At 68.5% G+C, this 114442-nt stretch carries 101 protein-coding genes, 1 pseudogene and 1 riboswitch (1 of these 103 running past the window's edge); of the genes and pseudogenes, 43 read left to right on the top strand and 59 right to left on the bottom strand.

The window, feature by feature from the left end; translation table 11 throughout:
- Window positions 1–400: 400 nt before the first annotated feature.
- Window positions 401–1561: an AI-2E family transporter gene (locus tag IG75_RS0103515; protein ID WP_030519676.1), complete on the top strand. Its 1161-nt coding sequence runs from the start codon at window positions 401–403 to the stop codon at window positions 1559–1561.
- Between the two features lie 49 nt (window positions 1562–1610).
- On the opposite strand, the gene IG75_RS0103510 is transcribed toward IG75_RS0103515, so the two are convergent.
- The 3 genes from IG75_RS0103510 to IG75_RS0103500 form a co-directional block, all read right to left on the bottom strand.
- Entirely contained in the window at window positions 1611–2306 is a 696-nt protein-coding gene (locus IG75_RS0103510; RefSeq protein WP_030519675.1) for a cupin domain-containing protein, read from the bottom strand.
- Between the two features lie 20 nt (window positions 2307–2326).
- Window positions 2327–2713, bottom strand: coding sequence for a hypothetical protein (locus IG75_RS0103505; protein ID WP_030519674.1), 387 nt, complete (start codon window positions 2711–2713; stop codon window positions 2327–2329).
- Between the two features lie 84 nt (window positions 2714–2797).
- Complete coding sequence (locus tag IG75_RS0103500) at window positions 2798–7513, bottom strand: cation-translocating P-type ATPase (protein WP_051714174.1); 4716 nt, start codon at window positions 7511–7513, stop codon at window positions 2798–2800.
- 319 nt (window positions 7514–7832) lie between these two features.
- Here IG75_RS0103500 and IG75_RS0103495 point away from each other — a divergent pair, with 319 nt between their 5' ends.
- Both IG75_RS0103495 and IG75_RS0103490 read left to right on the top strand, forming a co-directional pair.
- Window positions 7833–8264, top strand: coding sequence for an SRPBCC domain-containing protein (locus IG75_RS0103495; RefSeq protein WP_030519672.1), 432 nt, complete (start codon window positions 7833–7835; stop codon window positions 8262–8264).
- On the top strand, window positions 8254–8595 hold the full coding sequence (locus tag IG75_RS0103490) for an ArsR/SmtB family transcription factor (protein ID WP_030519671.1): 342 nt from the start codon (window positions 8254–8256) through the stop codon (window positions 8593–8595). The genes IG75_RS0103495 and IG75_RS0103490 overlap by 11 nt, the downstream gene beginning before the upstream one ends.
- 349 nt (window positions 8596–8944) lie before the next feature.
- On the opposite strand, the gene IG75_RS0103480 is transcribed toward IG75_RS0103490, so the two are convergent.
- Window positions 8945–10189, bottom strand: coding sequence for an MFS transporter (locus tag IG75_RS0103480; RefSeq protein ID WP_245713102.1), 1245 nt, complete (start codon window positions 10187–10189; stop codon window positions 8945–8947).
- 72 nt (window positions 10190–10261) lie between these two features.
- Between IG75_RS0103480 and IG75_RS0103475 the strand changes: the two genes are divergently transcribed.
- Together IG75_RS0103475 and IG75_RS0103470 are read left to right on the top strand one after the other, a co-directional pair.
- Window positions 10262–11224: a LysR family transcriptional regulator gene (locus IG75_RS0103475; protein ID WP_051714172.1), complete on the top strand. Its 963-nt coding sequence runs from the start codon at window positions 10262–10264 to the stop codon at window positions 11222–11224.
- Between the two features lie 372 nt (window positions 11225–11596).
- Window positions 11597–12979: a lipase family protein gene (locus tag IG75_RS0103470; RefSeq protein WP_081876605.1), complete on the top strand. Its 1383-nt coding sequence runs from the start codon at window positions 11597–11599 to the stop codon at window positions 12977–12979.
- Window positions 12980–13213: 234 nt separating this feature from the next.
- On the opposite strand, the gene IG75_RS35975 is transcribed toward IG75_RS0103470, so the two are convergent.
- From IG75_RS35975 to IG75_RS0103405, 10 genes are all read right to left on the bottom strand, one after another.
- On the bottom strand, window positions 13214–14326 hold the full coding sequence (locus IG75_RS35975) for a branched-chain amino acid ABC transporter permease (RefSeq protein ID WP_081876604.1): 1113 nt from the start codon (window positions 14324–14326) through the stop codon (window positions 13214–13216).
- Entirely contained in the window at window positions 14323–15207 is an 885-nt protein-coding gene (locus IG75_RS0103455; protein ID WP_030519666.1) for a branched-chain amino acid ABC transporter permease, read from the bottom strand. The genes IG75_RS35975 and IG75_RS0103455 overlap by 4 nt, the downstream gene beginning before the upstream one ends.
- Window positions 15208–15224: 17 nt before the next feature.
- Entirely contained in the window at window positions 15225–15932 is a 708-nt protein-coding gene (locus tag IG75_RS0103450; protein ID WP_030519665.1) for an ABC transporter ATP-binding protein, read from the bottom strand.
- On the bottom strand, window positions 15929–16729 hold the full coding sequence (locus IG75_RS0103445; protein ID WP_030519664.1) for an ABC transporter ATP-binding protein: 801 nt from the start codon (window positions 16727–16729) through the stop codon (window positions 15929–15931). The genes IG75_RS0103450 and IG75_RS0103445 overlap by 4 nt, the downstream gene beginning before the upstream one ends.
- A complete protein-coding gene (locus IG75_RS0103440; RefSeq protein WP_030519663.1) occupies window positions 16726–17961 on the bottom strand; it encodes an ABC transporter substrate-binding protein in 1236 nt (411 codons plus the stop codon). Before IG75_RS0103440 ends, IG75_RS0103445 begins: the two co-directional genes overlap by 4 nt.
- 192 nt (window positions 17962–18153) lie before the next feature.
- Complete coding sequence (locus IG75_RS0103430) at window positions 18154–18363, bottom strand: hypothetical protein (protein WP_030519662.1); 210 nt, start codon at window positions 18361–18363, stop codon at window positions 18154–18156.
- Window positions 18364–18787: 424 nt separating this feature from the next.
- A complete protein-coding gene (locus IG75_RS0103425; RefSeq protein ID WP_030519661.1) occupies window positions 18788–19840 on the bottom strand; it encodes an alpha/beta hydrolase in 1053 nt (350 codons plus the stop codon).
- A gap of 517 nt (window positions 19841–20357) precedes the next feature.
- Window positions 20358–21329 (bottom strand): acyl-ACP desaturase, encoded by a 972-nt coding sequence (locus IG75_RS0103415; RefSeq protein ID WP_030519660.1) that lies wholly within the window; start codon window positions 21327–21329, stop codon window positions 20358–20360.
- Window positions 21330–21426: 97 nt separating this feature from the next.
- A complete protein-coding gene (locus IG75_RS0103410; protein WP_245713103.1) occupies window positions 21427–22212 on the bottom strand; it encodes a sigma 54 modulation/S30EA ribosomal C-terminal domain-containing protein in 786 nt (261 codons plus the stop codon).
- A 239-nt stretch (window positions 22213–22451) separates the two neighbouring features.
- The gene (locus tag IG75_RS0103405) at window positions 22452–22826 is read right to left on the bottom strand and encodes a VOC family protein (RefSeq protein WP_030519658.1); all 375 of its coding nucleotides are present in this window, start codon (window positions 22824–22826) and stop codon (window positions 22452–22454) included.
- 67 nt (window positions 22827–22893) lie between these two features.
- Between IG75_RS0103405 and IG75_RS0103400 the strand changes: the two genes are divergently transcribed.
- The 3 genes from IG75_RS0103400 (at window position 22894) to ald (ending at window position 25494) form a co-directional block, all read left to right on the top strand.
- Entirely contained in the window at window positions 22894–23262 is a 369-nt protein-coding gene (locus IG75_RS0103400; protein ID WP_030519657.1) for a winged helix-turn-helix transcriptional regulator, read from the top strand.
- Window positions 23263–23506: 244 nt separating this feature from the next.
- Window positions 23507–24088 carry an Rv1733c family protein gene (locus IG75_RS37170; RefSeq protein ID WP_051714170.1) on the top strand — a complete coding sequence of 194 codons (582 nt, stop codon included), beginning with the start codon at window positions 23507–23509 and terminating at the stop codon, window positions 24086–24088.
- A 308-nt stretch (window positions 24089–24396) separates the two neighbouring features.
- The gene (ald, locus tag IG75_RS0103390) at window positions 24397–25494 is read left to right on the top strand and encodes an alanine dehydrogenase (RefSeq protein WP_030519655.1); all 1098 of its coding nucleotides are present in this window, start codon (window positions 24397–24399) and stop codon (window positions 25492–25494) included.
- A 77-nt stretch (window positions 25495–25571) separates the two neighbouring features.
- On the opposite strand, the gene IG75_RS0103385 is transcribed toward ald, so the two are convergent.
- Both IG75_RS0103385 and IG75_RS0103380 read right to left on the bottom strand, forming a co-directional pair.
- Window positions 25572–26822 carry a response regulator gene (locus IG75_RS0103385; RefSeq protein ID WP_030519654.1) on the bottom strand — a complete coding sequence of 417 codons (1251 nt, stop codon included), beginning with the start codon at window positions 26820–26822 and terminating at the stop codon, window positions 25572–25574.
- A complete protein-coding gene (locus tag IG75_RS0103380) occupies window positions 26806–28164 on the bottom strand; it encodes an L-serine ammonia-lyase (RefSeq protein ID WP_030519653.1) in 1359 nt (452 codons plus the stop codon). The genes IG75_RS0103385 and IG75_RS0103380 overlap by 17 nt, the downstream gene beginning before the upstream one ends.
- A gap of 89 nt (window positions 28165–28253) precedes the next feature.
- Between IG75_RS0103380 and IG75_RS0103375 the strand changes: the two genes are divergently transcribed.
- The 4 genes from IG75_RS0103375 to IG75_RS0103360 are packed head-to-tail and all read left to right on the top strand — an operon-like array spanning window position 28254 to window position 32581.
- Window positions 28254–29279 (top strand): NAD-dependent epimerase/dehydratase family protein, encoded by a 1026-nt coding sequence (locus IG75_RS0103375; RefSeq protein ID WP_210436754.1) that lies wholly within the window; start codon window positions 28254–28256, stop codon window positions 29277–29279.
- Window positions 29279–30346, top strand: a complete 1068-nt coding sequence (locus IG75_RS0103370; RefSeq protein ID WP_030519651.1) for a dihydrodipicolinate synthase family protein — start codon at window positions 29279–29281, stop codon at window positions 30344–30346. The genes IG75_RS0103375 and IG75_RS0103370 overlap by 1 nt, the downstream gene beginning before the upstream one ends.
- Entirely contained in the window at window positions 30343–31668 is a 1326-nt protein-coding gene (locus IG75_RS0103365) for an MFS transporter (RefSeq protein ID WP_036512117.1), read from the top strand. The genes IG75_RS0103370 and IG75_RS0103365 overlap by 4 nt, the downstream gene beginning before the upstream one ends.
- Window positions 31669–31678: 10 nt before the next feature.
- Window positions 31679–32581, top strand: a complete 903-nt coding sequence (locus tag IG75_RS0103360; protein ID WP_030519649.1) for a Gfo/Idh/MocA family protein — start codon at window positions 31679–31681, stop codon at window positions 32579–32581.
- On the opposite strand, the gene IG75_RS0103355 is transcribed toward IG75_RS0103360, so the two are convergent.
- Entirely contained in the window at window positions 32557–33468 is a 912-nt protein-coding gene (locus tag IG75_RS0103355; protein ID WP_051714168.1) for a dihydrodipicolinate synthase family protein, read from the bottom strand. The two genes, IG75_RS0103360 and IG75_RS0103355, sit on opposite strands and share 25 nt — an antisense overlap.
- Window positions 33469–33519: 51 nt before the next feature.
- Here IG75_RS0103355 and IG75_RS0103350 point away from each other — a divergent pair, with 51 nt between their 5' ends.
- Both IG75_RS0103350 and IG75_RS0103345 read left to right on the top strand, forming a co-directional pair.
- Window positions 33520–34734, top strand: a complete 1215-nt coding sequence (locus tag IG75_RS0103350; protein WP_030519647.1) for a M20 metallopeptidase family protein — start codon at window positions 33520–33522, stop codon at window positions 34732–34734.
- A gap of 216 nt (window positions 34735–34950) precedes the next feature.
- A complete protein-coding gene (locus IG75_RS0103345; protein WP_081876603.1) occupies window positions 34951–36915 on the top strand; it encodes an APC family permease in 1965 nt (654 codons plus the stop codon).
- Window positions 36916–37013: 98 nt separating this feature from the next.
- On the opposite strand, the gene IG75_RS0103340 is transcribed toward IG75_RS0103345, so the two are convergent.
- Window positions 37014–37250 (bottom strand): alpha/beta fold hydrolase, encoded by a 237-nt coding sequence (locus IG75_RS0103340; protein ID WP_030519645.1) that lies wholly within the window; start codon window positions 37248–37250, stop codon window positions 37014–37016.
- Between the two features lie 32 nt (window positions 37251–37282).
- Here IG75_RS0103340 and IG75_RS37165 point away from each other — a divergent pair, with 32 nt between their 5' ends.
- From IG75_RS37165 to IG75_RS0103325, 3 genes are all read left to right on the top strand, one after another.
- Entirely contained in the window at window positions 37283–37579 is a 297-nt protein-coding gene (locus IG75_RS37165) for a hypothetical protein (RefSeq protein WP_051714166.1), read from the top strand.
- Between the two features lie 48 nt (window positions 37580–37627).
- The gene (locus IG75_RS0103330; protein ID WP_030519643.1) at window positions 37628–39742 is read left to right on the top strand and encodes an oxidoreductase; all 2115 of its coding nucleotides are present in this window, start codon (window positions 37628–37630) and stop codon (window positions 39740–39742) included.
- 414 nt (window positions 39743–40156) lie between these two features.
- On the top strand, window positions 40157–41611 hold the full coding sequence (locus IG75_RS0103325) for an MFS transporter (protein WP_030519642.1): 1455 nt from the start codon (window positions 40157–40159) through the stop codon (window positions 41609–41611).
- Window positions 41612–41742: 131 nt separating this feature from the next.
- On the opposite strand, the gene IG75_RS0103320 is transcribed toward IG75_RS0103325, so the two are convergent.
- Both IG75_RS0103320 and IG75_RS0103315 read right to left on the bottom strand, forming a co-directional pair.
- Complete coding sequence (locus IG75_RS0103320; protein ID WP_030519641.1) at window positions 41743–42399, bottom strand: MspA family porin; 657 nt, start codon at window positions 42397–42399, stop codon at window positions 41743–41745.
- 63 nt (window positions 42400–42462) lie between these two features.
- Window positions 42463–43131, bottom strand: coding sequence for an MspA family porin (locus IG75_RS0103315; protein ID WP_373863721.1), 669 nt, complete (start codon window positions 43129–43131; stop codon window positions 42463–42465).
- Window positions 43132–43580: 449 nt separating this feature from the next.
- Here IG75_RS0103315 and IG75_RS0103310 point away from each other — a divergent pair, with 449 nt between their 5' ends.
- The gene (locus tag IG75_RS0103310) at window positions 43581–44366 is read left to right on the top strand and encodes an SDR family NAD(P)-dependent oxidoreductase (RefSeq protein ID WP_373863722.1); all 786 of its coding nucleotides are present in this window, start codon (window positions 43581–43583) and stop codon (window positions 44364–44366) included.
- A gap of 42 nt (window positions 44367–44408) precedes the next feature.
- Here IG75_RS0103310 and hsaA read toward each other — a convergent pair whose 3' ends face one another.
- Window positions 44409–45575, bottom strand: coding sequence for a 3-hydroxy-9,10-secoandrosta-1,3,5(10)-triene-9,17-dione monooxygenase oxygenase subunit (gene hsaA / locus IG75_RS0103305; protein WP_030519638.1), 1167 nt, complete (start codon window positions 45573–45575; stop codon window positions 44409–44411).
- 132 nt (window positions 45576–45707) lie between these two features.
- Window positions 45708–46601, bottom strand: a complete 894-nt coding sequence (locus tag IG75_RS0103300; protein WP_030519637.1) for an IclR family transcriptional regulator — start codon at window positions 46599–46601, stop codon at window positions 45708–45710.
- Between the two features lie 222 nt (window positions 46602–46823).
- On the opposite strand from IG75_RS0103300, the gene IG75_RS0103295 reads away from it, so the two are divergent.
- The 7 genes from IG75_RS0103295 to IG75_RS0103255 all read left to right on the top strand — a co-directional run bounded on the left by IG75_RS0103295 (window position 46824) and on the right by IG75_RS0103255 (window position 55277).
- Window positions 46824–47759: a helix-turn-helix domain-containing protein gene (locus IG75_RS0103295; protein ID WP_051714165.1), complete on the top strand. Its 936-nt coding sequence runs from the start codon at window positions 46824–46826 to the stop codon at window positions 47757–47759.
- A 411-nt stretch (window positions 47760–48170) separates the two neighbouring features.
- A complete protein-coding gene (locus IG75_RS0103285; protein WP_030519635.1) occupies window positions 48171–49367 on the top strand; it encodes a lipase family protein in 1197 nt (398 codons plus the stop codon).
- A gap of 304 nt (window positions 49368–49671) precedes the next feature.
- Entirely contained in the window at window positions 49672–49809 is a 138-nt protein-coding gene (locus IG75_RS38895) for a hypothetical protein (RefSeq protein WP_174561157.1), read from the top strand.
- A gap of 204 nt (window positions 49810–50013) precedes the next feature.
- A riboswitch (cobalamin riboswitch) is annotated at window positions 50014–50225 on the top strand.
- A 108-nt stretch (window positions 50226–50333) separates the two neighbouring features.
- Window positions 50334–51386: a FecCD family ABC transporter permease gene (locus IG75_RS0103270; protein ID WP_030519634.1), complete on the top strand. Its 1053-nt coding sequence runs from the start codon at window positions 50334–50336 to the stop codon at window positions 51384–51386.
- Window positions 51386–52156 carry an ABC transporter ATP-binding protein gene (locus IG75_RS0103265; RefSeq protein ID WP_030519633.1) on the top strand — a complete coding sequence of 257 codons (771 nt, stop codon included), beginning with the start codon at window positions 51386–51388 and terminating at the stop codon, window positions 52154–52156. The genes IG75_RS0103270 and IG75_RS0103265 overlap by 1 nt, the downstream gene beginning before the upstream one ends.
- Window positions 52157–53167 carry an ABC transporter substrate-binding protein gene (locus IG75_RS0103260; protein ID WP_030519632.1) on the top strand — a complete coding sequence of 337 codons (1011 nt, stop codon included), beginning with the start codon at window positions 52157–52159 and terminating at the stop codon, window positions 53165–53167.
- Window positions 53168–53327: 160 nt separating this feature from the next.
- On the top strand, window positions 53328–55277 hold the full coding sequence (locus IG75_RS0103255; protein ID WP_030519631.1) for a cytochrome c oxidase assembly protein: 1950 nt from the start codon (window positions 53328–53330) through the stop codon (window positions 55275–55277).
- Here IG75_RS0103255 and IG75_RS0103250 read toward each other — a convergent pair.
- The 9 genes from IG75_RS0103250 to IG75_RS0103210 form a co-directional block, all read right to left on the bottom strand.
- Entirely contained in the window at window positions 55266–57551 is a 2286-nt protein-coding gene (locus IG75_RS0103250; protein WP_051714369.1) for a heavy metal translocating P-type ATPase, read from the bottom strand. The two genes, IG75_RS0103255 and IG75_RS0103250, sit on opposite strands and share 12 nt — an antisense overlap.
- A gap of 207 nt (window positions 57552–57758) precedes the next feature.
- The gene (locus tag IG75_RS0103245; protein ID WP_030519629.1) at window positions 57759–61970 is read right to left on the bottom strand and encodes an AMP-binding protein; all 4212 of its coding nucleotides are present in this window, start codon (window positions 61968–61970) and stop codon (window positions 57759–57761) included.
- Window positions 61967–62215 carry a phosphopantetheine-binding protein gene (locus tag IG75_RS0103240; protein ID WP_051714368.1) on the bottom strand — a complete coding sequence of 83 codons (249 nt, stop codon included), beginning with the start codon at window positions 62213–62215 and terminating at the stop codon, window positions 61967–61969. The genes IG75_RS0103245 and IG75_RS0103240 overlap by 4 nt, the downstream gene beginning before the upstream one ends.
- Window positions 62205–63731 (bottom strand): AMP-binding protein, encoded by a 1527-nt coding sequence (locus tag IG75_RS0103235; protein ID WP_030519627.1) that lies wholly within the window; start codon window positions 63729–63731, stop codon window positions 62205–62207. Before IG75_RS0103235 ends, IG75_RS0103240 begins: the two co-directional genes overlap by 11 nt.
- Window positions 63728–64297, bottom strand: a complete 570-nt coding sequence (locus IG75_RS0103230; protein WP_051714162.1) for an FcoT family thioesterase — start codon at window positions 64295–64297, stop codon at window positions 63728–63730. Before IG75_RS0103230 ends, IG75_RS0103235 begins: the two co-directional genes overlap by 4 nt.
- Window positions 64294–65181 (bottom strand): (3R)-3-[(carboxymethyl)amino]fatty acid oxygenase/decarboxylase, encoded by an 888-nt coding sequence (scoE, locus tag IG75_RS0103225; RefSeq protein ID WP_030519625.1) that lies wholly within the window; start codon window positions 65179–65181, stop codon window positions 64294–64296. Before scoE ends, IG75_RS0103230 begins: the two co-directional genes overlap by 4 nt.
- 343 nt (window positions 65182–65524) lie before the next feature.
- Window positions 65525–66373 carry an ABC transporter ATP-binding protein gene (locus IG75_RS0103220; RefSeq protein ID WP_051714160.1) on the bottom strand — a complete coding sequence of 283 codons (849 nt, stop codon included), beginning with the start codon at window positions 66371–66373 and terminating at the stop codon, window positions 65525–65527.
- Window positions 66370–67434, bottom strand: a complete 1065-nt coding sequence (locus IG75_RS0103215) for a FecCD family ABC transporter permease (RefSeq protein WP_081876601.1) — start codon at window positions 67432–67434, stop codon at window positions 66370–66372. The genes IG75_RS0103220 and IG75_RS0103215 overlap by 4 nt, the downstream gene beginning before the upstream one ends.
- A complete protein-coding gene (locus IG75_RS0103210) occupies window positions 67424–68503 on the bottom strand; it encodes an ABC transporter substrate-binding protein (protein WP_030519622.1) in 1080 nt (359 codons plus the stop codon). Before IG75_RS0103210 ends, IG75_RS0103215 begins: the two co-directional genes overlap by 11 nt.
- 170 nt (window positions 68504–68673) lie before the next feature.
- On the opposite strand from IG75_RS0103210, the gene IG75_RS0103205 reads away from it, so the two are divergent.
- The 3 genes and pseudogenes from IG75_RS0103205 (at window position 68674) to IG75_RS0103190 (ending at window position 71125) form a co-directional block, all read left to right on the top strand.
- Window positions 68674–69276 (top strand): hypothetical protein, encoded by a 603-nt coding sequence (locus IG75_RS0103205; RefSeq protein WP_051714158.1) that lies wholly within the window; start codon window positions 68674–68676, stop codon window positions 69274–69276.
- Between the two features lie 201 nt (window positions 69277–69477).
- Window positions 69478–70092 (top strand): annotated as a pseudogene (locus IG75_RS0103195) (sigma-70 family RNA polymerase sigma factor); the annotation flags it as partial.
- Between the two features lie 289 nt (window positions 70093–70381).
- Window positions 70382–71125, top strand: a complete 744-nt coding sequence (locus IG75_RS0103190; protein ID WP_036512112.1) for a DsbA family protein — start codon at window positions 70382–70384, stop codon at window positions 71123–71125.
- A gap of 116 nt (window positions 71126–71241) precedes the next feature.
- Here the strand turns inward: IG75_RS0103190 and IG75_RS0103185 are convergent, their stop codons facing one another.
- Window positions 71242–72420, bottom strand: a complete 1179-nt coding sequence (locus IG75_RS0103185) for an L-talarate/galactarate dehydratase (protein WP_030519618.1) — start codon at window positions 72418–72420, stop codon at window positions 71242–71244.
- A gap of 486 nt (window positions 72421–72906) precedes the next feature.
- On the opposite strand from IG75_RS0103185, the gene IG75_RS0103180 reads away from it, so the two are divergent.
- The 4 genes from IG75_RS0103180 to IG75_RS0103160 all read left to right on the top strand — a co-directional run bounded on the left by IG75_RS0103180 (window position 72907) and on the right by IG75_RS0103160 (window position 77255).
- Entirely contained in the window at window positions 72907–74298 is a 1392-nt protein-coding gene (locus IG75_RS0103180) for an MFS transporter (RefSeq protein ID WP_030519617.1), read from the top strand.
- Window positions 74299–75054: 756 nt separating this feature from the next.
- Window positions 75055–76248 carry a thiolase family protein gene (locus IG75_RS0103170; RefSeq protein WP_030519615.1) on the top strand — a complete coding sequence of 398 codons (1194 nt, stop codon included), beginning with the start codon at window positions 75055–75057 and terminating at the stop codon, window positions 76246–76248.
- Window positions 76249–76277: 29 nt separating this feature from the next.
- A complete protein-coding gene (locus IG75_RS0103165) occupies window positions 76278–77039 on the top strand; it encodes a 3-hydroxyacyl-CoA dehydrogenase (protein ID WP_030519614.1) in 762 nt (253 codons plus the stop codon).
- Window positions 77040–77066: 27 nt separating this feature from the next.
- Window positions 77067–77255: a hypothetical protein gene (locus IG75_RS0103160; RefSeq protein WP_063045233.1), complete on the top strand. Its 189-nt coding sequence runs from the start codon at window positions 77067–77069 to the stop codon at window positions 77253–77255.
- A gap of 269 nt (window positions 77256–77524) precedes the next feature.
- Here IG75_RS0103160 and IG75_RS0103155 read toward each other — a convergent pair whose 3' ends face one another.
- Window positions 77525–78106: a TIGR03086 family metal-binding protein gene (locus IG75_RS0103155; RefSeq protein WP_030519612.1), complete on the bottom strand. Its 582-nt coding sequence runs from the start codon at window positions 78104–78106 to the stop codon at window positions 77525–77527.
- A 101-nt stretch (window positions 78107–78207) separates the two neighbouring features.
- Window positions 78208–79020: an SDR family NAD(P)-dependent oxidoreductase gene (locus IG75_RS0103150; RefSeq protein WP_030519611.1), complete on the bottom strand. Its 813-nt coding sequence runs from the start codon at window positions 79018–79020 to the stop codon at window positions 78208–78210.
- Between the two features lie 133 nt (window positions 79021–79153).
- On the opposite strand from IG75_RS0103150, the gene IG75_RS0103145 reads away from it, so the two are divergent.
- Window positions 79154–79612 (top strand): winged helix-turn-helix transcriptional regulator, encoded by a 459-nt coding sequence (locus IG75_RS0103145; RefSeq protein WP_051714156.1) that lies wholly within the window; start codon window positions 79154–79156, stop codon window positions 79610–79612.
- Window positions 79613–79885: 273 nt separating this feature from the next.
- Here the strand turns inward: IG75_RS0103145 and IG75_RS0103140 are convergent, their stop codons facing one another.
- From IG75_RS0103140 to IG75_RS0103125, 4 genes are all read right to left on the bottom strand, one after another.
- On the bottom strand, window positions 79886–80608 hold the full coding sequence (locus IG75_RS0103140; RefSeq protein ID WP_030519609.1) for a GNAT family N-acetyltransferase: 723 nt from the start codon (window positions 80606–80608) through the stop codon (window positions 79886–79888).
- A 320-nt stretch (window positions 80609–80928) separates the two neighbouring features.
- The gene (locus tag IG75_RS0103135) at window positions 80929–81963 is read right to left on the bottom strand and encodes a hypothetical protein (protein ID WP_030519608.1); all 1035 of its coding nucleotides are present in this window, start codon (window positions 81961–81963) and stop codon (window positions 80929–80931) included.
- Window positions 81964–82199: 236 nt separating this feature from the next.
- Window positions 82200–82502 carry a glutamate ligase domain-containing protein gene (locus tag IG75_RS40850; RefSeq protein WP_281181586.1) on the bottom strand — a complete coding sequence of 101 codons (303 nt, stop codon included), beginning with the start codon at window positions 82500–82502 and terminating at the stop codon, window positions 82200–82202.
- A gap of 71 nt (window positions 82503–82573) precedes the next feature.
- On the bottom strand, window positions 82574–83371 hold the full coding sequence (locus tag IG75_RS0103125; protein ID WP_156058741.1) for an alpha/beta fold hydrolase: 798 nt from the start codon (window positions 83369–83371) through the stop codon (window positions 82574–82576).
- Between the two features lie 115 nt (window positions 83372–83486).
- On the opposite strand from IG75_RS0103125, the gene IG75_RS0103120 reads away from it, so the two are divergent.
- Entirely contained in the window at window positions 83487–84311 is an 825-nt protein-coding gene (locus IG75_RS0103120) for a helix-turn-helix domain-containing protein (RefSeq protein ID WP_030519605.1), read from the top strand.
- A gap of 140 nt (window positions 84312–84451) precedes the next feature.
- On the opposite strand, the gene IG75_RS0103115 is transcribed toward IG75_RS0103120, so the two are convergent.
- Both IG75_RS0103115 and IG75_RS0103110 read right to left on the bottom strand, forming a co-directional pair.
- On the bottom strand, window positions 84452–84655 hold the full coding sequence (locus tag IG75_RS0103115) for a hypothetical protein (RefSeq protein WP_030519604.1): 204 nt from the start codon (window positions 84653–84655) through the stop codon (window positions 84452–84454).
- A 233-nt stretch (window positions 84656–84888) separates the two neighbouring features.
- The gene (locus IG75_RS0103110) at window positions 84889–85284 is read right to left on the bottom strand and encodes a hypothetical protein (protein WP_156058602.1); all 396 of its coding nucleotides are present in this window, start codon (window positions 85282–85284) and stop codon (window positions 84889–84891) included.
- Window positions 85285–86017: 733 nt separating this feature from the next.
- Between IG75_RS0103110 and IG75_RS0103105 the strand changes: the two genes are divergently transcribed.
- Window positions 86018–86485: a hypothetical protein gene (locus tag IG75_RS0103105; RefSeq protein WP_030519602.1), complete on the top strand. Its 468-nt coding sequence runs from the start codon at window positions 86018–86020 to the stop codon at window positions 86483–86485.
- A gap of 428 nt (window positions 86486–86913) precedes the next feature.
- On the opposite strand, the gene IG75_RS0103090 is transcribed toward IG75_RS0103105, so the two are convergent.
- Complete coding sequence (locus IG75_RS0103090; protein ID WP_245713106.1) at window positions 86914–87324, bottom strand: winged helix-turn-helix transcriptional regulator; 411 nt, start codon at window positions 87322–87324, stop codon at window positions 86914–86916.
- A gap of 3 nt (window positions 87325–87327) precedes the next feature.
- On the opposite strand from IG75_RS0103090, the gene IG75_RS0103085 reads away from it, so the two are divergent.
- Window positions 87328–88089, top strand: a complete 762-nt coding sequence (locus tag IG75_RS0103085) for an SDR family oxidoreductase (RefSeq protein ID WP_051714154.1) — start codon at window positions 87328–87330, stop codon at window positions 88087–88089.
- Between the two features lie 179 nt (window positions 88090–88268).
- Here the strand turns inward: IG75_RS0103085 and IG75_RS0103080 are convergent, their stop codons facing one another.
- Window positions 88269–88856 carry a TetR/AcrR family transcriptional regulator gene (locus IG75_RS0103080; RefSeq protein WP_036512108.1) on the bottom strand — a complete coding sequence of 196 codons (588 nt, stop codon included), beginning with the start codon at window positions 88854–88856 and terminating at the stop codon, window positions 88269–88271.
- A 55-nt stretch (window positions 88857–88911) separates the two neighbouring features.
- A complete protein-coding gene (locus tag IG75_RS0103075) occupies window positions 88912–89709 on the bottom strand; it encodes an alpha/beta fold hydrolase (protein WP_030519598.1) in 798 nt (265 codons plus the stop codon).
- A 268-nt stretch (window positions 89710–89977) separates the two neighbouring features.
- Here IG75_RS0103075 and IG75_RS0103070 point away from each other — a divergent pair, with 268 nt between their 5' ends.
- Complete coding sequence (locus IG75_RS0103070; protein WP_030519597.1) at window positions 89978–90253, top strand: SEL1-like repeat protein; 276 nt, start codon at window positions 89978–89980, stop codon at window positions 90251–90253.
- 289 nt (window positions 90254–90542) lie between these two features.
- The gene (locus tag IG75_RS0103065) at window positions 90543–91442 is read left to right on the top strand and encodes a YdcF family protein (RefSeq protein ID WP_162183771.1); all 900 of its coding nucleotides are present in this window, start codon (window positions 90543–90545) and stop codon (window positions 91440–91442) included.
- Between the two features lie 79 nt (window positions 91443–91521).
- On the opposite strand, the gene IG75_RS0103060 is transcribed toward IG75_RS0103065, so the two are convergent.
- From IG75_RS0103060 to IG75_RS0103030, 7 genes are all read right to left on the bottom strand, one after another.
- Window positions 91522–92133: a hypothetical protein gene (locus IG75_RS0103060; RefSeq protein ID WP_156058601.1), complete on the bottom strand. Its 612-nt coding sequence runs from the start codon at window positions 92131–92133 to the stop codon at window positions 91522–91524.
- Between the two features lie 150 nt (window positions 92134–92283).
- The gene (locus IG75_RS0103055; protein ID WP_030519594.1) at window positions 92284–92916 is read right to left on the bottom strand and encodes a TetR/AcrR family transcriptional regulator; all 633 of its coding nucleotides are present in this window, start codon (window positions 92914–92916) and stop codon (window positions 92284–92286) included.
- 58 nt (window positions 92917–92974) lie between these two features.
- Window positions 92975–93835 carry an enoyl-CoA hydratase-related protein gene (locus tag IG75_RS0103050; RefSeq protein WP_030519593.1) on the bottom strand — a complete coding sequence of 287 codons (861 nt, stop codon included), beginning with the start codon at window positions 93833–93835 and terminating at the stop codon, window positions 92975–92977.
- Window positions 93836–93840: 5 nt separating this feature from the next.
- Window positions 93841–95358: a class I adenylate-forming enzyme family protein gene (locus IG75_RS0103045; RefSeq protein ID WP_030519592.1), complete on the bottom strand. Its 1518-nt coding sequence runs from the start codon at window positions 95356–95358 to the stop codon at window positions 93841–93843.
- Between the two features lie 40 nt (window positions 95359–95398).
- Complete coding sequence (locus tag IG75_RS0103040) at window positions 95399–96265, bottom strand: SDR family NAD(P)-dependent oxidoreductase (protein WP_030519591.1); 867 nt, start codon at window positions 96263–96265, stop codon at window positions 95399–95401.
- Window positions 96266–96469: 204 nt separating this feature from the next.
- Window positions 96470–97261 carry an enoyl-CoA hydratase-related protein gene (locus tag IG75_RS0103035; protein WP_030519590.1) on the bottom strand — a complete coding sequence of 264 codons (792 nt, stop codon included), beginning with the start codon at window positions 97259–97261 and terminating at the stop codon, window positions 96470–96472.
- Window positions 97262–97292: 31 nt separating this feature from the next.
- The gene (locus IG75_RS0103030; protein ID WP_030519589.1) at window positions 97293–98243 is read right to left on the bottom strand and encodes a PDR/VanB family oxidoreductase; all 951 of its coding nucleotides are present in this window, start codon (window positions 98241–98243) and stop codon (window positions 97293–97295) included.
- 154 nt (window positions 98244–98397) lie between these two features.
- Between IG75_RS0103030 and IG75_RS0103025 the strand changes: the two genes are divergently transcribed.
- Genes IG75_RS0103025 through IG75_RS0103015 form a run of 3 tightly spaced genes read left to right on the top strand, consistent with a single transcriptional unit; the run spans window position 98398 to window position 100800 of the window.
- The gene (locus IG75_RS0103025) at window positions 98398–99183 is read left to right on the top strand and encodes an SDR family NAD(P)-dependent oxidoreductase (protein ID WP_030519588.1); all 786 of its coding nucleotides are present in this window, start codon (window positions 98398–98400) and stop codon (window positions 99181–99183) included.
- A 21-nt stretch (window positions 99184–99204) separates the two neighbouring features.
- The gene (locus IG75_RS0103020; protein WP_030519587.1) at window positions 99205–100116 is read left to right on the top strand and encodes an alpha/beta fold hydrolase; all 912 of its coding nucleotides are present in this window, start codon (window positions 99205–99207) and stop codon (window positions 100114–100116) included.
- A 33-nt stretch (window positions 100117–100149) separates the two neighbouring features.
- Window positions 100150–100800, top strand: a complete 651-nt coding sequence (locus tag IG75_RS0103015) for a TetR family transcriptional regulator (protein ID WP_030519586.1) — start codon at window positions 100150–100152, stop codon at window positions 100798–100800.
- Between the two features lie 88 nt (window positions 100801–100888).
- Here IG75_RS0103015 and IG75_RS0103010 read toward each other — a convergent pair whose 3' ends face one another.
- From IG75_RS0103010 to IG75_RS0103000, 3 genes are all read right to left on the bottom strand, one after another.
- Complete coding sequence (locus tag IG75_RS0103010; RefSeq protein WP_030519585.1) at window positions 100889–102382, bottom strand: aldehyde dehydrogenase; 1494 nt, start codon at window positions 102380–102382, stop codon at window positions 100889–100891.
- Window positions 102383–102397: 15 nt separating this feature from the next.
- Window positions 102398–103222 (bottom strand): mycofactocin-coupled SDR family oxidoreductase, encoded by an 825-nt coding sequence (locus IG75_RS0103005; protein ID WP_030519584.1) that lies wholly within the window; start codon window positions 103220–103222, stop codon window positions 102398–102400.
- A 181-nt stretch (window positions 103223–103403) separates the two neighbouring features.
- Window positions 103404–104327 (bottom strand): GNAT family N-acetyltransferase, encoded by a 924-nt coding sequence (locus IG75_RS0103000; RefSeq protein WP_030519583.1) that lies wholly within the window; start codon window positions 104325–104327, stop codon window positions 103404–103406.
- A gap of 154 nt (window positions 104328–104481) precedes the next feature.
- On the opposite strand from IG75_RS0103000, the gene IG75_RS0102995 reads away from it, so the two are divergent.
- Window positions 104482–105651, top strand: coding sequence for an aromatic ring-hydroxylating oxygenase subunit alpha (locus tag IG75_RS0102995; protein ID WP_030519582.1), 1170 nt, complete (start codon window positions 104482–104484; stop codon window positions 105649–105651).
- Window positions 105652–105781: 130 nt separating this feature from the next.
- A complete protein-coding gene (locus tag IG75_RS0102990; protein WP_030519581.1) occupies window positions 105782–106933 on the top strand; it encodes an acyl-CoA dehydrogenase family protein in 1152 nt (383 codons plus the stop codon).
- Window positions 106934–107496: 563 nt separating this feature from the next.
- Here the strand turns inward: IG75_RS0102990 and IG75_RS0102980 are convergent.
- The 6 genes from IG75_RS0102980 to IG75_RS0102955 all read right to left on the bottom strand — a co-directional run.
- The gene (locus IG75_RS0102980) at window positions 107497–110076 is read right to left on the bottom strand and encodes a CaiB/BaiF CoA transferase family protein (protein ID WP_030519579.1); all 2580 of its coding nucleotides are present in this window, start codon (window positions 110074–110076) and stop codon (window positions 107497–107499) included.
- Window positions 110077–110105: 29 nt separating this feature from the next.
- The gene (locus IG75_RS0102975; protein ID WP_030519578.1) at window positions 110106–111551 is read right to left on the bottom strand and encodes an aldehyde dehydrogenase; all 1446 of its coding nucleotides are present in this window, start codon (window positions 111549–111551) and stop codon (window positions 110106–110108) included.
- A 27-nt stretch (window positions 111552–111578) separates the two neighbouring features.
- Entirely contained in the window at window positions 111579–112763 is a 1185-nt protein-coding gene (locus tag IG75_RS0102970; RefSeq protein ID WP_030519577.1) for a thiolase C-terminal domain-containing protein, read from the bottom strand.
- A complete protein-coding gene (locus IG75_RS0102965; protein ID WP_030519576.1) occupies window positions 112760–113236 on the bottom strand; it encodes a Zn-ribbon domain-containing OB-fold protein in 477 nt (158 codons plus the stop codon). The genes IG75_RS0102970 and IG75_RS0102965 overlap by 4 nt, the downstream gene beginning before the upstream one ends.
- Before the next feature lie 26 nt (window positions 113237–113262).
- Entirely contained in the window at window positions 113263–113577 is a 315-nt protein-coding gene (locus IG75_RS0102960) for a hypothetical protein (protein ID WP_030519575.1), read from the bottom strand.
- Between the two features lie 121 nt (window positions 113578–113698).
- Window positions 113699–114442: the end of an acetyl-CoA acetyltransferase gene (locus IG75_RS0102955; RefSeq protein ID WP_030519574.1), read on the bottom strand. Its footprint extends 744 nt past the window's final position; the window shows 744 of its 1488 coding nt (coding positions 745–1488); its start codon lies off the right edge, out of view; it ends in the stop codon at window positions 113699–113701.

Here is a 114442-nt window from a genome sequence, read left to right as displayed (position 1 = left end):
CACCGGCGATACGAGCACCGATTCCTGCCGGCGCCGCCCGCCACCGCGTCCGGCCGAGGGTTCGGTCCGGGCCGGGCCGGACGCCGTTCCCGGCCCGACGAGTCGTCCCGGCCGGGAGGTCGTCGCGGGACCGACCCTGTTCGTCGATGTAGTGCGGCTCTATGCTCCCCATGTGGCCGTGGTCGACCGTGTCGAGCTACTGCTGAGACAGCCCGCGTCGTGTACCGGACGCGAGCGGGGTTCCGCGCTGCCCACGGGGTTCGCCCCACCGATGTATCGAGACCGGAGGACGACCGGTGGTCGTGCACCGCCACACCGGTCCTCCGGCATCTCCGCGACGTTCCCGCCACGACAGTGCACGCCGACCGATCCACCCGCAAGCGACATATGAGGTGCGGTGATGAGCACTTCCGACGACGAGCCCGGTCCGGACCGGCCACCGGAGTCCGCACCCGACGCCGATCCGATCGGTGAGGCCGAACGCACCGCGGCAGCGCTGAGCAGCGGCTCGCAGCCGCGCGGCGGACTCGGCCCGCGATTCGATCGGAACTCGCCTTTCTTCGTCGGCATGACGGCGGCCGCCGGGGTCTTCACCACGATCACCGCGGTCACGGCGCTGCGGGCGGTGGAATCCGTACTGGTGATGATCGGAGTCGCGTTCTTCCTCGCCCTGGGCCTCGAACCTCTCGTCCAGTGGGCGACCGCACGCCATCTGCCGCGCTGGGCCGCGGTCACCGTGGTGTTCGTCCTCGGAGGCGCGGCGGTGGCCGGATTGGTGGCGGCGGCGGTCCCCCCGCTGACCCAGCAGGCTTCGCAGTTCATCGATGCGGTCCCGCGGTATCTCGACCAGCTCACCGATCCCGCGTCCTGGACCGGGCGGCTCAACGACCGGTTCGACCTGCAGAATCGGTTGACACAGGCGTGGAACGGCGCCGGGTCATCGGTGGTCGGCGAGATCGCCACGGCCGGGGAGGCGGTGTTCACCGCCTTGACCGACACCGTCATCGTCACGGTCCTGACCGTCTACTTCCTGGCCGGACTGCCTCGCCTACGGGCCGCGCTGTACCGGTTCGTGCCCCATTCCCGCCGGCCGCGGGCGATCCTGCTGGGCGACGAGATCTTCGCCAAGGTCGGCGCCTACGTCGCCGGCAACGTCCTCATCTCGGTGATCGCCGGAGCGGTGACTTTTCTGTGGTTGGTCGCGTTCTCGGTGCCGTACGCACTGCTGCTGGCCCTGTTCGTCGCCGTGCTCGATCTGGTGCCGGTGGTCGGTTCGACGATCGCCGGGATCGCGGTGGCGGCCGTGGCGCTGACGGTATCGGTTCCGGTCTGCGTAACCACTGTCATCTTCTTCGTCGCCTTCCGCCTCGCGGAGGATTATCTACTCGTCCCCAAGATCATCGGGAGGTCGGTGAAGGTCCCCGCGCTGAGCACTCTCATCGCGGTCCTGGTCGGCGGGGCACTGCTCGGACTGGTCGGCGCATTGGTGGCCATCCCCGTCGCCGCCGCCCTGCACCTGATCGCCCAGGAGGTGCTCTTTCCACGCCTCGACAAGGCGTGACGCGCGACGCGCCACATCCTCGGCGACCGTCCGTGCCGTACCGGTGGGCTCAGTGCCGTTTGGTGATCACGACCGGCTCGACCCCGGCCGGGATATCGGCCAGCGCCGACACCGGGACGCCGAGTATCGCCGCGGTGACCTCGCGGGGGATCGAGTTCACCGCGGCCCGGAGGCCGATATCGTCGCTGGTCTCCGGGGCGCTGGTGTTGAAGACGATGAACAGTTCCAGCGGCGCGTCGGTACGGGCGTTCTCGAAGTAGTGGAAGAACCCCTGCGGCGCGAAAACCAGATCTCCCGCGTGCGCTTCGAACACATCCGTGTGGTAGCTCCCGTCCGGGTGGGTCCCGAGAATGGTCCACTTGGCGGTACCCGAGATGTGGTAGTTGAGTTCCCACGCCGTGGGATGCCAATGCGGTTCGCGGATACCGCCGGGCTCGAGCCGCACGAAATACGCCGCACCGTGCTGGCCGGCCAGCACCGGGAAGTTCTGCTCGTGCGCACCCTGGAGGGTGCCGCCCTCGTGACGGCTCGGTTCGGCGGCGGCGAGATGGAACAGATGCGCCGACGTATTCAGGTTGGCGTCGATTTCGCTCGCGCTCGGCAACCCGGCGTCCGCGGGCTCCGCGCACGCGGTCACCGAGGCCGCGGCCGCACCGAGTGCCGCACCGCCCAGTACCGCCGCGCCGGTACCGATCACGGCCCGGCGATTCACTGTCGTGGGTTCCTCGGGACGATCACTCGACATGGTGCTCCACCGGGTCGCCGCTACGTCGCGGCCGCGTCGGCGCCCACGGTCTCGGGCCGCGCGGCCGGTTTCCGCAGACGGCCGACGATCAATCCGGTCGCCGCGAGCGCACCGGCGATGGGCCACTCGACCGCCCCCGCGACGGTGAGCGCACCGAGCCCGCCGTAGTAGAGATAGCGGGTGGGCAGGGACAGCTCGACCGGCCCGGCCTTCATCTTGATGCCCTGGCCGGGAATCGCGACCTTGGCATCGAAGAAGGGCAGGGCCAGTGTGGCCGCGGGCGCGGCCTCGGTGGTGGGCTGCCCGGCCGGTTTCGCCGGGGACCCGGAGGCCTTCTCGCGGGCCGATCCGCCGCCGTCGGCCGCGGCGACCCGGGTAGTACTGTTCGCTTTACCTTGTGCAGGCACGGGACACGATCCTCTCGTCGTCGAGAACTACCGGTTCCGGCCTCCCCGGCACGCACCGGAGAGGTGTGACAGCGAGCGTGAACGTCATCGATGATCGCGCTCGGAGGGGGTGGAAGGCAACCGATCGACACGATCGATCAGCTCCTCGGTGCGCCGGGCGAACCACGCCGGGGAGAGCACGACCAGCGCGGTAGCGGCGGTGACCGCCGTGAGCACACCGGCCCAGGCCACGGGACCCAGCGGTGTGCACCCGAAGAACTGGCTGATGCCGGGTATCTCGACGACGGCCACGAGCACCGCCGCACTACCGACCGCCGTGGCCACCACGAGCGGATCATCGTGCCGCAGTAGCAGCGTCTGGGCGAGTTGGGCGCCGACCAGTGCCGTCAGCCCCATGGTCGCGGAGCGCCGCCGGGTACCCGGCGTCCATCGGCCGATGGCCCACGCGACGGTGGCCCCGGCGGCGGTGGCCGCACCACGACGGACTATCGCCTCGACCAACGGGCGGCCGAGCGAGGGAGCAGGCGCGGACAGGACCGAATCCGGATAGCCCGCACCGGTCGCGGCCGGCTCCGCCGCGGCCGAGGGACTCGGCGGTGACACCGCGATGGCGAGCGCCGGGAACATATCCGTGAGCAGGTTGACCAGCAGGAGCTGCCGGGTACTCACCGGGGCGCCGCCGCGGCCGAGGGCGGTGCCGAGGATGGTGAACACCACTTCACCCGCATTGCCCCCGAGCAACAGGGTCAGGGCATCGCGGACCCCGATCCACATATTGCGGCCTTCGATGAGAGCATCGAGCAGGGCGGTGAGGTTCTCGCCGGTCAAGACCAGATCGGCGGCTTCGCGGGCCGGTGAGGAACCGCGCCCGGTCACTCCGATACCGGCATCGGCCATCCGGATCGCGGCGGCGTCGTTGGCGCCGTCGCCGACCATGGCGACCACCCGGCCGCACTGCTGCAGGGCCGCGATCACCTGCACCTTCTGTTCCGGGCCGACCCGCGCGAAGACCTGGGCCGAGGCCGCCAGTTCGGCGCGGCCGTTCTCGTCCGCGGCGGCCAGTTCGGCACCGGTGACGACCCGGGCGCCGGCCGGGAAACCGAGTTGGCGCGCGATGGCACGGGCGGTGACGGGGTGATCCCCGGTGATCAGCGCAACGGCGCAGTGGGCGGTGGCCAACTGCTGCAGGAGAGGGCGCGCCGAATCGCGGACGGTGTCGGCGAGACCGACGTAACCCGTAATGGTCAGATCGCCGGCCAGTTCCTCGATCCGGTCCTGATCGAAACGTGTCCCGTCCGCCAGCGAGTCGAGTTCGCATTGGGCGACGGCGAGCACCCGCAGGCCCTGATCCGCCAGGTGGTGGACGAGATCATCCGCTGCGTCCCGGCCTGACGATCCGCTGTCGAACCGGCAGCGCGGCACGATCACCTCCGGGGCGCCCTTGAGCACCAACCGTGCCGAGGCGCCCGGCCCGCCGTGGCCGTCGACGATAACGGCCGCCGCGTAACCGCGGCAGGATTCGAAGGGTAGCTCCGCGATCACGATCGGTTCGGGACCGTCCTCCGGCAGGCGAGCGGCCGCGGTGAGGACGGCCTCGTCCGTGGCATGTGTATGCCCCTCACCCGTGTGCGGACGGGGGCACGCCCATGCGGCGGCCCGCACCACCGCGGCCGCCGGCGGGTCGGTGATCTCCGGATAGCCACCACCCGGCGGGAAATCCGGTGGCACCGCCGTCACGACGGCGAGCCGGTTCAGTGTCAACGTCCCCGTCTTGTCGAAGCAGACGGTGTCGACCCGGCCGATGGCCTCCAGCGCCCGGGGCGCCCGGACCAGTACCCCCAGTTTCGACAGCCGGCGGGCGGCGGCGAGCTGTGCCATGGTCGCCACCAGCGGTAACCCTTCCGGAACGGCTGCCACGGCAATGGCCACCCCGTCGGCCACCGCCCGGCGCAGCGGTCCACGACGCACCAGCGACAAACCGGTGACCACCGCGCCGCCGGCCAGCGTGAGCGGCAGGACCCGGCCGGTGAGATCGCGCAGCCTGCCCTGGACCCCGGTGGCCGGTGCCACGCCGGACACCGTCGAGATCGCGCGATTCGCGGCCGTGGCCGGACCGGTGGCCACGACGATCGCGCGGGCCCGCCCGGCGACTATCGTGCTGCCCTGGAACAGCATACTGGCGCGTTCCACGGCGTGGCCGGCCACCGGTTCGACGTGTTTGAGCACCGGCACCGACTCACCGGTCATCGACGACTCGTCGACCTCGAGATCCTCGGCGACCAGCAGCCGGGCATCGGCCGGCACCACCTCCGGCGCCCGCAGCTCGAGGACATCACCGGGCCGCAGCCGGGTCGCGGAGACGACACTGAACCGGTCCGAGGTCCGCGCCGCCTCCAGCCGATTCTCCGTGGCCGCCTTCGGGACGACGACCCGGCGGACAGCCTGTTCCTGTTCGGCGAACAGGGCCGCCGCGGCATCCTCGGCGCGCAGCCGCTGGATACCGCTGACCAGTGCGTTGACACCCATCACGCCCGCGACCAGCAGGGCATCGACATTGCTGCCCAGGATCGCGGCGGCCGCGGCGCCGATGGCGAGAACCGGCGTGAGCGGATCGCTCAGTTCCCGGCGTGCCGCCCCGGCCAGCCTGCCCAGCAGTGCTGTGGGTACGCGCAGTCGTTCGCCCACCACGCTGTGCGACAGGACGGAGGCCCTCCGGCGCCAACCCGGCGCGGGATTCGGGATCGGGGCCCGCCGGCCACGGAGGACGCGCGCGTACACGATCGCGGGGTCGAGGGCGTGCCAGGCGGTGAGCGGCTGCGGCGGCGGGTCCGGTGACCGCACCACCCGCTGCGCGGCCAGCCCGCACAGGATCCAGGCGGTCGCGCCCGCGGCGTCGACCGGGGCGAGCCACCGGCCCGGCCCGAGCCGACTCCGCCGGCCGGTTTCCCCGGTCACCACGAGCAGGCCCGCCAAGGTGCTGCCTGCCTTGGCCAGGCGCACCGCGGTGTCGATCGCCGGGCGCGCGGCCACGACCGCCGCGAGCACCCGGACAGCGTCGGTGAGATCGGCGCGGGTGACGAGGTCGGCGGTCCACGGTGCCGCTGCCGCGGGATCGTCGACGGCGACCCCGATATCGGCGAGCGCCAGGGCGGCCAGGGTATCCACCGCGTCGGCGTCCGGATGCAACGACGAGATCAGCAGCACCGGGCCCCGGTCGGCGCGCAGTTCCCGGACGAGGTCGAGCAGGCCGGTACCCGGGTGGTAGGCGGCAGTGACGGAGGCGCCGAGTTCCTCGGTGCCGGCCACATTGCGCAGCACCACCCGCGCACCGGTACGCCGGGCGGTCTCGATCAGCGGAACGGCGCAGGGGTCGAGCTCCCACCCGATCGTCACGGTGGCGACCACCGCGCCGTCGGCGAGCAGGGCGGCACGGTCGGTCCCCGGCACCGTGGAGTCCGGAGGTTCGTGCCACCGCAGGGTGGCGCTGTCGAAACCGGTTTCGTCGGCGGATGCGGGGATCGGCTCACCGTGCAGCAGGGCATCGGCGATCTCGAAGATCCGTCCCCGGCGCCACCCCGGCGCCGAAACCTCGACGTCGAGCACGGTCCGTGTCTCGCCACGCAGTGCCGCGCCGTCGATGACGACCACCCGGACCCGGTCGAGCCGGCGTAGCACCCCCGGGTCCAGCACCAGGGAGCCCGCCTTGGCCAATCCCCGGCCGAGGACGAGTGCGTAGGCCTCCCGGCCCATATGCGCCGCCTTCGGTATGCCGGCCAGCAGCGTATCGGCGATATCGTCGGCCGTACCGCCCCCGAGCAGGGTGCCCGCGGCCGCCACGAGCGACCCGTTGGCGGCTTGTTCGGCGTACTCCTCGACCGGACCGGCTGCCGCGGTGGCGACCGTGTCCTCGGCCGCGGGGCGGAGGTCGGATCCGGCCTGCTCCGCCGCGAAGATCGCCGCGGGAGCCGGGCCGCGCGGCCGGGTGGCGGCCGCGAGCCCGGGTTCGCGCTCACACCAGGCCTGCCGGCGGGCCAGTGCCTCGGAGATCTGGGCGGTTCGCGCGACGAGATCCAGCAGCGGCGCGGCAGGCGCCAGACCGAGCCCGTGCGCGGTGGCGGAGAACATGGTCGTCAGCAGATCGGTGCCGGCTCGTCCGAGCTTCGACTCCAGTAGGGCGACGATCCGCGGCTGATGGTTGATCACCGCCGCGGCGGCCCGGGCAGCCCGTGGTGCCCGGGGGAACCGGCCCAGCCATCCGATCACCGAGGTACCGACCGCGAGGACATCGGCCACCGCGGCCACCACCGGAACGGCGACCGCCAGGGGGTCCCCGGGATCGGTTACCGGCCTGCGGTACTGCGTCCCCGGCTCCGGCCCGGCACTCGGCGGGCCGGCCGCGGGGCGGATCATCCGGCGGATCTCGTCCGGATCGGCGGCCTCCGCCAGCTCGATCACCAATCGCCCGAGCATGTTCTCGACGTGCGCGGACACGACACCGGGCCCGGCGCCGACCAGCCGTTCGAGCTCCGCGGCGCCCGCGGCGCCGTCCGTCCCCGGCAGGGCCCGGTCCAGATCGATATGCAGTCTGCGTCCGGACGCCCACACCGGCGGGACACCCGCCTCGTCCGTATCCCCGCGCGGTGGACCGCCGAGTACGACGCGGGCCCAGTCGCGAACCGGCCCGACCGCCGGACCCACCAGCGCGGGCGCGACCAGCGCGGTAGCGGATCCGATACGGACGGTCGAGGCCATCGCCCCTGCCGCGAGCCGCGCGAACCCACCGAGATCGATACCCCGCATGCGCTCAGGCTCCCCGAGTGATCGGTCGATGCATTCGGGCGAGTGTAGGCGGGAGAAAGGGCAGTCCAGGATGCGCGCGCCGCACGTTGCGGTATCGGGACCCAATTGTGCGCACCGCGCGCGGCTCATCGATCGGCGCCGAGCTGTCTCCTCCCCCGACGGCGGTGGCCGGACTGGCACGTCGACTATGCGAATGCCGAACGAGCGCGCACCTCGAGCGTCCGGGGCTGGGCGCGCCTTCCGGTACTGACGCCTTGACGCAACCAGTTGATTGCAATACTCTTATTGCAATCAACTGGTTGCTATAAAGGAGTACGCAATGGGATTCCCCGATCAGATCGTCCGCACTATCGAACTCGCACACCCGCCCGCCAAGATCTGGGCCGCGATCACCACCGCCGAAGGGCTCGCTTCCTGGTTCGGCAACACGGCGACCATCGACCTGCGTCCCGGTGGCGCGGCGCGAATGACGTGGGAGAGTGGGGATACCGCGAATATGCGGGTGGAGCGGGTGGAAGAGCCGAGCATCTTCGGATTCACCTGGCAGATCTACGGATTACCCGAAGGCGACCCGCGACGCACCTATGTCGAGTTCACCCTCGAACCCGTCGACGCGGGCACACGGCTCACCGTGGTGGAGACCGGTTTCGCGCAGCTCCCCGAGGACGAGCACAAGATCGCCTTCGGCGGCAATACCGACGGCTGGGCCGGCGAACTCGCCGAACTCGTCCAGTACCTCGATGCAGCCTGACCAGGAAACCACCGCCGAACGGGTCTTCGTCGCGCTCGCCGATCCGAGCAGGCGCTCAGTCCTTGCCACCCTCGCCGCGGGCGGCCCGGCCACCGCGACCGATCTCGCCGATCGACTGCCCATCACTCGACAGGCGATCGCCAAACACCTTGCTCTGCTTTCGGAGGCGGGCCTGGTGATCGCGGAACCCGGGGAACGACGGCGCGTCCGGTACCGCCTCGATTCCGCGCCCATGCAAGTGGCGCAGCAATTCCTGGCCGCGATGGCGCGGGACTGGGACAGCCCGCTCGACGCACTACGTAGACAGCTGGACAGCGGGGAGCATGAGTAGCGGACTTCATTTCACCCACCGGTAGACGGCCGCCGCGAGCAGGTCGGCGACCTCCGACCGGATCGCGGCGGTCGGGAGCGGGGCCCTCGAGGATGCCGCGACCGACACCGACCAGCTCGGTCTGCCCGCGCCGCCGGCCTGATCCGCGCCCCGGACCGGCCGTCGTACCGCGGGTGGCCACCGAGCTCACGGCGTCCCACATCGTCGACGGCCCGATGCCCCGGCACGCGGCGCATCGAGAGGGCGTCGTGGACGACCTTCAACTGCTGGGCATGCCACGCCAGGCCTGTGTCCCGCGAGGGCGCAGGTCTGGTGGGGCGTATGGCACCCGGATTTCCCCCGAGGAGAACTACTGTCCGATCGGCTCCGCGCGCTCCCGCCGTTCGGTGGCCACGAAGACCAGAAGCAGCGCCGCGGCGGCCAGTGTCGCCACGACAGCCACGACGGCGGGCCAGTGGCCGTGGGCCCACGCCAGCCCGCCGGCCCAGCCGAAGATGCTCGCTCCCAGGTAATAGAAGATCGTGTACAGGGCCGTGGCCTGTGCCCGACCGGCTCGCGCCCGGATTCCGACCGCGCCGGAGGCCACGGCGTGCCCGATGAACATGCCCCCGGTCAGGATCACCACACCGGTCAGCACGGCTGCCAAGGGCCGGGCAAGGCTCAGCGCCGTCCCGCCGAGGACCAGGGCGCATGCCATGACCAGCACCACTCGCGGCCCCAGGCGGTCGGCCAGCCGTCCGGCCACCGGTGAGCCGACAGTGCCGGCCAGGTAGGCGAGGAAGATCAGCGAGATCAGCGTCGGCGCCAGATGGTAGGGAGCGGCCTCGAGCCGGAACGGCAGATAGTTGAAGACGATGACCATACAGCCGATGAGCAGACCGGCGATGCCGTACAGCGCCAGTTGCACGGGGTCACGGAGGTGCGCCGCCAGCAGTGATCGGGTCGAATGCGACGCGGCCCGCCGACCGGTGGTACGCGGCAGCAGCAGGGCGAGCACCACCATGAGAAGCGCGACCCCCACGCCCATGACCGCGAGAGCCGGTCGCCAGCCGATCATCTCGGCCAGCGGAACGACGATCACGCGCCCGGCCAGGCCGCCCATGGACGTGGCCCCGACATACGAGCCCGCCAAGGCCGCGGCGCGTCCCGGGGCGGCGACCTCGTGCACCAGCGCCATGGCCAGCGAGGGAATACCGCCGAGCGCCACGCCCTGCACGAATCGACCGGCGACCAGCAGATCGAAGGTCCACAGCCAGGGCACGAGGAGCCCGGTCAGCGCGGCGGCGGCCGCCGCGTAGCGCATGGCCGCCGACCGCCCGATTCGATCCGACAGCCACGCCCAGGGCAGCACCGACAACGCCAGGCCCAGGGTGGTCGCCGAAACCGTCAGCGCGGCGCGCGACGGACTCACCGCGGCCTCGGTGCCGATCTGGGTGAGCAGTCCCTGCGGCGCGTACATCAGGGAGAACGTCGCCACACCCGCGCAACCGAGCGCGGCCGACAGCCGGAGCTCGGGACCGCCGGAGGAATGGGACTCGTCGATACCGACCGGGGCGGGGCGAGTCCCCTGCCCGGCGGGCGCGGAAACAGGCATGCAGTCGACCGTAGGAGTCGCCAATTGATGAGTCCAATGCAATCCTACTGGGTTACTCATATCATTTGCGTTATGAATAGTGCGGCAGTGCAGGCGCTACTTCCCCACTTGCCCCTGCTCGTCACCCTCGGCGAGGTCGAGCACGTCACCCTGGCTGCCGCCATGCTCGGTATGCCGCAGCCCACGGTGAGTCGCACCATTCGCAGGTTGGAGGCACAGCTCGGCACGAAGCTCGTCGAGCCGGACGGCCGGGGCGTGCGCCTGACAGCGGAGGCTCGTCTCCTCGTGCCCTACGCCCAGCGTGCACTCGATGCGGTGCGTGACGGCGTCGAGTCCGTCGAATCCGCCGGCCGCCGAGCCCGGGCGACGGTACGCCTTGCCTTCCAGACCTCCCTCGGGGAGTATCTGGTCCCGCAACTGATCCGCGCGGTCCGCGACCGCGACCCGGCGATCCGGTTCGTGCTGAGCCAGGGCGCACGCAGTACCTGCCTGGATATGCTCGACAACCACGCGGCCGATCTGGCCCTGGTCTCGCGGATGAACCCGCCACCGGGTCACCTGGTCGTCGAGCAGCTCTTCGAAGAGCCGTTGATCGTCCTGGTCCCCGCCGATCATCCGCGCGCGCTCCGGACGTCGATGACAGTGCACGACCTCGCCGGCGAATCGCTCATCACCTTCAAGAACGGCTACGGACTCCGTGGCTCGGTCGACGAGATCTTCGCCCGGGCGGGAGTGTTGCCGAAGATCACCTTCGAGGGTGAGGACCTGCACACGGTCTACGGGTTGGTCGCCGCCGGGCTCGGGGTGAGCATTGTGCCGCCCCTCCGCATACCGGAGGGGTGCGTGGGACTGTCCCTCGACGACCCCCATGCCTTCCGGGATATCAGCGCGGCTCTGCTTCCGGATACGCGCGCGGCCGCGATCGATACGGTACTGACCGCGCTTCGATCGCTCGCGGCACGAACCCGCGGCCAGGAAAGTGATGCCGGCGCTCCCACCGAGGCCGCACCGCACCCCTTGCCCGGCCCGGGATAGCACGCTGCGCCCGGCCCGGGCCGGCGAGATGACGAGCACATCGGCCGTGCCCGGATACGACTGCGCGGGCACGGCCGACGATCCATGACACAGTCGCTCACGCAGCGCACGGCCGACGATTGAATACCCGGCGTGCCACAGCATCCGAGGTGTTTGTGGCGGATTCACACGGCATCGCGAGACCGTGGTGAAAAGTCCGAACCTGACGCTCGGTGACCGGGCCCCGGGGCGGAACATATATCCTCGAGTCACCCGACCAGCGTGCACATCAACGCATTTCGCCGAGACGGACTGCGGGCACGCGGCGGGTTTCTGCGTGTCTTCGACGGCGATGACCCGAAGACATATTCACCGATCTCGAGAGGTAGCTCTATGAATTGGGTCCGTGCGCGAACAGGTCTCGCGCGGGCGCTGACGGGTGTGACCACGGCATGCTGCCTGCTCCTTGCGGGACAGCCGTCGGCGGTCGCCGAGGAGGTGCCGACCCCACCGGTCCCCTCCGGCCTGCAGCGCGGTATCGACGATGCCCTCCCCCCGCCGGCACTGCCCGCCGCACCCGCACCGCCCATCGGCGATCTGCCGCCGCAACTGGCAGCGCTGTGGCACGCGGTGCAGTCCCCGCCGACGGGTGACCCGATCTTCGACACCTGGCCGGCCGGATTGGACGCGATGGCCGCCGGTGCGGTGATCGAACAGCGAGACATCACCGCGATCGCCGCGCCGCGGATCGATGCGCCGATCGGCCGCGCCGTACTGCTGAAGTTCCGATCGACGTCCGCGGCGGGTGCGCCCTCCTTCGGCACGGCCACCCTGGTGGTCCCGGCGGCGGCGTGGGCAGGCCCCGGCGACCGGCCGGTCCTGGTGGACAACAAACCGATCAACTCCCTCGGCCTGCGATGTACGCCCGGGTATGCGATGGCGCACGGGGAGGACGGCACCAGCAGCAGTGCCATCGATGCGTTGACACCGACGACCGCGTCGGCGGTGAGCCGTGGGTACGCGGTGCTGATTCCCGACCACGAAGGCCCGTTCATGGCCTATGCGGAACCGAATGTCGCCGCACATGTCATTCTCGACAGCATTCGCGCCGTGCGCTCATTGCCCGCATCCGAATTCGCTGCCGGCCGTTTCGCGCTGACCGGATACTCCGGTGGCGCGATCGCCTCCTATGCGGCGGCCATGCTGCTCGACGACTACGCGCCGGAACTGGCCGAGGTGGTGGTGGGCGCGTCGATGGGCGGACTGGTCACCGACAACCGGGTCGTCGCGAACAGTTTCGACGGCAAGTTCGCCTCCGGAGTGCTGCTGGCGGTCGTGCTCGCCTACGCTCGCGAACACCCCGAGATCCTCGCCAACATGAACCATCTGGCCCAATGGGTGGCTACCTCGCCGATCAACAATGTGTGCGGTGAGGCGCTCGGCCCGCTGGGTGTGGTCGGGATCCCGCTCGAAATCGCCGCGAATATCCCCCACCCGCTGGACAGCGCCGTCGCCGACGATATCTTCGCGCGCACGGATCTCAGCGACCGGACATCGGCGGTGCCGCTGTACATCTACCACGCCGCCCACGATCTCTGGATCCCGCTCGAGGGGGCGCGGCAGCTGTATCGCACCCAGTGCGATCGCGGTGTCCCCGCGGTTTTCCGCAGCGAGCCGGGTGAGCACGTGACCGGTCTGACCACGGGATTCCCCAGGGCGTTCGACTGGCTCGACGCGCGTCTACGCGGCGAGCCCGCACCGAACGAGTGCTCCTAGAACCGTCGTAGACGCCAGGGTGTTTCGTTCGGGAGAGCCGCGCCGGTGGCCGGCGCGGCTCTCCCGGGAGCGGGTTCGGCCGACTGTCGATTCGGGCGCTGGACCGAGCGGGCGGCTTCCGGCGAATCCGTACGAATCATCGAACGAGAACTGCGCGAGCAGCTCACCGCCGGCCTGGATGCCCCAGCCGAAACCCCGGGGTGACGGCGGCGGCCGGCCGGCCGGCGAGCGTACTCACAATGTGCGCAGTTCCGTGGCGGCGGATTCGTCGATCCCCCGTTCCTCCGCGGCTCCGGCCCCGCTGCCCGGCGGTCGTGCGGCGCCCGCCGCGGCGGGGCCGCCGCGGCGGCGGCCGGGGATACGCGCGACCACCGGCCCGAGTCCCTGCCGCACGAGGCTGATCACGCCGTAGGGCAGGACGAAGATGAACAGGATCAGCGCCACACCGTAGGTGATTCCGGCGGCCGACTGGTTGATGTCGGCGGTCCACTGCGGGACGTACACGACGAAGAAGGCGCCGAAGACCACCCCGGGCACCGTGCCGAGTCCACCGACGACGATCATCGTGATGAAGGCGATCGCGAGCGGTAGCCCGAACGCCTCCGGGCCCACGTACTGGACCACGAAGCTGTAGAGCACACCGCCCACCCCGGCGAGCGCGGCACTGAACGCGAAAATTGTTGTCTTGGTCCGGGTCGCGGGTACACCGAGAGTGGTGGCGACCGCTTCGTAGTCCCGGATCGCGATCAGCGAGCGCCCGATCCGGCCGGTGGCCAGACGGCGCACCACCAGGTACGCGACGAGCGCCACGACCAGGCACAGATAGTAGACCCACTGGTCCCGGGCCAGTCCGGTGAACTCGGGGGCTTCGGCACCGAAGATGTTGATCCCCGCCTGCCCGTCGGTGATGTGTTCGAACCGCTTGATGACCGCGGGCGTCACCAGTGCGAGACCCAGTGTGGCCAGCGCCAGCTGGAGACCGTGCAACCGCAGCGCCGGCAGCCCGAACAGATAGCCCACGACATAGCCGACCGCGAACGCGATCGGAATCAGCAGCAGATACGGCACCCCGTGGTTCTCCACCAGCACAGCGCTCAGGTACGCGCCGAGCGCGAAGAAGAAGCCGTGGCCCAGCGAGATCTGGCCGGTGTTGCCGGTCAGCAGGTTCAGTCCGAGCCCGACGACGATGTACACCAGCACCATCGAGCGATCGAAGTTCACAAACGGCGCGGACACCAGCGGCGCCACCGCGGCGACGAGCACCACCAGGATCATCGTGGCGCGCGAGAGCCATACCGGCGCGTCGAGTTCGGGGCGGGGGCGGCGGAGTAGTTCGAAGATCCTCATACCCGTGCCACCTTCCGGGCGCCGAACAACCCTTCCGGCTTCAGCAACAGCACACCGAGGATGAGGACGAGTGCGACCGCCTGCTTGAAATCGTGGCCGATCCACGAGATATAGGTACCGGCGAGGTTCTCGGCCACCCCCACGCACAGGCCGCCGACGATCGCGCCGACCGGGCTGTCGAGTCCGCCCAGAACCGCGGCCGCGAACGAGTAGATCAGCGACGCCACGAGCATATTCGGCTGGAGGAACAGTTGCGGCGCCGCCAGGGACGCGGCGAGCGCGCCGATGGCGGCGGCCAGCCCCCAGCCGATCATCAACATCCGGCCGACCGGTACGCCGATCAGTTGCGCCGAGTCCGGGTTACCGGCGGCCGCCCGCATCGCCAGCCCCACCCGCGTCCGCTGGAACAGCACGAACAGCAGTGCGGCGACCACCACGACCGCGCCCACGATCACCACGGACTGCCGGGACATCACGACCGGGCCCAGCGTGATCACCGGCCCCGACACCATCGCCGGAAACTCCCGGCTCTGCACTCCCCAGATCCAGCCTGCGGCACTGTTGAGCACGAGCATCAGTCCGAGCGTGATGATGACGAGCGGCATATGGTCCGGCGACCCGGCGAGCGGCCGGATCAGCACCCGCTCGGTAGCGGCGCCGACGAGGAACGCCACCACCATGGCACCCAGGATCGCGAGGTACAGCGGGGCACCCCACTGGTGGAACTGCCACGCGAAGAACGCCGAGAACATCGCCATCTCGCCCTGGGCGAAATTGACGATCCCGGACGCCCGGTAGACCAGGACGATACTGAGCGCGAACGCGGCGTACAGCGCGCCCCATGTCAGCCCGTCCACCACTTGTTGCGCAAACACTTGCATGAACAGATCTCCTGTGGTCAATAACCGAGGTAGGCGCGCCGCACCGATTCGTCGCGGGCGAGGCTCTCCGCGGGGCGCTGGGCGACGACGCGACCGGCGTCGACGAGTACCGCCGACGTGCCGATGCCGAGAGCGAGATGGGCGTTCTGCTCGACGACGAGAATCGTGGTGCCGGTGTCCTCGTTGATCCGGGCGAGAGCCCGGAACACCTCCTGGGTGATGCGGGGCGCCAATCCGAGTGAAGGCTCGTCGAGCAGCAGCAACCGCGGTCCGGCCACCAGGGCCCGGGCGATGGCGAGCATCTGCTGCTCGCCGCCGCTGAGCCCGGCCGCGGGCTGGCGACGCCGTTCCCGCAGCCGCGGGAAGAAGTCGTACCAGCGATCGATCGCCCGCTCGGTGGCCGCGGTGGAGGTCGTGTATCCGCCGATCCGCAGGTTCTCCTCGACGGTCAGGTCGCCGAATGTTCCGCGTCCCTGCGGCACGTGCGCGACGCCGAGGCGGGCGATCCGGTCCGTGCGCAGGCCGGAGATATCGCGCCCGTCGAACACGATCCGCCCGGTGGTGTGCACCATCGCGCAGATCGACCGCAGGATGGTGGTCTTGCCGGCACCGTTGGCGCCGAGCACCACCGTCACCTCTCCGGCGGGCACCGCGAAGTCGATGCCGTGCAGCACTTCCGCGCTGCCGTAGCGGGCATGCAGCCCCTCGACGTCGAGCAGGTTCACGCCGCACCTCCCAGGTACGCTTCGACGACCTCGGGATGCGCTGCCACCTCGGCGGGTTCGCCCTCGGTGACCTTCTGACCGAAGTTGAGCACCACCACGCGGTCCGAGATCGACATCACCATGGCCATGTGGTGCTCGACGAGCAGCACCGAGAATCCCCGTTCGTCGCACAGGGCGCGGACCGTGGCGGCGAGTTCGAGTACCTCCTCGTGGATGAGCCCGTTCGCCGGTTCGTCGAGCATGAGCAGCCTCGGTTGCTGCATCAGCGCCCGGGCGAGTTCGATCCGCTTGAGGGTGCCGTAGGGCAGGTTCCCCGCCGGTTCCAGTCCGACGTGCGCGAGCTGCATCGAATCGAGCAGCGACCACGCCTGTTCGCGTTCGCGACGCTCCTCCCGCCGGGTCACCGGCAGTCCGAGGGCGGTGCGGACGAATCCGGCCCGGGTGCGCGAGTACGCACCGGTGAGCACGTTCTCCACCACCGACATCGTCGGGAACAGCCCGATGTTCTGGAAGGTGCGCGCGATCCCGGCCTCCGCGATCCCGGCCGCGGGCAGGGCCAGCAGATCGGTGTCGCCGAAGGTGATACGTCCCGAATCCGGCTGATAGAGCCGGCTGATGCAGTTGAACAGTGTCGTCTTGCCCGCACCGTTGGGGCCGATGAGCCCGACGATACGGCCGGGTTCGATCGTGAACGAGGGTCCGTCGAGCGCGACGACGCCCCCGAAGCGCAGGCGCACCTCCTCGACGCGCAGTGCGGGTACCGCCCCGGCGGCAGCTGCGTCCGGCACGGTCGTCATCCCTCGGTGCCGCGCGTGACCACAGCGTCGTAGTGCCAGCTGCCGTCGCGGAACGTCATCGGTGCCATGGAGGTGATCACGTACGGGTAATCCGGCGTGGTGTCGAAGGTGACGCCTTCGATGGACAGGTCGGTGGTCACGCCCCGCATGTTCCCGACCGCCTCGAGGAGGTCGGCGCGCGTGCACCCCTTCATCTGTTCGAGGGCGGTGACGAGCAGCTGCGCGGTGTTGTAGCCGGTGGCCGCGATGGTGTCGGTGGTTTTCACCTTGCCCGCGTTGCGCTCGGCGAACGCGCGCCAGTTCTGCACACCCGGATGGGCGTCGTGCTCGGTGCTGCTGACGTCGTAGATCCAGTAGAAGGAGTGGATCCCTTCCGCGGCACCGGGGCCGGCCGGCGCGAGCACGAAGTTCGTGTCGGTGGCGCCCGAGTAGATGTAGGTGTCGGGCTTCCAGCTCAGCTCGTTCGCCTTCTTCAGCGACTGGGTCACGAAGCTCGCGGTCGCGAAGTTGACGAAGACGTCGGCGCCGGAACTCGCGAGGTTGACGATCTGCGAGTCCACCGACGGCGTCGTCTGCTCGTACGACTGCTCGGCGACGATCCGGGTCCCACTACCTTCGAGGGCGGACTTCAGTGCGTCGAGGCTTCCGACACCGAGGCTGTCGTTCGGGTAGAGCACCGCGATCTTCGCCTGCGGATGGTCGCGCCGGATCTGTTCGGCTCGTTCCGACACCTCCCAGCCGGTCTGCGGATTCACCGCCCCGGCGACGACCGGACGCTTGTCGTGCGTGGCGAAAAGCTCATCGGTGCCGGTCATCGGGAACACCAGCGGCACGTTCTTCTGGGTGAGGTAGTCGACGACCGCGAGGGTCGAGGCGGTGCCGATCAGATTCTGGATGGCGAACACCTGGTCCTGTTCGACCAGCGACCGCACATTGCCGACGGTGCGCGCCGGGTCGTAGCCGTCGTCCATCGCGGTGTACACGATCTTGCGGGATCTGCCGTCGCCCATCGCGACTCCGCCCGCGGCATTGATCTCGTCGAACAGCGCGGTCGCCGCGGTGGCCTGCGCACCGGCGACGGATTGCATGAGGCTGGTGCCGAACCTGATCTCGGTATCGGTGATGCCGGGATCGCAATCGCCCGACGCGGTCGCGGTGTCGCGACCCGAGCAGGCGGTGAGGGCGGCGGTGGCGCACAGGGCTGTCAGGCCTACGGCAAGAGTACGTTTCATGGTCGCTCCCAGGGTGTGAGGAGATGCGGAGGGGGCAGGGGAAGATCGCCGCCTCGCGGGCGGCGTGTTCGAAGGATCGGGCGGGTCGTGCGAGGCGAGTGCTTCAGCGAAGCGCGATCCGGCCCGGATTTCCGGGCGCGCCGCACTCGGTGATGTCGCCGAACGTCGTCCGGCCGCACGCGGCCGCGGTGCTCACCGGATCACGAACGAATCGATCCGGGCTTCGCCGGGCTGTGGGTGGTGACCGTCCAGCGGTGCGCCCGGCTCGATGACCTGTCCGGTCCGGATCGGCGACGCCGCGGTCGCCGTTCCTTCCGGCGTGCTCGCTGCCGCGCTCCCCCGGCCGACCCGATCGCCCGCGCGCCGACCCAGCTCGCATATGTCGGTTACGGATGCGGTCATGCTGCCTCCTCGGCGCTTTCCTATCTGACGTGACAGTCATGTCAACTTGAGGAAGTGTGACCGGTAACACGAGAACTGTCAACAGGACAAAATGGACAGCAGCCTGCGCACGGTCGGCCTGACTGCGGCAATCAGGTTGTTCATCAGCGGATTCGCGGCGCGAACGAATCGCCCGGAGCGGGGCATCCGGGACAACTTCCGACTGCTCCCAGACGCGGCCGAAGGTGTTCCCCGCCCTCGGCACTCACCTCGACGGCAAACCTGGCAGCCCATGCCGTACGGATGACGGTACGGCCGGTGTCGCCGCCGAGCCGGAGTCAAGTGAGGTCACTCGCCTCCGGCGGATGCGGCGGCCTCACGCAGCACACCGGAGTTCGGGTGTGCCGGCGGCCCGCCGCCACTTCGTGGCGAAACCTGATGTGTCCTACTCGGGTACCCCGAGTCCTTCGGCGAGGAGCGGCCAGGACCGGTAGAACGCGTCACGCCAATAACCCCACGAGTGCGTGCCCGACGGCGCGTAGTCGAAGGTGGCCGGGATCCGGAGCTGAGCGAGCCGGTCTTGGAGGTTGCGGGTGCACCAACCGGTGGCGGCCTCGATGACGCCGCCGACCAGAAGCTGATTGGCCAGGCCCTGGGGGCCCGGCAGTGCGTAGTCGCCGTCGACGGTGTCCCACTGCCCGGGCAGTCCGTTGCCGGTCGAAACGAACAGCCTCGTACCGCGCAGTGCCTCGGCGTTCACCACCGGATCGTTGGCGACCCAGGCCGGATCGTCGTCTTCGCCGTACATATTGCGGACATCGCCGCCACCGTAGAGTTCGACGACGAGTTTGGTGAACTGTCGCCCGACGGGGTCCGCGATCTGGGCGCAGCCGCTGTACCCGGCGACGCTCCGGTAGAAGCCGGGGGCGGCCTCGGCCATCTGCAGAATCGCGGTGGCGGTCATCGAGTTCGCGGCGATGGCATTGACCCCGTTGGTGCCCAGGGCTCCGTCGACCAGCGGCGGCAACTCCTCGAGGAAGAAGGTGCGCCACTTGTTGCGGCCGAGCACCGGATCATCGCGCTTCCAGTCGGTGTAGTAGGCGAACGCGCCACCGACCGGCATCACGACATTGACGTCCTTGGTGGCCAGGAAATCGCCGACGTCGGTATTGGCCCACCAGGTCGCCGCGTCGGTACCCCCGCCTGCCCCGTTCACGAGGTAGAGCACCGGCCGGGGTTGTGCGGCGTCGCGGGGGCGCTGCACCCGGACGGTGATGTTCTCGTCCATCGCCGCGGAGTGGACCAGTATGGTCAGGCTGCGACCGTCGACTCTGCTCGCGACGATTCGCGAGCCGTTCGGCGAGACCGGATCGGCGAGCAACTTCTTGGTGTCGACGATCGGATCGCCGCTGTCGGCGGAGCCGTTGCCGGCGCCGAATACCGTGACGGATGCGGCGAACATCGCAGCGGCAAGAGCGACCAGCAGCGCGGGCCTCATACGTCGGCGTCTCACATCGAACCCCAGGTCTCGACTCACGACAGACGGTGCGTCGGTCGGGATTGGAAATCTACCCGATAACCCTGTGGGGCAACCATTCCCGGAGGGTGGCGAGCGGGTGGAGGATTCGCTCGAGGGCATACGGTCGGCTGTCCGGGGTGGTGCACCACGCGATACACCACCCCGGACGCCACCGACTCACAAGGAGAGTGCTCGGTTGTCGACCAGCTTCTTGAAGTCGGATATCGGCGACGGCCCGGCGGACGCCGTGGTCGATCGCCGCGGAGACCTCGGGATCGACCTTTCGTCGGCGATCTCGGCGCCGGTGTAGAACGCTTCGGCGATGAGCCGGTATCCCTCCTTCAGCGCCAGGCCGATGTACGGCTCCGCTCGTAGCGGCGCCGGGACTCACTGACCAGCTTCCGGGCCCGCGCGTCGCCACCGCCGCACTCTTCCTGAACCGAGCGCCGGGGGCCGATGGTCAGCCGACTCCTCGGTGAAGACTGTGCGATCCGATCTACCGGGGCAGTCCGACCCGGGCACGCTCACGGGCCAGCGCACGATCACGATGTTCCTCGAATCTGGGGATCTGCACTGTTTCCAGGTCGGCCAGATAGGCGGCGAGTCGCTCGCGGGCCTGTTCGCCGCGTGGACCGAAACCGTCGCGACCGAACAGGTTCCATTGCCGCATGACGGGCTGGAGGACTTCTTCCAGATGCTGCCGCAGGTCGTAGATGCCGTGTTTGGCCATCAGCACCCCGTTACGCCGGAAGTCGGGCATGCCGGTGCCGGGCATGCGGAAGTTGCGCACGATGAGATCGATCGCTTCCACGGCCTGATCCGGCACCAGGTCGAGCGCGGCACCGCATATACCGCGGTAGAAGATCATATGCAGATTCTCGTCGAGCGCGACGCGCTGCAGCATCCGATCGGCGACCGGATCGTCGCACACCGCGGCGGTATTGCGGTGACTGATCCGGGTGGCCAGCTCCTGAAAGGATACGTAGGCGACCGAATACAGGAAGCCGGCCGCGCCCGCCGAATTCACGCGATCCACCGGCGGTGCGAAACCATTTGTCATATGGATCATGCGGGCGTTTTCCAGAGCGACGGGGTCGACGCCGCGGGTGACCACGAGATAGTCGCGCAGCACGGCACTGTGGCGCGCCTCTTCCGCGGTCCAGCGACCGACCCACGTACCCCAGGCGCCGTCGCGGGAGAAATTCTCACTGATCTCGCGGTGATAGGAGGGCAAGTTGTCCTCGGTGAGCAGGTTGGTGATCAACGCCGCCTTCGCCACCTCCGACAATCGTGATTGTTCCGGTGCCCAGTCGGTGCCACCGAGCATCGCGAAATTACGGCCGTCGTCCCAGGGCACATAGTCGTGGGGATGCCACTCCTTGACCATGGACATATGCCGGTTCAGCGCCGTCTCGGCAACGGGTTCGAGCTCGGTGAGGATTTCCGGTTGTGTCAGATCGCGCGTCAACGCCACATCCGCCTTTCTGGTTCGGAATTCGAGGGATCCGCAGGGTCGTCGAGGGCGACCGGCCCGAAAACGGCCGGTCGGCGGAATCGACAGCGGATTACGAGGGGAGGACCTCGGTACCGTCGTCGGGTAGGACGAGCGCCAAATGGCTGTCGTAACGCCGGTAGAGCAGCCGGCCGCGGCCCGTGCCGGGGTCGGTGTAGAACAGGAACGGCAATCCGTGCTCGCACAGCCTGGCCACGGCATCGGCTTCGGTCAGCAGTGGCGCCGGTCGTGGATTGACCGTGAACGGCCACGGCCCGCCCGGGACGGGCAGTGGTGGGTGGACGCTGTGGCAGCGGGCCAAGCGCAGTCCACTCGGCCCCGCACGGTAGACGATGGCATCCTCGCCGGTCTCGGCATCGATGAACAGGTGGGTGTCGTAATCCATCGCGTCCATCACCGCCGCTGCCGCCGCCGGGCGGCCGTGGCGGGCCGGAACCGGCTTGCGGCGCACCAATTCACCCGGCCCCGGCGTATCGAGGGGGCACCGGGTCGGATCCGGCCACGGTCGCGGCTCCCGGGTTCCGCGTAACGCCGTGATCTGCCGTTCCAGCCGCACGACGGTGGACAGTGCATCACCGTCCCGGCGCGTGAGCGTCTGGATACGGGTCGCGATATCGCCGATCCGCAGATTCACCTGGATCACCAGCGGACCGCGCTCGGGAGCGGTGATCCGGAGCCGGATGTCACCCGGCACATCGAGCCGTTCCAGCAGCCGACCGACCGCGCCGGCGAATCGTTCCCGCTCGATCGCCGGTACCCGGCCGCCGGTGTACACGACCACTTCCGGAAACGGCATCGCCGACCACGCCGGCGAGGCCCGCACCATCTCACTGTCCACTGCACTCCATATGTCCGTCCGCCCCGGCGACCATCAAATGTGTTCGCGGCGCGCGGACGTAGGGCCGAAAGACCCTGCCGTCGGTGACGAGTGCACTCGGGCGCGAATCGCGCGGGCCGGCGCGATCCGGCGACCGATCGGGTCACGCCGGCGGTTCGGTCGGATACCGGGCGGCGCCGTCCCCGCCGCCACCCGGCCCGGTGCCGGTGTGAGCACCTGCCACCGGAATATCGCCGAGTTCAACCGAGCACGCGGGCCCGTACCGCTGATGACCATTCGACGTACTCGACGTCGGCCCCGTCGGGATGGCGAAGATAGGCGAAGCGGCCGGTTGCGCTCGTGAACGGCCCCCCGGTCACGACGGCCGCGGCGGCCGTGAGCCGAGCGATCGACCGGTCGAGGTCGTCGACGATCACCGGCCCGACTGTCGAGCGATAGCGGTCGACATGGTCGGGCGGGCAGGCGATGAGCAGAAAATCGCCGACTGCCGCGAGCTCCGCCTGCTCGAACCCGAATCGCAGATCCGCCGGGGCGCCGACGATGCCCTCGTAGAGCGGCAGCGCGGTGTCGAGGTCGGCGACGAACAAACGGGCGTAGGTCTTCAGGATCTGCATGGTCGAGACGCTACGGTGAAGCGACCGGCGGCAGCAGTACGCACTCGAAGGTGAGCGGTGGTTCCCGATGTCCGGCGACGACGACGAAGAGCAGCGCGCTCGTGATATCGCCCTGCGGGTATTCGCCGCGGTGTCGACGAAATGGGGCCTCCGGGTCATGGAGGAGATCGGGGCGGGCCACCACCGTTTCCGGGCGCTGCACCGCGCGGTCGACGGCATCAGCTACAAGATGCTCACCCAAACTCTCCGGGAACTCGAAAACCACGGCCTGATAGCCCGCTACGACCACGGCACCGCCAATCCTCACGTCGACTACTCCCTCACCGCGGCCGGAACGCGGCTCGTGACCACGATCCATACGCTGTGCGATTGGTCGCGTACCCACCTCGACCGGCTGCTCGAGGCACCCGCGCATCGAAGGGAACCCTCCACATGACCCCGGCCGTCCGAAGCCACCCGGGCAGCGTGCGGCTGCCGGGCCGCTCGGTCACACAGGTATCGACAGCGAGGACGACCGGGGCGCCCGGTGGCCCTCCGGCTGCTCGCCTCGCGGAACCCGTCCGGCGGTGAGCGGCGATACATGAGGCGTATCACAGGCTTCGGACACCGATATCCCGGGCGCGGCCTGAGATGATCGGAGAGAAACCTTGTCAACCCGATTTCTTCTCCCGGACAGAACAATGATTTCCCCACCGAGCCGATACCCGACCGCCACCACACGGCTGTGGAACCTGCGTCCGTGGCGCGACAGTCCACTCCTGCGCCCCGGAGACCGCCTCCTCGCCTGGCTCGTATGCGGTGCGCTGCTCGTCACCGGCTCGGCGCTCCCGATCGCGGCGGCGGTCGGGATCCACGCGCATCGAGGACTGAGCGAATCCGCTGCCGCAGCGGCGGTCGAACGGTCCCGCGTACCCGCGACGCTCCTGGACACCGCGCCCACCCCCAGCGAATACGACCTGTACCCCACCGTCCCGGCCACCTGGTTCGCCGCCGGCGCACAGCACACCGGCCACGTGTACGCCCCGGCCGGGTATCGCCGAGGTGAGGTCGTCGAGATCTGGGTGGAGCGGAACGGGGCGTACACCACGGCACCTCCGAACGATTCGTCGGTCCTGTTCGACTCTGCCCTCGTCGGACTGTTCGCCTGGAGTGCGCCGGTCCTGCTCTACTGCCTTCCGGCAGCGTGGATCGCCCACCGCATCCGTTTGCGCCGAATGGAGCAATGGGAGATCGACTGGGCTCGCCTCCACGCCGGCTTCTGAGTTCCCGGGTCGGACAGCTGTTGCCATAGGTCCGGTACCGAGCGCACGACCGCGACAACTCACCTATTTCGGGCGCACGGTGCGCAATAGCCGGATAACAGTTCGGTTGCGCACTCCGGGCCGCGGATCCACGAGCTCACGACCGACAGTGGACGAAGGGCATCATGGCTTCCGGTTTCACCGTCAGGAAGTGTGACTGTTCCATTCCGTATGTCCGACACACAACAAGGAGGAGTCTCCGTGACAGAAGCGCGTGACACGCTGCCGGGTCCTTCTGCCGTGACGCACACCGCGATGGAGCCGGCCCAGTGAAGATCGGGGTTCCCCGCGAGCTCAAAACGCACGAATACCGTGTCGCGATCACGCCCGCGGGCGCACACGAACTCGTTCGCCGTGGCCATACCGTCGTGATCGAGGCGGGTGCGGGCATCGGTTCCTCGTTCTCCGACGACGACTTCACGGCCGTCGGCGCCCAGATCGCGAGCACCGCCGAGGAGGTATGGCGAACCGCCGATCTGCTCCTCAAGGTGAAAGAACCCGTGACGGAAGAATATTCGCTGCTGCGCGCGAACCAGGTGCTGTTCACCTTCCTGCATCTGGCGGCCTCGAAATCCTGCACCGACGCGCTGCTGGCCTCCGGCACCACGGCGATCGCCTACGAGACCGTGACCGCCGGGACGTCCCTGCCGCTGCTGGCGCCGATGAGCGAGGTGGCCGGCCGGTTGTCGGCGCAGGCCGGGGCCTACCATCTGCTGAAACCGACCGGTGGCCGCGGAGTCCTGATGGGCGGGGTCCCCGGCGTCCGGCCCGCCGAAGTCGTGGTGATCGGCGCCGGCGTCGCCGGAAGCAACGCGATCGCGGTGGCATCCGGGATGCGCGCGCATGTGACCGTTCTCGACCTCTCCCTGGATCGGCTCCGGGATATCGACGCGCGCTACGGCGGACAGGTCGAGACGGTCACCTCCAATGCCTACGCGATCGAGCAGGCGGTCCTGCGTGCCGATCTCGTCATCGGAGCGGTCCTGGTACCCGGCGCGAAGGCTCCCACGCTCGTGCCGAACGGCCTGGTGGCGCGCATGAAACCCGGATCGGTCCTGGTCGACGTCGCCATCGACCAGGGTGGCTGCTTCGAGGACTCCCGGCCGACCACGCACGCCGAACCGACCTACCGGGTACACAACTCGTTGTTCTACTGCGTGGCGAATATGCCCGGCGCCGTTCCGAACACATCGACGAACGCTCTGACGAACGCCACCCTGCCCTACGTCGTCGCCCTGGCCGACAAGGGCTGGCAGCGCGCGGTGGCCGACGATGCCGGGCTCTCCTCCGGGCTGAGCACGGATCGCGGGCGCCTGTTCTCCGAAGAAGTGGCCGCCGCGCACGGTTACGAGTTCGTCGCGCTCTGAGCCGGCTGCCCGGGCCTCGGCCGATGACGGCCCGAGACGGCCGCACTCGACACAGAATCCGGCTTCCCCGCGTGCCGTTACGACTCCAACCGCACCGCGTAGCGCACCGCCGGCCGCCCGGCGCCACTGCCGACCGTGCCGACCGGTTGCGCCAGACCCGACCGTTCGAGCTGTTTCAATGTCCTTCGCGCCGAACGCCGTTCGATGCCCAGCGCGGTGGCGATATCCGCCGCGGTGACCTCGCCGCCGGGATGGGCGGCGACCGCGGCCTCGAGTTTGACCAGTGTCGCCCGGGAGAGGCCCGCCCGGTGGGCGGCGACGTGCAGGCTCACCGGTTCCTCGGCCCGGGTGGGATCGGACTCCGTCTCGGTTATCACGAAATCGCGGCCGGAGCCCACCGAGACGATCGCGGTGAACGGTCCTGCGGTACGGCACCGTTCGACCGCTCGCCGGGCGAGCGCCTCGGCGTCGGCGGCGGACCGGCCCACGCCGAGCCCGATCCGCACCCAGTGGTGCCGTTGCGCGAGTTGTTCGAGCAACGGCATGACGGTCCAGTCACAGGTGTGCTGGGCCAGCACACCGCGGGTGCTGACCAGTACATAGCTCGCCGGACCCACCGGGAACAGGCTGCCGGCCAGCGCGCGGATATCGGCGGCGAGCCGGTCGTCCGGTTCGGGTAGTTCGATCATGCCGAGGACAACCTGGGCATCGGAGGAGATCCGGCCCGCGAGTTCCATCGTCACCGTTTCGAGCGCGGTGCGGACGGAGGCGATCGCGGGAGCCAGGCGGATCGTGTAGACGTCGTCGCGGATCAGGTCGTACACCGACCGGACACAGGTGATGGCGACCGCCCCCGGCCGGGTGCGGGCGTGGTCGCGGTGGAACTGCGCGAAGCGCCGCACATCGGTACCCCGGCGATACTCGGCGGTGGCGATCTCGGCGGTGGCGATCCCGACATGGGACAGGCTCTCGACCACCAGCGGGCGGGCCAGCGTATCGATGGAGATACGCGCCGGGTCGTGTCCGGCCGACATCAGCTCCACCAGGGCGCCGTAGAGAGTCGCTCCGGTGTAGTCGATATAGGCGGCCGGTTCCGTGAGCACTCCCGCGGCGTGGGCGAGTGTGTAGGGGATGACACCGGTGAACAGCAGGGCGTCCACGTCGGGGCGGGCCGATATCACCTCCACCGCCTGTGCCTCGTTGCGGTAGGTCAGCGGTACGACGCGATGATCGGTGAATTCCAGGGCGGCAACACGTTTGACCAGGGAGACCAGATCCGAGGGTCCGACCACACCGATCCGGTAGGCGTGCTCAGCATTCGACGACATTGACGGCGAGGCCCCCCATCGATGTTTCCTTGTACTTGGACTGCATGTCCGCTCCAGTCTCGCGCATTGTCTCGATGACAGTGTCCAGGCTGACCCGATGTGTGCCGTCACCGGCCAGGGCGATCCGCGCGGCATTGATGGCCTGGACGGCGCCGACCGCGTTGCGTTCGATACACGGGATCTGGACGAATCCGCCGACCGGGTCGCAGGTGAGTCCGAGGTTGTGTTCCATCGCGATCTCGGCGGCGTTCTCGACCTGAGCCGGCGTACCGCCGAGCACCTCACACAGGGCGCCGGCGGCCATCGAACACGCCGACCCGACCTCCCCCTGACAGCCGACCTCCGCGCCGGAGATCGAGGCATTGCCCTTGTACAGTGCGCCGATCGCGGCGGCGGTCAGCAGGAAACGCCGGATCCCCGCCGCATCGGCACCCGGGACGAAGCGGTCGTAGTAGTGCAGTACCGCGGGAACGATACCGGCCGCGCCGTTGGTGGGAGCGGTGACGACGCGGCCCCCGGCGGCGTTCTCCTCGTTCACGGCCATGGCATAGGCGTTCACCCAGTCCAGCCGGTGCAGCGGATCGCCGCAGGCTCCGGACGTGGCGAGCCGGCGGGCCAGATCCGGGGCGCGGCGGCGGACGGCCATCGGCCCGGGTAGCCGCCCATCGGTCCGCAGGCCCGCGGCCACACAGTCGCGCATGGCCGACCAGATGCGGTCCAGGTCCGCGGCGGTATCGGCATCCGGTCGCAGCGCTCGTTCGTTGGCCAGCACCAGTGCGCTGACGGGCAGACCGGTTTCGGCCGTCCGGGCGAACAGTTCGGCACCGGACCGGAACGGATGGGGCACGACGACCGCGGCCGGCGGCGCGGGCGGCGCCGCGGCTTCGGTGACGAATCCACCGCCGATCGAGAAGTAGGTCCGCTCGCACCGGGTGCCGTCGATGAGATCGGCGGTGAAGGTCATGGCATTGGGGTGGCCGGGGTGCCGGATCGAGCCGTCGAGCACCAGGTCCGTGTCGGTGAACGGGATCGTATGCCCGCCGGGCAGGTCGAGCAGGCCGGTCGCGGTGACCGCCGCGTGCAGCCGGGCGGGTTGCCGGGGGTCGACGGTTTCCGGATCGGCCCCGTGGAGGCCGGCGATCACCGCCGTATCCGAGCCGTGCCCGCGGCCGGTCGCGCCGAGCGAACCGCACAGCAGGACGTGGATCCGGCGGATCCGCGTGCGGCCCGCGCTCGTCCCGAATCCGGCGACGAACATACCCGCGGCCCGCATGGGTCCCACGGTGTGTGAACTCGACGGCCCGATACCGATCGAGAACAGGTCGAACACGCTCACGGTCACGGTCCGGCGACTCCTTCCTATTGCGCTTTGCCCGACAGTCCCCCATTATTACGGTCCTGACCGAAATAGTCCATTCGAAGAAGGGCCGATTGATGTTCGCGGAGGAGAAGGAGCTCGAGCGGGAGCTCGGCCGACCGGGCGCGGGGCTGGTCGCCGAAGCCGCCGCGTGGGAGGGCGATGTGATCGTCCTGGGCGCGGGCGGGAAAATCGGGACCGGAATCGCCACCATGGCGCGTCGCGCCCTGGACGAGGCAGGGCGCAAGGAGGTGCGGGTGCTGGCCGCGTCGCGCTGGACCGATGAGGGGTCCAGGGCGCGAATCGAAGCAACCGGAGTAGATACGGTCACGACCGATTTATCGGATCCGGCGGCGGTGGACGCGCTTCCGGACGCGAGCAACGTGGTCTTCCTGGTGGGCGCGAAATTCGGGACCGCCACCAATACCGACGAAGCCTGGATGACCAACACCGTGCTGCCCGCCTACGTCGCGCGCCGTTACGCACACTCGCGGATCACCGCGTTGTCGACCGGCAATGTCTATCCGCTGAGCTCCCCGATGACGGGTGGCCCGGTAGAGACCGACGAAACCGGACCGGTCGGCGAGTACGCCATCACATGCCGCGGCCGGGAACAGGTCTTCACCCACGGCGCGCGCACCCGAGGCACCCATGTCGCGCTGGTCCGGCTCAACTACGCGTGCGAACCGCGCTACGGCGTGGTCTCCGATATCGCGCGCCGGGTGCACGCGGGCGAGCCCGTCGACCTGTCGATCGGCGCCGTGAACGTGGTGTGGCAGCGCTACACCAACGAAGTCGTGCTGCGCACGCTCGGCCATGCCGACACGAGCCCCTTCGTGCTCAATCTGACCGGTCCGGAAACTGCTTCGGTGCGCGGTATCGCGACCCGGCTCGGCGAAGAGCTCGGCGCCACACCGGTCTTCACCGGCATGGAAGGAGAGACAAGCCTGCTCAGCAATGCCGCCAAATGCCACGCCCTCTTCGGCTATCCCGACCGCACCCTGGGCGAACTGATCCGGATGCAGGCCGCCTGGATCCGCACGGGCGGACAGCTGTGGAACAAGCCCACCAAGTTCGAGCGACGCGACGGGAAGTTCTGATGCGCGGGCAGTTATCCGCGGCCGAGCACGCCCTGCTGCATCGGGGCACCGTCATCCCGGCCCACCCGCTCGCCCTCGACAGCACCCGCCGTCTCGACGAACGCCGTCAGCGCGCGCTCACCCGCTACTACGTCGACGCGGGCGCCGGCGGGCTCGCGGTCGCCGTGCACACCACACAGTTCGAGATCCGCCGGCCCGAGATCGGTCTGCTCCGGCCCGTTCTCGAACTCGCGGCAGCCGAACTCGACACACGGGTCGGCGACCGCCCATTCCTGCGCATCGCCGGTGTCGCCGGACCCACCGGCCAGGCCGTGGCCGAGGCAGAACTGGCCCGTGAACTCGGATACGGCGCGGTGCTCGTCTCCCCCGGCGGTCTCACCGACCGGGACCTCGACTATCTGCTCGACCGCTCCGCCGCGGTCGGCGAGGTCCTGCCGGTGATCGGGTTCTATCTCCAGGAAGCGGTCGGCGGCCGCTACCTGCCGCGGGAGTACTGGCGGCGGCTGGCCGACCAGGAATCCACCATCGCGGTGAAGGCGGCCCCGTTCGACCGCTACCGCACACTCGACTTGGTTCAGGGCATCGTCGACTCCGCGCGCGGTGATCAGGTCGCGCTCTATACCGGTAACGACGACAATATCGTCGCCGACCTGCTGACCCCCTACGACCTGCCCGGCCCGGGCGGCCCGGTCTCCCGCCGTTTCGTCGGCGGTCTGCTCGGTCACTGGGCGGTGTGGACCCGGGCCGCGGTACAGCTGCACGAACTCGTCGCGCAGGCGTGGGCGGGCGACGAGTCGGCGCGGACACGGGCACTGTCGCTGGCGGCGGCGGTCACCGACGCCAATGCGGCGGTCTTCGATGTGCGCAACAACTTCGCCGGGGTGATCGCGGGGGTACACGAAGTGCTGCGGCGCCAAGGACTGCTCGCGGGCACCTGGTGTCTCGACCCCGACGAAGGCCTCTCCGACGGCCAGGCCGCCGAACTCACCCGAATCTCCGACGCGTACGAATGGTTGCGCGCCGAGGACGGCTTCATCGCCGCCGGATCAGAAGGATGGATGTCATGAGATCGACCGCAGTCGAGGCGCCCGCGTTACCGGGCGCCGAGAAGGGCAGCCGGGCGAAGAAGGCGGTATTCGGGGCCTGGCTCGGCTTCTACGTCGACCTCTTCGATATCTATCTCCCGGTGATCGTGCTGGCCCCGGCCTCGGTGTACTTCCAGGCGACCGGGGTATCGGCGGGGACCACCGCTCTCATCAACGGGTCGGTGTTCGCCGCGACGCTGATCGGCCGGCCACTGGGCGCGATGCTGTTCGGCCACCTGGCCGACAAATTCGGGCGGCGCCGGATCACCGTCGTCTCGGTGACCGGTTTCGGTGTGACCACCATGGCGATCGGCCTACTCCCCGGCTACCAGCAGATCGGCATCCTCGCGGTGATCCTGCTGATCGCGCTGCGCTTCATCGACGGAGTGTTCCTCGGCGGCGAATACACCTCCGCCACCCCTACCGCCCTGGAACAGAGCGCGAAGGAACGCCGCGGCCTCAACGGCGCCATCATCTCCACCGGCTTCCCACTGGCCTACTGTTCGATCGCGCTGATCACCCTCGGCCTCCTGCAGATCATGCCGGCCCAGGGTATCGACTCCGCCTACGTCCAGTGGGGCTGGCGGATCCCGTTCTTCGTGGGCGCGGTGCTGTCGGTCGGTTTCGCGATCTGGTATGCGCGCAATGTGGAGGACAGCGACGAATGGCAACAGTCGGAGAAGGTGAAGACTCCGCTGCTGGAACTGTTCAAGGGCCGGTCCGGCCGCGACTTCCTGCAGGTATTCGTGCTGACCACCGGCCTGTGGTTCACCAGCTATATGCTCACCACCGTCCTGCCCGGCCTGATGAAGAGCGAAGCCGAACTGAGCCCGAACGCCACCACGCTGGCGCTGGTCATCGCGAACGCGATCGTGGTGGCGGTGTACATGGGCAGTGGTCTGCTGTCGCAGAAGGTGGGCCGGAGGCCGATGCTCATCACCGGCGGGTTGCTGTGCCTGTTCGTCGCCCCGGTGCCGTACACCTTCATCGCCTCCGGGTCCGTCCACAGCTTCGGCACGGTTCTGCTACTGCTGATCTCGGTGACGGTCCTGATCAGCGTGCCGTGGGGTTGTCTGACGACCTATCTGACCGAGCGGTTCACCCTGGGCGTCCGGGCGTCGGGGTACGGCCTCGGCTATTCACTCGGGATGGTGATCCCCGCCTTCTACGCCTATATCCAGAGCGGACTGTCGGCCTTCATGCCGTTGCCGTACACGGCGGTGGCGCTGCTGTGTTTCGGTGGACTCCTGACCGTCGTCGGTGCCGTGCTCAGTCCGGAGACTCGGGACGTCGATATGAAGTGAGGGAGATCGTATGCGCATCGGTTTCGCCGGCGTGGCCCATTCGCATCCCTTCAGCGACGCGCGCAACGCGCGGATGCTCGGGGTGGACGAACTGGCCGTCTGGGATCCCGACGACCACTCCCGGCGCGCGGACTTCGCCCGCGAGTGGCAGGCGACCACATACGAGAGCCTGGCAGCCCTCCTGGACCGGAAACCGGATGTCGTGATCGTGACGCCGCGGCCACATCGGATCGCCCCGGTGGTGGCGGCGGTGCTCGACCGCGGTGTCGCCTGCTTCCTCAACAAGGTTCCGGCGGCCGATATGGCCGGACTGGCCGCGCTGGACGCCGCGGTCGGCGACCGGTCCGCCCGATTCCTCACCAGCTCGGTGCTCAGATTCGCACCCGGGATCCGGACGCTGGCCGCGGAACTCGCCGGCGAGGAACCGATCGCCGCGCATATCTCGGTGCGGCACGGCATCGACGCGTTCACCACCGCCGCCCGCCGCTGGCAGGACGATCCGGCCGACGGGGGCGGTACCGCCGTATCGATGGGATTGCACGCGTGGGAAATGCTCGACTCGGTGCTGGGGCGGGAGGCCACGCCGCTGGGCGGGGTGGCCGCCCGGATCCCGGACAGCGCCACGATCTCGGAGAACACCGTCGCGCTGCACGCCGTCGCGGCGGGAGGAGTCCCGGTGAGCGTAGATATCGTCGGAGCGGGCACCGGGGAGTGGTACGAGGTGGTCGTGCACACCGAGTCCGGGATCCGGCGGGCATCGCTCGAGCATCCGGACGATCTCGGCTATCTCGACTGCCTCCGGGCGGTGCTGGCCATGGCCGAGGGCGCGCCGCCCCCGGTGCCGTGGGCGCGGAGCCGGGCCGTGGTGCGGACCACGCTCAGGGCCGCTCAGTTGGCGCGGACCGGCGACTGAACGGTCGTGAGCGCCCGATGGACGCTCAGCACCTGCTCACGCTCGTCGTCCGCGAGCGCCGGCGCGTAGGGATCGGTGAGCAATTCACCGGGCAGCGATCCCTCGGCTCCGGCGATCCAGGCCATGCGCTGCACGTAGCCGTCCATCGGCTCCCGGAACGTCGTGGCCGCGAGGGTATCGAGCCGCCGGGTGGCCGCCAGGAACGCGGGCAGATCGTTCCCGGTGAAGGTGTCGAGTACCGCGCGAGTGATCCCGACCGCGGCCGCCGCGATCCCGACGAGTGCGGCCTCGGCACCCCAGGTGAGCGAAGCGCCGAACATCCGGTCTTCGCCGGTGACAGCGAGTTTGCCGTGCTCTCGAACCAGCGCGATCCGGTCCTGGCAGGCGATCGCGTCGGACAGCCGGGCAAGTTTCACCGCGGCCACCGCCGGGTGGGTGACGACGGCGGCGAAGACATCGTCCCGGTACGGCGCGGTGTAGAGGTCGAATCCGATCAGTGGCAGACCGCCGGCTTCCCACAGGCGGTCGAGGTGGCGGCGCACCGCTCCGGCGTCGCCCGGTGCCGGAAACACCAGTACTGCTTCGGCACCGGCCGCCGCGGCCACCCGGACCTCCTCGGCGGTCACCGCACCGGCGACGGTCGCGGCGCCCGCCCGGCGGGCCGCGCCGATCAGTTCCGTACGCACCCCGGCGGACAGATGTGGGCCGCGACCGGTGTGCGCGGCGATCGCCAGCCCGTCGGCTCCGGCAGCGACGAGCGCGCCGAAATAGTTCTCCGCGAACTCCGGTCGCGCCCGGCCCACGGAATCGAACGGTGTGGCCGGCGCCGCGTACAGGCGACCACGTGCTCCGGCGGCCCAGTCGCGTGCTTGTCCGAACCACTCCATGCCGCCAACCCTATCCATACCGGACCGATCGTCCCCGAACAGGAGTGACCGATGACCGTTTCGTTTGCCGATGCGATCCTGTTGCGGCGCGAGCTGCACCGCAACCCGGAGGTCGGGCTCGACCTGCCGTGGACCCAGGCGCGCATCTTGCGCGCGCTCGACGGACTCGGTCTGGAGGTGTCCACCGGGACCGCCACCACCTCGGTCACGGCGGTCTTACGTGGTGGCGCGGTGTCCGGCGGCCCGCGTCCGGTGGTCCTGATCCGGTCCGATATGGACGCGCTCCCGGTCACCGAGTCGACCGGTTTGGCATACGCCTCCGGCAACGGTGCCATGCATGCCTGCGGGCACGACCTGCACATGGCCATTCTGGTGGGCGCCGCGCACCGGCTCGCCGCCCGGCGGGACGAACTGACCGGGGACGTGGTCTTCGTATTCCAGCCCGGGGAGGAGAACTGGGGCGGGGCGCTGGCGATGCTGGCGGAGGGCGTACTGGACGCGGCGGGCCGTCCGGTGGATGCCGCGCTGGGCCTGCACGTGTTCTCCTACGATCTGCCGCACGGTGTCTTCGGAATGCGCCGCGGTCCGATGATGTCGGGTTCGAATACGTTCACCGTCTCGTTCGCCGGTAGTGGTGGACACGGTTCGGCGCCGCAGACGGCCCGCGACCCGATCGTCGCCGCCGCGAATTTCGTTTCCGCGCTCCAGACGGCGATTACCCGCACGTTCGGGATGCTGACCCCCGTCGTTGCCACGGTCGGGCAGATCAGTGGTGGTCACAGCGGTAATGTCATCCCGGATACCGCGCAGCTCAGCGGTACGGCCCGCGCGTTCACCGCGGCGGATTCGGCGCGCCTGCGGGCCCTGGTCACCCGGGTGGCCGACGGTGTGGCCGCCACCCACGGAGTCGAGGCGGAAACCGAACTGATCGAGGTCGCGATCCCGACCGTCAGCACGGAGGCCGAGGCCGATTTCGCGATCGCCGCGGCTCGGCGGTTATACGGAGATTCCGGGGTCGAGGTGATGGAACATCCGTGTACCGCCTCCGAGGATTTCTCCTGGTTCCTCGATCGAGTACCCGGCGCGTTCGTCCTGCTCGGCGCCTGTCCGCCCGGCCGTGATCCCGCATCGGCACCGTCGAACCATTCACCGTTCGCCGTGTTCGACGATGCCGTGATCGAACGCGGGATCCGCTTCGAAACCGAATGGGCGATCGCCCGGCTGGACGCGCTCGCCACCGGCTCGCCCGTCGGCAGCCGCGCATAGCGTTCCGGCGGGAGCAGCGGGAAGACGACTGCGAGGTTTACGGCGGCGGGCGTGCGCAGCAGCGCGGCCCGGGGTTCGCGCCGGCGTATCGCAGCCGTCGCGCGGACAGGCCGCCCGCTCACCGGTCGCACCGACGCCCCGCCGGTGCGGCGGGCCCCGGCGAAGTGGGGCCCCGGGACTCTATTGGCCGGTGCCGTGCGGACCTATGCTTCAGAAGTGGCCGTTGTCGGCGTCGTCAAGCGACTGCTGGTAGGGCCCGCGTTACGTACCGAACGCGAGCGGGGGCAACTGCTGCCCAAGTGGGTGGCCCTGCCGGTGTTCTGCTCCGATCCGATCTCGTCGGTGGCCTACGCCACCGAGCAGATCCTGCTGATAGTAGGTCTCGGCGGTGTCACCTACCTGGGGCTGGCCGCACCTGTTTCGGTGGCAGTGGGGGTACTGCTGGCTGTGGTCGTGCTCTCCTACCGTCAGACGTGCCACGCCTATCCCGGTGGCGGCGGGGCATTCGTGGTCAGCATGGACAACCTCGGGGAGAAGGCCGCGCTGACCGCTGCCGCCGCCCTGCTCGTCGACTACGTGATGACCGTGACCGTGTCCGTGGTGGCCGGGGTTCTCGCCATCACCTCGCGATTTCCGGCTCTGCAGCCGTATGCCGTCGAGCTCGCGGCCGGCGGTGTGCTCGTCCTGGCCGTGGGCAACCTCCGCGGGGTGAAGGAGAGCGGGAAGGCGTTCGCCGCACCCACCTATGCATTCATCGCGCTGGTTTTCCTGCTGCTCGCCACCGCGGCCGTCCGGGACGTTCTCGGCCTCGGCATCCCGCTCGCGTCAGGGGCCGGTGAGCAGCTGATCGCCCATGAAGCGACCGGTGGATACCTGACCCTGTTGTTGGCGCTGCGGGCATTCGCGTCGGGCTGCACCGCGCTGACCGGTGTCGAGGCGATCAGCAACGGCATCCCCTCTTTCCGCCCGCCCCGAGCCCGCAACGCGGCCACCACCTTGACGATCATGGGTGTGCTGGCGATCGCCATGTTCACCGGTCTCACCGTTCTGGCAGCGAAAATGCACGCCCGGGCCTATCCCGACGGTTTCCCGTCGGTGATCAGCCAGCTCGGTGCCGGAATCTGGGGATCGAATTCGATAGCGTTCCTGTTCTTCCAGCTCTCGACCGCGGCGATACTCATCCTGGCCGCCAATACCGCATTCAACGGGTTCCCCGTGCTGGCCTCGATCCTGGCGCGGAACCGCTACCTGCCACGGCAGCTGTACCACCGCGGTGACCGGCTCGTCTATTCCAACGGCGTGCTCCTGCTCGCGGGCTTCGCGGTCGTGTTGATCATCGGTTTCGACGCCAATATCGACAAGCTGATCCAGCTCTACATCGTCGGGGTGTTCACCTCGTTCACGCTGAGCCAGACCGGTATGGTCCGCCACTGGAAACGCCTTCTCGCGCAGACCTCCGAGCCGGTGACCCGCACCCGCATGCGCCGGTCCCAACTGATCAACCTCACCGGCGCGGTGACCACCGGACTCGTCCTGATCGTCGTCATCCGCTACAAGTTCGTCGGCGGCGCCTACCTCGCGATCATCGCCATGGTGGTGCTGTACGCGATGATGAAGGCGATCAACGTCCACTACCGCCGGGTCGGTGAGGCGATGTCGGTGCCCGAGCACGCCGAACTCGTCCAGCCCAGCCGCAACCATGCCATCGTGCTGGTCTCCCAGGTCAACCAACCCACCGTATTCGCCCTCGGCTACGCCGAGCTCATCCGTCCCGACCAGATCACCGCGCTGTCGGTCGCCATCGACGAACCCGAAGCCCGTCGGCTCCGCGACACATGGGAGCGGCAGCATTTCGACATCCCGTTGACGATCGTGGAGTCGCCCTATCGGGAGATCACTCGTCCGATCCTCGGCTATATCCGCCGACTCCGCCGCGGTTATCCGCGCGATGTCGTGACCGTCGTGATCCCCGAGCACGTCGCCGGACACTGGTGGGAACAACTCCTGCACAACCAGAGCGCGCTGCGTCTGAAGACCCGGCTGCATTTCGAACCCGGGGTCGTCGTCGCCAGCGTGCCCTACCAGCTACGACCGTCTCTCGGCCCGGGCCCGGTGCCCCGCACCGAACCCGGGCGCACCGGATACCCCGGCAATAGCGCGGGATACGAGCACCGCCGGTGACGAGCCGCAGCCGTCCGGTACCGGTCATGTTCCCGCGCCCCGGTCCACTACCGGCGATGGCCCGATCGGCCCACGCGCTCCGCGAGACGGGCGGCTGCTCAGTGGGCGGCGACGAAGTCCGCGACGAGCCGGTTGAACTCGTCGGCGTGCTCGATCATCGCCCAGTGCCCGCAGCGGTTGAGCAGTACCGCCCGGCTGTGGGGGATATGCGCCAGTAGCAGGAGCGTGTTCTCGTAGGACACCACCCGGTCGTCCCTGCCGTGGATCAGCAGGGTGGGGGCGGAGATGCCGGCGAGTTCCGACCGGTCGACCCATACCGGGACCGGCGTCCCCATGGCGAGACCTGCCACGTAGTTGCGCAGGTCGCATGATCGCCCAGGCCTTCGCGGCCGAGGGCCCCGAGACGGCGCAGGCGATCGCCGACGAACTCGACTATTTCGGCATGGCCGGATTCGACGGCGCCTTCATCGCCTGGCAGGCCGACCCCGCACGGGGCCTCACCGACCAGCTCGGGCAGCTCGCCGACGCCCTCGCCGCGATGGGTGAGCGGGTCCTGGCACCTCGAGCACGGCCGACCGGCCGCAGTGTGGCGACCGATCCGTCCACGCCCGGATCACACTGCGACGACGTGACCGACCCAGCGATCCGGTCCAGGTCTCGGTGATCGAGAACGGTCCGTCACGTGATTGCCGCGGCGATCTAGCTTCTACTCGTGACCGGTACGCAGACCTTCCCGCACCTGCTCGCTCCCGGGACCATCGGCCCGATGTCCCTGGCCAACCGAGTGGTCCTGCCGGCGATGGATATGAACCTCTGCGACGACGGCGAGATAGAGCAGGGCGATATCGATCATTTCGCCGCCCGTGCGGCGGGGGGGACCGGGCTGATCATCACCGGCGCCTGCGCTGTCGCCTACCCCATCGGGTGCGCGAGCACCAAGGAACCCGGCCTCTCCGAGGACCGGTTCCTCCCCGGGCTGAAAGCTCTGGCCGACGCCGTCCATGCCGCGGGGAGCAAATTGTGCGTACAGATGACGCACCACGGCAAGATCGCCCGGATCGATACCGTCCAGGGGCGGCCGCTGCTGGTTCCGTCGGCACCGGCCGGCCCCGCCGATCTGTCCGCCCTGGCGGACAACACCCCTGGCGAGCTGCAGAAGCTGGGGGCCGTCACCGGCGGTAGGCACGCCACCTATCACGAGGCGACAAAGGACGATATCGACTGGCTGGTGCGCTGCTTCGCCGCGGCCGCCGCGCGGGTGCGCGACGCCGGCGGGGACGCGGTCGAGATCCACGTCGCGCACGGCTATGTACTCGGCGGCTTCCTGAGCCGGGCGGACAACAAGCGCACCGACGAATACGGCGGATCTCTCGAGAACCGGGCGCGCGCGGCAGTGGAGGTGATCCGCGCGGTCGCGGCGGAGGTCGGCGATTCGCTCGCGATCCTGGTACGCGTCGCCGGGCGTGAATTCGGCGAGGAAGGTGCGCTGACCACCGAGGAGGCCGTGGCGGCCGCGGTGCTGTTCGAGGCGGCCGGCGCCGACGCCCTCCACATCACCGGCTGGGGTCGCAACCCGTTCTCCAATTTCACCGACGGTCCGCTGCCCGATGCGGTCGGCGCCTATGTCGGACTGGCGGCCGAGGTGAAGAAGGCCGTGCATATCCCGGTGATCGCCGTCGGCCGGATACTCCCGGAGGTCGGCGAGAAGGCGATCGCCGAAGGCGCGACCGATTTCGTGGCGATGGGACGGCAGCTGCTCGCCGACCCGGAGCTGGTGAACAAGCTGCGAGCGGGAAATCCGCAGCAGGTTCGCCCCTGCATCAATTGCTATGTGTGCGTGCAGGAGAACTTCTGGGACGACACTCCCCTCTGTGCGGTGAATCCCGCTCTCGGCAACGAAACGCTGCTTCCGCTGATGCGCACCGACGTCCGCAAGCATATTGTCGTCGTCGGCGCGGGCCCGGGCGGACTCGAGACCGCCCGGGTGGCCGCCGAACGCGGGCACCGGGTCACGGTGCTCGACAAGTCCGATCGGCTCGGCGGCACCCTCTGGTTCTCCGGCCTCACCACGCCCGACAACCAGCGACTGCTGAAGTGGCTGACCGTTCAGGTCGAACGTCTGGGCATCGATATCCGCTTGAACTCCGAGGCCACCGTCTCGTCGATCAGAGCGCTGAACCCGGACGCGGTGGTCGTCGCCACCGGTGCGGTGCGCGGGCGTCCGGCGGTTCCCGGTGGCGATCTACCGCATGTGCACACCGGCGATACCCTGCGCGCCCTACTGACCGGTTCCGGAGACGTCGCGCAGGTATCGCCGCTGCTACGCACCATCGCCAAACTGGGCAAACTCTCCGGTATCACCAAGAGTACGGCCGCGATCCGTGCCGTCACCCGCAGGTATCTGCCGATCGGCAAGAATGTCGTCGTGATCGGTGGGTCCCTGGTGGGGCTGGAACTCGCGGAATTCCTGGCCGAACGTAGGCGTAACGTGACGTTGCTCGAGGAAGGCCGGCAACTCGGCGTGCCGATGGCGATGCCGCGGCGGTGGACTGCTGTTCGCCACGCGGGTGCGGCGGGCGTGCAGCTGCACCGCGGTGCCACGGTGCTGCGGATCACCGAAACGCACGTCGAGTTCCGGGTCGGGGACCGGGTGTCGGCCACACCGGCGGATATGGTGGTCGTCGCCGCCGATGTTTCGGCGCGAGCGCCGCTGGCCGAGGCGCTGGTGGGGACGGTTCCCGAAATCCATGTGGTGGGGGACGCCGCGCAGGTCGATTACATTCAGGGTGCGATTCATTCGGCGTGGGAAGTCGCGACCGAGTTGTGAATTCCGGCGACTCGTTTCATCGGGAAGACCGCGCGCCGAAAGGGTGATTCCACCCTGTTCTCACGACCGCGCGGTCATTTCCGTCACCGGCACGAGAATATGGGCTGTTTCGCGCTCTGACGCGGGCCGGCGCAGGGCGAGGAAGTCACGCGCCGCGACGAGCCCGCGTAGCGAGTGACTTCCTCGCCGATCACCGGCCCGGCCGCGCCGACGGGCCTCGGAAACCCAGGGCCACCCGCCTATTCGGCGAGCCGGTGGCACCGGCCGCAAGCATCACCATCACCGCTGATCAACCGGCCGTCCGACGACTCCCGCACAACGAGACCACACCCCTGCTGTGCTGTGCGTCACTCTAGCCTGTGCCGACGTGGCGGATGCTCTCTCCGTTTCACGAAGGCTCTCTGGAGGAATTCCATGACGACATTCCCTGATCCGGTGGCTCCGGTCGATCCGGCCCCCACCTCCGGACGCTTCGCCAGAAAACGTTCCGCGGGGACGATCATCACCATTCTGGTACTGGTCGAGATCATCAGCGCATTCGAATCGTCGATGGTTTTCGCCGCGATCCCGACACTCATCCGGGATTTCGACAGTGATGCCGGTACGGTCGGCTGGACGGTCACCGCATTCCTTCTGGTAGCGGCGGCCGCGGCGGCCGTCTGTGGCCGTATCGGTGATATGTACGGCCGCGAGCGGGTTCTCGTGGTCATCCTCGCCGCCACTGTGGCCGGTTCCCTGATCAGCGCGCTCGGCGACAGTATCGGCGCCATCATCCTCGGCCGCGCCGTCCAGGGTTTGGCCGGCGCCATCCTCCCTCTGTGTGTCGGGCTGGCCCGCGAACACCTGCCGAAGGCGAAGATTCCCGTCGCCGTGGCCGTCATCTCCGGCACCGCGATCGCCGCGGGCGCCGCGGCGGCCTATATAGCCGGCCTGATGATCGACTACGCCAGCTGGCATATGATCTTCGTCGTCGCGGCGGTGTACGCCGCGGCAATGCTCGCACTGGTGCTGTTCGTGCTGCCCTGGCGGCCCCCCACCGGAACGACACAGCAGATCGACTATCTGGGCGCCCTCGCCTTCGCACCGGCTATCGCGGCAATCCTGCTGGGTATCAACAAGGTCAGCGCCTGGGGCTGGACCGATGGCAAAACCCTCGGCCTTATTCTGGGCGGTCTTGTCGTCCTTCTGCTGTGGGTGCGCTGGGAACTCCGGGTGGTGGATCCGATCGTCGATGTCCGGATACTCACCGATCGCCACCTCGCGTTGACGATGCTGGCCACCGTGACGCTGGCGGCGGGCCCCTTCGGTATCGGCAATATGATCAACGCACTGATCCTGCAGTCTCCGCAGGACGGACCGTTCGGCATCGGTATGTCCCCCTCCGACGCCGGCCTGCTGACCTTCGCCGGCGCGATGTTCGGTTTCGCCTTCACCCCGCTCAGCGGGCGGCTCACCCGTACCGTGGGCTCCCGGATATCGCTGCTGATCGGTGGCCTGATCTATGCGGCGGGTTGCGTCCTCACCTACGTATCCCACCATTCGATGATCGGGATGTTCGTTGTGCTGGTGTGTGTCTCCGTCGGTGCGTCGTTCGCGTACACCGCCCTGCAGAACCTCATCGTCGAGACCGTGGCGGTGGAGAACACCAGTGAAATCGCGGGGCTGAATGCCGTCGTTCGCACCGCCGGGCAGGGCATCGGTACCTCGATCGCCGGTGCGGTGCTCGCGGCGACCGCCGTCGCGGGGGTCAATACCGCAGGTGGTCTCGACGCCGTCGTGACGATCATGCTCGTCGGCACGGTGCTCACCGTCGCCCTTTCACTGCTGATCCGACGCGGCACCGTCTACACGACCCCGACCGGGACATAATCGATCCGGCGTTGCACCCGGGGCTGCGCTACACCGGCTCGGTCCCGGGCCGCCGGCGCGCCGACTCCGGGCCGAAGCGCCAGTGACCTTCCCACCTCGTCGGCGGGAAGGTCACTGGCGATTTTGGGAGGTCAGCCGAGGCCGAACGGCAGCCCCCAGACGGTGACGACCTGTTTGGCGGTCGCCGTCTCCACCTCCACCTCGGTGAACACCCGGGCCTGGGCGTAACCCGCACAGCCGGAGAGACCGATTGTGCTGTTACGCCAGGTGACGCTGCCGCGGGTTCCGGTGGTGCGGCTGAACGGACGATGCGATTCGGATCCGAAGGCATCGGGTCCTTCGAGATCGAGGAGATAGAACTTCGCCGCTCGGCCGGGCCCGAGACTCAGATTGCCGCCGAGGCTCGCGCCGGCCGAGGGGTTGCGCCCGGCCCAGTCGGAGCTGTAGTTCGCACCACTGTTTGCGCCACCGCCGGCGATATCCACCTGGCAGCCCACGATGTAGCCGGGTTCGATCTTCACCGCACGAGCCGGTGCCGACAACTCGACCTCGGCGGTGGCGGAGACCCAGGCATTGCGGTGTAGTGGCGTGGCGCCCATGGACGGGCTGATCGTGGCCGATTCACCGACGATCCGTATCCTCACTTCGGTACCGTCACCGAGTGTTTCGGTGACCGCACCGCCCGGCAACGGAACGAAGGTATCGGCACCGGCGATATCGGCGTGCATCAACCCGAGGGCTGCGCAGGCGACGAATGCGGTGCGGGCGAATTTCTTGTGATCGATCATTTTCGGAATACCTCTCCGGGCACGTTTTCCGGTTCGACTGAGGACTGTGGCGGCCGTTCCGGCTCAGCCGATGCTGAACGGAGCTCCGTACAGCGTGGTTTTCGAATAGTGGTCGCCGATGATCTCGATCACCGTGTAGGACCGGGCCTGGGCATAGCCACCGCAGCCCTGGATCTCGATTTCGAAGTCCCGGTACCCGAGGTGGTAGACCCCTGGCCGGAGGATGTCCTTGAATCCGACCTGCACGAATTCGACCTCGCCCGGACCGAGTTGTACACCGACGGAACCGCTCAACCCGCCACCGTTGATGCCGAGATTCCCGGCGAGCCCGGCGGTGACCGCACGATCGCCGATACTGACCTGGCAGCCGACCAGGTAACCGGTATTCACCTGGGAGGCGGAGTGGGTCGACGAATTGTTGGTACCGGGCCAATCCGCCGGGGTGGAGTAAGGACCGGGACGCTCGACGGTGGGAGTGTCGGTGACATCGGCGGTCACGGTGCCCGAGACCCACACCACCCGGCCGGCGCCGTTGGCGGCCATCGAAGGAGATACGACAGCGTGTTCACCGGTGCGGGTGACCGTCGCTCCCGGCGCGAACTCCCGGCCGTCCGGAAGCGGCACGAAGGTGTCGGCATGGGCGGCCCCGCTGACCATCAGGCCGGCGACAACCGCGCATACCGCGCCGATACCGCCGCGGCGTATCCCGCTGCGCAGACCCGCAGTAGGCACACGGTTCGGAACTGTTGTTTTCATGGGTGTCCCTCATCTCGATCGAAAGCGGACCTACCGGCATCGGACGATGCCTGCCCGGCGGGTCGGCGCCGAAAGGGCGGCCGGCGTGGTCCGCCGGTGGCGACCACTGTCTTGTTCCAGGGGGCGGGCACGGCTCGCACTCGACGATCCGCGGACTCGAGTGGCGCGTAGAGCCGGACGGGCCGGGCCTTTCTGTGCCCGCCGTCACAGGGTGTACGTAGTCGGCGTCCCATTCCTGCCGCATCTCACTCATCGAGAGCAGGACCGGTGCACCGGCGGGTGGCACTCGACGCCGACGGCGACGATGGCTGTGCGCCGAGATAGGTGCTACCACCGTCGCGCACTCCGTAACCGCCCGCCACCGTCGGCGCTGCGGTCCCGGCCATCGGGACCACAGCGCCGGAAGCCAGTACTCGACAGCGAATATGAGCCGGTCGGTTCCCGACACCGTCTATTACAGGAGCGCTGTGAAACTGCAGAACAAGGTCGCCATCGTCACCGGCGGAGCCGGCGGGATCGGCCGTGCGATCACCACCGTGTTCGTCCGGCAGGGAGCGAATGTCCTCTTCGTCGATATCGATAGGGAACGCGGTGTCGCGCTCGAGGCCGAACTCGGCGCGCGGTCGCGGTTCCTGCCCATCGATATCTCGCAGCCGACTGCCGCGGCCGCGATCCGCGATGCCGCGGTCTCGGCTTTCGGTGCTGTCGACATCCTGGTCAACAATGCGCACGCCTCCCGGCAAGCCCTGCTGGTGGACACCACAGCCGACATGTTCGACCTGTCGATGCGCACCGGTTTCTTCCCGACTGTGCATCTCATGCAGGCCTGCTACGAAGAGTTGAAGAAGTCGAAAGGTGTGGTCGTCAACTTCGCTTCCGGGTCGGGGCTCGACGGGATGCCCCGACAGACCTCGTATGTGGCGGCCAAGGAGGCGATCCGCGGCGTGAGCCGGGTCGCGGCCAACGAATGGGCACCCGACGGTATCCGGGTGAACGTGGTCTGCCCGTTCGCCGCTACCGAAGGGGTGAACGCCTGGGCGGCACAACATCCGGAGCAGGCCGCCGCGGCCGTATCGAAAGTACCGCTGGCGCGAATCGGGGACCCCGAAACCGATATCGCCCCGATCGTCGTATTCCTGGCATCCGAAGAGTCCCGGTACATGACCGGACAGACCATGATGGCCGACGGTGGCATGATCCAGCTGCGCTGACCCGGGCGTCCGGTCCCGCGCGGCCCATAGCGCGGACAGGGGTCAGACGAGGTTGTCTTCCACCGGCAGCCCCAGCGCACCCCGGCCGTACAGGGCGAGAGCGCGTTCGGGCTCGTTGGCGACGTGCGCACTGCCGGCGTGCGCGTCCCGCCAGGCCCGCTCGATCGGGTTCCCGCGGCTCAGTGAGTTACCCCCGGCCGTCTTGAACAGCAGATCGATCGCCTCCAGACTGCGTTCGCCGGCCCGCACCTGATCGCGGCGCGACCGCAGGCGCATCCAGGTGGGCAGCTCCGCACCGGCCCGGGCCAGGTCCCACAGGTCGCCGAGGTTGCGCTCCAGCTGGAGGGTGGCCGCATCGACCTCCGACGCGGCCCGTGCCACAGCCACCTGGGCGAACGGGTCTTCGGCGAAACGGCCACCGCCGAGGCTGAGCCGCACTCGTTCGCGCATCTCGCCCAGATACGATTCGTAACAGCCGGCGACGATACCGACGATCGGGACCGTGACGGCATAGGTGAAGATCGTGGCGAACGGCAGCCGATAGAGCGGGCCCGTGTTGACCTTCTGTCCCGGTCCGCGCAGTTGCGCGGTCTCGTAGTTGCGCACGACCCGGTGCTCCGGGACGAACGCTCTGTCGACCGTGATCCCATTGCTCGCTGTACCGCGCATCCCCACCACGTCCCAGACGTCGTGAATGCTGTAGTCCGCCCCCGGAACCAGCGCGGTCATGAAGTCGACCGGCCGGCCCGCGGCCCCGAAGAGCAGCCCCCCGAGCAAAGCCCACGAAGGGTGGTCACAACCGGACGAGAACTTCCAGTGACCGGTCAGCTCGTATCCGCCGTCCACTGGGACCAACTGCCCGGTCGGCGCGTACGCCGAGGACACCAGCACCGAGCTGTCGGCAGCCCAGACCTCGTCCTGGGCACGCTGGTCGAACAGCGCGAGATGCCACAGATGCACCCCCAGCACCGCCGTCAGCCACCCGGTGGAACCACACACTCCCGAGATTTCGCGCACGATCCGGTAGAACTCGACCGGATCGCCCTCGGCCCCGCCGTATCGTCCGGGCTGCAACATCGCCAGCACACCCGCGCTCCGCAATTCATCGATGGTCCGGCGGGGGACGTGTCCCGATTCGTCGACCTGGCGCGCCCGCGCGGCGAACACCGGGAGCAGCTCGCGCACCGCGTGCCGGACATGATCGGTCATCGGGGAACTCCTGAGGATTCGGCCGGTCGCGGCGATCGTATGCGGAGGTGTTCGCCTGGATGCCCGGCGAGGTCTCGCCCAGCGGGACCCGGCAGGTCCGCCCGGCCGCCCTCTCCGCGAAGAGGCCGGCTCCTAGAGCCACTGTCCGGATTGCACCGCCAGCAAGCGGTCGAGCGCCTCGGCCGACCATCTGGTTTCCGGTTGGGGCACGGCCTCATGGCCGCGGCGCGGCACACCGGATTCGGGATACAGGGTCCGCGCGACCTCCCGGGCCGCCCGGGCGACCAGGGGGGCGACCCGCTCGAGCTGCGCGGTGCGGGCGTCACCGCACAGCGAGATGCCGGCCACGGGACCGTCGACCCCGCGGACTGCCACACCGACACACGCGACACCGCGCACCGATTCACCGCGTTCGTACGCCACGCCGCGGCGCTGACGGATGCGATCGAGTTCCTGGTGCAGGGTCACCAGATCGGCAATGGTGCGTTCGGTGCACCGATTCAGCCGGCGCTGATACAGCGCGTCGACGTTCTCCGGGTCCATCCACGCCAGCATCGCTTTGCCACCCGCGGTCGAGTAGGCCGGGCCACGGCCACCCACTCGGGACGGGAGAGATGCGGCGAACCGGCCGCCGACCTTGTCCAGGCAGACGGTTTCCCCACCGTCAAGCACCGCGAGATGTACCACCATCGCGGTACGCAGATGCAGCTCGTGCAGCAGCGGCGCGGCGGCAGCGCGGATCTGGGCATGGCCGCCGTCGCCGCCACCGAGTCCGAGTGCCCGCCGGCCCAGCCGGTATCCGACCGAAGCGTGTTCGACCCAATGGGAGCGGACGAGTTGATCGAGGATCCGGTGCACGGTCGAGCGTGGTAGCAGGGTCCGGGACACGACTTCTTCGAGTGGCAAGCGCACCGCGGGGCCGTCGAACGCGTCGAGGATCAGCGTCATACGTTCCACCATCGACGGCGGCAGCTCACGCCGCGGATTCTGGATCGGAGACACCGAACCCGTATCAACGACCGCCATCGAGCCTCCAACCAACCCGGCCGCTGCGTTGAGCAGGCAACAAAACTGAAATGAATTCTAATTATAACAGTGACCCGGGTCACCGGAAAGATTCACCCGACGCACCAGGTCAGCGCAACCGCTACCCCACCCCCGGTCGCGGCAGCGGATATCGACGGACCCGAGGGCGCGTGAGCGCATACCGTAGACGCCGCGCCCCGGCGGCTCGCTTAGGGTTGATCGATGGCTGATCGTTCGGTGGATGCGGTGCAGCGCGGTGAGAGCGCCTCGCCGCCGACCGCACGCGTGCTCGACATCATGGAGTTCCTGGTGCGGCACCGCGGCGCGCAACCGGGCCTGTCCGAGGTGGCGCGGCGCTGCGCGATCAGCAAGCCGACCTGCCTGGGGATTCTCACCGAACTCACCGACCGCGGCTACCTCCGGTGCGACCCCGACACGAAGACCTATCGACTGGGCCCGGCAATGGTCACCGCGGGCCGGGCGGCGCAACGCGATGTCGCGCCGGATCCGGCGGTGTCCGAGCAACTGGCGTCGCTCAGCCGCCGGTTCGACGCCATGTGCGTCGCCTCGAGTCGAGTGGGCGACGAATTCATGGTGCTCGAGGTCGCGGCACCGCCGGGAGCGCGTCCCCCCGTCGAGGTGGGACAGATCGTTCCGGTGGCCTTGCCGACCGCCCTGATGTACCTGCTGTGGCAATCCGACGAAGCTCTCGAACAGCAAGTGCGGGAAGAGCATACGTGGATGGCCGGAATCGATCTGGGTGATCTGCGGCGTATGGCGGTCGAATGCCGCACCGTCGGATACCTCGTCGAACGGTTGTCGCCCACGCTCGAACGGGTCTACCGGATATTGGGAAGCACCACCGCCCGGGATCTTTCGCCCGACCTGCGCGGCCTGATCACCGAACTGCTGGCAGGCATGGGGCGACGGCGCGTCCTGCTGCACGACGAGTTGCAGGCCGGCGGTGTGGATTCGACCCATCGCGTCGGGGTCATCGCGGCACCCACCTTCGACGAGTCGGGCGACCAAGCGTTACTGCTGGCCATCAACCTGCAGACCGATCTCACGGTAGCCGAGATAGCCGAACGCGGGTCCGCCCTGAAGGCCGCGGCGGACACACTCACGACCGAACTCGGTGGCCGCAACCCTCACCGGTAGAGCCCACTACCGCATCGTCGCTCCCCCGCAGACCGGAGGATCGCCGGACCGATACCGAAGGTAGCCGGGCCGGGTTCGACGGGCTGGGGTTGACCGATGCGCTCGACCGGATGTACCGTGACCGCCGACACAATCTACCGGATCGGTCGAATATTCGACCGATCGACGGTCCTGGGAAGTGTGGTTGTACGTTGAACGATTTCACTCGTCGCCGCAGGTGCGATTCGCCGGACAGCAGCTACCCGGACCAGCGGCCGGACAGGGAATTCGGCGCGGCACACCGCCCGAACCGGACACGTCCGAATCCGCCGATCACCACTCGGCGCTCCCGGTAAACGACTCGCTCACCGATGAGCACGGGCCGCGGACCGGCGCTCATCTCATCAGGAATTCCGGTTGCGGAGGTCAATCATGCTCATTCACCGCTCGGCCCGTCGCCTGTACGCGGCAGCCGTCGCAACCGTCGGCGCGGTCCTGATCACCGTCGCCGGTGGCGGAGTCGGCGTCGCCCCGGCCGTCCCTCCGGTCCCCGGGGGAAAACTTCTCGGCGCCCGGCCACTGACCACCGTCGCGGCGCTACCGAGTGCCGCGCGAACAGATCTGATCGCCTACACTTCCCACGACGCGCACGGGCGGCCGATCGTCGTATCGGGCACCGTCGCCGTACCACGATCGGCCCCACCCGCCACCGGATGGCCAGTGATCAGCTGGGCGCACGGAACGACGGGGTATGCCGATGCCTGCGCGCCTTCACGGGACACCGCCACCGGTCCCGCCCACGATTATCTCGGTCCGGTGACCCAGGTTCTCGACACCTGGATCCAGCGTGGATACGCCGTGGTCCAAACCGACTACCAGGGCCTGGGCACACCCGGCGGGCATCCCTACATCAACGGGCTCGGCGAAGCGAACACGGTGACCGATATCGTGCAAGCGGCCCGCTCGCTCAATCATTCGATCGGCACGGACTGGGTCGCCGCCGGACACAGCCAGGGCGGCCAGGCAGCGTTGTTCACCGCCCAGTACGCTGCGGCCCGGCAGCCGGAGCTTGCACTGAAAGGCGCCGTCGCCATCGCGCCGGGCGGGATCGGCCTCAGCCGAATGGTCGAGTTCGTCGACTCCGGCCGGCCCGGCGCCGAAGCCGCCGCGGCGTTCCTACCGCTCATCGTGCTGGGCGCGCACGTCGTCCAACCGGCGATCGACCCCGGTAAGCTGTTCACACCGGCCGCACAGCCGATGCTGCACGCGGCGCAAACCGGTTGCGTGGCGCAGATCCGCGAAGTTCCGCCGATCCCGGCCACCGAGATCTTCGAACCCGATGCCGACTTCGGCACCCTGACCCGGTACCTGGAAGAACAGGACCCGTCCGGCACTGTGCCCGCGGTGCCGGTGATGATCGCCCAGGGCAGCACGGACACGCTGGTCACCCGGCCGAGCACGGACACGCTCGTCGACACCCTCTGCGGCAAGGGGGCAACGGTCGACTACCGGATCTACGACGGCCAGGACCACCGGGCAACCGTCCCCGGCTCACTGGCCGACGCACAGCGATTCGTGGCCGCGGCGCTTTCGGGAGAACCCGCCACCGATACCTGCGCGGCCCGATGAGCGCGGCGATCTCCGCACTCTCCGATAGAAATCGGCAGAGTCGCCGACGTATACATACATCCGAGGCCGTGTGCACGGAGAACACCGCGAATCGGCGGCTGTTCGACCCGGCGGGCAGGATGAACACCGGCGAATTCGGCGGCCCCTGACCAGCGCGACCGAGGACCGCAGCGGGCCGAGGACCCGAAAGGGCATTCCCCCCAACCGACAACCCTCCACGGCGCTCATTTACGTCACTGTGACGACATACCCGATAGGGCGTTCGAGGCCGACATCGGTAATACCGGCATAAGATTCGGTGCCGATGAGCGGCCCTGCCCGGACCACGACGGCCCTTTCCGACGAGATGACCTACCGCGTGCTGCGCATGTTCGGAATGAACAAGCGCAGCGCACAACGGCTGATCTCCCACCCCCTACCGGAACTGCCCCGGGTCGCCTGACTGCCGGCCCGAGCCCTGCCGACCTTCCGTTAGCGAGCCACCGCCGCCCTGCGTCCCACAACAGTGCGGCCACCCACCAGCGCTGTCGCGCCCGCTCGATGACCCGGGAACCACGCCCCGCAGCCGGGGGACGGAGACAACCACCGGCCGCCCGACCCGTCCGGCGGTATTCGATACGCCGACATCCCGTCGACGGCCCGAATGCTACTGTGAGCGGGCGTTGGTTACCGCCTGTCCACAACAGGCGGTTCGTAAGAGGGAATCCGGTGGGAATCCGGAGCTGCCCCGCAGCGGTAAGTGGAAACGACCGCGGTCATCGGCACTGGGCTCGCAGCCCGGGAAGCGACCGTCAGTAGGTGACGCCGTCCGGCGTCGGGTCCACGAGTCCGAAGACCTGCCCGCGTGACCGTGCCGACGGCGCGGTCTCCTGTCGACTCCGAGGGAGCGGTTGACGAGATATGGGTCATGTGGTTTTCGCCTGCCTGTGCGCATCCAATTCGGGGCGGTGCGCGTAGAGCCGGGCGATGAGAACTGTCGGCGGGCGGCGACTGCCCGTCACCGCACTGGTCGGCGCTTTGATCGTGGCACTCGCGGTGGTCTCCGTGCTCGCTCTGGCGCTGGGTGCGGCTCATATCCCCTGGCGCGACACAGTGTGGTTCCTGTGGGCCGAGCCGACCGGGGGCACGGTGGTCGCCGCAGATGTCGCCAACTATCGGATCGTCGTCGAGTCGCGCCTACCGCGCGTGCTCCTGGCGGCCCTGGTCGGGGCCGGACTGGGCGGGGTCGGACTGGTGGTCCAGGCGATGGTCCGCAATGCGCTCGCCGACCCATACGTCCTGGGTATCTCCTCGGGTGCGTCGGTAGGCGCCACCGCGGTCGTCCTCTTCGGTGTCTTCGGTGCGCTCGGCGTCTATGCCCTTTCGACGGCGGCCTTCGCCGGGGCACTCGCCGCCACCCTGCTCGTCTATCTCATGGCGCGCTCGGCCGCCGGGCTGGTACCGCTGCGGCTGGTGCTGACCGGTACCGCCGTCGGCTACGGCTTCTCGGCGGCGACAACGGTGCTGGTGTTCCTGGCCCCGCACGGGGACGCCGCCCGTTCGGTGATGTTCTGGCTGCTCGGTAGTCTGGCCGGCGCGACCTGGCAGATGGTTCCCCTGGTCGCCGCGGTGGCCGCGACCGGTCTGGCGGTGATCGCCGCGTATGCGCGGCACCTCGACGCGCTGGCGATGGGCGACGAGGTCGGTGCCGCGCTCGGGCTGAACGCCTCCCGATTCCGGCTGCTCATGTTCGTGGTATCCGCCGCGATGACGGGGTGTTTCGTCGCGGTCTGCGGTGCGATCGGCTTCGTCGGCCTCGTGGTTCCGCACGTCGCCAGATTGCTGGTGGGGGCCGGCCACCGGCGACTCACCGTCGTGACACCGCTACTGGGCGCGGTGTTCCTGGTGACCGCGGACCTGGTGGCGCGAACCCTCATACCCCCGCAGGAACTCCCCCTGGGCGCGATCACCGCCGCGGTGGGAGTACCGGTATTCGTCCTGTTGATGCGCCGCCGCGGCGCCCTGGTGGAACGGGACTGATGCGCGTCGACTACGAGGATGTCACAGTCGAGATCGACGGCACGGCGGTGGTCCGGACGGTGACCCTGGCTGCCGGGCCGGGCGAATTCATCGGCGTCGTGGGGCCGAACGGTAGCGGTAAATCGACTCTGCTGCGGTGTCTCTACCGCGCACTGTCGCCGGCAGCCGGACGCGTCCTGGTCGACGGACGGGATGTCTCCGCGATCAGCATGCGGGAGAACGCGCGTCAGGTCGCCGCGCTGACCCAGGATTCGAGCACCCCGTTCGATTTCACCGCCGCCGAGGTCGTCGCCACCGGACGCCTGCCGCATACCCCACTGCTGCGCGGCACACATCGGCGTGACCGGGAGATCTGCTCGGCGGCAATGGTATCGGCCGATATCGGTCATCTCGCCGCGCGCGGTTTCCTCTCGCTGTCCGGCGGGGAGCGCCAGCGCGTCCTGATCGCGCGGGCGCTGGCCCAGCAACCACGGGTGCTCGTCCTGGACGAACCGACCAACCACCTCGACGTCCACCACCAGTACAGCGTGCTGTCCGCGGCACGGGCGCTGGGTATCACAGTGATCGCGGCACTGCACGACCTCAATCTGGCCGCCCAGCACTGCGACCGGATCTTCGTCCTGCACACGGGCCGGCTCGTGTGTTCGGGCCGTCCGCACGAGGTGATCACCACGGAGGTGATCACGCGCTGGTTCTCGATCGGCGCCCATATCGTCACCCATCCCCGGCTCGGCGTCCCGCAGATCATCTTCGACGAAAAGGAACGCTAGATGAGATCATTCCGGCTGCTCCCGGCGATCGCCGTCGCCTGCCTGGCACTCACGACCGCGTGCGGCGCCGAAATCCAAGAGGCTCCGACGAGCGCGACCGGCCGATCCGTGACGGTGACCAATTGTGGCGCGCCGCTCACCGTCGACGGTGTACCGAAGCGGGTGGTCACCAACGACACCGGCATCACCGAGATGATGCTCGCCCTCGGCCTGGCCGATCGACTGGTGGGTTACACCAGCTACCCCGGCAAGGAACGCGATATCGCCACTTCACCGTGGCGGGCCGAGTTCGAGCGCGTACCACCGCTGGGTGATGCCTTCACCCGCGAGGTCGTGCAAGCGGCCGCCCCCGATTTCGTCTTCGCCGGCTGGAACTACGGCTTCAAGGAATCCACCGGCCTCACCCCGGACTGGGTGCGCTCGATCGGGGCGGTGCCGTACCAGTTGACCGAGGCCTGCCGGCAGCCGGGCACCACGCGCCGCGGGGTGATGGAACCGCTGGACGCCCTCTACGCCGACCTCGTCAACCTCGGCGAGATCTTCGACGTGCGTGCGAAGGCCGACGACCTGGTCACGCAGTACCGCGACCAGGTCGCGGGGGCGGCGGACGGTGCGCCGGCCGGAAAGGAGCCGGCCCGGGTGTTCCTGTTCGACAGCGCGACACCGGAACCGTTCACCTCGGGCCGCACCGCCGCACCGTCGCAGATCATTCGGAAAGCAGGCGGTACGAATATCTTCGACGACCTGAACGACTCGTGGACCACGACCTCGTGGGAGGCGGCGGCACAGCGGGATCCGCAGGCGATCGTGATCGTCGACTACGGTGCGGGGCCGCAGAACTCGGTACAGGCGAAGATCGATCAGCTGCGCGCCCAACCGCTCATGGCCGGAACCACAGCCGTCCGCCGGAACAACATCATCGCCCTGCCCTACGCCGCGCTCGTCGAAAGCCCGCGCAACCCCCGGGCGGTGGTCACGGTCGCCGACTTCCTCCGTTCCAAGGGCTACTGAATCCTCGGGTGGCACCGCGCCCGCCCCCTGCGTTCGCCGCAGCCGACGCGAACGAGAGCCGCACCACATCTGTGCCGGTCGCGGAACCGCCGGCCTGATCCATCCGACTACCGATCGGCAGCGAACGGGCCGGACGCCCGGTGGACCGCGGAGAGGCAGGATGAGCATCGGGATGAGCGCGGCGCGGGCAGTGTGGGTCGGTACGGCGGCGCTTTCGGTGGCCGCGGTGGCCGGTGCCGCGATATCGGCCGGAGACATGCCCTACGCCGCGGCGGGCACCGCTTTCCCGGGCCTCGCCCAGGCGATCTGCTACACCGTGCTGCGGGCGTTCGCCATGGTGGCCGGTGCGGTCGCGCTGGGCGCGCTGGTGTACACCGTGTGCTGCACCGAGACCACCGGCCGCGGCCGGGTCGGTGTGGACGGGTACGCAGGACTCCGGGTCGTCGAACGCGCCGCCACGGTATGGGCGGTGGCGGCGGTCGCCCTGGTCCCGGTCACCGCGGCGGATATCGGGGGTTCCACGACTGTGGCGTTGTTGCGCGACGGCACCCTGGGCCCGCTGCTGGAGGCGAGCGAGAAGCCCAAGGCATGGGTGGTGGTCGCGCTCCTCGCCGCCGGGGTCGCGCTGATCGCCCGGCTGTCCCTGTCCTGGCTCGGCGCGGCGACGGCGCTGTTGTTCGCCGCGATCGGAATACTGCCGCCGGTGGTCGTGGGCAATGCCGGCGAAGGGCCCGGCCACGACTACGCGACCGGGGCGGTGTTGCTGTTCCAGCCGGCTCTCTCGGTGTGCTGTGGCTTGCTGTGCTGCGCCGCAGCGCATCTGCGACGCAACGGCGCGCACTGTGACACGGTGATCCGGCGGGTCCGGATGCTCACCGGTGTATGCCTGGCGGTCACCGCGCTCACCGGCGGACTGCTGATCGCTTTGCTGCTGCCGCCGGAACCGTTGGCGGCCACCGGTTATGGGCGCCTCGTACTCGGCGCGGCGGTCTGTGTCGGTCTCGCCGCCGCGTTCGTATGGCAGGCCGGCCGGATGCGGGCGCGTGCCGCGACGCTGTTCACGATGGCCGGAGCCGCGGCACTGCTGGCGGTGGCGTTGCCGGCCGCCGCGGGAGTGCGGCCGGCGCCGGCGTTCGCGGGACGCCGGTTCAGCGCGCACGAAGCGTTCATCGGCTTCGATATCGTGGCTCCGCCGACCGCGTGGCAGCTGCTCACCTTCTGGCGGTTCGATATCGTCCTCGGCGGTGCGGCGCTGGCCGGGATCGCGCTCTACGCGGTGGGTGTCGTGCGGTTACGTCGCCGGGGCGACACCTGGTCGGCGCGGCGCACCTTCTCGTGGGTCCTGGGTTGCCTGAGCCTGCTCGTGGCGACCTCGTCGGGTATCGGCGCGTACGGGTACGCGATGTTCAGCCTGCACATGATCACCCATATGGCGTTGAACATGGTCGTCCCGGTGCTGCTGGTACTGGGCGCGCCGCTGACGCTGCTGCTGCGGGTGGTACCGGCGACGGGCCGGGGCGAATTACGCGGGCTGCGAGAGGGGTTGCTCGAGGTGCTGCATTCCCGGGCGAGCGCTGTGCTGGCGCATCCCGGCTTCTCCATTCCCGTGTTCGTGGTGACGCTGTACGGGCTGTACTTCACCTCGCTGTTCGAGGATCTGATCAGCTATCACTGGGGGCACGTGCTGATGAACGTGCACTTCCTGATCGTCGGCTATCTGTTCTATTGGGCCATCATCGGTATCGACCCCGGTCCGCGCCGGCTCCCACATCTGGGGCGGCTGGGCATGTTGTTCGCGATCATGCCGTTCCACGCGTTCTTCGGTGTGGTCGTGATGTCGACCGCGTCGGTCATCGGCGGGCGGTTCTACACGAACCTGCAATTGCCGTGGGGTATCGATCTGTCGGCGGATCAGCACGCGGGCGGCGGTATCGCCTGGGTGGCCGGGGAGGTCCCGGTACTGATCGTGGTCGGTGCCCTGCTGAGCCAGTGGGTCGCCCAGGACCGGCGGACCGCCGTACGTACCGACCGGAAGGACGAGACGTACGGCGATTCCGATCTCGAGGCCTACAACGCGATGCTGGCGGAGCTGGCGCGCTCACGCAGCTGACTCGGCGGCCCGGTGCCCGTTCGTACTCGGCCGGTGCCGGCGCAACCGCAAGCTGTTGGTGACCACGAAGAACGAGGAGAAGGCCATCGCCGCCCCGGCGATCAGCGGGTTGAGCCAGCCCAGCGCGGCGATCGGGATCGCGACGACGTTGTAGCCGAACGCCCACACCAGATTCGCCCGGATGGTGCGCAGGGTGGCGTGCGCCAGTTCGATGGCGTCGGGCACCGTATGCAGGTCGGGCCGCACCAGGATCACGTCGGCGGCCGCGAGGGCGACATCGGCGCCGGTGCCGATCGCCAGTCCGAGGTCCGCCGTGGCCAGGGCGGCGCCGTCGTTGATACCGTCACCGACCATGGCCACCCGGTGCCCGGCCGCCCGCAACTGCGCGATCCGGGTCACCTTGTCCTGTGGTAGCAGCTCGGCGAACACCGCACCGACGCCCACCTCGTCGGCGACGGCCTGGGCGGCGAAGGCGTTGTCTCCGGTCAGCATGACGGTCCGCAGGCCCAACCGGTGCAGCCGGGCGACGGCGGCGGTCGCCGACTCCTTGACCGTGTCGGCGACCGCGATCACCGCCACGACGGTCTCGTCCACGGCGACGAACACCGCCGTGCGCCCGGCCCGGGTGTGCCGGTCGAGGTCGGCGGCCAGCGTCGGCGGCGCCACACAGCCGAACTCGGCCATCAGCCGAGGACGCCCGACGAGAACCTCCCGGCCCTCGACGCGCCCCCGGGCCCCGAGGCCGGGAAGCGCCGCGAAGGCGTCGGTATCCGGGAGTTCCCCCGCCCGCCGCGCGGCCTGCGTCACCGCCGCCGCGACGGCATGCTCCGACGCCGCTTCCACCGCACCGGCCAGCCGCAATGCCGCCGCCTCGTCGATTCCCGCGGCGGTGACCCCGACCACCCGCATCGAACCGTTGGTGACGGTCCCGGTCTTGTCGAAGACGACCACATCCACATCCCGGGTCGCTTCGAGCGCCCGGTGGCCCTTGATGAAGATGCCCGACCGGGCGCCGCGGCCCGAGGCCACCATCAGGGCTGTCGGGATGGCCAGGCCGAGTGCGCACGGGCAGGCCACCACCAGCACCGCGATCGCCGCCGCGCCCGCCGTATCGGCTCCGTGGCCGAGCAGCAGCCACAACGCGAAGGTGGCGGCGGCGGTCACGAAGACGAACGGGACGAACACCGCGGAGACCTGGTCCGCGACGCGCTGCATCCGCGCCTTGCCCTGCTGCGCCTCGTCCACCAGGCGGATCATCGCCGACAGTGCGGTATCCGGGCCCACCGCCGTCGCCTCCACGACAATGCGCCCGGTCAGCGATACGGTGCCGCCGGTCACCCGGTCGCCGGCGGCGATCTCGACCGGTATCGATTCGCCGGTCATCGCACCGGCATCGAGGCTGGTGGCCCCGCCGATCACCGTGCCGTCGGCGGCGACCGTCTCCCCGGGCCGGACGAGAAACCGCTGGCCCGTGCTCAATTCGGAGACCGGCACGGTGATCTCACGTCCATCCCGGGTGAGGACGGTGACCTCGTGGGCCGCCAGTGCGGCCAGCGCCCGCAACGCGCCACCGGCGGCGCGTTTGGCCTTGGCCTCGAAGTAGCGGCCCGCCAGGACGAAGGTGGTGATACCCGCGGCCACCTCGAGATAGATCGAATCGCTGGACCAGATCGCCGCCCAGACACCGTCCGGGGTTTCGGTGCGGGCGGGACTCAGGTACATGGTGTGCAGCGACCACAGGGTCGCGGTGAGCACACCCACGGAGACGAGTGTGTCCATGCTCGCCGTGCGGTGCCGGGCGTTGGCGAATGCGCGCCGGTGGAACGGTGCGGCCGCCCACAGCACCACCGGGAGCGCCAGTACGGTGAGCAGCAGCTGCCATCCGTCGAAACGGGCGCTCGGAATGAATGCGAACATCACCGAGAGATCGGCCAGCGGGAAAAAAGCCAGCAGCGCGACGAACAAGCGCCGGCGCAGATCCGTCACCTCCGCATCCTCGGCGCCCGTTCCGGCGAAGGCGGGACGCTCCGGCGGGGTCGGCTCGGCGGAGTACCCGGCGGCGACGACCGCTTCGCACAGCCGGGCCGGGGTGATCACCGGGTCGGCATCGACGGTCGCCGTACCGGTCGCGTAGTTGACGGCCGCGGTGACACCGTCGATCTTGTTGAGCCGGCGCTCCACCCGGGCGGCGCAGGCCGCGCAGCTCATCCCGCCGACGGTGAGGCGGATCCGGCCGCTGTGTTCGGGCGCGAGGGTATCCGATGGGGCCGGCATCACCGCGCCGTTCCACAGGGGCGGCACGGACCGGGCAACGGACGGATGATCGATGGGTTCGGCACGATCGAGCAGTCGGATGACGGGGGCGCACGGTTCCCGCCACCGTGGTGATCCCGGCGACAGCACGCGATCCGGCGATGTGGGAATCGGGGCGTGGAAGGCTCGCTGCCCACTCGCCCGCGGGTGGCAGCGGCCCCGGGCCGCTCATCCGATACGCAGCCCGAGGAGCTCGACTACTTCGGCGGCGCTACGTGCGGGCAGGGATACCGCGTGGTCGGACACCCAGTCACGGTCGAAACCGGCGAGCTGGATATCGCACCAGCGGAGCACGGCGGTCCGGTGCGGCGCGGGCAGTGCCCCGGAGGCCGCGACCAGCCCACGCCAGCGGTCCAGGGGGACGGCTCCGGCCGTGGTGACCGCGTCGAACACCTCGATGAGCGCGACCGGTTCCGGCCCGAACAGATCGAGAATGCGGGGCGAACGGGCGGGATGCGCGGGAGCTGGAGCGATCACCGGCCGGGCGACGTCGTCGGCACGGACCATCGGCTCGCGCAGTGCGGTCCGCGGCACCGCACCCACCACCTCGGCGGCCGCGACCAGCGCGTGGAGGAAATCCCCGCGCGCGCCCCGGCTATCCGCCGGATGCGGCAGTATCCGGCCCGGGCGCGCGATGGTGGCCGCGATACCGAACTCGTGCGCGGCCGTCGCGAGCAGATGTTCGGCGACCGATTTGCTCTGCGCGTAGCCGGTGGGCAGCGTGGACGGTTCCCCCAATGCCCCGCGCGGTCCGGCTGCGGTGGCCGTGGACACCAGGGTGAGCGCAGCCCCGGTCCGGTACGCCAGGCGCAACAGCGCGGCGGTGGACTCCACATTGGCCGGCCGCAGGCCGCTGTAGGCCCGGACCGCGCTGATCTCGGCCGCGCTGTGCACGATCCGGCTCGGTGCGGGGCACGCGGCCGTGCCCGCCGCGAATTCGGCGAGCGGCGTGGTCACGGCGCGCACGCGTCCCGATTCCCACGCGGCATCGAAGATTCCCGGGGCGGCGACAGCTGTGCACGCGGCGCGCAGCCGGTGGCGGGCGTGCTCGGAATCCCCGGCGCGCACCGGCACCACCACATCGTCCTCGGTGGCGTTCAGCAGTTCCGCGAGCAGATAGGCGCCGAGGAACCCGGTTCCGCCGGTCAGCAGTACCGGACCGGCGGCTGCGGGTGTGAGCGGCGCGGCGGTGCGGCCTGCCCGCAGGGCAGCATGTTCACCGGCGGAATACACCCGCGGGGCGCCACGTCCACCGGAAGTATCTACCCGCAGCTCGCTGTGCTCACCGGCAAGATCCACTCGCAGGGCGGCGCCGTCGGCGGCGAGATCCGCGCACAGACAGGCACATTCGGCGGCGAGATCCGGGCCGTCGCGCCGGCCCCGGTCTGCCCGTGCGGCCAGTGCCGCCGCGGTGGGCCGGGCGAGCACCTCGTCGACCCCCACCGGGACTCCCAGCGCCACAGTGAGCCGGTTCGCCAAGGCGATGGTCTGCATACTGGTGCCGCCCGCCGCGAAGAAATCGTCGGCCGCGGTCAGATCGTCGCGGCCCAGTATTTCGGCGAATACCGCCAGCACCCGCGCGGCGGTATCACCCGGCGCCGGGTCGTCCGCGGCACTCGCGGACCGGTCCGCTTTCAGATTGCGGGTGCGCGGTAGCTGCTCGACCACGCGCACACGCGCCGGAACCCAGGCCGGCGGCAGCCGCTCGGCCAGGCGCCGCCGCACCGCGGCGCACCAGTCCGGCGATCGGGGCGTGGTCACGGTGACCAGCGCGTGCAGGGCGAACTCACCGTGCCGGGTGATCACGGCGTCTCGGATCCCCGGCTCCCGGCGCAGCAGGTCTTCGATCGCGCGCACGCCGACCCGCTGTCCGCCGACCTTCACCGTGCCGTCGACCCGCTCGACGAATTCGAGTGTGCCGTTGTCGAGTACCCGGACCCGGTCGCCGGTGCCGAAGGCCCGCACGATGGTCCCGGCGACCGTGATCTCGCGGAAGCCGTCGCCCGGCGGCAGATAGCCGTCGGCCAGTGCCGGCCCGTAGAGCTGCAGCAGCCCGCAACGGGGGTCCGGGTCGGCGGCGAGCCTGTCCACCGCCAGGGCGGCACCGATACCGGGGAAAAGTGTGCCCAGCGGGACCGGTGGCACCGAACCCGGGACGAGTTCGCTGCTCACGCAGACGATCGTCGCCTCGCTCGGTCCGTAGCTGTTGTGCAGCGGCGGTGCGCCGCGGGCGTGCCAGCGCGATACCAGTTCCGGTGACGCCTCCTCTCCGCCGATCACCACGAGCCGCACCGACGGCGGGACGGCGATCGTGCCCGCGTCCACCGCCACCGCCAGTTCGTGCCAGATCGCGGTGGGCAGGTCCAGGACGGTGGCGCCGGTGCGCCCGGCCAGCGCGAGCAGGGCGGCCGGTGAGCTGCGGTCGGTGGCGCGGGTGGCCACCAGCGCGCCGCCCGCGGCCAAGGTCACGAAGATCTCCTCGACGCTGGTGTCGGCATACAGTTGCCCGAACTGCACGACTCGGTCTCCCGGCCCCCAGCGGTAGCGCAGGACCGCGTCGGTGACGAAAACGGCCAGAGCGTCACCGCCGACTCTGACGGCCTTGGGCCGGCCCGTCGAGCCCGAGGTGAGCACCGCATAGCCCGCGCCGGGCGGCAGTGATCCACCGGTGATCTGCTGCGGCGTAGCGTTTTCCGGTGCCGGGACGACAGCGGGGACCCCGGGCGCCACCTCGGCCGCCAGTGCGGCGAATCGGCCGTCGTGCACCAGCACCGACGGCTCGAGCGCAGTGAGCAGTTCTCGTAATTCGGTCTCCGGAAGCGTGAGATCCAGCGCGGCGTGTGCCGCGCCCGCGACCGCGATACCCAGCACAGTGACGATATCGCCGGGTTCGCCACCCGGGATGACGGCGACCAGATCGCCGGGTGCCACGCCGTGCGCGGTCAGAACGCGCGCCCGGGCCCGCGCGGCGGCCAGCAGTTCGCCGCGCGACACGAGGTGGTCGCCGTCGATCAGTGCCGGAGCGTCCGGATCGCGTCGAACGTGCCGGGCGAACAGCTCCAGCGGATGATCCGGGAGCATCGCCGCGGGGGACTGTAGTGGCACATAGTCGATTCCGAGATCGGCGACGGACTGCCCCGCTCCCGTCGCCGCCGCCTCGATCATCCGGACCACAGCGTCGGTGTGGGCGTCGAGCTGCGCCGCGCTGTAGCGTCCGGGGTTCGCGTCGACGATCAGTTCCGCAGTGCCGCCGCGCAGGTACACATTGATCGACAGATCCTCGACCGGACCGGCGCTCAGGTTCCGGGCCGTGGTCTCGAGACCGGGCAGACCGAATTCGTAATCGAACGGCATGATGTTGACGATCGGCCCGAGCAGGCTGCGGCCAGCGCCGATCAGCCCGAGTTCGGCACGCAGCCGTTCGTGCCGGTATCGCGAATGTCTCCGGGCGGCGCGTAGAAACTGCCCGATCTTTCCGGCCAGCTCGGCCACGGTCTCGGCCGGATCGATGCGAACCGGTACAGCGACCGCGTTGAGCACCATGGTGGGCACCGTGGCGGCGACCGACCCGATCCGGTTCATCATCGGCACACCGAGCACTACCTCGCGTTCGGCGAGGTGGCGGCCGAGGTGGATCGCCACCGCGGCCAGTATCGACTCCCCCACCCCGTAGCGGGCGCCCGCCGGTGGCCGCCACCGCGACAGCACGCGCCGGGTCCGCATCGGCTCGGGGGCCGGGGGCAGCGGTTCGGTCGACGGGGTGGGCGCGCTGCGGTGCGGCAGCACCGATCGCCAATATGCGCCGTCGGCGGCGTGCCGCGCCGACTCGGTATAGGCCAGATCCTCGGTGATCACCTCGTCGAGCCCGCGTTCGGGCGGCGGCACCGGTGGGCCGCCGCACAGCGCCCGATAGTGTTCGGCGACCCGGCGGGCGCACTGGGCGAAACCGTAACCGTCGAGGGCCACGTGGTGGGCCCGGTGGTACCACAGCAGTGTCCCCGGGCCGGTGATCAATACCAGATGGGCGGCGGTGACGCCGGCGTAGGGATCACACGGCTTCCGCAGTTCGGCCTCCATACGCGCCCGCGCCGCTTCCTCCGGTGCGGGTTCCTCGGAGAGGTCGATCACTGTCACCGGTACCCGGTCCGCCGGGTCGATGACCTGTCGCGGCCCGGAGTCGGCCTGGATCAGGCGGATCCGCTGTGCTTCGGTATCGGTGATCATGCCGCGGACGGCGGCGGCCCACAGGTGCGGGTCGACCGGTCCGCGCACCGTCAGGTATTCGGCCAGGGCGAACGCCCGCCGCTGCGGCCATAGGCGCAGGGCATCGGTTACGCCGCGCTGTGCCGCGGTGAGCGCACGCCCCGGCGGCGCCGTCACAGGCCCAAACGCGTGAACCATGCGCCGAGGACCGGTTCTTCGGCCAGTTCGGCGAAACCTATCCGAGCGCCGGCGTCACGCCAGCGCTCGACCAAAGTGGTGAGCCGCAGCGAATCCAGCCCGAGATCCGCCAGATCGGTGTCGGCGGCCAGTTCGGCCGGTTCCACGAACAACACCTCCGCGAGGTCGTCGATCACTCGCTGCCGATCGAACCGCGGCCCGCGGCCCGGCGCCTCAGTTGACACGTCGATCACGATCGGCCCAGAACCGTTCGCGCAGGGCGCGGCGCAGGATCTTGCCGCTGGGATTGCGCGGGATCGTCTCGACGAAGTCGTAGCGCGAGGGCACCTTGAACCCGGCCAGCCGTCCGGTCAGGAACCACATCAGGTCCCGCCTGGTGAGCCCGGTGCCGGGTCGTGCGACCACGAAGGCGTGCACCCGCTCACCCCAGCGGTCGTCCGGGGCGCCGACCACCGCGCAATCGTGCACATCCGGGTGTGCACCGAGGGCCTTCTCCACCTCCGCCGGGTAGACGTTCTCGCCCGCGACGATGATCAGATCCTCGACCCGGTCGCGGAGCACGAGATATCCCTCGTCGTCGAGATATCCGGCGTCGCCGGTGCGCACCCAGCCGTCCTCGGTCACCGTGGCCGCGGTGGTCGCCGGGTCGGCGAAGTACTCCACCATCCGAGCCGGACTGCGCACCAGCACCTCACCGGATTCACCCGGAGTGGCGGTCGTCCCGTCGGGACGCCGGATCTGTACGCCGACGCCCGGGTACGGCCGACCGGCCGCGTGCAGCAGCCGGCGGCCCGGCCGGTGGTCCTCGGGCGGCAGGCAGATCGCGGTGTTGCCGGTCTCGGTGAGCCCGTAGATCTGGGCGAAATCGCATCCGAAGGTGTCCGCCGCACGGCCGAGCAGATCCGGGCCGATCGGCGATCCGCCGTAGACGATTTTGCGCAGCGACGCGAAATCCGCCGGACCGGTGCCCGGCTCGGACAGTATGAGCAGCAGCATCGCGGGGACGAAACAGGAGGTGGTGACGCCGTGGTCGCGGACCGCGGCGACGGCGGCCGCGGCGGTGAACGCGGGCAACACGACCGTGGCCGCGCCGGAGTTCAAGCCTTGGACGGCCCACCACATTCCACCGATATGGAAGGACGGGAGCGCGGCCAGGCTCACGTCCCCGTCGCGCCAATCGATCCAGTCCAGCCCGGCCTCGTCGAGCAGTGAACGGACCGCGAAGAACGTCCGGTGCGCCAGCACCACGCCTTTCGGCCGCCCGGTCGTACCGCTGGTGTACATCTGCACGACCGGGGTATCGGCGGTCGCCGGAAACGGTTCCGGGACCGGGCCGCGGGCCTCGTCCCGCCACTTCGGATAGTCCGGCCACTCCACCACCGTGGCGGGATACGCGCCGAGCCGGTCGGGGGTATCGGTGACCACGAGCCGGACTCCGCTGTGCTCGAGGATGGGGCCGACCTCCGCGGCGGTCAGCCGCCAGTTCACCGGGACCAGGACCGCGCCGATGCGGGCGCAGCCGAACAACAGTTCGTAGACCGCGATGCTGTCCCGCGCCAGATAGAGCACGCGATCGCCCGTGCCGATACCCGCCGACCGCAGGGCACACGCGGCGGCCGCCGAGCGGTCATCGAGTTCGGCATAGTCCACCGTGCCGGAAGAATCGATGAGCGCCGGCTGCTGTGCTCTGGTGACGGCGTTGTGCGCCAACGCCGTCACCAGAGTATGCGGGCCCCTCATCGGGCCGCACCGGCCGCCGGATGCCCGGGTGGGTCCAGCAGCACGATTTCGATATCGCCGACCGCGCTGCCGCCGGCCGAGTCGGCGAATTCCACACCGGTCTGCACCGCGTAGAGCGGTCGCGACCGGTTCCGGAACGTGACCTCTCCGAGAGTCAGTTCCGCAGTGTAGGAACGGGAGTCGATCGGCCGGCGGAACCGGCTGCCGAATCTGCTGATCAGCACCGACGGCAGTTGTCTGGCCCAATAGTCGTCCATCGACCAGTCCGCCAGCTCGGGTATCAGCCGGTCGCGGATGGCGACGGCCAGGGTGTAATAGACCAACTGGTTGTAGGAGATCGTGAACTCCACGGCGTTGAAATGACCGGTGTCCTCGATATAGCAGCTCCGGTCGATCCCGAACTCGCCCGCGCCGAGTACGGATTCGCCGCGCCGGACGGCATGCGCGCGCTCGAGGTAGACCGTGCCCTTGCTCGCGTACGGGCGCATGGCCCGGGCCAGCAGCGCGATATCGTCCGCCGGCGCCTCGGCGACGGCTCCGGCGGGCGCCGGGTCGGTGACGGTCATACGACTGCCTCACTGGTGAGCGGAAATTCGTCGAGTACGGTCACCCGATAGGACTCGGTGCGGTCGTTACCGGGGTTGTGCAGGGCGCGGTGGACGAGCGTGCGGTTGTCCCAGAGCACGAGATCACCGGGTTCGTAGGACTGGAGGAAGATATTGGCGTGGGAACAGCTGTCGTCGAGCTGCCCCGATTCGGCCAGCAGTTCCGAGAGCAGGGTGCCGGGTAGCGCCTTCCCCGAAGCGTCTTCGATCGCATAGGTGAACGCCTCGGAGATGTAGAGCACGCGCTCGCCGCTCACCGGATGCCGTAGCACGGTCGGGTGGCGCTGCGGCGGTGTCCGGTGTTCGACCTCCGCGATCACCTCCCCCAGCGGGCGGAACACATCTTCCGGACGGATCTTGACGTAGCGGCGCGCACTGTGGCGGCAGTAGGTGTTCTCGATCGCGGTACGCAACCGTGGGCTCAGGCGCCGGTACGCCCGGGCCATATCGATGAAGTAGGTGCCGCGGCCGGCGGCAGGTAATCGCTGCGGATAGAAGCAGGTGACCGCGAACGGCTCCGGCATGAACTGATAGTCCGAATGCCAGAACGCGCCGGTTCTCGGTACGCCCACCCGGCCGGTGTCGCGGTCCACGTTCGACGAGACGAAGACGTATTCGCTGTCGGGATGGTGGTACATGGGCTCGTAATAGGCGACCGGGGTCCCGAAGGCCGCACCGAGCGCCACGAACTCCGCGATGCCGAGCGCCTGCTGCGCGAGAACGACGATCTTGCCGTGGTAGAGATGCCGCCGCAGTAGCGCCACCTCGTCCGGGGTGGCCGCCGCCGCCGAGAAATCGCGCACGTCGATACCACGACCGCCCCCGGTCCGGCTGTCGATCCTCATATGTCCTCTGTCCAGCTGTGCGGTCACGGAACTGCGCCCCTACGACCGCGGGTGGTGAATGGAGCCGACGAGCCGCCCCGCCAGGAGCCGTTGCTGTCACGAGGAGTAGTCGGATCCGACGGATGCGCGGTTCCCGTAGCGCCGAACCGTGACGGCCGTCTCGCACCGCCGGGCTCGGTACTCGCCGGAAACGCCTCGGCGCCGAGCGTTTTCGGGTGATCGGCGACCGCGCGCTCCGACGGGTTCCCTCTCGGATCGGTGCCGTCTCGCGACCGACTCACCAGAACGGTCGGTCCGCCCCGGCCACGGTTCCCGGCGGGCCGTGGACGGGCTGCGCCGCCGCTCACCCGCCGGGTGTTCGGCGCACGATATCCACCGGGTGGGCATCGATCTCCTCCGACAGTGCCAGCACCACATGGGGGCGGCCGGTGAGCGGATTGGTCAGAATATGGGCCCGCACCCCGAAAACCTCGAGCAGCAGCTCCGGTGTGAGGGTCGTGACCGGATCCCCGGCGGCGGCGACCCGGCCCGCCGCGAGCACCACGACATGATCGGCGTACGCCAGTGCCTGCCCGATATCGTGTACCGCCAGCACGATCGTGGCGTCGAGTTCCCGTAGCAGCCGCAACAGTGCGAGTTGGGCGTGTACATCGAGATGGTTGGTCGGCTCGTCGAGCAGGATCACCGGGGCCTGCTGGGCCAGCGCTCGCGCCAGCAGGACCCGCTGCCGCTCGCCACCCGACAGGCCGGCGAACGGCCGGTCGGCGAAAACCTCGACACCTACCCGGCGCATGGCCGCCAGCACGATTTCCCGGTCGCGTCGCGAATCCTGCTGCAGATACTTCTGGTGCGGCGATCGCCCCATCGCCACGATCTCCCCGACCGTGAAATCGGCGGCCGCACCGTGATGCTGGGTCACCACCGCCCGGGTCCGCGCCATTTCCTTGGCGGGCGCGCGCCAGACGTCGTGGCCGTCGATCAGGGCCACCCCGGCCGCCGGTTTGCACGCCCGGTAGACCGCCCGCAACAGCGTGGACTTCCCCGAACCGTTGGGTCCGAGCAGCGCGGTGACCCGGCCCGGCGCCGCGGTCAGGGCGACATCGTCGAGAACGGTCGTGCCGTCGATCTCCACCCGCAACCCGGCCACCTCTACGGAGGCGCCCGGGGAGGTCGTCTCGCTGTTGCCGGTCATACCGCACCCCCGGACCTGCTGCGCCCGAGCAGCCACAGGAAGAACGGCCCGCCCAGGGCGGCGGTGAAGATGGTCAGCGGATACTCGTTGGGCGGGTCGATCGCCCGCGCGGCGAGATCGATGAGCACGAGGAACGCCGCCCCGAGCACCGCGGTCACGGGCAGCAACCGCCGATAGTCCGAACCCGCCGCGAACCGAGCGATATGCGGAATGATCAGCCCCACGAAACCGACCCCGCCCGCGACGCTCACCGCCAGACCGGTGAGGACCGCCACGATCACGATGAGCTGGATCCGCAGCCGGTTCACATCGACGCCGAGCGCCACCGCATCGTCGTCCCCCATGGACAGCGCATTGAGGTTGCGCCCCTGGACCAGCAACCAGCCCAGGCAGGCCACGGCCAGGACCGCGGGCACGGCCAGCGCACCGAGTTCGGCCCCGGCCACACTGCCCATCATCCAGAACAGGATGCCCCGGATCTCCGCGGGTTCGGAACCGAGCTGGATCAGGCTCGTCCCGGCCGCGGCCACCTGCCCGACCGCGACTCCGGCCAGGACGATACGCGGGCCGGTGAAGCGGCCCTGATGCTGGGCGAACACCAGGACCAGCAGCAACGCCCCGAGCGCGCCGACGAACGCCGCGACCGGTACGCCCAGATCGCGGATCCACAGGGCCGAGACCGAGGACATGACCGCGACCGCGGCCAGCGAAGCGCCGGAGGACACCCCGAGGACGAACGGATCGGCCAGCGGATTGCGCACCATACCCTGCAGCACCGCGCCCGCGACCGACAGTGCCGCGCCGACCAGCACCGCGGCCAGCACCCGGGGAACCCGCAACTGCCACACGATCATCGCGTGCAACGCTTCCGGCGCCGAGCCGAATCCCAGGATCTGATAGCGGAGGGTGGCCCAGACGTCGGTGACCGGGACGTTCACCGACCCGAGCGCGACACCGGCCAGACACGCGAGCACGACCGCGACCGCGCCGCCGATGAATACGGAGCCGAAAGGAAACCGCCCCGAACTCTTCCAGCGCGTGCGGGCGGCGTCAGAAGGCATCGGGGTGGGCGACGCGGGCGATTCTGTCGATCGCGTCGGCGTTGGCCGGGCCGAGATAGATGCCATCGGAAACCTTCACATAGGTCTTGTTCTTCGAGGCGTTCCACTGCGGGTACGCGGCGAACAACTTCTCGGCCTCCGCGTCGAGATCCTCGCCCGGCCGGTACGCGCCGATCACCAGGACATCGACCGGCGCGGCGGCGAGCTGTTCGGCGCTGAGGTTGCCGGTGAGATCCCAGCCGCCGTCGGCGAAACTCGGTTCACCGCCCGCGGCGCGCACCACGGAGTCGTAGATGGTGCCCGAGAACACGGCCGGCAGGCCGTTGGCGTTCATCACACTCATATCCGGGAAGGCGATCAGCATTCGCTTCGGTTCCCGGCCCGCCACAGCCGCTTTCGTCGCGTCGATGCGATCGCGCAGGTGTGTGGTGAGGTCGGTGGCCCGCTCGGAGATACCGAACACCTCGCCGATCAACTCGATGAATTCGAGCGAGGACTCGGTGGATCCGGTGCGGTACTTCTGTTCTTCGTCCGGCGTGACGTTCTCCGGTTTGCCGTATGCGCAGTTGACCGGGTTCACCAGCGTGCGGATCCCGGCGCGGTCCAGCATCTCCCGGCTCGCGAAACCGAACTCGGGGTCGAAACCGCCGGACCAGGTGGATACGACCAGATCCGGACGCAGCGCCAGTGCCTGCTCGGCCGGGACGTCGGCGGCGGCGTTGAGGGTCAGACCACCCTTGGACAGCGCATCGACCTTCTCCGCCATACCCGGGATATCGGAGACACCGTAGAACTGGGTGTTCGCGGCGATCGAGTCCTCGAGCCCGAGCGAGACGAAGGTTTCCGCCTCCCCTACCGACGCCCCCTGCAGGATCAGCACACGCGACGGCGGCCGGTCGAAGGTCTGCTCGAATCCGCAGTTGTCCACGGTCACCGGGTATCCGGCGGGTATTTCTCCCGCGCTCGCGGACTCTCCGGTGCCGGAGGTGCCGCAGGCACCCAGCAGCCCGGTACCCGCGAGCAGCAGTCCGCACAGCGCCGGCCGCGAAAGCCGTCGTACTACCTTCATGCCGCGTATCCACCTTTCGTGGTGTCGCCGATCGCGGGCCGAGCCCACTCCTCGCAGTAGTCGCGCGCGGGGTACCGGCGGTTCCCGGGCGGTGATTCGCACTTCGGCGCCGGCGGACCCGCGCCCCACCCCGCCGCCGGTCCCGAAGAGGTGCGACGATAGACGGCACCATGACCAGTCCAGCGCACCGTTCGCCGCTCGCCCGGGCGTGCCGTGCGTGGGTCTTCGCGCTGATCTGCGTGCTGTTGTCGGCATCCGGGCACGCACTGACTTCGGCGCACACCATCTCCCTGTCGACGCTGGCTCTCGCGGTCGCCTTGCTCACGGCTCTGGCCTGGTCGGTCGCCGACCGGCAACGCGGGCTGCTACCGATCACGACAGGATTGCTCGCCGGCCAGGGCCTCCTGCACCTGTGGTTCGCGGCCGACCCCGCCGGTGGGCACACCGGCCATGCCGAGGCCGCCGGCCGACTGGCCGAGACACGGACACCGGCCATGCTGCTCGCGCACGGTCTGGCGGCTCTGTTGTGCGGTATCTGGCTGTGGTGCGGGGAACGCGCCGCGTTCGCACTCGCCGCGGCCCTGTACACGCGAATCCTGGTACCGCTCCTCCTGTTGCCGCTGCCGGTCGCCCGTCCCGCGGTGCCCGCGCAACGGGCCGACGGAGCGGACGAACCGGCGGTAGCGGTCGAGTTCCTACGGCACGCGCTGGCACGCCGCGGCCCACCCGGACGCGAGATCGGCCTCTTCTCACCATTCGCCGCGACGGCGTGACCGCCGGTCGGCCTCTTCCGTGGAATTCCGCGGGCGGCCGGGGCTTCCGTGGCGCGCGGCGGGTATACCGTCACCGGCGCAGCACCGGCGGTGACGTGATCTCCTGATGTCCGTGCCGCACCCTCTCGGTGCATGACTGCGCGGAGATCGGCGCGATCGCGATGCCGTCCACGGCTGCGTCCCGATCAGAAGCTTGCTGTGATGGACACATTGCACTTCATGCTGCCCGGATGCGGGCGGTTACGCTGCCCCCCGCACGACCCGGCGCCGTCTTCCGGCCGTCACCCGGCGGGCGACCATGCCCCAGATGAGCACCTCACCGCGCTGGCCCTCGCGGCGGGGGCAGGCGACCGGACCGCCCTGGCGGAATTCGTCCGGTGTACCCAGGCCGATGTCTGGCGCTTCGTCGCGCACCTCACCGATGTGCAGTCGGCCGACGACCTCACCCAGGAGACCTTCTTGCGGGCGATGGGCAGTCTGCCGCGTTTCGCCGGACGCTCGACCGCGCGGACCTGGCTGCTGTCGATCGCCCGGCGGGCAGTGATCGACCGGCTGCGCAACGCCTCGGCACGGCCGCGAACCGCCGGCGGCGCGGACTGGGAAACAGCGATCGAGCAACGGCGCGACCGCCACGACAGCGACGTGGGTGAGGAAATGGTCGTCGCCGACTTTCTCCGTCATCTCCCCGAGGATCGCCGCGAGGCGTTCGTGCTCACCCAGATCCTCGGGTTGACCTACGCCGAGGCCGCCCGGGCCGCCGACTGCCCGGTCGGCACGATCCGGTCCCGGGTCGCCCGGGCGCGGGAAACCCTGGTCGAACTGTGGCGGGGTGTCGACGCCGATTCCACGGTGGTCTACGCCTTCCCCCGGGACGCCCGGCCCTCCCGCACATCGTCGGTCCCGCTCGCGCACGTGCGGTGACGCCATCGCGTGCTCCGCGCGAACTCCGGCACCGCGACGGTGGCCGGCGCACCGGCCACCGGCTCCGGCCGGACCGCTCATGGCGGACACCCGACCTCGGTGGTCCGCCATGCGGTTCGGCCGCCACGCGGTGACTCGGACGGCACACCCCAACGACCCAACCACGTCAAGGCAAGGAACTCGTGTGAACAAACCAACGAAGCACAAGAACTCGCTGGCCTCGGTGCAGCAGGTGGACCGCAGCCGCCGGATCCTCGTCCAGGTGGCGGTGGCCGCGGTATTGATCGGACTCATCGGGGCCATCGGAATCAATGTGGCGCTGAAGAAGGCCGAACGCGACGACCCCGGGCCGACTCCGGTCATCGGCGCGCAAGCCGGCGCCGACCCGGCCGGCGTCACCGCGAGTATCACGGAGTCCGGCACGATCAGGATCGGCGCACCGTCCGCAGCGCGGACCGTCCGAGTGGTCGCCGACCTGCAGTGCCCGGCCTGCCGGCGCTTCGAGGCGAGCTACGGATCGCTGCTGACCGACGCGGTGAACGCGGGGACGGTGGCGGCCGAGTACGACATCATCGCCTTCCTCGACCACGCCTCGTCCACCGAGTACTCGAGCCGGGCCGCCAACGCCTCGTTCTGCGCCGCCGAATCCGATCCCACCGGCTACCCGGACTGGTTGCAGACCATGTTCGAGCACCAGCCCGCGGAAGGCGGTGACGGCCTGCCCGACAACACAATCGTCGAAATCGCCGAGGGCGCCGGCTACTCGGACCCGGACTTCGCCCGCTGCGTCACAGACCGGACCTACCGCAAATTCGTCCGGGCCCGCACCCTGGAGGTTCTCGACAGCGGAATCCAGTCGACACCGTCGATCTTCGTCGACGGCAAGCCGATCGACCCCGGGCAGCTTCCCGGAGCCATCGGCTCCTGACCCGGTATCCGCCGCGGCGGACTCGGCACCGATCCACCGGACGCGGCACCCGACCCATCCTCGGCCCGCGGTCCGGTGGTTCGGACTCCACACACCGGGCCGCTCGGCAGGCACGATCACGGCCGAGAGGCGACCTCGTGTTCGGCTACCGTCCAGGCCCGTGCCTGCTCACTGAGCGTGAAGCCGAGCCCCGGACGAGCGGAGACATACATGCGGCCGTCGCGGATCTCCAGGCTCTCGTTGAACAGCGGCTCCAGCCAGTCGAAGTGTTCCACCCAGGGCTCGATCGGGTAGGCCGCGGCGAGGTGGAGGTGGATCTCCATGGCGAAGTGGGGCGCCAGCTGCAGGTTCTCGTTTTCGGCGAGAGCGGCGAGCTTGAGGAACTGGGTGATGCCGCCGATCCGGGGCGCGTCGGGCTGGATGATGTCGGCCGCGCCGAGCCGGATGAGTTCCTTGTGCTCGGCCACGCTGGCGAGCATTTCCCCGGTGGCGATGGGGGTGTCCAGCGAGGCGGCGAGTGCCGCGTGTCCCTTCGCGTCGTAGGCGTCGAGCGGCTCCTCGATCCAGTCGAGGTGATATTCCTCCATGGCCCGGCCCATACGCTGAGCGGTGGGCCGGTCCCATTGCTGGTTCGCGTCGACCATCAGCGGGACATCGTCGCCGATATGCGCCCGCACCGCGGCCAGGCGGGTCAGGTCGTACTTGCCGTCGGGGTGACCGACTTTGATCTTGATCCCCCCGATTCCACTGGCCAGCGAGGCGGCCGCGTTTTCCAGCACCTGCTCGGTCGGGGTGTGCAAGAACCCGCCCGAGGTGTTGTAGCAACGCACCGAGTCGCGATGCGCGCCGAGCAGCTTGGCCAGCGGTAGACCGGCGCGCTTGGCCTTCAGATCCCACAGCGCGACATCGAACGCCGCGATGGCCTGGGTGGCCAGGCCGCTGCGGCCCACCGACGCGCCGGCCCACACGAGCTTGGTCCAGATCTTGCCGATATCGCTCGGATCCTCGCCGAGGAGGTTCTCGGCGATCTCCTTGGCATGGGCGAACTGGCCGGGACCGCCGGCGCGTTTGGAGTAGCTGAACCCGACGCCCTCATATCCCTGCTCGGTCTCGATTTCGACGAACAGGAAGGCGACCTCGGTCATCGGCTTCTGCCGGCCGGTGAAGACTTTCGCGTCGCTGATCGGCGTCGCCAGCGGCAGCGTCACCGAGGAAAGGCGCAGCCGAGCGATCCGGTCGAGGGTCGCCGGGCCGGCGGCCGCGAGTGTGCGCGCGGTGTTCGTCGTGGTCGTCACTTGGTGTCCTCATGTAGACGTGGCTGAAATCGTGGGAGCGATTGGAGGCGCAAGGCAGGCTGTTGCCGCCCCGGAGGCCGCCGGCGGCAGCGCGGGTCCCCGGGAATCCACGGGGAGTTCGGCACGTCGAGGGGATCCTGCATTTCCCGGTCGAGCCGACGATCACGCCCGGACCGTACCGTTGTGCGAGTTCGCTACGGTCCTTCTACCACCGCGACTGTGGTAGCGCCGCTGGTCCGCTGTGTTGCATGCCACTGACAGTAGGTGGCCGGCGCGATCCACGTCCAACACAGAAATTGGATGTCACGATTCAACAAGAGCATCACTGCCCCATCGCACATCTATCCAAATTAGGTATTACAGACAATAAAAATCGACCTGGACGTGAATCGGTGCGTTCCTTACGGTCAAACGCAGCCATCGTTTCTGTGGCTCAGACCACATGCGGCAGCGCAGCCCGCATCACATAGGTCCAGGAGATCGACCATGCACACACTCAGTCACGACGAACCGGCGAAGGCCGTGACAACGGCTGCCCCGAAAGCCGGCCGCACCAGGTACCTGATCCTGGCGATGCTCTTCCTGGTCACCACGATCAACTACGCGGACCGATCCACGCTCTCCATCGCCGGTGACTCCATGCAGGATCAGCTCCACATCAGCTCCAGCGAGCTGGGTCTGCTGTTCTCCGCCTTTTCCTGGTCCTATCTGATCGCCCAGATACCCGGCGGCTGGCTACTGGACCGGTTGGGGTCGAAGAAGGTTTACGGGCTGGCGATCTTCCTCTGGTCGGTGTTCACGATGATGCAGGGCGCCATCGGCTTCTTCGCCGGAGCGGCGATCTTCCTGCTGTTCATTCTGCGCTTCGCGGTCGGTCTCGCCGAGGCGCCGTCGTTCCCCGGCAATTCACGGATCGTGGCGGCCTGGTTCCCCACCAAGGAGCGCGGCTTCGCTTCCGCGCTGTTCAACTCCGCCCAGTACTTCGCCACCGTAGCCTTCGCCCCGCTGATGGGGTGGCTGGTCACCGCCATGGGCTGGGAGCATGTATTCACCGTCGTCGGCGGTGTCGGCGTAGTCCTGGCCATCGTCTGGACGAAGGTCATCTACGCACCCCGCAGCCACCCCCGGGTGCAAAAAGCCGAACTGGACTACATCTCCGCGGGCGGCGCACTGGTGGAAATGGACGCCCCCACCACCGAACAGCAGCAGCAAACCAAAGAGGCCACCTCCAGTAAGCAGAACCTCCGCCATATCGGGACCCTGCTGAAAAACCGCACCACCCTGGGTGTTTTCGTCGGTCAGTACTTCATCAACACCATCACCTGGTTCTTCCTGACCTGGTTCCCGGTGTATCTGGTCCAGGAACGCGGGATGAGCATCCTCGAAGTCGGCTTCGTGGCCTCATTGCCCGCATTGTGCGGATTCGGCGGCGGAGTCCTGGGCGGCTGGCTCTCCGACCGTCTGGCGCAGCGGGGCGTCGGCCTCACCGCCGCCCGGAAAATCCCCATCGTGGTCGGCCTGCTCCTGTCCACGAGCATCATCGTCTGCAATTACGTCACCGCCTCCTGGCTGGTCGTCCTGATCATGTCCCTGGCGTTCTTCGGCAAAGGCCTCGGAGCGCTGGGCTGGGCGGTCATGTCGGACGTGGCGCCCAGGCAGATCGCCGGACTCGCGGGCGGCGTATTCAACACCTTCGGCGCCGTCGCGGGCATCGTCACCCCGCTCGTCATCGGCTACATCCTCGATGTCACCGGCTCCTTCGACCTCGCTCTCACCTTCGTCAGCCTGTGCGCGGCCATGGCCGTTGTCAGCTACCTGGTCATCGTCCGCGAGATCAAACGCGTCGAACTGCCGGATTACCAACCGGCCGCCGTGTAACACCCCGGCTGCCGGGCGCCGACACAGGACGTGCGCCCCCTGGACAGTCGACCGCCCTGCCGCGTACCACCCGACCGCACATCGGGTGGTACGCGCGTGAAGGCGGTCGATGCCGACTGCGCCGACGCCCCCGGTGCGCGACAGGGACTCATCGCCTCGGCCCGCGCGACCGCTGCGGATGCGGCAGCCTCGACGATTTGCGACCGGGAGCAGAACGACGGCCGCGTACTCGGCCGAGATGCCGATTTCGTTCTCTCCCCGGCCGGAGTCGCCGATGATCGCCGGGGTTCCGCCGCGATCGACGTTCCCGGCCTGCGCCTTCTGCTCACGGCGATCGGCTCGTACCCCTCGGCCGGAGCAGAGTGGGTCAGGCCGGTCCCTCTGGCCGGGCCGCGGGCCGGTCAGTCCCGCTCGAACAGGTGGTCGTAGCCGATCGCGAAGGTGCAGTCGGAGGGATCGACCACCACCTGGCGGAACCACGCTGGGACGCAGGGTTTCCACCCCACACAGATTCGTCGACCGCCCCGGTGGACCGAGGTCGGCCGAGAGCGGCACGCGGACCCGTGCCCACACCATGAGCACGCCGGTGTTCGGCTCACCATGGTCTCTCGCATCGACCCACCGTTGACCAGAAAAACTAATGATGATAGATATCTAGAAGTTCGCCCGACCGCCGGCCAGACCAGTTCGTCCGCGTCCGGCGGTGTGCCGGGCATGCGGGCCGACCCCGGGCCGCAGTCGCCGAAAGGAATCGATATGCCGAACGCGGTCATCGTGGACGCCGTCCGCCTCGCCTCTGGCAAAGGGAAAATGGGCGGAGCGTTGTCCGCGACGCATCCGGTGGAGTTGCTGGCGCATGTGTTGCGCAGTCTGGTCGACCGCACCGGAATCGATCCGGCACAGGTCGACGATGTGATCGGCGGGTGCGTGCAGCAGGTCGGCGAGCAGGCTCTCAATATCTCGCGCACGGCACTGCTCTCGGCCGGTTTTCCCGACTCGGTACCGGCGACGACCATCGACCGGCAATGCGGTTCCAGCCAGCAGGCAGCGCATTTCGCCGCCCAGGGTGTACTGGCAGGTGCCTACGATATCGTCATCGCCTGCGGTGTCGAGTCGATGAGCCGCATACCGATGGGCACGTCGCCGATCGGCCAGGACGCCGCCGGTCCCGGAATCGCCGCCCGCTATCCGGACGGCCTGGTGCACCAGGGCATCTCCGCCGAACTCATCGCAGCGAAATGGAAGCTGGACCGGGACACCCTCGACCGATACTCCGCCCGATCACACCAGCGGGCCGCGCACGCGATCGCCCAGGGATGGTTCGATCGCGAGATCGTGCCGATCGATGTGGCGGACGCCGCCGGCGCGACCGTCTCGCACACCGTGGACGAAACCGTTCGTGCCGCGACCACCGCCGCGGGCCTGGCCGGACTGAACTCCTCGTTCCGCACCGACGAGTTCGCGGCGCGCTTCCCCGAGGCGCAGTGGCACATCACCCCCGGCAATTCCTCACCGCTCACCGACGGAGCCTCCGCCGTCCTGATCATGAGCGAAGAGGCGGCCGCCCGGCTGGGGCTGCGCCCCCGCGCGCGTTTCCACTCCTTCGCCGTCGCCGGCGACGATCCGGTCTTCATGCTCACCGCACCCATCCCCGCCACCCGCAAGGCACTGGCCAAGGGCGGGATCGGCATCGACGATATCGACGCCTACGAGGTCAACGAAGCGTTCGCACCGGTGCCGCTGGCCTGGGCACACGAACTGGCCGCGGACCCGGACAAGCTCAACCCCGTCGGCGGTGCCATCGCGCTCGGCCATGCGCTCGGCTCATCCGGTACCCGCCTGCTCACGACCCTGGTGAACCACCTGGAACGGACCGGCGGCCGCTACGGCCTGCAGACGATGTGCGAGGGCGCCGGCATGGCCAACGCCACCGTGATCGAACGACTCTGAATCACCACGACCAGCGGATAGGAAGCACCATGCGTATCGAAGACACTGTGGCCGTCGTCACCGGCGGCGCCTCGGGGCTCGGTCTGGCGACGACGAAAGCGCTACTCGCCGAGGGTGCCCGGGTCGTCGTCGTCGACCTGCCCTCCTCCCCCGGCGAGAATGTCGCCGCGGCACTCGGCGACCGGGTCCGGTTCGCCCCCGCCGACGTGACCGATGAAGCGGCGATCGCTGCGGCACTCGATACCGCGGAAGCCCTGGGCCCCCTACGAATCGCGGTGAACTGCGCCGGGATCGGCAATGCCATCAAGACCGTGGGCAAGAACGGCGCGTTCCCGCTGGGCGAGTTCACCAAAGTGATCACTGTGAACCTGGTCGGCACCTTCAATGTGCTGCGCCTGGCCGCGGAGCGTATCGCGAAGAACGAACCGGTCGGCGAGGAGCGCGGCGTCATCGTCAACACCGCCTCGGTCGCCGCGTTCGAGGGGCAGATCGGGCAGGCCGCCTACTCCGCCTCCAAGGGCGGCGTCGTCGGGATGACCCTGCCCATTGCCCGCGATCTCGCCTCGCTACTGATCCGGGTCAACACCATCGCGCCCGGGCTCTTCCGGACGCCGCTGCTGGGTTCGCTGCCGGAGGAAGCCCAGCAATCGCTCGGGACGCAGGTTCCGCACCCGTCTCGGCTGGGCGATCCCGCCGAGTACGGCGCGCTCGTCGCGCATATCGTCACCAACCCGATGATCAACGGGGAGACCATTCGCCTCGATGGGGCAATCCGGATGGCACCGCGCTGACCGGCCTGATTGCCCCATCCCGAAGCCGTGCGAGACGGGCTGTTCGCCGCCCGGATCCCCGCGGCGATCGCCGGCACCGAGCGCTTTCGCGACGACACCCCCGACAACGTCGAAAAAGGCTGCGCAGCCTGGCCCGGCACCTCGACCAGCGCCGCGACACCGGCCGCAATGGCACCGCCATCCGCCTCGACGAAATCTGCGAAATCGCCGGTGTGACCCGCGTCCGGTTCCTCCACGTCCTGTCCGTCACGCTCATATTCGGGGCTGTGGTCGGACTCTCGTCAGGGCTCGTGGCCGCTTTCTCGTCAGGGCTCGTGAGCGGTCGGTTCTTCCTAGCCGTGCTTCTGTTCGAAGTCACCACAGATTTCCCGGACCACCCTGCCGCCTTCCTCGACCGGGCCCGCCGCAATGGCCTGCTCGGAACGGCAACACGCAGCGACATTGCGCTGCTGGGCGTGGGGGCGGCTGCTTGTCGAGTCGCTGGTTCAGCTCCCTGTCGCGTGGAGAGGCAACTCGCGACCGAGAAAGGCCAGTAGGCGGTGGTGCGCTGCAGCACCGGTGGGGGCGGGTCGTTCGGCGGCGAACATACCGGGTTGCCGGAAGGCGTCGAAGTTCATGGTGCGCATGGTGGCCAGTAGTTGTTCGCATTGCTCTTGGTCGACGAGCTCGGTTTGTCCGGTGGCGATGGCGAGGTCCGTTCCGTGGACAAGGACTTCGGTCCAGTGGATTCGGGCGGCCGTCGTCGCAGGTACGGGACCGAAGCCCAGCTGGATGGTGGTATCGAGTGCGTCGCCACGGTGCCAGGCTGCGCGGTCGAGGCGGGCGGCTGTGGCGAAGGCGGCGTGGGGATCGTTTTCGAGCCAGTCGTCGTGGTGGGCTCTTTCCGCCGGAACACCCGACAGTTCGGCGGCGGAGATCCGCATGCCGCCGACGAGGTGGTTCAGTTCGAAGCCGACGGTCCAGCCCGGACATAGTGAGTTCGCGGAAAGCTGGTCGGGGGGGATGCGGTTGATGATGTCCGCGGCCATCCCGAGTGCCGCGTCGATGTGCTCGATTACGTCGGTCATACTGACATTCCTTCTGCGCGGGGTCGGCGGCGTGTCGGGCGTTCCGGCCGGAGGTGCGGCGGCGCCCGGCCGGAGCCGCGCCGCGGTCGATGGCGGGTGGATCAGCTGGCGTTCAGCAGCATCGAGTCGGCGATGGTGGGTGATATGGCGCCGACCGCTCGGATCATTGGGACGTAACGTGGCTGCAATTGCCGCGGACGTGCACGGATGGCCGTGATCATCCATTCGGCCGCCTGCTCCGGGGTGAGCGCCGGCTGGGCCCGATAGCGGGCGGTGGGGGCGATCATCGGGGTGCGTACCAGCGGAAAGTGCACCGCCGTCACGTTGATTCGGTGATCGGCTACTTCCGCGGCAAGGCTGTGACCGAAGGCCGTGAGGGCGGATTTGGAGGCGTGATAGGCAGCGAATTTCGGCATCCGCTCGGCGGGCACACCCCAGGTCGCAACATTGATGACGTGGCCGCCACGGTTCGCCATCATGGCCGGCAGTAGTTCGAGAGTGAGCGCGACGGGCCCGTAGTAGTTCACAGCCATGGTGCGTTCAAAGTCGTGAAACCGCGTACATGATTCACGCACGGTCCGGCGGATCGAACGGCCGGCGTTGTTGATCAAGATGTCCACCCGACCCCAGGTATCGAGGATTTCGCGGGCGAGGTCGTGGACAGCTGCATGGTCGGTGAGGTCACACGGGAGGATATGAGCCCGGCCGCCGTGGCGGGAGATCTCGCTGTGAACTACTTCGAGCTCATCTCGGCGCCGGGCGACCAGCGCCACCTCGGCGCCCAGGCCGGCCAGACGGACCGCAGTGGCACGCCCGATGCCCGAGGAGGCCCCGGTGACCACGACTTTTTTCCCTCGGATCGGCACCCCGTCGCGCCGCAGGCGACGCGCCACGGACTGCCGAGGCGAGTACATGGGCCGCAGGGCAGCGGTCAGCGCCCGATCGCGGATGGTGGTGAGCACGTCGACCTCCCGAGTGAGTTTCGTTTCAGGACCTACTTTGGCAGGGTGGGTTTCGCTTTGCAACCCACCTCGATATCCTGCACAGATGAACGAATCCGAAATACGCGATGAGCTCCCACGCTTGCGGCACGATCCGGTAGCGGCGGCGGTCGAGCACGTCGGAGACCGGTGGACCTTCCTGATCCTGCGGGAGGCGTTTTTCGGTGTTCGCCGGTTCGCCGATATGCGGCGGAACCTGGGTGTCGCACGCAATGTCTTGACCGAGCGGTTGAAAAGGCTGGTGGACAACGGCATTCTCGAACGCCGCCGCTACAGCGACCGCCCTCCCCGCGATGAGTACCGGCTCACCGAAAAAGGACGCGACCTCTACGGGATCACTGTCGCCCTCATGCGCTGGGGTGATCGGTGGGGGCCGGCCGGACCTACGCTGAAACTGCTGCACGCGGCGGACGGTGGTGAAATCGAACAGGCGCTCCGCTGCACCTGCTGCGGCCGGGAAATCGACGCACGCGAGGTGAGCTACGAATACACCGACATGCACTGACCTGAAGGCCGTGCATTCGTACCGCACCTGAATGTGAGCCGCTGGCATCCATGTCGGCCCCCCACCACGCACCGCCACATATCCCCGGACACCGCGCTGCATCAGATCCCGCGTCCGCCGACCATGTCCCTCAAGGGGCATTTCTGGACCGAGATCAGCCGGTAAGAATCGCTCACCAGCGATGATACTGCCCGGCACTGGTCAAGAAAGCATCAGTTGTTGGACATCCCTGGCGGGCTGCACCGAGTGCCAGACACCGATTCGACGAAGTGCTCAACCCAGTTCGACGCTGAGCTGGGCACCGAATTCCCGGAAGCCCAGTGCGAACGCGACTCGCTTGGATTGTGGAGCGCGAGCCCGCCACTGCGGTAGCAGGCCGACTTCCAGGGCGTGTGCTACCGCCGCAGAACCTGTCAGCCGCGCCAGACCTCGGCCCCGAACCTCAGGCGCTGTCAGCACACTCATATGCGCGGTCCGGCCCGGCCAGGTGCGGAATCCGGCGGCAGCGACCACCTCACCCTGGATCCGAATGACGAAGACCGGCGAGGTGATCTCGCCGAGCCCGCTTTCCGCCCACTCCTCCTCACCCGCCAGTATTCCGAGTCGGTGAAGGTCGGGACGCCCACTCGACAGCCGATCGATCAATACCGAACCCTGCGCGGCAGCCTGAAAAGCGTGCTCATCGGCATAGGCCAGCGTGGCCGGCCCCAGTACGTGCGCCAGCGGCAGCTCTCGGCTCAGCGAGTCGGGGTCGACAAGATTCTCGACCGGCAACTTCGCGACCGCACTGCGGATCGACGCCGCCGCGGACGGGCTGGGTGCGGTCACGATCGCCCGCCCCCGCAGCACAACAAAGCCTGCCCAACCCGGCGGGCAGATCATCGACTTGGGCGAGACCACCACATTCACGGGATCGGGTGACGAGAACGAAACCGGGACGGCAGCCAACCGTTCCCAGAGGTCGTGGACTCGCGTCAGCACCGGATCCGTTGACATGACCGCATTCTGCTCGCTCGAACACTTCTCGGCCAACGCATATCTCATGCCTCGAGTTGCGCCGGCGCGTGTTCCTCCGGCGGAGGACCCGGGCCGTAACCAAGACGAAGCCAGTGTTCATAAATAGGTCATTTCTAGACGAAATACTGCTATGAATCATCGCCGACCAGCGATAATGCCGACAATTCTTGTCCAGGAATGCAAGATCGATTAAGGGACGGTCAGGCAATATCCGCCGGAGGATGCCAACGCTCGCCTCAACCTGAACACGCATGTGTCCGTTGTTCGCTCCTCGGACCCGCCCCGACCCGACCCAACGGCTAGGCCATCAGCTCGGTGTGGGCGTGCTCCGGCGCCGTCTGGCAGACGTAGAGATGCTGGTCGTAGCCGCTACCTATTTCGACTGCAGTGGGCTTGAAGCCGATGGATGGTTCATGCGCCGATTCCTCGCGTGGGAGCCAGCTGCTGTCTCTGCTGCCGGCTTCGGACGTGGCGATGGTCAGCAGGGCATGCATGTCGCCGTTGCAGGTAGGGCAGAGCAGGGGGCTGGGGTCGGCGGCTCCCCAGCCGGGCCAGCCGCCGACTCTCCAGCCGGGTGCGACGGACAACTCATTGGCGTAGAACTCCAGCGGGTACGACGCATAGGCGCTGTCCACGCCCGTCTCGGCTGCCTGCCACACGCTCCAGTCTCCGATCTGTTCGCGGAGTTCCTTGCTCAGCTCCCTGTGGTCGGGGTATTCGGTGACCTGCTCCGGGTTGAGCAGGCACGGCTCGGGCAGGTAGCCGTCGAACTGCACCGCGGGCGGTTCGGGGGGCGTGGTGAGGATGGCGGTGACGGTGGCGGCCGACCGCCAGAACAGCGCGGTCTTGGGCATGCCCGCCGGATGGTTGAAGGGGCACCACAAGACCTGGAGCAGGTCTGCGCCTTCAGGCGTGTGCAGATCGGGCACGTCACGCGCGTAGAGCTGTGCGACCGGCAGCATCGCTATGGAACCCTCATAGGGGGCGATCGCCAACCTGACCGGATACTCCTGCGGCGGGCGGATTCGCTCGAGGGTCTCTCGTTCCTGCGGGGTCAGGGCCCTGCCGCGCGAGACGGCACGGATCCGTCGTTCCAGCCTCACCTCCGCTGGAGTCAGGGTCGGGTTGATTCCGTCCACTTCATGAGGTTCGTCGCAGTGCGGCCACGGTTCGTCGGCGGGCCAGAGCAACGGTCCGCCGATGGAACTGTCCTGCGGTGACGGCGACCCGGGGCGCGGGTGCAACCGGGTCGCCGTGCGAGCCAGCGGAGCCAGTAGAGGGAAGACGGTGGTGACGTCGAACGGCCGCGGCGGAGTGGTCGGAGCGCTGGTCATAACCGCGATCATGCCAAATGACTCCGACAACGGCGGGCCGCCGTGGTATCAGCCGGAATTCGGGCGCAGACGCTCTGCACACGCCGGACAAATCGGCCTAGCGCTCGGTGGTCACCACAAGGTGCTTGTTGGACAAATTTCCCGCGGCAATCATCGCTGACCAGCGCTCGACCCGACAGGTACGGGTCGGGCACGATGGACGATGCGATGGAAGCCCGCGGTCAACGCGTTCGCGATCACGCGACCCGCGTTGTCCCGGCTTCGCGGGCCGCGGCGGCCATGGCCTCGGCGTGGGAGCCGCCGACCGCAATGAGCGTGCCGATACCCAGGTCCGCGGTGTAGCAACCGATGTCGGCGTGCAGGGCCGCCGCCATATCACCGAGTTCGCGCATCTCGCCGAGCACCGCGATCGAGGACCGGCCGTCCGCGGCGATCGTCGCGAGCGAGCGTAGTACTGCGCGGACGCTTTCGGGGCTGGCGTTGACACAAAACGAGCCATTATGGACACGACGCCCTGTGGAACATCGCCGAGCAGCGATAATGATGACTTTTACTGTTCAACAAAACGAGGTCGCCCACATTGGTTTGTGCCCTGCTCCGGCTGCTGCGCTCACCGTCCGGGACGATCTGGTGCGCGGCGGAGGATCGAGCGGGCGAGGGCGTCGCCGTCCTCGAGCATCGCGAGATGCCCTACTCCGCGAAGGTATTCCAGCTCGACATCCGGCACCGCCTCGTACTGGTGCGCTGATGCCGGGTCCCAACGCGGGTCGGAATCTCCGAAGATCACGAGGAGGAGTTTTCCGGAATCGACGAGGCGCTGGGGCACGGTCCGCGTGGTGATGTAGTCGACGTTGGCCGCCAGAATCGCGCGGAACGCTCGATAGGACGTTCTTCGCAAGTCGGCCAGGGCCCCGTCCGGCACCGTGATCGGTGCCGCCGCAGTCGCCACCAGGCCGCGGCGGATCAGCGAGTCGGTACGGATAGCCCACACGAGCGGACCGAAGGGCGGCGCGGCGAGCATCCGGATGATCGCCGGCTCAGGAAGAAGCGCCGCGTGACTCGGCCCCGTGCTGACCAGGATCAGCTCGCCGACCAGGTCGGGACGGTGTTCCACGAGAGCGGTAGCGACGTACCCTCCGCTGGAGTGACCGACCACCGTCAGATTCCGGGCGCCCAGCTCATCCAATACCGTCGCCACCCGCTCCGCCTGCTGCGGTACGGCGTACGTCGGCACCGGTTGGGACCGGCCGCAGCCCGGAAGGTCGATCGTGATCACCCGATGCTCGGCGGCGAGCGCCGGCACCACCGGCTCCCACGTCGAACCGGTCGCGCCCGAGCCGTGGATGAGCAGCAAGGGAGGTGCCGCCGGATCTCCATCGATAACGACGTGCAATCCGTGGATGGTCATGGTGTTGCCTGTCCGGGCGGGACTCGATTCGCTCATGCCGACAGCTTCGTCACTGGCTCCTCACGCCGTATTGGACGAATGTCACGCTTTCGGCGTTCCGGTTAGCCTGGGACGTATGACCACAGCGGGCGGATGGGACTGGAACCGGGTGGATGTGACCGTCCCGGCCCGGTTACCGGCTCCGGGAGTCCGGATGGCGGGTTTCCGTTACCACGACGTCGCGCCCGTCGATATCATGATGATCCCGCACCCTTCGGTCACGCTGCTGCTCGATCTCAGCGAGGGCGGCGTCGTCTACGACATTCTCGGGCGCCTGGTCACGGGGAACGTGATCGTCGGCCTCCGGGCGGGCGCCTTACGTATCACCGGTGCGGAAGCCGGTGACGTCCTGCAGATCCGAGTGTCCCCCGTTGTCGCCGCGGCGATTCTCCGAGACACCGACATCATCGGCGGCACCGTGATACCGCTGCAGGAGCTGTGGGGTAGCTGCGTCGGCATCTTGACCGAGCGACTCCGTTCGACGCCGTCGTGGGACGACCGGTTCGCACTCGCAGCCGCGTTCCTTCGAAGCCGGCTACCTCGCGGATTCGGTGTAGCACCCGAGGTCGCGTACGCCTGGGACCGGACCGTCAGCACCAAAGGCCTGCTCCGAGTCGAATCCCGCGCCGCAGAGACCGGCTGGACCCGGCAACGGCTCTGGTCTCGCTTTCGTACCCATCTCGGGGTTTCACCCAAGCATGCGTCCGAACTGGTCCGCTTCGACCGTGCCGCCCATCTCCTGGCCGCAGGGCGCTCGCCTGCGGATGCCGCCGCCGAGGCCGGCTACGTCGACCAATCCCATCTTCACCGTCGAACCAAGGCGATCACGGATATGACCCCCACCCTCGTCGCGGCGGCGCCATGGCTGGCGATCGACGAAGCCGCCTGGTCGACACCCTGATCTCCGCGTCCGAACAAACACCGACGGCCTGTCCGCCGGGTGTAGGAGGACGGGTGAGTACCGCTGGTTCCGTGAGGCCGGAGTCCTGTTCCGCGGGATCTGCTGGGTCGCGGTCGGCGTTGCGGACCGGTCTGCTTCGTTCAGACTGCGCTTTGCCGCGACGACGCCTCGAGCGCACGTATAGCTTCCGCGGTCTCCCGCTGGGCTTCCGCCTGCGCGAGGGCAGCATGTGCCTGCGCCTGCGCGATCACGTTGCGCCGCTCCGCTTCGCTGACAGCTTCCCCGGCGGTGAGGCCATCGAGTAACGCCTCGGCGCGCTGCTTGTGAGCGGTGTAGTCATCCATCGGGCGATTCTCGCACCCTCCCCCTCGTGTCCCGCGCGATGCCTGTATGCGTGAGCGACATTCGGGATGCGGTGGGCTCGGCCGGCCACGCGTCAGCGCGTCCAGGCTCACCCCGGCGTCGACGTCGATCACACCGCCGCCGTTCTGCGCCGGGTCTCTGTAGCTGCGGCTGCGCCCCGCGCGATCACACCACGCGGGCCGGCCTCCATCAGCGACCTGGCGGCGCCGTTCGGTCAGGAACCGTCGGTGCGGGTAAGGGTGGTCTGGAGCAGGATCCAATTGGGTGAGGTCATCTGCAAAGGCATAACCCCGGCGGACGCTCGGACTGTGAGTTGATCGCCTCCGGCTTCGACGTCCAGCGCGCCGCCGCGGCGCGCCAACTTGTCCTTCGACATCCGCGTCACCGCGTCGGCCACCGTCGAACGGACCTGATCCGTGTCGAATCCCGGCGCCACCTCGGCGAGTTCCGCGGGTAACCGCTCGGCCGTGGAACCGATTTTTTTGCGGTCCCCGAGGAGCCTGGCCGACCATGAGGAAGCCGACCCGTCTGTAGGCCGGTGGAACGCGAATTCACCGAGCTTGGCCGCGCTCCAGTGGTCTTCCAGTATCCCGCCCTGCGGTATTCGCATCTCCTCGACCTGTCCGCTGACCGTCCCTCCGCTACCCGCGGCCGCTGGTGTGTAGACCAGGCGAACCCCCTGATTTCCCGAGTTCCTCAGTCCGTGGTTCACCGGTAGTGCAGCGATATCGGCGGCACCGCGATCGCCCAGAAGCCCGGCCAATGTGTCACGTATCTGCTGTCCTGACATGGTCGGCGAGAATTCGGCCGACCGCTCCTTACGGGTGACAGCGTCTCCCCCGGCCGGGGGTGACACCGCCCCACCGGACTGCTCGATCTGGGATACTCCGTCGCGATCGCTGCCGGGGATCTTTGTTCCTGCCGACTCCGCTGTCTGTCCGGCCTGCCGGATAGGGGTCTCAGCCGCCCGGGCTGTGTCGGGAATGACCTTGTTGGCCAGTGGCTGCGCTACACGCTTACCGAACCACTTACCCCGCACAACCACACCCTCGCTCAACTCGGCAAGAACGACGATACGACCGCTTCGCGGACGAGATCCGGTGGCACGTAGCTGTCGATGAGGTCAGGGATACCCTCTGCGGTGATAGTAGCGAATCAACCGGCCTCGCTCGGCAGTGCGGCAGGAGCAAGTCTCGAAACATTGGATTTGAGATCCAGGTGCTCATACGAACACCAGTAAAGCGATCGCGATAGCCGCCGGCGGTACAGACGCTGGTGGGACGACGGTGCGATGCGGAGCGGAATCGTCCATCCGGGCGCGTTTCCGTCACTATGATGTTGAAGTGTCCGGTAGCGACAGAGAGCCGAGCCAAGTCGAACTCATCGGGCCTGTCGCACAGGTTTTCACCTATTCGATCGCGACCGGTCTGATGTTGTCGGGGCCTGTTCTCGCGTTGACCAGTGATTCACTGTGGAATGGGTTGTGCCCGGCGATCATCACTTTCCCGCTCGGCGTCGCCATTGCGGTGACCGCCTACGGGCAGAGACGGAACGCGAAGCGGTTCCGGGTCGTCGGGGTTGTTTCCACGGCGGAGATCATCGCGGTCCGGATACGTAAGGGCGCCGAGAATCCGGATGTTGCCGAACTTCGGGTCCGTATCAGTGGGCCGGGTTTCGAGACGTTCAAGGCGGACTGCGAGGTACCGGCCGTTCTCCCGCTTCCGCGGATCGGTGACCGGCTCCAGGTGGTGGTCGATCCCTCCGACTACGCCTTCGCAATCGGCTACGACCACTTGTTCGAGCAGGACTGACCGGCTCAGTTCAAAGATCGGATCCGGCTCACACGACACATTCTGTCGCCGGCGCGTTGTTGAGCGACTCGGCAACTACCGCAAGGCCGGGGGCAGTAGTCGGCCGCTGAGGACGGGACGGGCGGTGAGGTCTTCCTCGGAGATGCCGACGCCGAGGTTCTCCGCAGGCCTGTAGAACATTCACCGGGACCCCATGGGCCGTATTCGTGTTCTTCGGATCGGGCGCCGAGGGCACGCATCTCGGTGTCGAAGCGGTGCGGGTCGCTGCCTGTCCGCGCAAAGCTGTCCGTGGTGTCGAGTCCGGTGATGAGGCGCCCGTCCTCGGTGTACCGGAACATCACTCCCGGTTTCGCCGTGGCGTGCAGCTCCAGTGCCGCGGTTCCGATCGAGGCTTGGTGGACCGCGACGACCGACCTCGCCGAGGTGGTTCAGGACCAGCGGAAGTCGTGAGGCCGGTCGGTCCAGATTTCCGACCAGTCCCACAGCGGTTGCAGGGCTTCCCCGAGGCGGACCCCGGCGATGGTCAGTTCGTAAGAACCTTTCGGGCCGTGCTTCTCCAACAGCCCGGCCGCCTGAAGCTGCTGGAGCCGGTTCGACAACATGCTCGACGAACAGTTGCCCATCCGCCGCCTGAGTTCCAGGAACCCCAGCGGCCCGGGTTCGAGCTCCCACACCACCCGCAGCATCCACCGCTGCCCCAGCAGGTCGATCGCCGCCAGGATCGGTGCGTTGCCGGACTCATCGGCCGGCCCGGCCGGGCCGCGATCATTTGCGCTTCTCATTTCGAAGCACCATAGTTGCTTCTCGATCAGAAGCACCCGGCCGAGCGAGGAGAACACCCGATGGACCGAGCTGACCCGCCCCCGCAACGAATCATGCTGGTGACAGGCGCCTCACGCGGTATCGGCGCCACCACCGCCCAGCAACTGGCAGGCCCCGGCACCCACGTCCTGGTCAACTACCGCAAGAAGAGCAAACGAGCGCAGACGGTGGTCGACACGATCACCGGCGCCGGCGGCAGCGCCTCGGCGGTCGAGGCGGACCTCTCCGACGACACCGCGGTCACCGCGATGATCGACCACATCCGCGACCAGTACGGCCGCCTCGATGCGCTCGTACTGAATGCCTCGGGCGGGCTCGAACGCGGCGCCGACCCCGGCTACGCACTACGCCTCAACCGCGACGCCCAGGTACGCCTCGCCACCCTCGCCCTGCCCCTCATACCGTCCGGCGGGCGGATCGTGTTCGTCACCAGCCATCAAGCGCATTTCCACGCCGACGGCGGCCCCTTACCCGAGGGATACGAGCCGATCGCCGCGAGCAAACGCGCCGGCGAGGATGCCCTGCGTGCCCTCATTCCCGAATTCACGGACCGCGGTGTCGGGTTCGTCGTGGTCTCCGGCGACATGATCGACGGGACGATCATCATCCGGCTGCTGGAACGCCGCGATCCCGACGCGGTCGCCGCCCGCCGAACTCATGGGCCCCTGCCCACCATCGACGATTTCGCCGCGGCCATCGTCGCCGCGATCGACGCTCCCGCCGCCAACGGGCACACCTTCCTCGTCGGCGGGCACGACTACCTCACCACCACGATCCGCTGAACCGCCGAACCGTGCGGCGGTGTCCACGAATGGATGATCGATGGACAAAGGGATCCGAAAGACTCTTTGTTGACCAGCGATGATCTGGCCCGGCGCCTTCCACTCGCGGCAGAACTTTCAGCCCGGTGTTGTTCTGCCGGCCGGGCTGCCACTGGTCGGTTTCGACCATCATCGGCGGGCTACCCCGGTGGCACGCGTCGCGGCTTCGGGTTCACCGGCGGCAGCGCGCTGAGCACCATGCGGGTCAGGGTGGCGAAGGATGTCTCGATGTCTTCGGCGAGCTGGAAGCCTCCTTGGGATTCCAGGGTGGCGAAGCCGTGCCCGGCGGCGCGGATGCAGCGGGTGAGGTGCACCGCGTCTGCGCCGGTGACGCCGCAACCGGCCAGGACAGCGAAGATGGTGTCCATCAGGCGCCGGCCGGCGGTTTCCCGGCCTGGTGTCTCGCGCGGGCTCTGGGGCAGCATCGCGTACCGGTGGGGGTGTTCCACGGCGTAGTCGCGGTAGGCGCGCAACAGAGCACCCACCGCGGCGGGGCCGCCGAACCCGACCACCGAGCGGGTCACCCGTTCGGTGAGTTCATCGAGGACGCGCACGCCGACGAGGTCCACCAGTTCGTCCAGGTTTTTGACGTGCTTGTACAGCGACGGGGTGGCCACCTCGGCACGGGTGGCCACGGCGGCGAGGGTCAGGGCGCGGGGGCCGCCTTCGTCGACGACGGCGACGGCGACGTCCACCACCGCGGTGGGAGAGAGTCCGGCGCGTGGCATCACGGCTCCTTCGCGACGGAGGTCGAAGCGACGGGGAGGTATCCCACGTAGGGCATCACAGCTCCTTCAGGAAGGTCGCGACGGTGTGCGCGACGAAGTCCGGGTTGTCGGCGTGCGGGTAGTGCCCCGAGCCGTCCGCCATCGCGACCCGGGACGGTCCGGAGACCTCGTTCGCGATCCGTTGCGCCTCGGCGGCCGGGTCGGCGAGGTCGCCGTCCTTCGTTCCCATGACGATCAAGGTCGGGGCGGTGATGTCCGACAGGTCCAGGGCCGGGTCGGCGGGCAGCGAATCGGTCAGGGCGCTCAAGGCTGCGAGATGTCCTCTGCGGCGCAGTATCGCCTTGTTCGCGGCCAGATATTCGGCGAAGTCGGCGGGCTTGGCGCCCGGATACAGCGTCTTCAGGAACATCGTCCACAGCGCAGCATTGCCGGTGACGAGTTTGGCGGCCAGCCCCATGACGAAGCCGGGCTTCTCGTGCCGCACCGCGGCACCCACGAGCACCAGGCCGCGCACCGACTCGGGTTCGCGGACGGCGACCTGCCCGGCAGACTTCGCCGCGAACGAGTGGCCGACGATCACGGCAGGCCCGCCGAGATGACGGATCACGGCGGCGATGTCGTGGCCAACGGCGGTGGGATGGTACTGCGGCCAGTCGGCGCTGGAATCGCCGTGACCCCGGATATCCATGACGGCCACCCGGTTTCCGGATTCGGCCAGCGTCGGGGCCACGAACCGGAAATCGGCGCGGTTGACGCCGACGCCGGGGACGCACACCACCAGAGGCCCATCGGCGGGGCCGCTGAGTTCGTAGGCGATGGTGCCGTCGGGAAGCGAGAGGTACTGAGTGGTCATAGCGGTCTCCTTAGCTAGCTTCAATAGCTAAAAGGTTAATGTCATTAGCTTTTGGTGTCCAGAGGGGTGGTACACATCACATTCCGTGGCGAATTTCGGCCGACCAGGCCAGCCGGGGCAGCCTTGACCGTCCCGATTCCTGGGTTACGCGGCGATCCGGCCGCGCCCAACGAGCGCCGGCACCTCACCGCCTACATCGTTCGCCTCTCCGACGCGCTGCTGGTGGTCGACCGGGTTCGGCCCGCGCTCTACCCCCGACGACGGACTCATGGGACTGGGCGAACTTACCGAGGCCGAATCCTGGCACCGGCCCGCCGCCGAAGCCGGGAACACCGAGGCGATGAACAACCTCGGAGTACTCCTGGAAGAGCGCAACCTCCTCAGCGAAGGGTCACAATGGCACCGACGAGCGGCAACGGCCGGGCAAACCGAGGCCATGGAGAACCTCGCCCGTCTACTCGACGCCGACGGCGCCGGCACCGAAGCGCCAATGTGGCTCCGGCGGGCTGCCGGCGCCACAGTCTATGCCCCCCGCATCTTCTAGGGCCTGAGCAATCTGTGCGGCGTCCACGAAACTATTTTCCGGCCCATGCCTCACATCAGCAGATCCGCCCCAACACACGCTCATGCCTCATGCCACCAGGTACGGGGACTCCGCCAGGTGCAGAGAAGAAAAGTAGATACTAGCCTCGACAGGCTGACAGCGGACTCATGGTTCTGCGCGTCGTTTCGGATCATGAGTTTCAAGAGGACGGATGAGTGGCCTGGATCTGCCGGGTGCGAACAGCCCGGCGGGGATTGCGCTAGACGCTGCCGGCCGGGTTGCACGCGCGTTGACCACCGGCATCTCGGACGCGGTCGGCAAACAGCGGGGACTGATCAGCGAGACCCGGGCATCGGCCGGCATGTTCCTCCGTGCGGAACGTGATGCTGCGATACCGATCGATACGTCCGCCCGAGCGTTGATCAGCAACGATCAGGTTTACGGCGGGCGCCGGGAAGATGCCTACACCGAATGGTTCCGGGAACTCCACGAGCGCGGTGTGGATACGGACCGCGCGATGTCCGACTTGGGAAAACTATGGGATTACCTGCGCCACGACCCGAAATGGGAGATCGATCCAGCACGGAACTACGGCGGAATCATCTTCTTCGGCAGCAAAGACATCGGTGGCGCCTCGGTGATCGCGAACCTGGTCCGCGACCGCGGGCTCGACGATGTCCCTGTCGTGTTCTCCGGAAGCAACGGCGAAGCAGCCAAATTCCGGCTGGCCGCGGAGAAGATGAAACTCGACCCTCGACGGATCATCGAGGAACCCAAGGCCGCCAACACGGGGCAAAACGCTGCCTTCTCGGCCCAGATGCTCGCCGACCACGGCCGCGATATCTCCTCGCTCATCGGGGTGTGTACCCCGTTCCATGCACGCCGGGTATGGGCCACGGTCATGCAACAGGGCGTTGCCGACGTGAACGGCAAGCGTGTGTCGGTCGATCATGTCGCCATGTCCACCCCCGATGTCTCCCTGGAGAACTACATGAAGTACGGCAACCGGCCCGATGCCGATACGGCACCGCATCCGAAATCGATCGTCGCGGTCACCATGGGAGAGATCAAACGCCTCGACGAGTACCCCGCCGAAGGCCACATCGTCGGTCAAGACATCCCCGGCGAGGTCCGCGACGCCTACAGCCGACTCAGTGAAACCTTCCGACCCGCCGAACGCCGTTACTGACTACCGCCTTGCGGCCGAGCGAACTGTTCCTTCCCTTGCCGCTCCGGGTCAGTGTCCATACCTCGATTAATGGCGGTGGCTACGACCGGGCTGGCCAACCAGCGATGTGGTGCGCACCGAAGGTGGTGTCGAGGCGTCGCACGCGCTGGGCCACCGTGGGGCCGTACACGAGGAGGAAGAGCCGCACGAAACCGGGAATCATGTGCTCGTGACGGATGTCGTGGTCGATCATCAGGTCCACGACCGGTCGCCCCAGCACCTCGGCGACTCTGTGGTCGACGCGGTAGATGACGCGTCGAGACCGCAGGGCGAATGTCAGTAGGTAGCCGAGCGCATAGAGTGCCCCGTATACCGAAAGGGTCACCCAGGTCGGAGTTCGGTGATATGCGGCGACGAAGACCAGCGGGCCGCCGACGGCCACGAAGCACAGGCTGTAGGTGAGCAGGATCTTGACCGCCCCGATTCGATAGAGGTCGCTCGCCACTATCGCGTTCGCGAGCGCACCGTCCTGCTCGGCCGCGGTCATGCCACCGAACCCGGCGCCGACAGTGATAACCGGTTGTTTCCGAACGGAGTACCGCAGGCCTTCGATCACCCACGCCGGTACTTTCCCCGCCACGACGCGGGGCGCCCGGACGCCGAAGCTCACCGCGAGTTCCGCGGCTCGGGTGCTGATTCGATCAAGATCCACCCGGACATGATCACCTACCGCTCCCGGAAAATACAGACCATATGGTTTTTGCAAGCTCGGGACCCGATCGGAGACCTTCGCCGACTCCGACCGCCGACCATACCGGCCGATACGACCCGCCGCGGGCCCCGGCGGATCCGGGGGCTACCGTCAGATACCGGCGCGGGCAGCGGCTTCGGGCGTGACGATGCCCGGTAGCAGGAATTTCGTCAGCATCCGCCGATGGTCGGGGTCGGAGTCGGAGCCGAAGTCCATCCGGCCCACCAGGATCAGTTCCACCAGGGCGATCCACTGACAGATCTCGGTATCGGTGCGGTCCTCGCGTACCTCACCGCGGGCGCGCGCCTCCTGCAGAACCGGCGCCCACATCTCTTCGGTGAGCCGGGCGGCGAGTCCGGAACTGCCGACCAATGCGGTGGCCAAATCCATATGCTCCGGACTCACGATCAGCCGTACCACCGGATCCTTGCGGCCGATGTTCACCAGATAGATGAGGCCGTCGACGACCTGTTCGGCGAAGGTTTCGCGTTTGCGCAGGAAGGTCCGGGCGCGAGTGAACATGGCCCGCGCCCGGACCTCGATCAACGCGGTGATCAGGCTGTCACGGTCGCCGAAGTAACGGTAGACGGTAGGCCGGGAGACATTGGCTTCCTTGGCGATATCGTCCATGGTGGTCTTGGCGACGCCGTAGCGCTCGAACACCGCCTCGGCGGCTGTGAGAATCTGACGGCGTGCCTCATCGGGGTCCTCGCTGAGGACGCTGCCGGTGCGCCGTCGAGCCATCTCCGCCTACCTCCTCTTCGCCCACTCGGCCGGACGCCGAGCCCGGTGATCGTAGCAATCAGCGCGCCGGTGCGGCGGCACCGAACAGGTCGGGCAGGCCCGCGGAGACGCGATCGGTGAACCGGGGGTCGCGTTTGGCCAGAAAGGACTCGACACCCTCCCGGACATCGCCGGAGGTCCCTCGCAGGTAGATACCGAGGGAATCGGCGCGGTGGGCCACCTCGGGGGCTTCCGCACCGAGCATCCGCCACAGCAGGCTCCGCGTGAGCGCGACGGATACCGGCGCTGTTCCGCCGACCAGCTCGCGGGCGAGTTCGAGCCCGCGATCCAGCACTTGACCGGCGGGGACGGTCTCGCGCACCAGACCACGTTCCCGGGCTTCGTCCGCGCTGACCATACGTCCGCCGAGGGCCCATTCCAGCGCGGTGGAGATGCCGACGATCCGTGGCAGGAACCACGAGGAGCAGGCCTCGGGGACCAGGCCCCGCCGAGTGAAGACGAAGCCGAATTTCGCGGTGTCCGAGGCGATCCTGATATCGGCCGGCAATGTCATGGTGACGCCGACACCGGCCGCCGGACCATTGATCGCGGCGACGATCGGTTTGGTGGACCGGTAGAAGCGCAAGGCCACGAGACCACCCTGATCCGCCGGCGCATCACCGGTGACCGGGTCGCCGCCGAGTACGAAGGTGTCGCCGCCCGCGGCCAGGTCCGCGCCGGCGCAAAACGCCCGTCCCGACCCCGTGAGTACCACGGCGCGCACGGAGTCGTCGGCATCGACCTCGTCCATGGCGGCGAGCAGCCGCTCGCACATGTCCTCGGTGAAGGCGTTCAACCGCTCGGGCCGGTGCAATCGCAGGATCGCGATCTCCCCATCCCGCTCGAGTAGTACCGGGCAGCTTTCCGAGGTTTCGGTCATCGAACTCAACGCACCTTCTCGAATCGTTCGGTGACATCACGGTATTCCTCGCGCACCGCGGTCTTGGACAGTTTGCCGTTGGGCAGCCGGGGCAGCGGTTCGGCTCGGATCACCACATAGCGGGGCACCTTGTAGTCGGCCATCAATCGCTCGCAGTGCGCCACCACCGCCGCCGCATCGACCTCACCGGCGGCGGTGACGATGGCGGCCGGTGTCTCCCCGAAGCGCTCGTCGGGTGCGGCGATCACCGCGACCTCCTCGACGCCGGCGAGTTCGCCGATCGCCCGTTCGATCTCGACCGGGGAGACGTTGATTCCGCCGGTGATGATCAGGTCCTTCATCCGGTCCACGAACTTGACCCGCCCACGTCCGTCTCGGGTGCCCAGATCCCCGCTGTGCAGCCAACCCTCCCGCAGTGCCTGCGCCGTGGACTGTGGATCGTTCCAGTAACCGGGGGTGACGCCCGGTCCACGAAGCACGATCTCGCCCTCTTCTCCGGGTTCGGCCTCGGCGCCGTCCGGTCGGACCACCTTCAATTCGGTGAAGATCGATCCCGTGCCGCAGGTGTCGGGGTGGGTGAATGCCTCGGCGCGTTTGGTCGCGGTCGCGACACCGCCCGCTTCGGTCATCCCGTAGATCTGACGCAACTCCACCCCCTTGTTTGCCCAGGCCTGCAAAAGTGCCGGTGCGACGGCCGCGCCTCCGACGATGGCGGTACGCAGCGAGGAGACATCGGTGTCGGCGAAGGCGGGGGTGCGCGCGATCGCCTCGAAGACCAGCGGTACGCCGAACAGTGTGTTCACCCGGTGCTCGCCGATGAGCGCGACCGCGCGCTCGGGCCGCAGCTCTTTCTCGACCACCAGCGTGTTGCCCAGGACCACGGCCATGACCAGCCCCCAGACCACGCCCGGCGTGAACACCAGCGGCAGCAACAGCAGCGACGTCGAGCCAGGGCGCAGACCCTCCTCGGTCAGCGTGGCCTCGAAGACGATATCGAGCAGCGTCCGGTTGGTGCAGACGACGCCCTTGGACAGACCGGTCGAACCGCTGGTGAACAGGAGCGCGACCGGGTCGTCCCGGTCGACGTCGACGCGGAAGTCGTCACGGCCGCCGTCCCGCAGGACGGTGAACTCGTCGAAGAACTTCGCCGCGAAATCACGGCCCAGCTCTCGGGTCTGCGCGATGGTTTCGGCGAATTCGGCCGGGGCGATGGCCAGCACCGCACCCGAGTCGTCGAGCACTTTGCGCAACTCGGGCGGTTTGAGCCGGGGGTTCAGCGGGACCAGCACCGCGCCCGCCTTGAGCACCCCGAGCGCCAGCACCGGCCAGATCAGCGAGTTCGGGCCGAGCACACCCACCCGCTCGCCGGGGGCGATCCCGGTGTCGGCCAACTGCCGCGCCACCCGGCTCGACCAGTCCTGCAGTTCCCGGTAGGTCAGCGTCTCGTCTTCGACGATCAGCGCCCGCTGATCTCCTTTGGTCTCGGCCCACCAGCACAGGGCCGACCCGATTGTCGCAGCCATCGTTGTCCTTACTTCTGTGTACGGCGTCGGGACCGGCGGCTCAGGAGGCGTCGGTGAAGCCGCGGTCCTCGTCGAACCACATCGCGACCCGGGACAGTGTGCCGCCGTCGGTGGCGGGCAGGGTGACCCCGGAGATGTAGGCGGAGTCATCGGACACCAGGAACAGCGCGGCGCGCGCATTGTCCAGCAGCGACGGCGGCCGGTTCAGCTTCAGCGGAATCGGGGAGACGGCCGGTTCCCATGGACCCGCGACCTCCTCGTAGGACTTGCCGACCACCGGGGTTCCGGCCGGGGCCAGGAAGTTCGGCGACATTCCGTGGGTCGGGGCGATGGCGTTGACCCGGATACCGCGCCTGCCGAGGTCGAGGCTCAGGCCGCGCACCAGGCCGTTGACGCCGGCCTTGGTGGCCGAGTACATCGCGATGCTGTGATAGGCGGCGATCGAGGCGGCCGAGGAGGTCGCGAGGATGACGCCGCCGCCATTGGCCTCGAGCGCCGGGACCGCGGCCTGCGCCGAGTACACGACACCGCTCAGGTTGACGCCGAGGACATGGTGCCAGTCGGCTTCGGTGAGATCTTCGAATGCGACCTGCTCGCCACCGGCCACCGACGGGACACCGCCGCGGGAGACGACACCCGCGTTGGCGAACATGATGTCGAGTTTTCCGAACTCGGCGACGGTCCGGGTCACCGCCTCGGTGATCTCGGCCTTCTTACTGACGTCGGCGACCAGGGCGATGGCTTCGCCGCCCTGCTCCCGCACCAGTTCGACGGTTCCCTTCGCGCGCTCCGGGTCGATATCGACCACACCGATGCGCGCGCCCTCGGCGGCGAACAGTTGAGCGGACCGCCGGCCGAGGCCGGAGCCGCCACCGGTGATGATCGCGACCTTGTCCTGGAGTTTCATCTGCGAGCTCCTTTGCCCACGAAGCGACGGCCGGGTCTCCGGCGTCGGTGATTCTGGATGATTCGAGTCGAGTGCACCGGTAGCGAGTCACGGTGCGAGCCGAGGCGTCCGCGGGGACACGATCGCCGTGTGACCCACGCTACAGAGGTAGCTGTGATACGTCAATCAAGATTTGTAATTTGATAAACCAACCCATCCGGGCGGTCAGGACCCGGTCCACCGCGGCTCCCGCTTCGCCGCGAACGCGCGCGGCCCCTCCTTGGCATCGGCGCTGGACATGACTACTTTCGAGGCCGCACGGTTCACCTCCCATTCCGCCGCCGACCAACCGGTGTCCGAGGCGGCGCTCTCGTGCAGCACCTTCTTGCTCTGCTGAACCGACACCGGGGCGTTCGCGGCGATCACGGCCGCCAGTTCCAGGGCGACCGCCAGCGCGGTACCGGCCGGAGCGATCTTGTTGACCAGACCCAGTTCGTATGCCCGGGCCGCCGAGATCGGCTCACCGGTGAACGCGATCTCGGCGGCGACCTTGGCGGGCACCTGACGGTGGATCCGCAGCAGGCCGCCCGCGGCGGCGAGCAGTCCCCGCCGGACCTCGGGCAACCCCAGCGCCGCACTCTCGTCGATCACGGCGAGATCCGCGGTGAGCACGATCTCGGTGCCGCCGCCGAGCGCGAACCCGTTGACCGCGGCGATCACCGGTTTCCCGATCCAATGCCGCACGATGCCGGCGAAGTCCCACTCCCGGTGATCCGGGTCGTAGACGCTGCGACCGGCGGCGATCTCCTTCAGATCCGCGCCCGCGCAGAAACCCCGGCCGGCGCCGGTGATCACCACGACGCGGACCTCCGGGTCGGCGGCAGCCCGCTCGAGCGCGGCCCCCGCCGCAGCCGACAGTGCCGAGTTCACGGCATTCAGGGCGTCGGGCCGGTTCAGCGTGACAACGGCGATGTGGTCGCGCACTTCGTACAGTGCCGCGGGTTCGGACGGGGACACGGTGCCTCCAGGAGCGGACGAATGAGGTAGGTCAGAGATCGAGCACAAGACGGGGCGTACGACTTCGGGAAACGCAGATCATCATGGCGTCGCTCGCCTCCTGCTCATCCTCGGTCAGGACGGAATCCCGGTGGTCCGGGCGGCCGGCCAGCACGGCGACCTCACAGGTTCCACAGGTGCCCTCCCGGCAGGAGAAGTCGACCTCGGCACCACTGCGCCGCAAGGCGTCGAGTACCGATTCCGATTCCCCGACCGTCACCACCCTGCCGCTGCGCGCGAGTTCGACCTCGAAGGCGTCGGTGGACGCCGCGGTGACTTCCTTGGGAGCGAACCGTTCGATATGCAGGGTGAGGCGTTCGCGTTCCCGGCAACCGGTTTCGATCGCCTGCAGCAGCGGCTCCGGGCCACAGCAGTACACCGCGGCACCCGGTTCGGCACCGTCCAGCGCGGTCGCCAGGTCGAGCAGACCGTATTCGTCCTGCGGGTTCACGCGGACCTGTTCGGGATACGCGCTCGCCAGATCGGCGGCGAAGGCCATACTCTCCCGCGACCGCCCGCCGTACAGCAATTGCCACGGCTTTCCTCGTTCGGCGAGCACACGCAGCATGGGCAGCAATGGAGTGATGCCGATACCGCCGGCGACGAACAGATACGCCGGGGCATCCACCAGCGTGAAGTTGTTGCGGGGGCCGCCGACCTCGAGCAGATCACCGACTTCCAGCTTGTCGTGGACATAGACCGATCCGCCCCGCCCGTTCGATTCGCGGAGCACCGCGACGCGCAGCGACGACCGGTCCGCGGGATCGCCGCACAGCGAATACTGCCGGGTGATGTCACCGAGTACGAGATCGATATGAGCGCCGGGCTCCCACTCCGGCACCGCCACGCCGGCCGGTTCGGCGAGCGTCACCGTGACGACACCTGCCGCGGCCGATTCCTTACCGACCACACACATCCGGCGGGTCGTCCGACTATCGCTCATCACCGCTCCCGTCCGCGAGATTCCCTCTTCGTTAAATCTTATGGCGTTAGATTATCTCATGGCAAGGGCCACGTGATCGGATCGCCCGCGAGAACCCTTACGATGGTAAATCTAATACTGTTAGCTAAACAACGATACGAAAGGAGCCGGTCGGATGGATACGGCGGCGCCGTCGAGTGGATCGGTACTGGACCTCTTCCGCCTGGACGGGCGCGTGGCGGTGGTCACCGGGGCGGGCAGCGGGCTCGGCGCCGGATTCGCCCATGCGCTGGCCGAGGCGGGCGCCGATATCGTGGTCGCGGGACGACGGCGAGACAAACTCGACCAGGTGGCCGCGGGCGTCACCACCCGGGGGCGCCGCTGCCTGGTGGTACCGACCGATATCACCGACCCCGGCCGGTGCGAGGCACTGGCGCGCGCCGCCGTCGAGAAGTTCGGCCGGCTCGATGTGCTGGTCAACAATGCGGGTGTCACGCATACCGCACCGGCCACCCGGGAGAATCCCGACGACTACCGGAACGTGCTCGAGGTGAACCTGTTCGGCGCGTACTGGATGGCGCAGGCATGTGCGCGGGTGATGCGGCCGGGATCGAGCATCGTCAATATCTCGAGCATGCTCGGGCTGATCAAATCGGTGCTGCCGCAGGCCGCCTATGCGTCCAGCAAGGCGGGGCTCATCGGGCTCACGCGCGATCTCTCGAACCAGTGGGCCGGGCGAAAAGGTATCCGGGTCAATGCGATAGCGCCGGGTTTCGTCGACACCGACATGATCGGCGAGATGTCCCACGACACCCTCGACGCTTTCCTGCGGGAGTGCCCACTCGGCCGCACCGCCACACAGCGCGAGATCGATACGGCGGTCGTGTTCCTCGCCGGTCCGGCCTCCGGCTATATCACCGGCTCCACACTCGCCGTCGACGGCGGCACCTCCGGTCACTGAGCAGTAGAGGAGATCTCTCATATGACCTTGACCGGCACTGTTGTCCGCCTGCGAGGCGCGGGCGTCGGACTCGTCGCCGAACGCTTCGATCCCCCGGCGGGCGAGGACCGCGGCACCGTACTGCTCCTGCACGGCGGCGGCCAGACCCGGCATTCCTGGCGACGCACGGGTCTTCGTCTCGCTGCCAACGGCCGGCGCGCACTGATCCTGGATGCCCGCGGCCACGGTGACAGCGACTGGGCCGCGGACGGCGACTACTCCCTCGGCGCGCACGCCCGGGATCTCGTCGCTGTGGCGGCCGGCTTCGAACAGCCACCGGTGGTGGTCGGCGCCTCGATGGGCGGGATGGCCGGGCTTCTCGCCCAGGGCGCCCAACCGGACGTGGCCCGCGCGCTGGTACTGGTCGATATCACGCCGATGGCCGAATCGGACGGCGTGGACCGGGTGACCGCCTTCATGCGCGAAGGCCTGTCCGGTTTCGATTCGCTCGACGCGGCCGCCGCGGCCGTCGCCGCGTACAACCCGCACCGGCCACGCCCGCCCCGCCCGGACGGGCTGCGCAAGAACCTCCGACTGCGGGACGGCCGATGGTATTGGCACTGGGATCCGCGAATGATCAGCCACCGCGACAACGGTCCCGACCGAGCCGAGTTCCGCGAGCAGCGGGCCCGGGCGGCCGCACGGCGGATCACCGTCCCCACCCTGCTGATCCAGGGCCGGCAATCGGACGTGGTGGGACCCGAGGGAGTCCGCGACCTACTGGAACTGATCCCACACGCCCGCCACATCGCCGTCGACGGTGCGGGGCATATGGTCGGCGGCGACGACAACGATGTGCTGACCGAGGGGCTGCTCGCCTTCCTCGACGAGGCGGTGCCGCTTCCGGAGCCCCGACCGGCCACACGATACGATCAACCTCACGCCGCTAGGTAAATCGCCTGGCGTCACCCGAGCGGAAAGCCACCTATGCCTCGCCCGTCGCAACCTCTGATCAGCCGCTCCTCGGTCGTGGCGGCTTCCATAGAGATCATCGACACCGAGGGCCTGGACGCGTTCAGCCTGCCGCGACTGGCCAAACATCTGGGGGTGCGCGCGCCCTCCCTGTACCACCATTTCGCGGACAAGTCGGAGATCCTGGCCGCCGTCGCGCGCCAGATCGCCGGGGCGGGCAGTATTCCGCGTCGCAAGCCCGGCCCGGATTGGCCGGAGTTCTTCGTCGCACTGGCGATGAATCTCCGCCGCTCGATTCTGCGGCATCGCAATGCCGCGCCGATCCTGCTGCAGTACCTGCCCCGGGACCTGCTCATCAGCACCTACGAGGAAACGGCGCGATTCCTCGCGGATTCGGGGGTGCCGGCCCATCTGCACGTACAGATCCTCGACGGGATGGAGCGGATCACCGTGGGTGCCGCACTCACCGAGGCGATGCGCGGCCCCAGCACCCGGACCACGATCTTCCCGAATGTCGACGCGACATCCCAGCCGGTGCTGGCCGACGCGCTGGCGGAGAACACCAAGACCTCGAAGCAGTTGTTCGAGGAAATGGTGCGCAGCTTCCTGCACGGTGTGATGCGCGACGCGGAGATCGCGGTGCCGGCCACCTCCGCATCCGCCTGATCCCGAAACGTACTCGGCCGGCACGAGGAGGGCTTCCTCGTACCGGCCGATCCGGCGCAGTGTCGGCTCCTGCGCGGGTACGCGGTCGCTATTGTGCGGGCGCGGGCATATGAACCGTTTTCGTCTCGAAGAACTCCGCGAGTCCCTCGACGCCGCCTTCCCGGCCCATACCGGACTGCTTGTAGCCACCGAACGGCAGGGTGAAATCGATGACCGACCCGTTGACACTCACAGTCCCGGTCCGAATCCGCTGGGCCAGTGCGTAACCGCGTTCCAGATCCTCGGTGTACACCGCACCGGACAGGCCGTAGATCGAATCGTTGGCGAGCGCCACCGCGTCGTCCTCGTCCTCGTAGGTGATGAGCGAGATAACGGGCCCGAACACTTCCTCCTGGGCGATGCGCATATCGTTGCGCACTCCGTCGATCAAGGTGGGTGCGACGAAATAACCCTGATCCAGCCCTTCCGGGCGCCCACCGCCGGTGAGGACGGTAGCGCCGTCCTGTACCGCGGCATCGATGTACTCCTGCACTCGTTCGCGATGGCGCGCTCCGGCGAGCGGGCCGAGGAAGTTCTCCGGTGCCCACGGATTGCCCATCGGCAGTGCGGAATAGGCCGCCGACAACGCCGCGGAGACCTCGTCGTGGCGCTTGCGTGATACCAGTACCCGGGTCAGCGCGATACACGCCTGCCCCGACTGCATACATCCACCCATCGGCAGCGACTGCAGGACGTGGTTCAGATCCGCGTCGTCCAGGATGACGGCCGCGGATTTACCACCCAGTTCCAGCGAGACCCGCGCGATCCGCTCACCGGCGAGCGCGGCGATCCGGCGCCCGGCCACGGTGGAGCCGGTGAAGGTGATGTGGTCGACCCCGGGGTTGGTCACCAGGGTCTCCGAGACTTCGCGGTCGGCGATGAGCACGCTCACCACGCCTTCCGGAATCCGACCCTCGGCAACGAGTTCGGCGATCACATCGGCGAATACCGCCGGGGACAGCGGCGCGTCCGGCGCACCCTTGAGCACCACCGAGCACCCCGCCGCGAGCGCGGGCGCCACCTTGAACGCGATCGTCCCGATGGGACCGTTCCACGGGATGATCGCCGCGACGACACCGGTGGGTTCGGCCAGGATGCGCGAGATCCCACCATCGGCGCGCGGCCGGTCCTCGCGTACCGCGAAGGTGCGGGCTTCTTCCGCGACGGCGCGGAACAGCGCTGCGGTCATCTGCTGGGTACCGGCACTGACCGTCACCGGTATTCCCACCTCGAGAACGCCGATGGTGGTGAGTTCGTCCTGCCGCTGTTCGAGCCGGGTCGCGATCTCGTCGATCACCTCCGCTCGTTCGGCCATGGACTTACCGGCCCAGACCCCGGAGTCGAACGATCGTCGGGCCGCGTCCACCGCGTCCCGGACATCGCGCTCGGTGGCGCTACGGATACGGGCCGCGGTCTGCTCACTCCACGGATCGACCAATTCGATCCATTCGTCGCCGGTGGATTCGGTCCAGCGGCCGCCGATGAAGACCTGCTCCCGGTCGGCGACCGGCGGAGCGGACAAGGTGGTGTCGGTGGTTGTCATGGCACAGTGCCTTTCTCAGCGGTTGTTGTAGCCGGCGTCGACGGGCAAGGTCACGCCCGTGATGTAGCGGGCTTCGTCGGAGGCGAGGAAGACCAAGGCGTTGCTGATATCGACTGCCTCGATCAACTCGACCGGCATCGGGTTCTTGTACGCGTCGTCGTCGGCGACATCCGGGTTGGCGTTGACGAAGGCGCCGTACTCGGCGTTGGCGACCATCGGGGTGTTCACCCCGGTGGGGTGGATGGTGTTGACGCGGATGAAGTGTTTGGCGAGCTGTTTGGAATACAGCCGCATAAGCCCGACGACTCCGTGCTTGGCGGCGGAATATCCGGCCTGTCCGGGGAAGGTGCTCAGGCCGATACTGCGCAGGCCCGCGGCGGAACTGGTGATCGCGATGGAACCGCCCGCACCGCGGTCGATCATGCCGGGCACGGTCACCTCCAGCGTGTGCCACACACCGGTGAGCATGGTGTCGACGGCGTCGTGCCAGGCCTGGGGCTCGCTGCCCTTGTCCAGCACGGGCATGATGCCGGCATTGGCGACGACGGTGTCCACGTGGCCGAATTCGGCGGCGCCGGCGTCGTAGGCGCGCTGGATGTCCGCGCGGTCGCGCACATCACCGAGGGTGGTGACGATCCGGCCGCCTGCCTTCTCGACCAGCCGCACGGTTTCGGCGAGGTCCTCCTCGGTGGCCATCGGGTAGAACACCGACGGGATCTGAGCGCAGATATCCATCCCGATGATCGCAGCGCCTTCTTCGGCCAGCCGGACGGCGTGTGATCGCCCCTGGCCACGCGCCACACCGGTGATGAAGGCAACCTTACCGTCGAGCCGTTTCATGACTTTCCTTCTCTCGCTGAGTTTTTCGAAGTGATCTACGCCGGGACGGCACTGGCCGGAGCAACGGCCCGCCGGCTGCCACCGCGGGTGAATCCCGCTACCGAACGGCTGTGAGTGGCGTCACAACAAAGTACTGCGGACATTCGCGTTCGTCAACAGAAAACAAATGACGTTCTTTATCTCATGTTTCGTCGAGGCCGAACAGCGTATGCGTTTCCTCCTGCTCGAAAGACAGCAGGCGCAATACCCGGACGGCGCGCTCATCGGCGGGATCGACTCGGATCAGCGCCACCTGCGCGCCGGCGTCCCGCATCTCCACCAGCGCGCGCGTGACCAGCGCCGAACCGAGTCCGCGCCCGCGGACTCGCGGCGCGACGGCCGCGACCCGGATCCAGGCGCCGCGGAATTCGGCGTAGGAAACCGTGTGCGCCTCGAAGCAGACCAGACCGGCCGGGCCCTCCCCGTCACGAACGGCGATCACCCGGGTGGACTCGGACACCGGAGGCGCGTGGCACGACCGCGGCAGTACCGCGGCCTCGAACTCGGCGACCCACCCGCCGGCCGCTTCCGATTCCGGCGTTCCAGGATCGGCCTCCCCCAGCGGGAGCGCCCAGGGGCCCGACAGATGCCGCACCAGCGTCCACCGCCGGTCGACCGCGGCGATATCGAACCGGGCGGCGAGCCGTTCGGTCGCCGGATGCGTGCCGTACGCCCAAGCCCGCAATCTCCGCGCACCGGTCCCGCACCAGCCGTCCGGCGCGGTCAGGTCCAGGCCCAGTTCCTCGACGAGAAGGGTGGCGACCCCACGCGACCGGTAGTCCGGGTGCACCACGAATCGCACGACCCCCTCCCCCTCGGGATCCACGCGCAGATTCAGATAGGCCACCGTCAGCCACGGCGCATCCGCGTGCACGCTCAGATCGCGCCGGGCCCGGATCGGCAGGTGGGCGATGCGGACGTCATCGTGTGAACATTCGCCGGGCACGCTCACGTCGATGGTGGAGAAACCGGCCTCGGCGTCGCATCCGGCCGCGTCGCCGATCAGGGCGGTTATCTGCGCGAGCTCCTCGGCATCCAGTTCGGGACGCCAGCGGTAAGAGATCATCCGTACTCCTCGACGAGCGGAATCTGGCACTAAATCTAACGGTAGTCGGTTTCCGGGGCAATGCCCGGAGCTTTACACCTAAAACTAACTGGTTTAGATTTAAGCAGAGATCGGCGGCGGTCACGCCGTCGAGCACGAGATTGGAGGTAACCCGATGACCGAGGTCGGAGCACCCCGCGAGGAACGCATTCGCCGCACCCTCGACCACCTGCGCAACGACACCACCGACGAGTTCGCGCACACCACCTGGTTCGAACCGGAGGAGTTCACCGATACCGCGGTCGCCAAGCGCGAACGCGATCTGGTCTTCGGCCGGGTACCGAGCATCGTCGCGCACGCGTCCGAGATCCCCCGCGCCGGCGATTTCTTCACCCTGCAGTTGCCCCGGAACAATGTGATCGTGGTCCGGCAGCGCGACGGCGGCGTCAAGACGCTGGTCAACCTGTGCCGGCATCGCGGTGCGATGGTCGAGAAAGAGGAGAAGGGCCGCTGCCGGTTGTTCTCCTGCCCCTATCACCGCTGGTCCTACGACACCGACGGCAGCCTGCGCACCATCACCCGCGACAACACCTTCGGTGAGGCCGAACGCGCCGAGATGGGTCTCATCTCGCTACCGACCGAGGAGCGGCACGGCTTCATCTGGGTGATCGACGACGCCGATGCCGAGATCGACGTCGCGAGCTGGCTCGGACCGGAGATGGACGCGGTCCTCGCGTCCTACCGGCTCGAATCGCTGGTCACGGTGCGCGGCGAAGGTTTCGACGAGCCGGTGAACTGGAAGATCATGCAGGACGCCTTCCTCGACGGCTACCACATCCAGTACGCGCACCCGAACACCGCCGCCAAGCACATCCACACCAATGTGCTCGCCTTCGACGATTTCGGCCGGCACTGCCGCTTCATCGCCCCGCGCAAATCGATCGACCGCTGGATCGAAGAGGACCCCGGCGACCGCAGCCTCGCGAACCACGTCACCGAAACCCATTTCCTGCTACCCAACAGCACCCTGCTGCGGCAGCCGGACCATTTCCAACTGCTCACCTTCCGCCCCCACCCGACCGACCCGCAGCGCAGCCGGATGGAGATGCGGTTGATCGTGCCGAAGGTCGAGGACACCGAGATGACCGAGGAACGCTGGACCCGGTTGTGGGACAAGAACTGGGAGATCCTGCTGGCCGTCCTGCACGCCGAGGACTTCCCACTGCTCCGCGATTCGCAGGTGAGCATGGCCAGCGCCAATGCCGGGCGGATGATCCTGGGCCGCAACGAAGTCGCGAATCAGGTGTTCCGCCGCGGCGTCCAGGAACTGCTCGCTCAGCGCTGAGCGGGAGCACTCGGCCGGCACCGAGCCGGGGCGCGTGGGCGTAACCGAGCCGGAGGCGCACGAAACGGCGTTGAGCCGAAGACGCACGGCCAGCGCCGGCCGGGTACACGATACGAAGGAGAACCCGACAGTGGAGAGCGATCTCTTCGACAACGACCACGAACTGTTCCGCGCCTCGGTGCGCGGGTTCGTCGACAAGCACGTCACGCCGAACCTCGAGAAATGGGATGCCGAGCGGCTGATCGACCGCGCGACCTGGCTCGCCGCCGGCCACCAAGGCCTGCTCGGACTCCCCGTTCCGGAGGAGTTCGGCGGGCCCGGGGAAACCGACTACCGGTACCGGGTGGTCATCCAGGAGGAGATTGCCCGCGTGGGCGCGTCGGCACTCCAATCCGGCTTCTCGACCAACGACGATATCGTGCTCAATTATCTGCTCCGGCACGCCGATGAGGCGCAGCGCCGGCGCTGGTTGCCCGGGTTCGTCACCGGGGAGACGATCGGTGCGATCGCCATGAGCGAACCCGGCGCGGGCAGTGACCTGCGCGCCGTCACCACCACCGCGGTCCTCGACGGGGACGAGTGGATCATCAACGGCGCCAAAACCTTCATCACCAGCGGTGTCCTCGCCGACCTGGTGATCGTCTTCGCCAAAACCGATCCCCAGGCCGGTTCCAAGGGATTCAGCCTGCTCGTCGTCGAGGACGGCACCCCCGGTTTCACCCGCGGCCGCAAACTCGACAAGGTCGGCCTGCACGCCCAGGACACCGCCGAACTGTTCTTCGACAATGTCCGGGTCCCCGCCGCCGACCTGCTCGGTGACCGCGGCGCCGGCTTCGCCTATCTGATGCAGTCACTGCCCCTGGAACGCCTGGGCATCGGGATCGCGGCACAGGTTTCGGCCGAAGCGGTATTCGGCTGGACCATGGACTACGTGAAGGAACGCACGGCGTTCGGCAAACGGATCGGCGAATTCCAGGGAATGGGTTTCACCCTCGCCGACCTGCGGACGGCGATCGAGGTGTCGCGGGCCTATATCGACCGCTGCGTCCGCGCACACAACCACGGCACACTCACCGCGGTGGACGCCGCCAAGGCGAAACTGTGGGCCACCGAACTCCAGGGCCGCGTAATCGACGCCGGTGTACAGTTCCACGGCGGCTACGGCTACATGATGGAGTACCCCGTGGCGCGGGCCTACCTGGACCACCGCATCCAGCGGATCTACGGCGGCACCAACGAGATCATGAAGGAGATCATCCACCGCGATCTGATGAAGTCCTGACCGGTCGCCGCCGACCAACCGTCAGACATGCCTTCGCGCGGGTTCCTCCGGTTCTATGGGCTCAGCGGCGGCCGTAAAGCTATTACGTCACGCGCTGAGCCCATGACGGCCGAATGACCCCGAACGGCCATGATCCGGTCACTGTGGTCGATGGCCGGTAAGGAGGGCACCACTACCGCTGTCGCCTCGTGTTCCATTACCGCTCCCGCGAGTATCAGAGCGGACGCGAGTGGGCCGGTATCCAGCCGAACCGCCCAGACGATCCGGTAACCGTACTGTGCTGCGACACGATGGACGTCCACTCCGTCGCCGTGCACGTCCGGCGGATCAACGCGAACAGGTGCTCCACACCCGCGTGGGTAGCCCGGATGTGATGGTCGAGCAACTGGAGGCGCAACACGTCTCCGGCGCACCCAAGGGCGGACAGTCGCAGATGGATCAGCCGGGAGGACGGCCGCCGTCTGCTGGAGCACGTCTCGCTCCTGGGTTCCGCACCGGCCCGTAACCTCCATCGCCTCGGCGGGGCCACGATTCCAGTTATCCGAGACCATTTTGCCTGCCAACTACCCTGTGGCAGGCTCCCGGATCGACGCGGTGCTCGGGGCCGAAGGTTGCAGGACTCCCGCCGCTATCAGCGCGTCGACCTCAGTACTGTCCATCCCGAGCTCGAGACACACCTCCCGGGTGTGTTCGCCGGCAAGCGGCGCTTGGCGGGTCGGGGGGTCGGCGATACCGGTGAACACCGCTGCGCGGGCGGCGGCGGGCAGGGTCATGGGTAGGCGGTCGTGTTCGACACGGGTGTAGGTGGCGCGGGCGGTCAGGTGCGGGTCGGTGAGGAGTTGCGGGAGTCGCAGCATTGCACCGGCGGGAACGCCGGCCGCCTGTAGTTCGGCGGCCGCTTCCTGCGGGGCGCGGTCGCGGAGCCAGGTGGCGACGATCCGATCGAGTTCCGGCCTGTTCGCGATACGGTGTGCGGCGGTGGAGAAACGGGGGTCCGACGAGAGATCCGGACGGTCGAGTACCTCGCACAGTGCGGCCCACTGGTGGTCGTCACGCACGGTGACAACGCACCATTCGTCGTCCCCCGCGCAGGCGTAGACGCCGCTAGGGGCCGCGTACGGGTCGGCGTTGCCGGGGGCGGTGACCGTACCCGGGCGCAGCGCTTCGGTCACCAGCTGGGTGCCGAGGTGGACGAGAGCCGTATCGGCCTGTGCCACTTCGATATGCGTGCCGCGGCCGGTGCGGCGGCGGCCGATCAGCGTGGCGAGTACCGCGACCGCGGTGACCTGGGCGGCGATATGGTCGGGGTAAACGGTTTGGCCGTCGCACAGCAGTTCCGCGTCGTCCGGATAGCGCCAGAGCGCCGAGACGCCGCACGAGGCGCGGACCAGGGGGCCGTAGCCGAGCCGGGCGCGCCATGGGCCGGTGCTGCCGAAGGCGCTGGATTCGGAGACGACCAGGCGTGGGTTGAGCTCGGCGAGCACGTCGTAGGACAGGCCCATCGAGGCGAGGGTGCCGGGTTTGAAGTTGGCGAGCACCACATCGGCGCCGGCGGCCAGCCGCCGGAAGACCTCCAGGCCCGCGCTGCTGCGCAGGTCGAGTCCGAGGCTGCGTTTGTTGCGGTGGCCCCAGGCGACGGAGGCGGCGAGGGCGGAGCCGCGGCGGGACTGGCGCAGGCCGTCCGGGAAGTTCGCGTTCTCGATTTTGATCACGTCGGCGCCGTAGTCGGCGAACTGCCGGCTCAGCTCGGCGCCGAAGACGATGACTCCCAGGTCCAGTACGCGCAGGCCGGCAAGGGGCGCCGTTGCGTCGGCCGCGGTGGGGGCCGGAACGCGCCGGTCGGCACCGGAATCCGCGGAGCCCACGCCGAGCCGCGCTTCACCGGTGCGGGCCGGATCTTCCGGTCGGTGGCCCGTGAGCACGGGGTCCGTTCCGCCGGCATCGATTCCGGATGTTTCGCGGTGGGTCGTGGCGCTGCCGGTGCGGGTGATCACGGAGGATTCGGTGTGCTCAGGTACGAGTTCGGCGGTGTCGTGCTCGCCGGGTTCGGGGGCGGGTGTGCGGAATCCGGCCCGGTGGCCGTCGAACGAGACATAGCCGGAGGGGACCCGTGCGCGCAGACCCGCACCGATCTCGGTGTCCGCGAGGGCACCGGATTCGGCGAAGTGTTCTGTTTCGAGTACCTCGGTGAGCGTGTGTACTCCGCCGACCGGGACACCGCGCCGGGCGCCCTCGGCCACGAGTTCGGCCTGGGTGTATCCGGCGAAGAGTTTTGCGATCAAGGGGTGCAGGGTGTCCGCCGCGGCGAAGCGGGCGGGGATGGTGTCGTATCTCGGGTCCGCGAATTCCGTTGGGGAGCCGAGCCATTCGAACATACCGCGCCACTGTCGTTTCGCCAGCATGCAGATGCGGACCTGACCGTCGCGGCAGGGGAACACCGGATAGAAGTTCGCCGCGTCGGGGCGGCCGCGCGGGAAATCTTCCGAACGTCCGGCCGCCGCCGAGCCCTGGGTGCCGAAACCGGGATCGAAACCGTGCACGATCGTCTCGAAGGCGGAGAGGTCGACGGTATCGCCCTGACCGGTGTCGAGGCGGCGGTGGTAGGCGAGCAATGCCGCCCAGGCGGCGTGGACGCCCACCGTCTCCTCGATCAGCCCGGCGGGCGGGAGCAGCGGTTCCGCACCGGGCGCACCGGACCGGGACAGCACGCCCGAGAGAGCGTAGAGGACGGGTTCGGTGGCCTGCCAGTGGCGATAGGGGCCGTCCTGGCCGAAACCGCTGATCGAAACCCAGACCAAACCCGTTGCGCCGAAACGTATCTCGTCGGCTCCGACACCCAGCCCGGTCAACCGGCCGGGGGGCTGGGATTCGACAAGGATATCCGCCGTGGCGGCCAGCTCGCGCAACCGCTCGCGGCCGGCCTCGGTGGTGAGGTCGGCGGTGACGGCCCGCTTGTTGGCATTGCGCAGCGCGAACGGAATGCTCACACCGTCGACAACAGGTTCGGCGGACCGCGAGTACGACCCGCCGGGTTGTTCGACGCGGATCACCTCCGCACCCAGATCGGCGAGGTAGCGGCCGCAGGACTCGCCCAGTCCGTCGGTGAGGTCCAGGACACGGACGCCGTGCAGCGGGAGGATCATCGTCGACTCCGTTCCATCTGTCATCGTGCTCACCGCGTGCCGAAGTAGACGGATTTCGCGGTGTAGTAGGGGGCGAGCCCTTCCGGACCCAGTTCACGGCCCACACCGGACTCCTTGACGCCGCCGAACGGCGCGTCCAGGTCGAGCTGGTAGTGGTTCACGCCGACGGTGCCGGATTCGATCCGGTCGGCGAGGGCCAGGCCGCGTTCCTCGTCGGCGGTCCATACCGTGCCGCCGAGCCCGTAGCGGGAATCGTTGGCGATTTCGATCGCCTCCGCTTCACCGTCGTAGGGGGTGATGGTCAGTACGGGTCCGAAGATCTCCTCCTGGGCGATCCGCGCGGCATTGTGCACGCCCTCGAATACCGTCGGTTCGACGTACCAGCCGGTGGGCTGGTCGGCCGGGATACCGCCGCCGGTGGTGATGCGGTAGCCGTCCCACCGGCCCGATTCGATGAAGCCGAGGACCCGGTCCCGCTGGGCGGCGCTGACCAGCGGGCCGATCTGGGTCGCGCGGTCCTGCGGATCACCGATACGCAGGTTGCGCACGGTTTCGGTGACGGCCTCCACCACCTCCGCGTAACGGCTGCGGGGGGCGAGAATGCGGGTGCCCGCGTGGCAGGTCTGGCCGTTGTTCACCAGCGAGACCTCGAGCAGGTTCGCCGCGAACACGTCGAGATCGGCATCGTCGGCGACGATCGACGCGGATTTACCACCGAGTTCGAGGGTGACCGGCCGCAGCAACCGCCCGCAGACCTCACCGATGGCGCGCCCGGCGGCCGTGGAGCCGGTGAAGGCGACCTTGTCGACGCCCGGATGCTCGACCAGGTGGGCGCCGGCCTCCCGCCCGCCCACGACGACGTTCAGAACACCGGGCGGCAGACCCGCCTCCACCGCGGCATCAGCGAAAATATAGGCATCCAAGGCTGTTTCGGGCGCGGGCTTCAAGACCACCGTGCACCCCGCGGCCAGTGCGGGCGCAAGTTTCATCGCCGCCAGCGATTGCGGGTAGTTCCACGGCGTGATCGCGGCGACCACACCGACCGAGTCCCGGCGCACCACCGTGCGGCCCCCCAACGCGCTCGGCCGCACCTCGTCGCGTTCGGTACCGCGGATCGCGTTCGCGTAGTAGCCGACCATGAGGCTCGGGGCGTACCCGTTGACATTGATCGACAACGAGATGGGCATACCGTTCTCGCGGCTGGCCAGCGCGGCGGTGGTTTTCGCCCGGCCGCGCAGGGCGGCGGCGAATCGGTCGAGATGCTCCGCGCGTTCGGTCGAACTCAGCGCACGCCAGGCCGGTAGCGCGCGGCGGGCGGCGGCCACGGCCGCATCGATATCGGCGGTCTGTGCCAGTGCGGAAACGCCGAGCACCTTTTCGGTGGCCGCCTCGATCACCTCGACGGTGGCATCGGTCTGCGGTTTCGCCCATTCGCCGTCGATGAACAGCGCGCGGCGATCCAGGGTGGTGTCCATATCCGTCCTCGGGTAGTGCGCGGGTGGTCAGAGGGTTTCTTCGCGGCCGAACAGGGTGGAGCTGACCAGGGGCGCCATCGGCCCGCCGATGAACAGCGAGAGATGCGCGTCCGCCACGGGATTGGTCGAGGTGCCGCGGATCTGCCGGACGGCTTCGACGGCCAGGCCCATACCGTTGACGAACGAGTCGGCGATATTGCCGCCGCTGGTGTTGACGGGCAGCTTGCCGATACCCGCGGTCAGGTTGTCGACGGTGAGCACCTCCCCCGCCGCCGGGCCCGCCGGCGCCAGGCCGTGGTCGATCAATGCCGCCACGGCGGGACCACTGAAGTTCTCGTAGACCTGCACGACATCGATATCGCCGGGACCGAGACCCGCTGCGGCCCAGAGCCGGTCGGCCACACCGGGCCGGCCGGGCCGGCCCGCGAAACCCGCGCTGGTGTACAGGTCGTCGTTGTCGATGATCGACGAATAGCCGCCCGGCGCACCCTGCGCACCGGCCAGGACATAGGCGGCGTCGGGGCGAATGCTGCGGGCGCGTTCGGCCGATACCAGTACCAGCGCGACCGCACCGTCGCTCTCCCGCGAGCAGTCGAACAGATGGAACGGCTCGGTGATCATCCGGGAGGCTTCGTAGGTTTGTTCGTTCAGCGGTTTGCCGTATCCGGCGGCCTCCGGGTTGTTCTGGGCGTGCCGGTACGCGGCGAGGACCAGGGCGCGCATCGCTTCGCGGGGCACCCCGTCGTGTTCGAGCAGCCGTTGGGTGCGCAGGGCGCACACCTGGGCGGGTGAGCCGACTCCGTGCGCGAGGTAGTGCGGTCCGTAGAAGTACTTCGCGTAGCCGAGCCGGCCGGTGTCCTCCTGGGCCATCGACCGGAACACCACGACGCACTCGGCCTGGCCGGTGGCGATGGCCACCGCCGCATTGTTGATCGCGGCGGCGACGGTACCGCCCCCGCCGCCCCACATCATGTTCGACCAGCGCACATCTTCGACACCGAGCGCGCCGCCGAGTATCGCGCCGTCGTGGCCGCCACCGGCGTAGGACACGAAACCGTCGAGTTCGCGCGGTGAGATCCCGGCGTCGGCGCAGGCCGCGACGATCGCCTCCAGGGTCATCCGGAGTTCGCCGTGCGGCGCGGCGCCGCGTTTGTAGTGGATATCCGCGACGCCGACGACCGCGGCGGCCCCGCGCAGCAACGCATCGGTCACGACCGTGCTCCTTCTGTGGTGTCGCGCCGCCACCGCAGCAGCGGCCAGGTCGCGCCTTCGTCGAGTTCGATATGCCCGACGACCCGCTCACCGATCCGGACGTCCGCTGCGTCGTCGTCGGTGAGGATGCCGAGCACCCGGCGGTGCCCGGCGGCGGGCAGTTCCACCAGTACCGTCACGTAGGGAATGTGGTCGGCGAGTTCGGTGATGAACGGGTAGTGGCTGCGCGACCAGCTGTAGACGGTGCCCACCGGCTCGACGGATTCCCAGCCCGGGTCGAAGGTGTGGCAGGCCCCGCAGATCCACTGCGGCCCCCAGATCCACTCCTGACAGTTCCCGCAGCGCTGCAACCGCAGCTCACCCGCGACCAGACCGTCCCAATACGGCTGGTCGAGCCCGTCCTCGGCAGGACCCCAGGGATAGTCACGCGGAGTCGCCTCCTCTGATGCAGGCGCGCTCGTGCCGTCGGGCAGCGCTGCCGTCGCCGGGTCCGCCCCGCTCACGCCGGGTCTCCCGGCACCGGGAAATTCTCCAGCGCGGCAGCCTTCCAGGCACCGTCACGCAGTTCCCAGATGGACCGTAGGCCGATCACACCGTCCGGGGTGTCGTAGACCGTTTCCCCGATCTGCTTCTCGCCCTCGGCCCGCACGGACTTGATCTCGTACCCGTTCACCGCGCCTCGGGGCACGGTGACGCTCTCGAAGACCGCCGGCAGATTCTCCTGCACCATATCGGCCAGAGCGGCCTTCATATCGCCGGCGACGACATAGCCGACGTGCCGCTCGTAGAGCGTGCGGAAATCCTCCGCGGACATATCTTTTCTCCTCGCTCCCCCGGGGCGCCGGTCTCGGCGACTCGGGAACCCTTCGACTTTTACCTTATGTCGTTAGGTATTTTTGGTCAATGTTCGAGTTCACGGCCCTGCCACGACCCGGTTAATCGGTCTCGAACCGGAAAATTCCGTCTTCGGAGATCACCACGGACTCCCCTGCCGTCTCGGCCGCGAGCAGGCGGGCCACGGCCCCGGGTTCCACGGTGGATGCCAGGGTCCGGCCACCGTCCGGCGTGCGTGCGGCGAGGAGGCCACGTTCGGGCTCACCCGCACGGTCGTAGACCACGGTCCACGCTTCGGCCGTCGCGGGTCCGGTGTATCCGGGCTCCGCGCGGACGGTCGGTTCACGATCCACCGCGACCTGGACATCGTCGCGGCGGAACCCGGCCCGCGGCGGTTCGGTGCGGTACACCCCGAACGCGTGTTTGGTCAGATAGCCGCTGTTCGCGGTCACCAGACCGTAGGTGCCCGGGGCTTCGCGCAGGCGGGTCGCCATGGCCGCGATCGCGTGGGTGCTGTAGTTGTTCCACGGACCACCCGCGAACGTCAGCCCGCCGGTGACGGTCAGCGACCGGCTCGGATCGTCGGTCGCCAGGCCGAGCTCCCGGGCCGCCACCTGAACGGCCGAGGGGAAACACGAGTAGACGTCGATATGGGTGAGATCGTCGAGCCCGACCCCCGCCAGCTCCAGTGCGCGGGCACCCGCGAGGCGGATGGCCGGGGACCGGTCCAGGGCGCCGCGGGCGGCGATATCGCCGGTGTCGTGGGCCTCGGTGCCGGACTGCGGGAACACCCAGTTCTCCCGGGCGATACCGAGTCTCGTGGCCGTCTCCACCGAGCACAGCAG

Source organism: Nocardia rhamnosiphila NBRC 108938, assembly GCF_000720425.1.
In the GTDB taxonomy this organism is placed as follows: Bacteria; Actinomycetota; Actinomycetes; order Mycobacteriales; family Mycobacteriaceae; genus Nocardia; species Nocardia rhamnosiphila.
This window is presented reverse-complemented; position numbering and strand designations above follow the sequence as displayed.

What these genes read in the sequence shown, in the direction of transcription:
- IG75_RS0103515 (WP_030519676.1), top strand. Translation starts at nt 401, where the DNA reads ATGAGCACTTCCGACGACGAGCCCGGTCCGGACCGGCCACCGGAGTCC.
- IG75_RS0103510 (WP_030519675.1), bottom strand. Translation starts at nt 2,306, where the DNA reads ATGTCGAGTGATCGTCCCGAGGAACCCACGACAGTGAATCGCCGGGCC.
- IG75_RS0103500 (WP_051714174.1), bottom strand. Translation starts at nt 7,513, where the DNA reads ATGCGGGGTATCGATCTCGGTGGGTTCGCGCGGCTCGCGGCAGGGGCG.
- IG75_RS0103495 (WP_030519672.1), top strand. Translation starts at nt 7,833, where the DNA reads ATGGGATTCCCCGATCAGATCGTCCGCACTATCGAACTCGCACACCCG.
- IG75_RS0103490 (WP_030519671.1), top strand. Translation starts at nt 8,254, where the DNA reads ATGCAGCCTGACCAGGAAACCACCGCCGAACGGGTCTTCGTCGCGCTC.
- IG75_RS0103480 (WP_245713102.1), bottom strand. Translation starts at nt 10,189, where the DNA reads ATGCCTGTTTCCGCGCCCGCCGGGCAGGGGACTCGCCCCGCCCCGGTC.
- IG75_RS0103475 (WP_051714172.1), top strand. Translation starts at nt 10,262, where the DNA reads ATGAATAGTGCGGCAGTGCAGGCGCTACTTCCCCACTTGCCCCTGCTC.
- IG75_RS0103470 (WP_081876605.1), top strand. Translation starts at nt 11,597, where the DNA reads ATGAATTGGGTCCGTGCGCGAACAGGTCTCGCGCGGGCGCTGACGGGT.
- IG75_RS35975 (WP_081876604.1), bottom strand. Translation starts at nt 14,326, where the DNA reads ATGAGGATCTTCGAACTACTCCGCCGCCCCCGCCCCGAACTCGACGCG.
- IG75_RS0103455 (WP_030519666.1), bottom strand. Translation starts at nt 15,207, where the DNA reads ATGCAAGTGTTTGCGCAACAAGTGGTGGACGGGCTGACATGGGGCGCG.
- IG75_RS0103445 (WP_030519664.1), bottom strand. Translation starts at nt 16,729, where the DNA reads ATGACGACCGTGCCGGACGCAGCTGCCGCCGGGGCGGTACCCGCACTG.
- IG75_RS0103440 (WP_030519663.1), bottom strand. Translation starts at nt 17,961, where the DNA reads ATGAAACGTACTCTTGCCGTAGGCCTGACAGCCCTGTGCGCCACCGCC.
- IG75_RS0103430 (WP_030519662.1), bottom strand. Translation starts at nt 18,363, where the DNA reads ATGACCGCATCCGTAACCGACATATGCGAGCTGGGTCGGCGCGCGGGC.
- IG75_RS0103425 (WP_030519661.1), bottom strand. Translation starts at nt 19,840, where the DNA reads ATGAGGCCCGCGCTGCTGGTCGCTCTTGCCGCTGCGATGTTCGCCGCA.
- IG75_RS0103405 (WP_030519658.1), bottom strand. Translation starts at nt 22,826, where the DNA reads ATGCAGATCCTGAAGACCTACGCCCGTTTGTTCGTCGCCGACCTCGAC.
- IG75_RS0103400 (WP_030519657.1), top strand. Translation starts at nt 22,894, where the DNA reads ATGTCCGGCGACGACGACGAAGAGCAGCGCGCTCGTGATATCGCCCTG.
- IG75_RS37170 (WP_051714170.1), top strand. Translation starts at nt 23,507, where the DNA reads ATGATTTCCCCACCGAGCCGATACCCGACCGCCACCACACGGCTGTGG.
- IG75_RS0103385 (WP_030519654.1), bottom strand. Translation starts at nt 26,822, where the DNA reads ATGTCGTCGAATGCTGAGCACGCCTACCGGATCGGTGTGGTCGGACCC.
- IG75_RS0103370 (WP_030519651.1), top strand. Translation starts at nt 29,279, where the DNA reads ATGCGCGGGCAGTTATCCGCGGCCGAGCACGCCCTGCTGCATCGGGGC.
- IG75_RS0103365 (WP_036512117.1), top strand. Translation starts at nt 30,343, where the DNA reads ATGAGATCGACCGCAGTCGAGGCGCCCGCGTTACCGGGCGCCGAGAAG.
- IG75_RS0103360 (WP_030519649.1), top strand. Translation starts at nt 31,679, where the DNA reads ATGCGCATCGGTTTCGCCGGCGTGGCCCATTCGCATCCCTTCAGCGAC.
- IG75_RS0103355 (WP_051714168.1), bottom strand. Translation starts at nt 33,468, where the DNA reads ATGGAGTGGTTCGGACAAGCACGCGACTGGGCCGCCGGAGCACGTGGT.
- IG75_RS0103350 (WP_030519647.1), top strand. Translation starts at nt 33,520, where the DNA reads ATGACCGTTTCGTTTGCCGATGCGATCCTGTTGCGGCGCGAGCTGCAC.
- IG75_RS0103340 (WP_030519645.1), bottom strand. Translation starts at nt 37,250, where the DNA reads ATGGGGACGCCGGTCCCGGTATGGGTCGACCGGTCGGAACTCGCCGGC.
- IG75_RS37165 (WP_051714166.1), top strand. Translation starts at nt 37,283, where the DNA reads ATGATCGCCCAGGCCTTCGCGGCCGAGGGCCCCGAGACGGCGCAGGCG.
- IG75_RS0103325 (WP_030519642.1), top strand. Translation starts at nt 40,157, where the DNA reads ATGACGACATTCCCTGATCCGGTGGCTCCGGTCGATCCGGCCCCCACC.
- IG75_RS0103320 (WP_030519641.1), bottom strand. Translation starts at nt 42,399, where the DNA reads ATGATCGATCACAAGAAATTCGCCCGCACCGCATTCGTCGCCTGCGCA.
- IG75_RS0103310 (WP_373863722.1), top strand. Translation starts at nt 43,581, where the DNA reads ATGAGCCGGTCGGTTCCCGACACCGTCTATTACAGGAGCGCTGTGAAA.
- hsaA (WP_030519638.1), bottom strand. Translation starts at nt 45,575, where the DNA reads ATGACCGATCATGTCCGGCACGCGGTGCGCGAGCTGCTCCCGGTGTTC.
- IG75_RS0103300 (WP_030519637.1), bottom strand. Translation starts at nt 46,601, where the DNA reads ATGGCGGTCGTTGATACGGGTTCGGTGTCTCCGATCCAGAATCCGCGG.
- IG75_RS0103295 (WP_051714165.1), top strand. Translation starts at nt 46,824, where the DNA reads ATGGCTGATCGTTCGGTGGATGCGGTGCAGCGCGGTGAGAGCGCCTCG.
- IG75_RS0103285 (WP_030519635.1), top strand. Translation starts at nt 48,171, where the DNA reads ATGCTCATTCACCGCTCGGCCCGTCGCCTGTACGCGGCAGCCGTCGCA.
- IG75_RS38895 (WP_174561157.1), top strand. Translation starts at nt 49,672, where the DNA reads ATGAGCGGCCCTGCCCGGACCACGACGGCCCTTTCCGACGAGATGACC.
- IG75_RS0103270 (WP_030519634.1), top strand. Translation starts at nt 50,334, where the DNA reads ATGAGAACTGTCGGCGGGCGGCGACTGCCCGTCACCGCACTGGTCGGC.
- IG75_RS0103265 (WP_030519633.1), top strand. Translation starts at nt 51,386, where the DNA reads ATGCGCGTCGACTACGAGGATGTCACAGTCGAGATCGACGGCACGGCG.
- IG75_RS0103260 (WP_030519632.1), top strand. Translation starts at nt 52,157, where the DNA reads ATGAGATCATTCCGGCTGCTCCCGGCGATCGCCGTCGCCTGCCTGGCA.
- IG75_RS0103255 (WP_030519631.1), top strand. Translation starts at nt 53,328, where the DNA reads ATGAGCATCGGGATGAGCGCGGCGCGGGCAGTGTGGGTCGGTACGGCG.
- IG75_RS0103250 (WP_051714369.1), bottom strand. Translation starts at nt 57,551, where the DNA reads ATGCCGGCCCCATCGGATACCCTCGCGCCCGAACACAGCGGCCGGATC.
- IG75_RS0103235 (WP_030519627.1), bottom strand. Translation starts at nt 63,731, where the DNA reads ATGAGGGGCCCGCATACTCTGGTGACGGCGTTGGCGCACAACGCCGTC.
- IG75_RS0103230 (WP_051714162.1), bottom strand. Translation starts at nt 64,297, where the DNA reads ATGACCGTCACCGACCCGGCGCCCGCCGGAGCCGTCGCCGAGGCGCCG.
- scoE (WP_030519625.1), bottom strand. Translation starts at nt 65,181, where the DNA reads ATGAGGATCGACAGCCGGACCGGGGGCGGTCGTGGTATCGACGTGCGC.
- IG75_RS0103220 (WP_051714160.1), bottom strand. Translation starts at nt 66,373, where the DNA reads ATGACCGGCAACAGCGAGACGACCTCCCCGGGCGCCTCCGTAGAGGTG.
- IG75_RS0103215 (WP_081876601.1), bottom strand. Translation starts at nt 67,434, where the DNA reads ATGCCTTCTGACGCCGCCCGCACGCGCTGGAAGAGTTCGGGGCGGTTT.
- IG75_RS0103210 (WP_030519622.1), bottom strand. Translation starts at nt 68,503, where the DNA reads ATGAAGGTAGTACGACGGCTTTCGCGGCCGGCGCTGTGCGGACTGCTG.
- IG75_RS0103205 (WP_051714158.1), top strand. Translation starts at nt 68,674, where the DNA reads ATGACCAGTCCAGCGCACCGTTCGCCGCTCGCCCGGGCGTGCCGTGCG.
- IG75_RS0103180 (WP_030519617.1), top strand. Translation starts at nt 72,907, where the DNA reads ATGCACACACTCAGTCACGACGAACCGGCGAAGGCCGTGACAACGGCT.
- IG75_RS0103170 (WP_030519615.1), top strand. Translation starts at nt 75,055, where the DNA reads ATGCCGAACGCGGTCATCGTGGACGCCGTCCGCCTCGCCTCTGGCAAA.
- IG75_RS0103165 (WP_030519614.1), top strand. Translation starts at nt 76,278, where the DNA reads ATGCGTATCGAAGACACTGTGGCCGTCGTCACCGGCGGCGCCTCGGGG.
- IG75_RS0103155 (WP_030519612.1), bottom strand. Translation starts at nt 78,106, where the DNA reads ATGACCGACGTAATCGAGCACATCGACGCGGCACTCGGGATGGCCGCG.
- IG75_RS0103150 (WP_030519611.1), bottom strand. Translation starts at nt 79,020, where the DNA reads ATGTACTCGCCTCGGCAGTCCGTGGCGCGTCGCCTGCGGCGCGACGGG.
- IG75_RS0103145 (WP_051714156.1), top strand. Translation starts at nt 79,154, where the DNA reads ATGAACGAATCCGAAATACGCGATGAGCTCCCACGCTTGCGGCACGAT.
- IG75_RS0103140 (WP_030519609.1), bottom strand. Translation starts at nt 80,608, where the DNA reads ATGTCAACGGATCCGGTGCTGACGCGAGTCCACGACCTCTGGGAACGG.
- IG75_RS0103135 (WP_030519608.1), bottom strand. Translation starts at nt 81,963, where the DNA reads ATGACCAGCGCTCCGACCACTCCGCCGCGGCCGTTCGACGTCACCACC.
- IG75_RS0103125 (WP_156058741.1), bottom strand. Translation starts at nt 83,371, where the DNA reads ATGACCATCCACGGATTGCACGTCGTTATCGATGGAGATCCGGCGGCA.
- IG75_RS0103120 (WP_030519605.1), top strand. Translation starts at nt 83,487, where the DNA reads ATGACCACAGCGGGCGGATGGGACTGGAACCGGGTGGATGTGACCGTC.
- IG75_RS0103115 (WP_030519604.1), bottom strand. Translation starts at nt 84,655, where the DNA reads ATGGATGACTACACCGCTCACAAGCAGCGCGCCGAGGCGTTACTCGAT.
- IG75_RS0103110 (WP_156058602.1), bottom strand. Translation starts at nt 85,284, where the DNA reads ATGCGAATACCGCAGGGCGGGATACTGGAAGACCACTGGAGCGCGGCC.
- IG75_RS0103085 (WP_051714154.1), top strand. Translation starts at nt 87,328, where the DNA reads ATGGACCGAGCTGACCCGCCCCCGCAACGAATCATGCTGGTGACAGGC.
- IG75_RS0103080 (WP_036512108.1), bottom strand. Translation starts at nt 88,856, where the DNA reads ATGCCACGCGCCGGACTCTCTCCCACCGCGGTGGTGGACGTCGCCGTC.
- IG75_RS0103075 (WP_030519598.1), bottom strand. Translation starts at nt 89,709, where the DNA reads ATGACCACTCAGTACCTCTCGCTTCCCGACGGCACCATCGCCTACGAA.
- IG75_RS0103070 (WP_030519597.1), top strand. Translation starts at nt 89,978, where the DNA reads ATGGGACTGGGCGAACTTACCGAGGCCGAATCCTGGCACCGGCCCGCC.
- IG75_RS0103055 (WP_030519594.1), bottom strand. Translation starts at nt 92,916, where the DNA reads ATGGCTCGACGGCGCACCGGCAGCGTCCTCAGCGAGGACCCCGATGAG.
- IG75_RS0103050 (WP_030519593.1), bottom strand. Translation starts at nt 93,835, where the DNA reads ATGACCGAAACCTCGGAAAGCTGCCCGGTACTACTCGAGCGGGATGGG.
- IG75_RS0103045 (WP_030519592.1), bottom strand. Translation starts at nt 95,358, where the DNA reads ATGGCTGCGACAATCGGGTCGGCCCTGTGCTGGTGGGCCGAGACCAAA.
- IG75_RS0103040 (WP_030519591.1), bottom strand. Translation starts at nt 96,265, where the DNA reads ATGAAACTCCAGGACAAGGTCGCGATCATCACCGGTGGCGGCTCCGGC.
- IG75_RS0103030 (WP_030519589.1), bottom strand. Translation starts at nt 98,243, where the DNA reads ATGAGCGATAGTCGGACGACCCGCCGGATGTGTGTGGTCGGTAAGGAA.
- IG75_RS0103025 (WP_030519588.1), top strand. Translation starts at nt 98,398, where the DNA reads ATGGATACGGCGGCGCCGTCGAGTGGATCGGTACTGGACCTCTTCCGC.
- IG75_RS0103020 (WP_030519587.1), top strand. Translation starts at nt 99,205, where the DNA reads ATGACCTTGACCGGCACTGTTGTCCGCCTGCGAGGCGCGGGCGTCGGA.
- IG75_RS0103015 (WP_030519586.1), top strand. Translation starts at nt 100,150, where the DNA reads ATGCCTCGCCCGTCGCAACCTCTGATCAGCCGCTCCTCGGTCGTGGCG.
- IG75_RS0103010 (WP_030519585.1), bottom strand. Translation starts at nt 102,382, where the DNA reads ATGACAACCACCGACACCACCTTGTCCGCTCCGCCGGTCGCCGACCGG.
- IG75_RS0103005 (WP_030519584.1), bottom strand. Translation starts at nt 103,222, where the DNA reads ATGAAACGGCTCGACGGTAAGGTTGCCTTCATCACCGGTGTGGCGCGT.
- IG75_RS0103000 (WP_030519583.1), bottom strand. Translation starts at nt 104,327, where the DNA reads ATGATCTCTTACCGCTGGCGTCCCGAACTGGATGCCGAGGAGCTCGCG.
- IG75_RS0102995 (WP_030519582.1), top strand. Translation starts at nt 104,482, where the DNA reads ATGACCGAGGTCGGAGCACCCCGCGAGGAACGCATTCGCCGCACCCTC.
- IG75_RS0102980 (WP_030519579.1), bottom strand. Translation starts at nt 110,076, where the DNA reads ATGATCCTCCCGCTGCACGGCGTCCGTGTCCTGGACCTCACCGACGGA.
- IG75_RS0102975 (WP_030519578.1), bottom strand. Translation starts at nt 111,551, where the DNA reads ATGGACACCACCCTGGATCGCCGCGCGCTGTTCATCGACGGCGAATGG.
- IG75_RS0102960 (WP_030519575.1), bottom strand. Translation starts at nt 113,577, where the DNA reads ATGTCCGCGGAGGATTTCCGCACGCTCTACGAGCGGCACGTCGGCTAT.